This is a genomic window from Paenibacillus lutimineralis, assembly GCF_003991425.1.
Classification (GTDB): Bacteria; Bacillota; Bacilli; order Paenibacillales; family Paenibacillaceae; genus Fontibacillus; species Fontibacillus lutimineralis.
Map to the genome: position 1 here is coordinate 3,114,019 of NZ_CP034346.1, position 115,343 is coordinate 3,229,361.

At 43.7% G+C, this 115,343-nt stretch carries 125 protein-coding genes and 7 pseudogenes (2 of these 132 only partly in view); 118 read left to right on the forward strand and 14 right to left on the reverse strand.

The genetic code is table 11. The annotated features are described in order from the left end of the window. The 18 genes from EI981_RS13420 to EI981_RS29240 form a co-directional block, all read left to right on the forward strand. Window positions 1–21: the end of a phage tail sheath family protein gene (locus EI981_RS13420; RefSeq protein WP_126998912.1), read on the forward strand. It extends 1,437 nt beyond the left edge of the window; 21 of the gene's 1,458 nt are visible here — the last part of the coding sequence; its start codon lies beyond the left edge, outside the window; its stop codon occupies window positions 19–21. Window positions 22–46: 25 nt separating this feature from the next. Further along, window positions 47–457, forward strand: a complete 411-nt coding sequence (locus EI981_RS13425) for a phage tail tube protein (protein ID WP_418789067.1) — start codon at window positions 47–49, stop codon at window positions 455–457. 23 nt (window positions 458–480) lie between these two features. Further along, window positions 481–912, forward strand: a complete 432-nt coding sequence (locus EI981_RS13430) for a phage tail assembly chaperone (RefSeq protein ID WP_126998916.1) — start codon at window positions 481–483, stop codon at window positions 910–912. Window positions 913–1,095: 183 nt separating this feature from the next. Then, on the forward strand, window positions 1,096–3,645 hold the full coding sequence (locus tag EI981_RS13435; protein WP_126998918.1) for a tape measure protein: 2,550 nt from the start codon (window positions 1,096–1,098) through the stop codon (window positions 3,643–3,645). A gap of 16 nt (window positions 3,646–3,661) precedes the next feature. Then, window positions 3,662–4,312 (forward strand): LysM peptidoglycan-binding domain-containing protein, encoded by a 651-nt coding sequence (locus EI981_RS13440; protein WP_126998920.1) that lies wholly within the window; start codon window positions 3,662–3,664, stop codon window positions 4,310–4,312. Continuing rightward, entirely contained in the window at window positions 4,309–5,439 is a 1,131-nt protein-coding gene (locus EI981_RS13445; RefSeq protein WP_126998922.1) for an XkdQ/YqbQ family protein, read from the forward strand. The genes EI981_RS13440 and EI981_RS13445 overlap by 4 nt, the downstream gene beginning before the upstream one ends. Before the next feature lie 43 nt (window positions 5,440–5,482). Then, window positions 5,483–5,848, forward strand: coding sequence for a DUF2577 domain-containing protein (locus tag EI981_RS13450; RefSeq protein ID WP_227011837.1), 366 nt, complete (start codon window positions 5,483–5,485; stop codon window positions 5,846–5,848). Next, window positions 5,841–6,299, forward strand: a complete 459-nt coding sequence (locus EI981_RS13455) for a DUF2634 domain-containing protein (RefSeq protein WP_418789056.1) — start codon at window positions 5,841–5,843, stop codon at window positions 6,297–6,299. The genes EI981_RS13450 and EI981_RS13455 overlap by 8 nt, the downstream gene beginning before the upstream one ends. Continuing rightward, window positions 6,299–7,417 (forward strand): baseplate J/gp47 family protein, encoded by a 1,119-nt coding sequence (locus EI981_RS13460; RefSeq protein ID WP_126998928.1) that lies wholly within the window; start codon window positions 6,299–6,301, stop codon window positions 7,415–7,417. The genes EI981_RS13455 and EI981_RS13460 overlap by 1 nt, the downstream gene beginning before the upstream one ends. Then, window positions 7,410–7,988, forward strand: coding sequence for a YmfQ family protein (locus EI981_RS13465; protein ID WP_126998930.1), 579 nt, complete (start codon window positions 7,410–7,412; stop codon window positions 7,986–7,988). The genes EI981_RS13460 and EI981_RS13465 overlap by 8 nt, the downstream gene beginning before the upstream one ends. Beyond that, complete coding sequence (locus EI981_RS29590) at window positions 7,969–9,330, forward strand: phage tail protein (protein WP_227011838.1); 1,362 nt, start codon at window positions 7,969–7,971, stop codon at window positions 9,328–9,330. The genes EI981_RS13465 and EI981_RS29590 overlap by 20 nt, the downstream gene beginning before the upstream one ends. A gap of 14 nt (window positions 9,331–9,344) precedes the next feature. Next, window positions 9,345–10,025 carry a hypothetical protein gene (locus EI981_RS13475; protein ID WP_126998932.1) on the forward strand — a complete coding sequence of 227 codons (681 nt, stop codon included), beginning with the start codon at window positions 9,345–9,347 and terminating at the stop codon, window positions 10,023–10,025. 12 nt (window positions 10,026–10,037) lie between these two features. After that, the gene (locus tag EI981_RS13480) at window positions 10,038–10,442 is read left to right on the forward strand and encodes a hypothetical protein (protein ID WP_126998934.1); all 405 of its coding nucleotides are present in this window, start codon (window positions 10,038–10,040) and stop codon (window positions 10,440–10,442) included. Next, on the forward strand, window positions 10,439–10,579 hold the full coding sequence (locus EI981_RS29235; RefSeq protein WP_193556462.1) for a hypothetical protein: 141 nt from the start codon (window positions 10,439–10,441) through the stop codon (window positions 10,577–10,579). Before EI981_RS13480 ends, EI981_RS29235 begins: the two co-directional genes overlap by 4 nt. 77 nt (window positions 10,580–10,656) lie before the next feature. Then, a complete protein-coding gene (locus EI981_RS13485; RefSeq protein WP_126998936.1) occupies window positions 10,657–10,917 on the forward strand; it encodes a hemolysin XhlA family protein in 261 nt (86 codons plus the stop codon). A 1-nt stretch (window position 10,918) separates the two neighbouring features. Then, a complete protein-coding gene (locus tag EI981_RS13490; RefSeq protein WP_126998938.1) occupies window positions 10,919–11,776 on the forward strand; it encodes a glycoside hydrolase family 25 protein in 858 nt (285 codons plus the stop codon). Beyond that, a complete protein-coding gene (locus EI981_RS13495; RefSeq protein ID WP_126998940.1) occupies window positions 11,776–11,997 on the forward strand; it encodes a phage holin in 222 nt (73 codons plus the stop codon). The genes EI981_RS13490 and EI981_RS13495 overlap by 1 nt, the downstream gene beginning before the upstream one ends. A gap of 102 nt (window positions 11,998–12,099) precedes the next feature. Next, a complete protein-coding gene (locus EI981_RS29240; RefSeq protein WP_193556463.1) occupies window positions 12,100–12,252 on the forward strand; it encodes a hypothetical protein in 153 nt (50 codons plus the stop codon). Window positions 12,253–12,867: 615 nt separating this feature from the next. Here EI981_RS29240 and EI981_RS13505 read toward each other — a convergent pair. Next, window positions 12,868–13,074: a hypothetical protein gene (locus EI981_RS13505; RefSeq protein WP_126998942.1), complete on the reverse strand. Its 207-nt coding sequence runs from the start codon at window positions 13,072–13,074 to the stop codon at window positions 12,868–12,870. Window positions 13,075–13,247: 173 nt separating this feature from the next. Between EI981_RS13505 and EI981_RS29245 the strand changes: the two genes are divergently transcribed. Beyond that, window positions 13,248–13,370 carry a sporulation protein YjcZ gene (locus EI981_RS29245; protein ID WP_193556464.1) on the forward strand — a complete coding sequence of 41 codons (123 nt, stop codon included), beginning with the start codon at window positions 13,248–13,250 and terminating at the stop codon, window positions 13,368–13,370. Between the two features lie 294 nt (window positions 13,371–13,664). Further along, the gene (locus tag EI981_RS13510; protein ID WP_227011839.1) at window positions 13,665–14,054 is read left to right on the forward strand and encodes a hypothetical protein; all 390 of its coding nucleotides are present in this window, start codon (window positions 13,665–13,667) and stop codon (window positions 14,052–14,054) included. 143 nt (window positions 14,055–14,197) lie between these two features. On the opposite strand, the gene EI981_RS13515 is transcribed toward EI981_RS13510, so the two are convergent. Then, the gene (locus tag EI981_RS13515) at window positions 14,198–14,872 is read right to left on the reverse strand and encodes an SOS response-associated peptidase (RefSeq protein WP_126998946.1); all 675 of its coding nucleotides are present in this window, start codon (window positions 14,870–14,872) and stop codon (window positions 14,198–14,200) included. A 164-nt stretch (window positions 14,873–15,036) separates the two neighbouring features. Here EI981_RS13515 and EI981_RS13520 point away from each other — a divergent pair, with 164 nt between their 5' ends. From EI981_RS13520 to EI981_RS13640, 26 genes are all read left to right on the forward strand, one after another. After that, the gene (locus EI981_RS13520) at window positions 15,037–15,318 is read left to right on the forward strand and encodes a hypothetical protein (RefSeq protein WP_193556465.1); all 282 of its coding nucleotides are present in this window, start codon (window positions 15,037–15,039) and stop codon (window positions 15,316–15,318) included. A 12-nt stretch (window positions 15,319–15,330) separates the two neighbouring features. Next, complete coding sequence (locus EI981_RS13525) at window positions 15,331–15,663, forward strand: YolD-like family protein (RefSeq protein ID WP_126998948.1); 333 nt, start codon at window positions 15,331–15,333, stop codon at window positions 15,661–15,663. Window positions 15,664–15,964: 301 nt separating this feature from the next. Then, complete coding sequence (locus tag EI981_RS13530) at window positions 15,965–16,282, forward strand: YerC/YecD family TrpR-related protein (protein WP_126998950.1); 318 nt, start codon at window positions 15,965–15,967, stop codon at window positions 16,280–16,282. 440 nt (window positions 16,283–16,722) lie between these two features. Then, a complete protein-coding gene (locus EI981_RS13535) occupies window positions 16,723–16,998 on the forward strand; it encodes an acyl carrier protein (protein WP_126998952.1) in 276 nt (91 codons plus the stop codon). After that, window positions 16,985–18,376 carry a hypothetical protein gene (locus EI981_RS13540; RefSeq protein ID WP_126998954.1) on the forward strand — a complete coding sequence of 464 codons (1,392 nt, stop codon included), beginning with the start codon at window positions 16,985–16,987 and terminating at the stop codon, window positions 18,374–18,376. The genes EI981_RS13535 and EI981_RS13540 overlap by 14 nt, the downstream gene beginning before the upstream one ends. A gap of 21 nt (window positions 18,377–18,397) precedes the next feature. After that, entirely contained in the window at window positions 18,398–19,513 is a 1,116-nt protein-coding gene (locus EI981_RS13545; protein ID WP_227011840.1) for a hypothetical protein, read from the forward strand. Further along, window positions 19,477–20,652: a radical SAM protein gene (locus EI981_RS13550; protein WP_126998956.1), complete on the forward strand. Its 1,176-nt coding sequence runs from the start codon at window positions 19,477–19,479 to the stop codon at window positions 20,650–20,652. The genes EI981_RS13545 and EI981_RS13550 overlap by 37 nt, the downstream gene beginning before the upstream one ends. Before the next feature lie 67 nt (window positions 20,653–20,719). Further along, on the forward strand, window positions 20,720–21,703 hold the full coding sequence (locus tag EI981_RS13555; protein ID WP_127004662.1) for an ABC transporter ATP-binding protein: 984 nt from the start codon (window positions 20,720–20,722) through the stop codon (window positions 21,701–21,703). After that, window positions 21,700–22,509, forward strand: a complete 810-nt coding sequence (locus EI981_RS13560; RefSeq protein WP_126998958.1) for an ABC transporter permease — start codon at window positions 21,700–21,702, stop codon at window positions 22,507–22,509. The genes EI981_RS13555 and EI981_RS13560 overlap by 4 nt, the downstream gene beginning before the upstream one ends. Window positions 22,510–22,533: 24 nt before the next feature. Beyond that, window positions 22,534–23,325 carry an ABC transporter permease gene (locus tag EI981_RS13565; RefSeq protein ID WP_227011841.1) on the forward strand — a complete coding sequence of 264 codons (792 nt, stop codon included), beginning with the start codon at window positions 22,534–22,536 and terminating at the stop codon, window positions 23,323–23,325. Between the two features lie 37 nt (window positions 23,326–23,362). Beyond that, a complete protein-coding gene (locus EI981_RS13570; protein WP_126998962.1) occupies window positions 23,363–24,415 on the forward strand; it encodes a hypothetical protein in 1,053 nt (350 codons plus the stop codon). A gap of 307 nt (window positions 24,416–24,722) precedes the next feature. Next, window positions 24,723–25,286, forward strand: coding sequence for a uridine kinase family protein (locus tag EI981_RS13575; protein WP_162616164.1), 564 nt, complete (start codon window positions 24,723–24,725; stop codon window positions 25,284–25,286). Window positions 25,287–25,300: 14 nt separating this feature from the next. Further along, window positions 25,301–25,528, forward strand: a complete 228-nt coding sequence (locus tag EI981_RS29025; protein ID WP_162616165.1) for a hypothetical protein — start codon at window positions 25,301–25,303, stop codon at window positions 25,526–25,528. A gap of 36 nt (window positions 25,529–25,564) precedes the next feature. Next, the gene (locus EI981_RS13580) at window positions 25,565–26,416 is read left to right on the forward strand and encodes a CPBP family intramembrane glutamic endopeptidase (RefSeq protein ID WP_126998966.1); all 852 of its coding nucleotides are present in this window, start codon (window positions 25,565–25,567) and stop codon (window positions 26,414–26,416) included. Between the two features lie 18 nt (window positions 26,417–26,434). Further along, window positions 26,435–27,043: a TetR/AcrR family transcriptional regulator gene (locus EI981_RS13585; RefSeq protein ID WP_126998968.1), complete on the forward strand. Its 609-nt coding sequence runs from the start codon at window positions 26,435–26,437 to the stop codon at window positions 27,041–27,043. Between the two features lie 234 nt (window positions 27,044–27,277). Beyond that, complete coding sequence (locus tag EI981_RS13590; protein ID WP_126998970.1) at window positions 27,278–27,679, forward strand: Rrf2 family transcriptional regulator; 402 nt, start codon at window positions 27,278–27,280, stop codon at window positions 27,677–27,679. Window positions 27,680–27,789: 110 nt separating this feature from the next. Further along, the gene (locus tag EI981_RS13595; RefSeq protein WP_126998972.1) at window positions 27,790–28,260 is read left to right on the forward strand and encodes a DinB family protein; all 471 of its coding nucleotides are present in this window, start codon (window positions 27,790–27,792) and stop codon (window positions 28,258–28,260) included. A gap of 69 nt (window positions 28,261–28,329) precedes the next feature. Continuing rightward, entirely contained in the window at window positions 28,330–29,241 is a 912-nt protein-coding gene (locus EI981_RS13600; RefSeq protein ID WP_126998974.1) for an NAD(P)/FAD-dependent oxidoreductase, read from the forward strand. A 170-nt stretch (window positions 29,242–29,411) separates the two neighbouring features. Next, on the forward strand, window positions 29,412–30,566 hold the full coding sequence (locus tag EI981_RS13605; RefSeq protein ID WP_126998976.1) for a type III polyketide synthase: 1,155 nt from the start codon (window positions 29,412–29,414) through the stop codon (window positions 30,564–30,566). Further along, entirely contained in the window at window positions 30,556–31,287 is a 732-nt protein-coding gene (locus EI981_RS13610; protein ID WP_126998978.1) for a methyltransferase domain-containing protein, read from the forward strand. The genes EI981_RS13605 and EI981_RS13610 overlap by 11 nt, the downstream gene beginning before the upstream one ends. Before the next feature lie 5 nt (window positions 31,288–31,292). Further along, window positions 31,293–32,462, forward strand: coding sequence for an NAD(P)/FAD-dependent oxidoreductase (locus EI981_RS13615; RefSeq protein ID WP_126998980.1), 1,170 nt, complete (start codon window positions 31,293–31,295; stop codon window positions 32,460–32,462). A 409-nt stretch (window positions 32,463–32,871) separates the two neighbouring features. Next, window positions 32,872–33,696 (forward strand): collagen-like protein, encoded by an 825-nt coding sequence (locus EI981_RS13620; RefSeq protein WP_227011842.1) that lies wholly within the window; start codon window positions 32,872–32,874, stop codon window positions 33,694–33,696. A gap of 808 nt (window positions 33,697–34,504) precedes the next feature. Then, entirely contained in the window at window positions 34,505–35,101 is a 597-nt protein-coding gene (locus tag EI981_RS30055; RefSeq protein WP_162616166.1) for a sugar O-acetyltransferase, read from the forward strand. 90 nt (window positions 35,102–35,191) lie between these two features. After that, window positions 35,192–35,809, forward strand: a complete 618-nt coding sequence (locus EI981_RS13630) for an NUDIX hydrolase (protein ID WP_126998984.1) — start codon at window positions 35,192–35,194, stop codon at window positions 35,807–35,809. A gap of 147 nt (window positions 35,810–35,956) precedes the next feature. Continuing rightward, complete coding sequence (locus EI981_RS13635) at window positions 35,957–36,907, forward strand: LacI family DNA-binding transcriptional regulator (protein WP_126998986.1); 951 nt, start codon at window positions 35,957–35,959, stop codon at window positions 36,905–36,907. Window positions 36,908–37,036: 129 nt separating this feature from the next. Further along, window positions 37,037–38,413 (forward strand): hypothetical protein, encoded by a 1,377-nt coding sequence (locus EI981_RS13640; RefSeq protein ID WP_126998988.1) that lies wholly within the window; start codon window positions 37,037–37,039, stop codon window positions 38,411–38,413. Window positions 38,414–38,606: 193 nt separating this feature from the next. On the opposite strand, the gene alr is transcribed toward EI981_RS13640, so the two are convergent. After that, window positions 38,607–39,725, reverse strand: a complete 1,119-nt coding sequence (gene alr, locus EI981_RS13645) for an alanine racemase (protein ID WP_227011843.1) — start codon at window positions 39,723–39,725, stop codon at window positions 38,607–38,609. A 604-nt stretch (window positions 39,726–40,329) separates the two neighbouring features. On the opposite strand from alr, the gene EI981_RS13650 reads away from it, so the two are divergent. From EI981_RS13650 to EI981_RS13675, 6 genes are all read left to right on the forward strand, one after another. Further along, the gene (locus tag EI981_RS13650; RefSeq protein ID WP_126998990.1) at window positions 40,330–41,091 is read left to right on the forward strand and encodes a YheC/YheD family protein; all 762 of its coding nucleotides are present in this window, start codon (window positions 40,330–40,332) and stop codon (window positions 41,089–41,091) included. A 5-nt stretch (window positions 41,092–41,096) separates the two neighbouring features. After that, window positions 41,097–41,996 (forward strand): phosphoenolpyruvate mutase, encoded by a 900-nt coding sequence (aepX, locus tag EI981_RS13655; protein ID WP_126998992.1) that lies wholly within the window; start codon window positions 41,097–41,099, stop codon window positions 41,994–41,996. Further along, window positions 41,996–43,156: a phosphonopyruvate decarboxylase gene (gene aepY, locus EI981_RS13660; protein ID WP_126998994.1), complete on the forward strand. Its 1,161-nt coding sequence runs from the start codon at window positions 41,996–41,998 to the stop codon at window positions 43,154–43,156. The genes aepX and aepY overlap by 1 nt, the downstream gene beginning before the upstream one ends. Continuing rightward, the gene (locus EI981_RS13665; protein WP_126998996.1) at window positions 43,153–44,298 is read left to right on the forward strand and encodes a 2-aminoethylphosphonate aminotransferase; all 1,146 of its coding nucleotides are present in this window, start codon (window positions 43,153–43,155) and stop codon (window positions 44,296–44,298) included. The genes aepY and EI981_RS13665 overlap by 4 nt, the downstream gene beginning before the upstream one ends. Further along, the gene (locus EI981_RS13670) at window positions 44,276–45,106 is read left to right on the forward strand and encodes a YheC/YheD family protein (RefSeq protein ID WP_126998998.1); all 831 of its coding nucleotides are present in this window, start codon (window positions 44,276–44,278) and stop codon (window positions 45,104–45,106) included. The genes EI981_RS13665 and EI981_RS13670 overlap by 23 nt, the downstream gene beginning before the upstream one ends. Window positions 45,107–45,208: 102 nt before the next feature. Beyond that, on the forward strand, window positions 45,209–45,529 hold the full coding sequence (locus EI981_RS13675; protein ID WP_126999000.1) for a hypothetical protein: 321 nt from the start codon (window positions 45,209–45,211) through the stop codon (window positions 45,527–45,529). Between the two features lie 158 nt (window positions 45,530–45,687). Here the strand turns inward: EI981_RS13675 and EI981_RS29030 are convergent, their stop codons facing one another. From EI981_RS29030 to EI981_RS13685, 3 genes are all read right to left on the reverse strand, one after another. Beyond that, a complete protein-coding gene (locus EI981_RS29030) occupies window positions 45,688–45,837 on the reverse strand; it encodes a hypothetical protein (RefSeq protein WP_162616167.1) in 150 nt (49 codons plus the stop codon). A gap of 38 nt (window positions 45,838–45,875) precedes the next feature. After that, entirely contained in the window at window positions 45,876–46,766 is an 891-nt protein-coding gene (locus EI981_RS13680) for an alpha/beta fold hydrolase (RefSeq protein ID WP_126999002.1), read from the reverse strand. Window positions 46,767–46,884: 118 nt separating this feature from the next. Continuing rightward, a complete protein-coding gene (locus tag EI981_RS13685) occupies window positions 46,885–47,496 on the reverse strand; it encodes a DUF2239 family protein (protein WP_126999004.1) in 612 nt (203 codons plus the stop codon). A 1,157-nt stretch (window positions 47,497–48,653) separates the two neighbouring features. Between EI981_RS13685 and EI981_RS13695 the strand changes: the two genes are divergently transcribed. From EI981_RS13695 to EI981_RS13715, 6 genes are all read left to right on the forward strand, one after another. Further along, the gene (locus EI981_RS13695; protein WP_237172653.1) at window positions 48,654–48,959 is read left to right on the forward strand and encodes a phosphotransferase; all 306 of its coding nucleotides are present in this window, start codon (window positions 48,654–48,656) and stop codon (window positions 48,957–48,959) included. 478 nt (window positions 48,960–49,437) lie between these two features. After that, on the forward strand, window positions 49,438–49,830 hold the full coding sequence (locus EI981_RS13700) for a hypothetical protein (RefSeq protein WP_162616168.1): 393 nt from the start codon (window positions 49,438–49,440) through the stop codon (window positions 49,828–49,830). 864 nt (window positions 49,831–50,694) lie between these two features. After that, window positions 50,695–51,321: an undecaprenyl-diphosphatase gene (locus EI981_RS13705; protein WP_126999010.1), complete on the forward strand. Its 627-nt coding sequence runs from the start codon at window positions 50,695–50,697 to the stop codon at window positions 51,319–51,321. 140 nt (window positions 51,322–51,461) lie between these two features. Beyond that, window positions 51,462–51,581 carry a sporulation protein YjcZ gene (locus tag EI981_RS29250; protein WP_193556466.1) on the forward strand — a complete coding sequence of 40 codons (120 nt, stop codon included), beginning with the start codon at window positions 51,462–51,464 and terminating at the stop codon, window positions 51,579–51,581. Window positions 51,582–51,824: 243 nt separating this feature from the next. Next, window positions 51,825–51,977 (forward strand): helix-turn-helix domain-containing protein, encoded by a 153-nt coding sequence (locus EI981_RS29255; protein ID WP_193556467.1) that lies wholly within the window; start codon window positions 51,825–51,827, stop codon window positions 51,975–51,977. Between the two features lie 203 nt (window positions 51,978–52,180). Continuing rightward, complete coding sequence (locus tag EI981_RS13715) at window positions 52,181–53,065, forward strand: cation diffusion facilitator family transporter (protein WP_472795102.1); 885 nt, start codon at window positions 52,181–52,183, stop codon at window positions 53,063–53,065. A 125-nt stretch (window positions 53,066–53,190) separates the two neighbouring features. Here EI981_RS13715 and EI981_RS13720 read toward each other — a convergent pair whose 3' ends face one another. Next, window positions 53,191–53,973, reverse strand: a complete 783-nt coding sequence (locus EI981_RS13720; protein WP_126999014.1) for a stalk domain-containing protein — start codon at window positions 53,971–53,973, stop codon at window positions 53,191–53,193. 494 nt (window positions 53,974–54,467) lie between these two features. On the opposite strand from EI981_RS13720, the pseudogene EI981_RS29605 reads away from it, so the two are divergent. From EI981_RS29605 to EI981_RS13735, 4 genes and pseudogenes are all read left to right on the forward strand, one after another. After that, a pseudogene (locus tag EI981_RS29605) lies at window positions 54,468–55,204 on the forward strand (lytic polysaccharide monooxygenase); the annotation flags it as partial. A 153-nt stretch (window positions 55,205–55,357) separates the two neighbouring features. Continuing rightward, entirely contained in the window at window positions 55,358–55,723 is a 366-nt protein-coding gene (locus tag EI981_RS29610) for a carbohydrate-binding protein (RefSeq protein ID WP_237172666.1), read from the forward strand. 407 nt (window positions 55,724–56,130) lie between these two features. Then, window positions 56,131–56,295 carry an AAA family ATPase gene (locus EI981_RS13730; RefSeq protein ID WP_126999016.1) on the forward strand — a complete coding sequence of 55 codons (165 nt, stop codon included), beginning with the start codon at window positions 56,131–56,133 and terminating at the stop codon, window positions 56,293–56,295. 138 nt (window positions 56,296–56,433) lie between these two features. Next, complete coding sequence (locus EI981_RS13735) at window positions 56,434–56,814, forward strand: winged helix-turn-helix transcriptional regulator (RefSeq protein ID WP_126999018.1); 381 nt, start codon at window positions 56,434–56,436, stop codon at window positions 56,812–56,814. Window positions 56,815–56,862: 48 nt separating this feature from the next. Here the strand turns inward: EI981_RS13735 and EI981_RS13740 are convergent, their stop codons facing one another. Continuing rightward, window positions 56,863–57,933 (reverse strand): SDR family oxidoreductase, encoded by a 1,071-nt coding sequence (locus tag EI981_RS13740; RefSeq protein WP_126999021.1) that lies wholly within the window; start codon window positions 57,931–57,933, stop codon window positions 56,863–56,865. 288 nt (window positions 57,934–58,221) lie between these two features. On the opposite strand from EI981_RS13740, the gene EI981_RS13745 reads away from it, so the two are divergent. The 9 genes and pseudogenes from EI981_RS13745 to EI981_RS13790 all read left to right on the forward strand — a co-directional run bounded on the left by EI981_RS13745 (window position 58,222) and on the right by EI981_RS13790 (window position 66,426). Continuing rightward, the gene (locus EI981_RS13745) at window positions 58,222–59,043 is read left to right on the forward strand and encodes a MerR family transcriptional regulator (protein ID WP_126999023.1); all 822 of its coding nucleotides are present in this window, start codon (window positions 58,222–58,224) and stop codon (window positions 59,041–59,043) included. A gap of 132 nt (window positions 59,044–59,175) precedes the next feature. After that, window positions 59,176–59,940, forward strand: coding sequence for an SDR family oxidoreductase (locus EI981_RS13750; RefSeq protein ID WP_126999025.1), 765 nt, complete (start codon window positions 59,176–59,178; stop codon window positions 59,938–59,940). Between the two features lie 1,465 nt (window positions 59,941–61,405). Continuing rightward, window positions 61,406–61,939: pseudogene (locus tag EI981_RS13760) on the forward strand (cysteine hydrolase family protein). Between the two features lie 355 nt (window positions 61,940–62,294). Then, window positions 62,295–62,765, forward strand: a complete 471-nt coding sequence (locus tag EI981_RS13765) for a GNAT family N-acetyltransferase (protein ID WP_162616169.1) — start codon at window positions 62,295–62,297, stop codon at window positions 62,763–62,765. 304 nt (window positions 62,766–63,069) lie between these two features. Beyond that, a complete protein-coding gene (locus EI981_RS13770; protein WP_227011844.1) occupies window positions 63,070–63,771 on the forward strand; it encodes a glycosyltransferase family 2 protein in 702 nt (233 codons plus the stop codon). 506 nt (window positions 63,772–64,277) lie between these two features. After that, window positions 64,278–64,403 carry a hypothetical protein gene (locus tag EI981_RS13775; RefSeq protein WP_162616170.1) on the forward strand — a complete coding sequence of 42 codons (126 nt, stop codon included), beginning with the start codon at window positions 64,278–64,280 and terminating at the stop codon, window positions 64,401–64,403. 218 nt (window positions 64,404–64,621) lie between these two features. After that, window positions 64,622–65,277 (forward strand): annotated as a pseudogene (locus tag EI981_RS13780) (Type 1 glutamine amidotransferase-like domain-containing protein). After that, entirely contained in the window at window positions 65,264–65,752 is a 489-nt protein-coding gene (locus EI981_RS13785; RefSeq protein ID WP_126999033.1) for a hypothetical protein, read from the forward strand. Before EI981_RS13780 ends, EI981_RS13785 begins: the two are co-directional and overlap by 14 nt. A 170-nt stretch (window positions 65,753–65,922) precedes the next feature. After that, window positions 65,923–66,426: a GNAT family N-acetyltransferase gene (locus EI981_RS13790; RefSeq protein ID WP_126999035.1), complete on the forward strand. Its 504-nt coding sequence runs from the start codon at window positions 65,923–65,925 to the stop codon at window positions 66,424–66,426. A gap of 321 nt (window positions 66,427–66,747) precedes the next feature. Here EI981_RS13790 and EI981_RS13795 read toward each other — a convergent pair whose 3' ends face one another. Further along, entirely contained in the window at window positions 66,748–67,824 is a 1,077-nt protein-coding gene (locus EI981_RS13795; RefSeq protein WP_227011845.1) for an MFS transporter, read from the reverse strand. Between the two features lie 72 nt (window positions 67,825–67,896). On the opposite strand from EI981_RS13795, the gene EI981_RS13800 reads away from it, so the two are divergent. The 8 genes from EI981_RS13800 to EI981_RS13835 all read left to right on the forward strand — a co-directional run bounded on the left by EI981_RS13800 (window position 67,897) and on the right by EI981_RS13835 (window position 74,584). Next, window positions 67,897–68,646, forward strand: coding sequence for a hypothetical protein (locus EI981_RS13800; protein ID WP_126999037.1), 750 nt, complete (start codon window positions 67,897–67,899; stop codon window positions 68,644–68,646). 114 nt (window positions 68,647–68,760) lie between these two features. After that, the gene (locus EI981_RS13805) at window positions 68,761–69,603 is read left to right on the forward strand and encodes a hypothetical protein (RefSeq protein ID WP_126999039.1); all 843 of its coding nucleotides are present in this window, start codon (window positions 68,761–68,763) and stop codon (window positions 69,601–69,603) included. Window positions 69,604–69,660: 57 nt separating this feature from the next. Next, entirely contained in the window at window positions 69,661–70,041 is a 381-nt protein-coding gene (locus EI981_RS13810) for an Imm1 family immunity protein (protein ID WP_126999041.1), read from the forward strand. A 30-nt stretch (window positions 70,042–70,071) separates the two neighbouring features. Beyond that, complete coding sequence (locus EI981_RS13815) at window positions 70,072–70,323, forward strand: YgjP-like metallopeptidase domain-containing protein (RefSeq protein ID WP_227011846.1); 252 nt, start codon at window positions 70,072–70,074, stop codon at window positions 70,321–70,323. 12 nt (window positions 70,324–70,335) lie between these two features. Continuing rightward, on the forward strand, window positions 70,336–71,700 hold the full coding sequence (locus EI981_RS13820) for an SMI1/KNR4 family protein (protein WP_126999043.1): 1,365 nt from the start codon (window positions 70,336–70,338) through the stop codon (window positions 71,698–71,700). A 408-nt stretch (window positions 71,701–72,108) separates the two neighbouring features. Beyond that, window positions 72,109–72,894, forward strand: coding sequence for a class I SAM-dependent methyltransferase (locus EI981_RS13825; RefSeq protein WP_126999045.1), 786 nt, complete (start codon window positions 72,109–72,111; stop codon window positions 72,892–72,894). Window positions 72,895–73,097: 203 nt separating this feature from the next. After that, complete coding sequence (locus tag EI981_RS13830; protein WP_227011847.1) at window positions 73,098–73,736, forward strand: GNAT family N-acetyltransferase; 639 nt, start codon at window positions 73,098–73,100, stop codon at window positions 73,734–73,736. 290 nt (window positions 73,737–74,026) lie between these two features. Then, window positions 74,027–74,584, forward strand: coding sequence for an HD domain-containing protein (locus tag EI981_RS13835; protein ID WP_126999047.1), 558 nt, complete (start codon window positions 74,027–74,029; stop codon window positions 74,582–74,584). 1,006 nt (window positions 74,585–75,590) lie between these two features. Here the strand turns inward: EI981_RS13835 and EI981_RS13840 are convergent. Beyond that, window positions 75,591–76,124: a hypothetical protein gene (locus EI981_RS13840; protein ID WP_126999049.1), complete on the reverse strand. Its 534-nt coding sequence runs from the start codon at window positions 76,122–76,124 to the stop codon at window positions 75,591–75,593. A gap of 629 nt (window positions 76,125–76,753) precedes the next feature. On the opposite strand from EI981_RS13840, the gene EI981_RS13845 reads away from it, so the two are divergent. Next, window positions 76,754–77,596 carry a sialate O-acetylesterase gene (locus EI981_RS13845; protein WP_126999051.1) on the forward strand — a complete coding sequence of 281 codons (843 nt, stop codon included), beginning with the start codon at window positions 76,754–76,756 and terminating at the stop codon, window positions 77,594–77,596. Further along, window positions 77,593–78,132: a PadR family transcriptional regulator gene (locus tag EI981_RS13850; RefSeq protein WP_126999053.1), complete on the forward strand. Its 540-nt coding sequence runs from the start codon at window positions 77,593–77,595 to the stop codon at window positions 78,130–78,132. The genes EI981_RS13845 and EI981_RS13850 overlap by 4 nt, the downstream gene beginning before the upstream one ends. A 271-nt stretch (window positions 78,133–78,403) precedes the next feature. Here the strand turns inward: EI981_RS13850 and EI981_RS13855 are convergent, their stop codons facing one another. Further along, window positions 78,404–78,622 (reverse strand): XRE family transcriptional regulator, encoded by a 219-nt coding sequence (locus EI981_RS13855; protein WP_193556468.1) that lies wholly within the window; start codon window positions 78,620–78,622, stop codon window positions 78,404–78,406. Between the two features lie 321 nt (window positions 78,623–78,943). Here EI981_RS13855 and EI981_RS13860 point away from each other — a divergent pair, with 321 nt between their 5' ends. The 10 genes and pseudogenes from EI981_RS13860 (at window position 78,944) to EI981_RS13905 (ending at window position 89,305) form a co-directional block, all read left to right on the forward strand. Then, the gene (locus tag EI981_RS13860; protein WP_126999055.1) at window positions 78,944–79,360 is read left to right on the forward strand and encodes a VOC family protein; all 417 of its coding nucleotides are present in this window, start codon (window positions 78,944–78,946) and stop codon (window positions 79,358–79,360) included. A gap of 436 nt (window positions 79,361–79,796) precedes the next feature. Next, entirely contained in the window at window positions 79,797–80,474 is a 678-nt protein-coding gene (locus EI981_RS13865) for a response regulator transcription factor (RefSeq protein ID WP_126999057.1), read from the forward strand. Beyond that, window positions 80,471–81,478, forward strand: a complete 1,008-nt coding sequence (locus EI981_RS13870) for a sensor histidine kinase (protein ID WP_126999059.1) — start codon at window positions 80,471–80,473, stop codon at window positions 81,476–81,478. Before EI981_RS13865 ends, EI981_RS13870 begins: the two co-directional genes overlap by 4 nt. Before the next feature lie 83 nt (window positions 81,479–81,561). Next, window positions 81,562–82,284, forward strand: a complete 723-nt coding sequence (locus EI981_RS13875) for an ABC transporter ATP-binding protein (RefSeq protein WP_472795103.1) — start codon at window positions 81,562–81,564, stop codon at window positions 82,282–82,284. Then, window positions 82,281–83,030: an ABC transporter permease gene (locus EI981_RS13880; protein WP_126999063.1), complete on the forward strand. Its 750-nt coding sequence runs from the start codon at window positions 82,281–82,283 to the stop codon at window positions 83,028–83,030. Before EI981_RS13875 ends, EI981_RS13880 begins: the two co-directional genes overlap by 4 nt. After that, window positions 83,027–83,776, forward strand: coding sequence for an ABC transporter permease (locus EI981_RS13885; protein ID WP_126999065.1), 750 nt, complete (start codon window positions 83,027–83,029; stop codon window positions 83,774–83,776). Before EI981_RS13880 ends, EI981_RS13885 begins: the two co-directional genes overlap by 4 nt. A gap of 175 nt (window positions 83,777–83,951) precedes the next feature. Beyond that, window positions 83,952–84,489 (forward strand): annotated as a pseudogene (locus EI981_RS30105) (chloramphenicol phosphotransferase CPT family protein). 166 nt (window positions 84,490–84,655) lie between these two features. Then, the gene (locus tag EI981_RS13895; RefSeq protein ID WP_126999067.1) at window positions 84,656–85,618 is read left to right on the forward strand and encodes an ABC transporter permease; all 963 of its coding nucleotides are present in this window, start codon (window positions 84,656–84,658) and stop codon (window positions 85,616–85,618) included. 322 nt (window positions 85,619–85,940) lie between these two features. After that, window positions 85,941–88,073 carry a sensor domain-containing diguanylate cyclase gene (locus EI981_RS13900; RefSeq protein WP_126999069.1) on the forward strand — a complete coding sequence of 711 codons (2,133 nt, stop codon included), beginning with the start codon at window positions 85,941–85,943 and terminating at the stop codon, window positions 88,071–88,073. Between the two features lie 725 nt (window positions 88,074–88,798). Beyond that, complete coding sequence (locus EI981_RS13905; protein ID WP_126999071.1) at window positions 88,799–89,305, forward strand: hypothetical protein; 507 nt, start codon at window positions 88,799–88,801, stop codon at window positions 89,303–89,305. A gap of 941 nt (window positions 89,306–90,246) precedes the next feature. Here the strand turns inward: EI981_RS13905 and EI981_RS13915 are convergent. After that, a complete protein-coding gene (locus EI981_RS13915) occupies window positions 90,247–91,674 on the reverse strand; it encodes an aminotransferase-like domain-containing protein (RefSeq protein ID WP_126999074.1) in 1,428 nt (475 codons plus the stop codon). A 185-nt stretch (window positions 91,675–91,859) separates the two neighbouring features. Here EI981_RS13915 and EI981_RS13920 point away from each other — a divergent pair, with 185 nt between their 5' ends. The 18 genes and pseudogenes from EI981_RS13920 to EI981_RS29985 all read left to right on the forward strand — a co-directional run bounded on the left by EI981_RS13920 (window position 91,860) and on the right by EI981_RS29985 (window position 104,624). Next, on the forward strand, window positions 91,860–92,165 hold the full coding sequence (locus EI981_RS13920; RefSeq protein WP_126999076.1) for an EamA family transporter: 306 nt from the start codon (window positions 91,860–91,862) through the stop codon (window positions 92,163–92,165). Continuing rightward, a complete protein-coding gene (locus tag EI981_RS13925) occupies window positions 92,093–92,620 on the forward strand; it encodes a DMT family transporter (protein ID WP_126999078.1) in 528 nt (175 codons plus the stop codon). Before EI981_RS13920 ends, EI981_RS13925 begins: the two co-directional genes overlap by 73 nt. Further along, window positions 92,607–93,041 carry a PaaI family thioesterase gene (locus EI981_RS13930; protein ID WP_126999080.1) on the forward strand — a complete coding sequence of 145 codons (435 nt, stop codon included), beginning with the start codon at window positions 92,607–92,609 and terminating at the stop codon, window positions 93,039–93,041. The genes EI981_RS13925 and EI981_RS13930 overlap by 14 nt, the downstream gene beginning before the upstream one ends. A gap of 33 nt (window positions 93,042–93,074) precedes the next feature. After that, window positions 93,075–93,587, forward strand: coding sequence for a GNAT family N-acetyltransferase (locus EI981_RS13935; protein WP_126999082.1), 513 nt, complete (start codon window positions 93,075–93,077; stop codon window positions 93,585–93,587). A gap of 88 nt (window positions 93,588–93,675) precedes the next feature. After that, window positions 93,676–93,966 carry an ArsR/SmtB family transcription factor gene (locus EI981_RS13940; protein WP_126999084.1) on the forward strand — a complete coding sequence of 97 codons (291 nt, stop codon included), beginning with the start codon at window positions 93,676–93,678 and terminating at the stop codon, window positions 93,964–93,966. A gap of 73 nt (window positions 93,967–94,039) precedes the next feature. Next, window positions 94,040–95,230, forward strand: coding sequence for an MFS transporter (locus EI981_RS13945; protein WP_126999086.1), 1,191 nt, complete (start codon window positions 94,040–94,042; stop codon window positions 95,228–95,230). A gap of 11 nt (window positions 95,231–95,241) precedes the next feature. Next, window positions 95,242–95,481: a hypothetical protein gene (locus EI981_RS29620; RefSeq protein WP_227011849.1), complete on the forward strand. Its 240-nt coding sequence runs from the start codon at window positions 95,242–95,244 to the stop codon at window positions 95,479–95,481. A gap of 15 nt (window positions 95,482–95,496) precedes the next feature. Continuing rightward, a complete protein-coding gene (locus EI981_RS30250; protein WP_227011902.1) occupies window positions 95,497–95,616 on the forward strand; it encodes a CGNR zinc finger domain-containing protein in 120 nt (39 codons plus the stop codon). Window positions 95,617–95,658: 42 nt separating this feature from the next. Beyond that, the gene (locus tag EI981_RS13955) at window positions 95,659–96,132 is read left to right on the forward strand and encodes a DinB family protein (RefSeq protein ID WP_227011850.1); all 474 of its coding nucleotides are present in this window, start codon (window positions 95,659–95,661) and stop codon (window positions 96,130–96,132) included. Window positions 96,133–96,349: 217 nt separating this feature from the next. After that, window positions 96,350–96,643, forward strand: a complete 294-nt coding sequence (locus tag EI981_RS29035) for a hypothetical protein (protein WP_162616172.1) — start codon at window positions 96,350–96,352, stop codon at window positions 96,641–96,643. A gap of 485 nt (window positions 96,644–97,128) precedes the next feature. Continuing rightward, window positions 97,129–97,289: pseudogene (locus EI981_RS29630) on the forward strand (MFS transporter); the annotation flags it as partial. An 83-nt stretch (window positions 97,290–97,372) separates the two neighbouring features. Then, window positions 97,373–98,314, forward strand: a complete 942-nt coding sequence (locus EI981_RS13970) for an alpha/beta fold hydrolase (RefSeq protein ID WP_126999090.1) — start codon at window positions 97,373–97,375, stop codon at window positions 98,312–98,314. A 41-nt stretch (window positions 98,315–98,355) separates the two neighbouring features. Continuing rightward, window positions 98,356–98,574: a hypothetical protein gene (locus EI981_RS13975; RefSeq protein ID WP_126999092.1), complete on the forward strand. Its 219-nt coding sequence runs from the start codon at window positions 98,356–98,358 to the stop codon at window positions 98,572–98,574. 114 nt (window positions 98,575–98,688) lie between these two features. Beyond that, window positions 98,689–99,504 carry a MerR family transcriptional regulator gene (locus EI981_RS13980; protein WP_126999093.1) on the forward strand — a complete coding sequence of 272 codons (816 nt, stop codon included), beginning with the start codon at window positions 98,689–98,691 and terminating at the stop codon, window positions 99,502–99,504. Between the two features lie 243 nt (window positions 99,505–99,747). Then, the gene (locus tag EI981_RS13985; RefSeq protein ID WP_126999095.1) at window positions 99,748–100,947 is read left to right on the forward strand and encodes an MFS transporter; all 1,200 of its coding nucleotides are present in this window, start codon (window positions 99,748–99,750) and stop codon (window positions 100,945–100,947) included. 681 nt (window positions 100,948–101,628) lie between these two features. Beyond that, window positions 101,629–101,862 (forward strand): annotated as a pseudogene (locus EI981_RS29635) (DUF4097 family beta strand repeat-containing protein); the annotation flags it as partial. 26 nt (window positions 101,863–101,888) lie between these two features. Next, window positions 101,889–104,237 (forward strand): S9 family peptidase, encoded by a 2,349-nt coding sequence (locus EI981_RS14005; protein WP_126999097.1) that lies wholly within the window; start codon window positions 101,889–101,891, stop codon window positions 104,235–104,237. Between the two features lie 264 nt (window positions 104,238–104,501). Continuing rightward, the gene (locus EI981_RS29985; RefSeq protein ID WP_257792039.1) at window positions 104,502–104,624 is read left to right on the forward strand and encodes a hypothetical protein; all 123 of its coding nucleotides are present in this window, start codon (window positions 104,502–104,504) and stop codon (window positions 104,622–104,624) included. Between the two features lie 179 nt (window positions 104,625–104,803). Here the strand turns inward: EI981_RS29985 and EI981_RS14010 are convergent, their stop codons facing one another. Further along, entirely contained in the window at window positions 104,804–105,709 is a 906-nt protein-coding gene (locus EI981_RS14010; protein WP_126999099.1) for a LysR family transcriptional regulator, read from the reverse strand. Window positions 105,710–105,818: 109 nt separating this feature from the next. On the opposite strand from EI981_RS14010, the gene EI981_RS14015 reads away from it, so the two are divergent. Further along, the gene (locus EI981_RS14015; protein ID WP_126999101.1) at window positions 105,819–106,982 is read left to right on the forward strand and encodes an MFS transporter; all 1,164 of its coding nucleotides are present in this window, start codon (window positions 105,819–105,821) and stop codon (window positions 106,980–106,982) included. A gap of 324 nt (window positions 106,983–107,306) precedes the next feature. Here EI981_RS14015 and EI981_RS14020 read toward each other — a convergent pair whose 3' ends face one another. Continuing rightward, the gene (locus EI981_RS14020) at window positions 107,307–108,194 is read right to left on the reverse strand and encodes a sigma-70 family RNA polymerase sigma factor (RefSeq protein WP_126999103.1); all 888 of its coding nucleotides are present in this window, start codon (window positions 108,192–108,194) and stop codon (window positions 107,307–107,309) included. 209 nt (window positions 108,195–108,403) lie between these two features. Here EI981_RS14020 and EI981_RS14025 point away from each other — a divergent pair, with 209 nt between their 5' ends. From EI981_RS14025 to EI981_RS14060, 8 genes and pseudogenes are all read left to right on the forward strand, one after another. Then, window positions 108,404–108,865: a carboxymuconolactone decarboxylase family protein gene (locus EI981_RS14025; protein ID WP_227011903.1), complete on the forward strand. Its 462-nt coding sequence runs from the start codon at window positions 108,404–108,406 to the stop codon at window positions 108,863–108,865. A 45-nt stretch (window positions 108,866–108,910) separates the two neighbouring features. Further along, complete coding sequence (locus EI981_RS14030) at window positions 108,911–109,558, forward strand: FMN-dependent NADH-azoreductase (RefSeq protein WP_126999107.1); 648 nt, start codon at window positions 108,911–108,913, stop codon at window positions 109,556–109,558. Between the two features lie 273 nt (window positions 109,559–109,831). Further along, window positions 109,832–110,107: pseudogene (locus tag EI981_RS30110) on the forward strand (hypothetical protein); the annotation flags it as partial. Then, window positions 110,104–110,982, forward strand: coding sequence for a PhzF family phenazine biosynthesis protein (locus EI981_RS14040; RefSeq protein ID WP_126999109.1), 879 nt, complete (start codon window positions 110,104–110,106; stop codon window positions 110,980–110,982). The pseudogene EI981_RS30110 and the gene EI981_RS14040, both read left to right, overlap by 4 nt. A 418-nt stretch (window positions 110,983–111,400) precedes the next feature. Beyond that, window positions 111,401–112,078 carry a response regulator transcription factor gene (locus EI981_RS14045; RefSeq protein ID WP_126999111.1) on the forward strand — a complete coding sequence of 226 codons (678 nt, stop codon included), beginning with the start codon at window positions 111,401–111,403 and terminating at the stop codon, window positions 112,076–112,078. 69 nt (window positions 112,079–112,147) lie between these two features. Beyond that, complete coding sequence (locus tag EI981_RS14050) at window positions 112,148–113,893, forward strand: DUF885 domain-containing protein (protein ID WP_126999113.1); 1,746 nt, start codon at window positions 112,148–112,150, stop codon at window positions 113,891–113,893. Between the two features lie 19 nt (window positions 113,894–113,912). Next, complete coding sequence (locus EI981_RS14055) at window positions 113,913–115,184, forward strand: sensor histidine kinase (RefSeq protein ID WP_126999115.1); 1,272 nt, start codon at window positions 113,913–113,915, stop codon at window positions 115,182–115,184. Between the two features lie 69 nt (window positions 115,185–115,253). Then, window positions 115,254–115,343 carry the 5' end (the start) of a serine hydrolase domain-containing protein gene (locus EI981_RS14060; protein ID WP_126999117.1) on the forward strand. Its footprint extends 2,055 nt past the window's final position, so only the first 90 of its 2,145 coding nucleotides appear in the window; its start codon is at window positions 115,254–115,256; its stop codon lies beyond the right edge, outside the window.

Below are 115,343 nucleotides of genomic sequence, written 5' to 3' on the forward strand. Positions count from 1 at the left end.
GGGACATTTTACGTTGAATAGAAGGGAGTGAGGCATAATGGCAGAAATGACAGGAATGGATCCTACCAGGGCGATACTTGGCACATTTGCCCAGGCTTTTATTGATGGGGAATGGCAGACTAACATCAACCACCTGGAAGCCAATGTAGAGATTGATAAACGGGAACTTAACTTGGTTGGTCACAACTGGGTACAGTTTAAAATCGGTGCTAAGCGAGGAACTGGAACCATTAGCGGGTACAAAGTATCGTCAAAAATGATTCAGCGTGATTTTGGTAAATTTGATATTATTTCCAAGCTTGACGACCCCGAAGCGTATGGTTTTGAGCGAGTCCGTTTAATCCGATGCATGCCAGATAGAGTGCAGCTCGCAAACTGGACAGCGGGTGAAGAAGTAACTGAGGAAACGGCATTCACATTTGAAGATTACGAGCTGCTTGACCCTATTGAAATTTAAAATTGAGAGGATGGACATATAAAATGGCAAACGAACAATTGAATGAACAGGAAATTCTGGACAGTCTCTTCGAGACGGCGACGAATCTGCCGGAAGAGACTGTTTTTATTAAGCGACTTTCTTTGCGTATTACGCTTCGCGGGCTGACTTCAAGCAAGGTGGATGCTATCCGTGAACGTTGTACGGTCCGGAAGACTACTAAAGGGCAGGCTATCGAGAAAGTTGATAGTGAACTGTTCAACGCTGCTTTGATAAAAGAAGCGACCGCTACTTTGGAAGTCAAGGGCTTGGAGCTTAGTGGCTGGGGTGACGATCGTTTGACGAGTCGCTTGAAGCTTTCCGGTGGCGAGGAAGTTGTTCGCCGGATGCTTCTGGCTGGAGAATTGGATGCTGTAGGTGATAAAGTCCTGGAGCTTTCCGGCTTTGGTGTTGACATTGCAGATATAAAAAACTAATACGCTCCGGGGGCACGACGACGATGCTGTATCACATGTGGGTGCGGCATCATTTGCGTCCCGGGGCTTTTTGGGCGTTGCCTAAAGGTGAGCGCACCTTGTTAATGGCTTTTACGCTTCATGAAATTGAGATGTTGAATAAACCAAAACCTGCTACGTCCGGAGATCGGAGAGGTGGTAAGCGTGGCAGATAACAAAGAGTTTTATCGCCTAGACCTTGTCATTGGCACATCGGGAGCGGAAGAAGCCGAGCGGACGGTACGAGCCCTAGATAAGCTACTGGAGCAGACAGAACGTCGAACGGCAGCACTAGGCAAAACCAAGATCGCACCGGAGGTAATCTTAACCGATAAAACATCGACCCCGGCAAAAAAGGTGATTTCTAAACTAGCCGAAGTGGATCAGACGGTCGCGAACCCAGAAGTGGTTCTTGCCGACAAGACAGCAACCCCGGCAAAAAAGGTAATAAGTAAGTTGGCCACGCTCGATACTACTCAGGCAAATCCGGAAGTCGATCTCGTTGATAAGACGGCATCACCAGCCAGTAAAATCAAGAGCAGAGTTGAGAGGATCAACCAAACAAAAGCCAAGCCAGAAGCTAAGTTGGTTGACAAGGTGTCAGGAGCTGCCAATAAAGTATCTAGCACATTAAGCGCTATGGCTCGTAAACCTTATAACATAGTTGTTAGAGTTAAGGATATGGCAACGGGAGTAATCAAAAAAATCACGAGCGCTCTGACTAGTCCTTTAGCAATGTTAGGTGTTGGTGGTGGTGTTGCTGGTGTTACTACCGTTGGACTTGACATGGTTATGCAGGAGCAAGGCATAACATCAGCATTTAAGGTCATGTTAGGAAGTGCTGAAGCAGCGGCGCAGCGCGTTCAGGAATTAACAGCTTTTGCCGGGAAGACTCCTTATAAGCGGGAAGAAATATATGAAGCTTCCCGTGTTCTGCAGGTTTTTACTGGTAATGCACTTTCTACCGGCGAAGGCTTGAAGATGGTCGGTGACATTGCAGCTGGAACCAAGCAAGAATTCGGTGACGTTGCCCTTTGGGTTGGCCGACTCTACGACGCTCTTAAATCAGGTCGTCCAGTAGGTGAAATGACTTCACGCTTGCAGGAGATGGGGGCAATCGGCGGGGATGCTAGAGCCGGCATTGAAGCCTTGGCCGAATCCGGATTGAAGATCGACAAGACATGGCCACTCGTCACTCAAGCCTTTGGCAAATTTGACGGCATGATGGAAGACATGTCCGGAAACCTTCAAAACCTCTTGCTTGGCACAAAATCCTTCTTTACTCAGAACGTAGTCAAACGTTGGGGATATGGTATCGAGAGTGCTCTTGGTCCAGCCCTTAAAAAGTTTCGGGAATGGCGTGGAGAAAACAAGGAAACCATTGCATCGATTGGTGAATGGTTCGAAGCCGCGGGTAAGAATGTGTCTACTTTTGTCCTGGATAAGGGACAACGGGCCTTTAAGATTCTTACCGACCTTGCGAATGATCCTGCCTTTCAGAATGCAGATTTTTTCGGGAAAGTCAAGATCGCATGGGATAAGATTATCACGGAACCGCTGGGAGAATGGTTGGCTAGCGAAGGTGCTAACAAGTTGACTGAGATGGCGTCGAAAATCGGAGACATTCTTGGCGGCGGAGCTCATGGCCTGATTATGGGAGGACTAGAAGTGCTTTCACCAAGCGGTGATGAGATAGTCAATGAGAACCCTTATGTTGAAGCTGGCAAACGAGCTGGGAAGGCTTTTTTCTCTTCTTTTATCGAAGCACTTGATCCTGGAGAGATTCTTAAAAGACTTGGAGAAGCAGGATTAAACATAAACAAGGACGCATTCACAGATCCTTCTTGGGGTAACACCATTAAAGCAGGTGTTTTTGATGTTATGGCCATCGCGGGTATTAGTTCAGTTGTAGGTTGGTTTGTTAAAAACTTCGGATGGCTAGGAAAGTTGTTACCTTCAGGAACAAGAGTAGCAGCAACTACTGCCGCAGCAGGGACTGCTGCTAGCACGGTAGCGAGTACAGCAACCGCAGCAACCGCAGCTGAAACTGCTGCAGGAGCACTTGGGTTATCAGCCTTAACCATATACGGCGGTTCTGCACTTTTGGCCGCTGGGGGTGGAATAGTTGCAGGCGAGGCAATGAATCAAGGTCTGGACAAAGTCACTGAATTACGAGAACAGAACACTCTACGTAAGGAGTCTATTGCTTCTAATTTGCCTAAACCTGAGGAAACGACCGATTGGGCCTGGGTAGATAATGACAAGCCTAAATGGTATGACTTCAAGAAGAAGTTTTGGAACTGGGTAGCCAATACCGAGATCGCCGGGGTTGACATGACGGATATCTTTGGGCAACCTGAATCGTTGACGAAGCAACCGACTATCAGTGAGTTTGCAAATTCCGAGTTCAACAAGTTCCCGGATGTATATAAACCTGTTCAGACTTACGATAAAGACTTGCTTCCTAATCTGCAGGCGTTTCCTACAGCTACGAACGAACCACAGCCAATTCAAATTCCAGAAGAGCAGATCGCTCAAATAGTCAATCCTCTAAATGAGCTGAAGCAGCAGATTGAGGTAAACATTACTATGTCGCCTGGTCTCGTCAATATGAATGTGACCAAGGAAGAGGTCTTGCCTGTTGAAGAAGTCGTGAGTCAAGTAGGACATAAAGTTAGAATGGCTATGTTAAACGCAGAAATTAACCTTAAATAGGAGGTCGACTCCCTAAATGAAGATCCATTTGATTGATTCGGCGGGAAATGAATTCATATTTCCTGTGAATCCAGAGGAATTAAAAATAGCTCGTAGCAAGGGGATTGAAACAGTCAATATTCTATCTTTGGGTGAGTTCGATTTTCCAAGTGGGGAGAGGGTGAAGGAAATCACCTTCTCTTCTTTTTTTCCTATTGAGCATGATTCGGGTTATTGTAATAGTCCTGACATACCTGACCCTATCGACGCTATGCAGATGCTGACGAAAATGACGGCTAGCAAACAACCGGTGAGGTTGATCATTACCGATACTCCGGTTAATGTATTGGTGCTTATCTCGGCCCATGATACAACATTTAAGGGTGGCGAGCCGGGGGACATATACTTTGACCTTACAGCTCGTACGTGGAGGCAGATGAAGGTCCATACCAAACTTGCTTCAGCATCGAAAACGACAGCTGCTAAGAAATCAACGACGTCTCGCACCGATACTAAAAAGACTCCTAAGACTTATACGGTTAAATCCGGAGATAGCCTATCGAAGATCGCCAAGATGGAGCTCGGTAGCAGTGCAAAGTGGCAGGCAATCTATAACTTGAATAAGAAGACGATAGGTAAAGATCCGAACAAGATCAAGCCTGGAATGAAGCTGGTGATGCCGACATGAGTTACGAGGTAGTTTATCAGGATAAATACTATTTACGGGAGTTGATCGAGAGCATCTCTCTGAAAGATTCCCTGGATCAAATTTCGTACCAGGCTGATATACGGCTAAAGGTCACTTCCGATTTTCCAGACTTGCAACCTGGTCAGCCCATCCGGGTTAGCGGTATCCCGTATGGTAAGAACAGTATGGTCTATCTACTAAACCCAGGTGTTGTATGGGATTGTGATAGTACCAACAGAGAGACTAAACACATGACAGTGACTGTGTACGATCGCACCATTTACTTAGCCAAGTCTGAGGATGAGTATCTATTACCTGCAGGGCAAACGGCAAGCCAACGGCTTAAGAAGTATGCTTCTGATTGGGGGATTAAGCTTTCGACGGTGCCGGATACCAAGACGAAGCTTAAGAAGGCCGTTTACCGTGCTCGCCCGATCTACAACATGCTCAATGCCGATCTGCAGGAGACGGTTAAATCCGGAGGGGATATGTACATTCCACGGATGACTCCGGCAGGTCTCGAGCTATTTAGGGTTGGAAGCAATAAGGATGTTTACGTCTTGGAGGCCATCGAGGAGACTACTCAAAGCCGTACTCTTGATGGGACAATCACCAAGGTCAAGGTGATTGGGACAGAAGACCGGAAAGAGAAGAAGAAATCTAAAAAGAAAGCCGGTAGTGGTAATGTTGAAATTCCGGATGGCATGACCCTTGAAGAAATAGGACGGTTGTACGGTGGCAAAGTTGATAAGAAATCGAAGAAAAAAGGTAAAAAGCCGAAGGTCAAAGCAGATTCGAAGGTTGAGCTTCCTAGCAAAATACTGGCCATCACAACTGGCCAGACTGATAAATTCGGTACTTTGCAGCGTATGGTTCAGGATGAGGACGTTAAAACGCCAGCGGCGGCCAAAAAACTTGGAGAATCAATGCTTAGCGGCGTGCAGGAGACGTTCACCGTTTCTGGCCCTGATCTCAATATTATTCGTGCCGGCGACGCTGTGATCTATAACAAAATGAATCTGATCGTAACAAGCGTTATTCACGACCTGGGCGAACCAGGTCATATGTCGCTCAATTTGGCATCACAAGAGTATGTCAGAAGGAGGTATTTCTTAAACTATGGCTGATATTGATCCGTTTCAAGCAATTGCAAGGGGAATAAGAGACCAGATGACGAAAAGCGCCGGCGCCGCCCTCTCTGGTATTCCAGCTGAGTTAGGCACAATCACGGAAACGGGACTGAAGCTCGATAATTTTAAGAATGAGATTCAGGATTACCTGGTAGCTGATTTTCTCACAACCCTTCATTTGCCGGCATTTTGGCTGATCGGGACAACCGTTCAACCCGATGCGGAGGACGAGCCTGTCGGAACTCCATCGCAGCGTACAAGATTCGATTTTGAGCCGACCTTGATCGAAGAGGTCAGGGTTAATCTTTCGGATGGACTGATGCCTGGGGAACGTGTTCTGGTGATTCCGACTAACGGCGGCGCAGATTTTGTTGTTATGTGTAGGGTGGTGAATGGCGGTGGCTAATCTATTTCCAGAGGGTATAGAAGAAGATTGGACAGTTGAACAGGGTGAAGTGGAGTCAAACGAAGAAGTGCCGTTTGGGCGAAGTTGGCGGTTTGATTTTACTGCAGGTGATTTTGTAATGACCCCAACCCGTAAGGTAGCCGCAGCTGATGAAACGGCAGCTTGGGTAATGTGGTGCCAGAAGGCTATCCGAACACCGCGATATAGACATCTGATCTATTCCAGGGGGCACGGCGAAGAATTCGACGATCTGATTGGCAAGGGATACAGCCGAGCTGTCATTGAGAGTGAGATCCAGCGGATTGTTACTGAGACATTAACTGTAGATCCGCGCACGGCTAATGTTGATGGGTTTACATTTGCCTGGTCCGGTGACGGCTGCCATTTCACTTGCAGAATACAGAACGTTCGAGAGGAAACTGATACCATTGAAGGGAGGGTGGAAACCTAATGGCGAATCTACCGTTATTCCTACAAAATCAAACCGAAGACGAAATTATGCAGCGCATGCTGGATCGAGTGCCCACAGATATCGATAAATCCGAGGGCTCTTTTATTTGGGATGCCCAGGCACCGGTTGCATTTTTATTATCCGAGGCTGCCATTTGGGCGCAACAGGTACTTGAACGGGGGTTCGCAAGTACAGCTTTTGGGGAATATCTTGATCTACGGGTAGCTGAGCATGGATTGACCCGGCGGGCTGCTGTTGCTGCAGTCGGGAATGTGCAGTTTACAGGGACACCAGGCAAAACTGTACCCGTTGGGACTGGGGTGGCCACGCCTGCAGATGAAGTGTCTGGCGAATCATCGATAGAGTATGTAACAGCTGCCGAGGTTACATTGAATGATGAAGGTGTAGGTGTAGCACCAATTCGAGCAGTTGTTCCGGGGAAAGCCGGGAATGTTCCTGCTGGGGTAATCGATGTTATGTCTACACCGATTAGTGGGATCTCGGCTGTGACAAATCTTGAACCCGTCACGGGTGGGGCGGATATTGAGTCGGACGAGTCACTTCTTGAACGATTCTATTCCCGAGTACGCAACCAAGGAACGAGTGGTAATAAGGCACAATACATCCAATGGGCTAATGAAGTTCCGGGCGTAGGTGGTGTTCAGGTCTCACCGCTCTGGAAAGGTCCCGGAACGGTTGGCATTTACTTGTTAGACATGGACAAGCGTGCTGCAAGTCCTGAGATCGTCCAGAATGCACAAGAGTATATTGATCCTACGATGGATGGTCAAGGGGAAGGACAAGCGCCTGCGGGTCCGATCGTGACGATCATGGCTGCAGAAGAAGTGCCTATTAATATATCTGTGCAGCTCACGCTTGCAGCTGGAGCAACACTTAACGATGTAAAAACGCAGATTGAGAGCGGGGTCACTGCCTATTTGAAACTGCTTGCTTTCGTTGATCTTCTCGTTAGGTTTACCCGTATTGCTGCCGTGCTGCTGGATATTCCGCCGATCATAGACTATTCAGATTTAATGGTTAACGGTGCGTCAGATATTAATATTCAGATTAGTCCGGGACAGGTTGCTGTTCTTGGGGCGGTGGAAGTGTATGAGTGATCTTAATATAAGCAGTCCCATGGGCAGAGAAATGTTCTCTTATATGCCCGCTTATTACGAGAACTCACGGGTTATTCGTGCAGATCTAAATTCTAAGGGTGCGGAGCTAGACGGACTTTACAAAGCACTTAATGAAACACTAGATCAATTCTTCGTCCGAACAGCGACTTGGGGACTGGACAGATGGGAATTGGAACTCGGCATCGCTATTGAAAATGGTAAACCGATAGAGCAACGCCGTGCAGTTGTGGAATCCAAGCTGCGCGGGGCTGGACAATTCTCCGGACGGCTCGTGAAGAACGTGGCCGAAGCTTACGATGGCGGAACCGTTGATGTATCATTTCAGCCTGCCGAGTGGAGCTTCACGATTAAGTTCGTGGATACGATCGGTGTCCCACCTAATCTAGATGATCTGAAGATGGTCATCGAGGAGATTAAGCCGGCGCATTTGAAGGTGGAGTATGAATTCAGCTACTTATTGCTTAGAGACATTCATGGGGTGATAACGCTCAACCAAATAGAACAGATACCATTAAGTAAATTTGCAGGAGGTGGTCCGATTGGCAAGTGAAACTCCTAACCTTGGGTTGCTGAAAAAAGACCCAACTGTAGACGGAAACGACACATTTAATATTAAGACCATGCTTAATGACAACTGGGATAAGATTGATGCTGCAATGGGCCAAGTCGATATTCCTGATGCTTCGCTGACGGTCAAAGGTAAAGTGCAACTTTCCAGCGCAACGGACAGCGCCGCCGAAGATCGGGCAGCGACCCCGAAGGCGGTCAAGGATGCAGCCTTTCAGGCGAAGTCCTACACTGATCAGCAGATTAGCCTGGTCACCGAGACAGGCATCCCGAAGCTGGTCAGCTACCCGTTGTTAGTGACGGCTACAGCCGACAATCAGAAGGTGTTCGAGATTCCGCTCGATCTGTTCGACGCCAACACTGACACTTTGCTAGTTGCGATTAACCGGGCAGTTTTGGACGCATCTCAGTACACCGTGACCAATACCGTCCGTGATGGAGCTGGACAGGTCACACAGCGGGCAAAGATCACTCTTCTATCTGGCGTGGCCGCAACGTCTGAGGTGACGATGGTCGTCCTGAAAAACGTCCCTATCGGCCCGGACGGCGCGATCAATGGCGCAGTGTTGGCTACAGGCAGCGTACCCATCAATCGGGTGGATGGACTTCAGGATAAGCTAGATCAGGCTTTTCAAGCTGGCAATGAGCGAAAAAAGGAAGTCGTGGACGCCCTCGTTGCCCTAGGAGTATCGGCGTCCACTTCGGATAGTTGGGACACGCTTATTAGTAAGATGGCCACCGTAATCAAAGCGACTGGTAATGCGGCAGTTGGGGATGTGTTGGCAGGGAAGACGTTTAGTAATGTATCAGGCAATTACTTAACAGGCACAATGCCCAATCTTGGCGCAGGCGGTACCATCACGCCGGGCATAGGTAACCAAACGAAAGCAGCCGGGTACTATAGTAGCGCGATAACGGTATTGGGGGATGCCGACCTTGTTCCAGGAAACATAAAGGCCGGAGTTGATATATTCGGGGTACTAGGTTCATTAAACCCGTCTATGTACGCAAATGGCACGCTCAGATCAGAAGAATATTTCAATAAAGGGTCAATCACTATATCAGGCCTCGCGTTCACTCCTGATTTGGTTTTCGCCACTCAGTGGAATGGAGACACGTTCTACAACGACATCCAACTCGTGATAAATGAGCAATACTTAGCTAACGGTAGAACTGGACGGGTGATATTTAGAGGGAGTACCAGTTATAACGCTCCCGCAGCTCGCTATGTAGTCCAAACCGAGCCAATAGCACCTGGAGGGATTTTTTTAATGGAAGTTGAGTATTCCGGTGTAGGATACCGCTGGTTAGCAATAAAACTATGAGGTGGTGAACACATATGACAAAAGGAATCACTTTACAAGAGATTGATACATCAGCTACAAGCCGTCTTGTGATTAAGGACAGTGCCGGACGTGCTAAGGTTACCGCCCCTTCAGCTGCGGACGAGATCGCGCTCAAAAGCACAGTTGATAATGCGGTAGGTAATCTCTCAACCTTGCAAACAATCGACAAGAGCAACGTAGTAAAGGCAATCAATGAGCTTTTTACAAATGTCAGTAATGGGAAGTCTTCAATCGCTGCCGCTATTACTGGCAAAGGGGTAGCAGCATCAGGCAGCGATACATTTGACCAGTTGGCTGCTAAGATTGGACAGATTGTAATAGGAAAGAAGTATGCAAGCGGTCTGCTGACATCATCAATTAGCATGCAAAAGTTTTATTACTATGAAAATAATAATTCAAACAATTATTACACATTAATCATATCTGGGTTGGATTTTGTTCCTTCTTTTATTTTTTGCAAGTCTGCAAGTGACTATGCACGGCCAGGCGGTATATTATACTCAACAACATTACCAACAAGAGAATATCCAAATGCAAGAATCTCGATTGATTATTATTTGGGAGATTCGGGGCATCGTAACATGATTTGTAATTCAGATGTTTTGCTTGGGCCTAATTATGTGATGCCCACTCAAGACGGTAACAAATCGCATCATTGGTTTGCCATTGAGTAGAGGAGGATAAAAATGCAAGTAGGTAGAAAAATATATTGGGATAAAGCTACAGGTAATGTTCTTGTAGATACAGGGGAACGATCTGGAAGCGTACGCGAAACCACACAAGAAGAAGACTTTGCAGCATACCAGGCGCTTGCTGAGCGGGTACCGGATACAGTAGGCTGCTTGCAGCTAGAGTACGGACAGTATACTAGAGACTTCGCGGAGTGCAATAGTTATCGGGTTAATCTGGATACTTTAGAGTTGGAGTTTAGTTATCCAGGCCCGGGCGAGACGGAGCCAACGGAGCCAGTATATCGCAAGCCGTTAAGCGTTGAGGTGGACGAGCTGAAGGCAGCCGACATCGAGAACAAGCAAGCAATTGCAGAGCTAACGATGATGATCGCAGCCCCGGTGGGAGGTGATGGACGATGACATTCGATAAGAACAGCGGATTGGTTAAGGTTTGGGTCAGCCTGGTCATGGTAGGAACATACAAGATTGAACAAGTGCCAGCGCTGTATAATCTTAGGACAGTAGTAGCAGAAGTCGTTAACGGAACATCAGCTTAAAGCACGCTCAAACATGGAGCGTGCTATTTTTATGCCCTCGGGATACCGGGGGCTATTTGATTTAAGGGGGAAGGCGGATGGACGGGGGACAAACTGAAGTGATTCAACGGTTGGCGATAGTAGAAACGAAGGTGGACAACATGGACGAGAAGCTTGATAGAGCGATCACGGCCAATGAAACGGCAGTAGAAGCTCTATCATCGGCGCAATCGGCTCACCACCGATTGGACAAGATCGAGGACGCCCAGAAGTGGTTGTGGCGCACTATTGCGGCGTCGATCATTACGATTGTCGTCGGAGCTATTTTAACGGTAATTAAATTGCAAGGAGGGGCTTAACATGCAAGCACGTAAGTCAGGCAACGCACAGGGGATCGACGTATCACACTGGAACGGAACAATAGACTGGCCTAAAGTAGCGGCTAGCGGGATCTCCTTTGCTTTTATCAAGGCCACCCAGAACAGCGTTGACAAGAAGTTTCTTGAAAACGTTAAGGGGGCGAAAGCTGCCGGTCTTTTGATTGGCGCTTATCATTATTTGGATAACTCAGTTACTACGGCAGATGCTGCTAAGGCTGCAGCCAAGAAGTTCTATAAGGCAATCCAGTCAGCTGCAGTGGACTTTGATCTCCCTCCGGTACTGGATTATGAATCGAAATCAGGTAGCTTGAGCGTGGCTGGAGCTACTACGGTTGCAAAGGCTTTTCTAAGTGAAATTGAACGATTAACTGGAGTCAGGCCGCTCCTCTACACTTATCCGGCGTTCATTGGCAACTTCATCGGATTGAGCCAATACCCTCTCTGGATTGCAAGATATAGCACTCAAGCCCCTGTTGACGCATCCGGTTGGACTCGCTGGACATTCTGGCAATATAGCGACGGTCAAAGCGGAGGCAAGCTGCCTAATGGTTCGAGAATCGTAGGCGGGATTAATGGACAGGTGGATTTGAATGAATTCGATGGTTCCGTGGCTGAGCTGAGAAATAAATACGGTCCAAAGAAGGAGGAAGCAAAGGTGACTAAGCGAGATATTAACAAGGTCAGTTCATGGGCGGCTGAGGACTGGAAGGAAGCTACAGAAAACGGTTATTTTGATGGTAGTCGTCCAGGAGCGCCGATCACACGGGAGGAGGCGGCCATTGTGATTAATAGGCTGAGGAATAACTTCCTGAAGCAGAAGGGAGGCGACGTGCAGTGATGAACAAGAAAAGATGGCGTAACTACGCATTATGGGTCAGTATCGTATCACAGGTGTTATTGCTTTTGCAGCTTATTGGCCATTTGACAGGACTGTTTGACTTAACCGATGTAATGAAGCAGGACCTACTTACCGTGGCCGATGTGCTGCTTGGATTGTTGGCTACGCTCGGGATTATTTCTAATCCAACCAAGCCAGATAGCGGCGGGTATAACCTATAGTACAAGTATCTAATAAATAGACTATTTAATTGAAAGATGCCCAAACAGTTTATAGAAAATGGAATAGGATGGTGTGTACTTTAAATACAAGGAGGTAAGCGCATGGGATGTGAAGGTCTAGGCGGTGTAGAAGGTGTAGGCGAAGGCTATGGCGGTAGAGGTTTCAGCTGTGGCGGTGGATTATGGGGTTCAACTGGGGCGATTTTGGTTCTGTTCGTATTGCTTGTAATCATTTCAAGAGCCTTTATTTTTTAATTACTCTAGCTATTGGCTTGCTGGGTCCAATAATTAGGATACTGCATAAATGCGTGTGCAGACGCGCCGCCGCGCAGAGGAGCCCACTGACCTTGGTTGGTGGGCTTTTTTTCTTTATAAATGATGACTCACTATCATCTGAAAAATATGGTAGAATTTCGGTATACATAAGCAAGGGAGTTATTTATCAAAATGAGGCAAAAATCACGTTTCATGAAGCCGCTAACCTCCGACATACACTTTTACACCGCTCAGATGGATCGGTTACCTATCATAGTTTTTATCGCGGGGGAGCTTGTGGGAAGCGGGAAGATTGAGGATATAACAAAAAATAGCGTGAAGATCAGCGGCGAGCGGTATCTTCGCGAGAGTTGTACGTTTAAATACGCTAGTTAGAGAGGATAGTGATATATACTGATGCAAGAGGTCAATATAAAAAACCGGAAGGAACTCTTACATTAAATTTAGATCACCCAGATATGTGCCCACATTGTAGGATAATGACACAAAAATGCCTACATTCTAGCGGGAGACCTGTACTTATGTCGGCGGATAATGGCTCCGCCACAGTTTTGATTTCAAAAAAATCTCCTCTTGGCGAGGAGATTCAATAGATCAAATTAAGGCAATCGCGAGCAGCGTGAACAGGCTTAATGTTAAAATGGAGTTGCGAGTTCCGAAAGATCCGTCTCTTCGATCTGTCTCCATGTACACGTTATCACTATCCACTCTTACGATTCTTCCTTCGTGTATACATCCGTCTCTTGTCCAAATGCGGACTCTCTGGTTCATGCATCGCATGCAGTTATAATAGGCGCCCATCTCATCACCCCTTTCTTTGACAAAGCATCATATGAACGCGTTGGACAAAAGGTCACGGCAGTTATACCAAAGTAACTACTAAATAGACTTTATCATAAGGGAATAACGTCCAATCTCTGTTACAAAGAATTGAATAAGATGGTGTGTACTTTAATTCAAGGAGGTATGCACACATGGGCGAAGCAGTTGGCGGTGTAGGCTATGGTGGCTATGGAGGAGGACTATTTACATCAACAGCGGCAATTTTAGTACTCTTCATTCTGCTTGTTATCGTTTCAAAGACATTTCTATATTAATTACTCTAACTTGGTTGTTCCCAGAAATCAGGATATGATGTAATTACGTTAGCGGAAACACCGCAGCGCAATCCGAAAACATCGGTAAAAAAAGCTCCGTTGGCTAATGTTGGCGGAGCTTTTTTTAATTATTGATTAGAAATATCCTTATTAAGCTACCGAATTTGGCAGCGTTGAACTAACGAGCAGCATAGTGAAATGACTTGCTGTTGTTTATTTGTGAATTTATACAGGTGACCCCACATATAATGAAATTAGTCATTCGACTAGTTCTTAAGAATGTGGAGGTTAGAAATGGAGCGACAGACGATACCTCATCCAATTCTTTTGGAGGCAAGGCTAATTGCTTCGAATCAAATTTTATTGTCATATGATAAACGAACTGATTTAGCGTCAGCAACAAATGTTTCGAATTATTGGATTAGAAGTAATATGGGTCCTGTTGGTATCGCAAGCGTAGGAATGTCGGATGCACTAACAGCAGAGAACGCAATACGCCCCGATATGGCAATGATAACACCTGCTGACAATTCCATGATGAGATATGTCATGGGTTTCAGGGTAAATGCTATGCCTGGTATAATGTATACTGTACTCCCTTGTTTTGTTAACTTAGAAGGCATGACTGGGTATAGAGGAGAAAACTGGGCTCCTTTCAGCAGAAATATGTTTTTTGGCATGTAATTCAACCGTTGAACTTTCGAGGTCGGTTAGATTAAACTATATTTTCGCTGAATAACAAGTCAACTCGCCCAAATTAGAGAGAATATACGAACAAGACCACAATGGATAATCCTAAGTGGTCTTGTTTCATTTATGAAATTGGTTTAATGGCTTATTTCATTTAACAACTCCGCATAATTATTTCTTACGTTGCCAACTGCGGACGACACTGGGTAGGCTCGCATCTTATCTGCTTCATACGGAAGTAATAGTCTTAGTAGCGATGATACATCCGTATTCCCACGATCAAGCCACTCTGATTGGTCTTCCCGACGAAGGATCACCGGCATACGATTGTGTATCTCGGCCATGAGGCTATTTGGTTCAGTGGTGATTATCGTGCAAGTTGATAACTTGTTTCCTTCTGCGTCCGCCCATATATCGTAAAGGCCTGCAAAGGAAAAAAGGCTCTCACCCTTCAACGTAATTCTATAAGGCTGTTTCGATCCATTACGCTGCTGCCACTCATAAAACCCATCAGATGGGATCACACAACGTCGGGATGACAACAGGCGATTGAACGAAGGCTTTTCCATGATAGTCTCGGCGCGAGCGTTAATCATCTTGCTGCCGATTTTCGAATCTTTAGCCCAATTTGGGACGAGCCCCCAGCGCAGCTCTCCTAGCCTATTTCCATCCTTACCTTGAACAATGGCAGGAACATACTGCATTGGGGCCGCGTTATATATGGGTTTATAGTTTATATTTGTATTTTTATCGACGTAGTACTGTATCATTATGTCCTCGATAGGGGCCGTGATAGTAAAGCGTCCGCACATAATTATAACTCCTCAATAGTTATTACAGATATTATAATTACTCAATAATCTAAAATAAAGAATTCCCGCTTGCCTTTGATTGGTAGGTGGGCATTTTTACTATTGATCAAGATTATCCATAAGGCATATAATACAAACATATGTTCTTATATGGAGATGATGTCATGTTAAGTGATCTCGAACGAAAAGTGCTTCGAATTCTATTCAACTTCTCATCACAGAGGCACCGTATGCCGACTAAGCCTGAGTTAGAACGCACGACAGGCCGTCAATACCGAGATATTAAATCCGCTCTGGATGTGTTGGTCCAGCAGCATTATATCTTCTGGCCGGACAATCCCCGACTTGATACCATTGTCATCCTGGAGGGGTGGGAGAGGGATACATCTATGCCTAAACCCAAGCCAACAATAACCAGTAATTTAGATTACTGGACTAAGTATTAAGGGGGAATAGTTATGGCGGGCCTACTTGATGACGGGGGGATATGGGAGCGAAGCTTTATCTTGCCGGAACATAAGGAAGCAATGAAACGTCAAAGTCGGGAGGCAACAAGGAAGACAAGGCCGGTCCTGGATGTTCAAGAGTTGGAGCAGATCCAGCTGGTGTTGTCAGAATCGTTTCATGAGCATAAGCGAATCACGCTCCGATTGTATGATGAATATGAGGACGTAGAGATCAGCGGCATCGTGACAGTGATCCAAACATATCGTCGAGAGATCAAATTTGCCACAACTCCAGGGGAATGGCAGTGGATTAGGATAGATGATATTTTGGGTGTATATTTATAAGTTCAAGCAATTCACAGGAATAAGCCCACTGGCATTGGCTAGTGGGTGATTTAAAATTATTAATATGAATAGTGATGTATCCAAAAGAGGATATTATGACTGTTCAAATGATCACAAAAAAATCACATAAAAATCACGTTTTCTGCGGTAGAATATGAAAGCTGGCGATATAAAAATAGAATTATTCGAGGTGACGCACAATAAAATAACGATAAACGGCATTTGACGAAACTTGTCGAATGCTTATGCCTTATGTTATACATAGAGAGGGAACTTGTCATGACTCGAGGAGGGACTATTAATGCTTATTGATGAATTAAAAGGTAAAGCATTGGATGAATTTGTAGAAGGCATCCTAACTTTAGAGACAAAAGAGGAGTGCTATGCTTTCTTTGATGATCTATGTACTGTTAATGAAATAAAGACATTAGTCCAACGTTTTCAAGTTGCAAAAATGCTATATAACAATAATACGTACAGTAAGATTGAATCGGATGCAGGAGCGAGTACAGCTACCATCTCTCGTGTGAAAAGATCTCTGTACCACGGAAATAACAGCTATGAACTGATGTTCAGCCGCATGCATAACAACCCTGAGTCCAACAAGAAGACAGATTAAGCAAGCGGAAATTAGTATGAGGAATTTCTTAATATTGCAAACGGGATAAAACGCTTCCAAAATATATAATTTTGGTATAATAGGAAAGTATAGGGTTTTATTTCTTATAGATGAAAATTAGCGGAAAAAAGAGGAAAGTCGAACATGATTCTATCCGAATCGTGTTCGACTTTTTTATTGGTACCTTTGGTTACTTATTCTTCAAGTTCATTATATGAATAATTACGATGTTAATGATTGCGATCGAAGGTCTACAGTAGCATCGTCAGGCAGATTTTTTATCGCATTAAATATTGACAAAAAATAACATATTAAGGATAATAATTCTAATGGTAGAAAAAGGAGGGGTAGTGAAAATTCGACTGAATTGCAGAGCATTATTGTGAAAGTAAATACTCGGTTGTATCTTGACACATTATCCCAATAAAAGGAGTGTAGAGATGTACGATAAAATCGTAGACATTTTATGTGCTATTAAAGAAGACCAACCGGAACTCCGCCATTCTCTTTCCCTTAATACGGATTTAAACAATGATGTAGGCCTCGATTCTTTGCAAATGATCCAGTTTATGCTCAAAGTCGAAGATCAGTTGAACGTGGTCATTGACTATGACCAATTCGATTATGAGCATCTCCACTCGATTGATGCTTTTATCTCTTTTTTGAAGAGCTGCCAGCCGCAAGAGCAGCCGTTGTACGAAGATGTCAACCAGTAAAGCCAGTGTAACTCCTAAAACTGTTATGGGGACCTTCGATCCGGAAACCCGTTGGAGAGATCCAAATCTGGCCCGGCTGCCCGCTATGCCCGACAAAGACCGAGAGTCGATTGTCCTCTGCATGGACGAGCTGCTCTTTCCGTTCTGCGGGCCGGACGGTATGCTTTACAGCCGATGTAAAATCGATCCAGTACTGCATGAGTACCTGATCGATTTGGGGTTTTCCTTTCGGACCCGTTATCACTATGATTTGAACGATCAGAATGAGCCGTTACCCGAACCAGATGTTTTCAAGCGTTGTATGTTCAGACTTGCGATTGATCAAGCCCTGCCTCTTCAACCGCAGGGGGCAGGATCTGGGTGTCTGTCTCCGTACGCCATTACGGCGGATACGGAAGCATATCTGCAAGCTGCCGGAACGTTTACTTCTTTGCCAGACCTTGAGACGGTTATACGCGTTAACTCAAAGTTATACCACAATCGGCTCCTTTCCAGAATCGGTGCGAAGTGCTGGGGCACTGAGGTGAACAGTGCAGCGGAGATGGAGGCGACCGGAAGTACACTTCTGAAGCGTGTGCCTTATTTACTGAAGGACCCCTTCGGTGTTTCGGGTAAAGGAAATCTGCTTATCGACAATGAGACTATGCAGCGAAGGATAGCGTCGCACTTGTATAAACAGGAGAGTAGCGGATTACACTCTCAATTCTTGCTAGAGCCCCTGCTCCAGAAAGAGACGGATTTCAGTTCGCACTGGTTCATCCGGGAAAGCGGCGAGAAGGAACTCGTTTCTATTCAGCGGATGATTAACCACCAGCAAAATTACTGCGGGTCTATCCAAGCAGATGAAGCTTTTATCCATTTGTTGGAGAATGCAGGCTATTTTGATGTGATGGAGAATGCGCTCCGAGTTCTGGAGAAGGACGGCTACTACGGCTTCGTATGTTTTGACTCTATGATCCTTAAGGACGGTGAAGTCGTACCTATTGTGGAAATTAACGCCCGCAAATCTATGGGTCTGCTTAACGCTTATCTTGATAAACACTGGGGTTCATACGGGTGTAAAAGCTGGCTTACGTTCTTGTCTCTTGGTCTTCCAGAAGGCTTCACATTCGAGAGGTTGCTGCACATTCTACGTGAATCTGATCTTCTGTTGACAGTCCCAGGTAGATACGGGATCGTTCCTCTTTCGTCCAATACTGTAATGGTGAATGAGATTCTAACCCGTCGCCGTATCGCTGATGGTATACAGATCAAGCAGGTCATGCCGAAGGGAAGACTGTATGTATCAGTGGTAGGCCGTGACGACGAACACCGTAGCGAACTTCTCGAAAGCCTGCGTCAGGTGCTCGCCGACTTATCCATGAAAGTGTACAACTAAATCTGGAACTCGGAGGCTGCTATGAATTCATCCCCGGTTACCTTGCTGGCGTCGGGAAATTCGCTCGGCGCATATATTCCAGCTATCCATCTGTACACTTACCTGCAAGGCAGAAATGTCTGTACAGACATTCATGTTCTGGAAAACTTGTATCACAAAGAAGTTCGGCTCAAAATCCGTTCGACCAAAGAAGCGTTTCATGCAGATTTCTCCGTTGCTCGAATGGGGCATAAGCTGGCCAAGCCCGTTGACTCTTCGCTGGATGAGGAAGCGGTCCTGAGACTGCTGCATGGCTGGAAACAGGCCGGTGTCTTTCGATTTGTCGTGTTTACCGGCTTTTGGATACCTATATTGGAGCGCTACAAACAAGAAGCTGATGACTCCCTGGATATCCAACTGATCCGGTTGGATGCTTGGGACACACCATCGTTTAAGGTACACAAGCAGTTATACCCCGGATACGACAATGTCTGGTTATATGAGTCTTCGAAGCTGTCTCCGAGCAGTTATATCGCTTCGGATGATGTGGAGCCTCTACCCTACGCGCAGCGTGCCGGACGCATTCTGATTCATGGCGGCGGCTGGGGCATTGGGACTTATGCAAGTACTATATCAGAACTTCGTAGACTTGGTTACGGCCTTGATGTGATCGTCTATGATCCATCTGAGGTGGATGAGGACGATGGTATAACGCGCTACTTTGGTACGAAGCCTTCATGGGATCCGTGGAGCCGGGATGCGCTAGGGCGACATACGTTTCCGCCCATGGTCCGATATGTCCGTATAGGCGGCGTTCTCAGAGAGTTCCCGTTCGAGGATTACTCTGCATATACAGACCTGATGCGTAATTGCGCAGCGATCATCAGCAAACCAGGTGGAGCGACTCTCAACGACTCGCTGTCACACGGAATCCCTTTTGTCATGCTGGAGCCGTTCGGTGACCATGAGCTTCATAATTCTGCCTATTGGGAATCCTGCGGTTTTGGCATCCAGTTTGCAGAATGGAAAGCCCAGGATTTTTCGAAGCATCATCTGGAGCGGATTTACCGACGTTTGCTGGAGCAGCGATCAAAAATCAACCATTTTGGGGAGGAATACTTATGCAGCCGAAAACAACAGTTGCGTTTGACCAAGTGACATTCAGCAATATGAAAAGAACTCTGATTCCATTGGCGGAAACAGGAAGGAAACGCCGGGAAGATCCGACTTACGCGGCTCCCGTGCCTTACGAGATCGGAATCAAGCTCAATAACGGCTGCAATTTGCGCTGCAAGCACTGTTTTGAATGGAATCCAGACGGCTTTCATCATGACTTTACCAGAGAAGTGAAAAACGATGAAATCGAGATTCCCGTCGTGGAGAAGCTGCTAGAAGAGACAAGAGAACGCAAGTCGCGCGTATTTCTATGGGGCGGGGAGCCGCTGTTCTACTCCAAGTTCGATGAACTAGCGGAGCTGCTAGCTAGAGAAGACCGCTATACGACCATTTGTACAAACGCGATTCTCATTGAACAGAAGCTAGACTCCATTCTGAAGATGTCGGAAAATCTGGTCATGCTGGTCAGCCTGGAAGGTTTCGAGAAGGAGAATGACGCGATTCGGGGCAAAGGCACGTTCAAGAAAGTAATCCATGCGATACAACTGTTGCTGGATTTGCAGAAGGAGGGCGTGTACAAAGGCAAAGTTTCCGTAGCTCTGACAGTGAATGACCAGATGGTCAGTCAACTCTATAACTTTATGGAATTTTTCGAAGAGATGGGAGTTGACTCCGTATACTTTTGCTTCCCTTGGTATATTCCTTCCGATACGGCAGAGAAAATGGACAACTACTTCGATGCTCATTTCCCGCACCTTGCCTCCCGCTTAGAGAACGGCCATAAAAATAGCTGGCACTCCTTTACGTTCCATATTTCACCGGACAATTTCGACACGCTGGTTGAAGAACTTAGGCGAGTTAATTCCCGCGCATGGAATGTACGCATCCGCTATCAGCCGGCGCTAGAGCCTGAAGAGGTGGAAGGATTTATTCGGGGCAGCGAGAAGACAGCCATGAACCGGACGAAGTGCTTCGCGATCTCGAATCGGATGGACGTGATGCCTGATGGCAAAGTGAATCCTTGTAAATTCTTCCCCGAATTTAGTGTTGGCAATTTGTACGAAGAGAGCGTGGCGGATATATTTCACGGCGAAGATCTCCGGAAACAGCGAGAGACTTTGGCCTGCGGTCTGATGCCGATTTGTTCGAAGTGCGTATTGCTATATAATAATGGAGTTTAAGCGTTTAAACTTTAACCGTCCTAGCAACACAAGCGATCATTCAGGAGGAGCGGAGATGGACTTTAAGATGGACTATATCCGTGTGAGGGAGCTCCACAAATCATTCGTGTATTATCGAAAAGAAGCAGGGCTTAGGAACTCACTAAAAAATTTATTTGCTCGAAAGTCTCTGGTGAAGGAAGCGGTTAAATCCGTTTCCTTCGACATTGGTCCCGGCGAGTGTGTTGGATTTCTCGGACCAAACGGAGCAGGGAAGACCACGACGCTCAAAATGTTATCTGGCATTTTGTATCCGACAAGCGGGGAGGCTAATGTCCTTGGCTATGTGCCATGGGAGCGCAAAAATGAGTTCAAACGGCTTTTCTCCATTGTGATGGGCCAGAAAAACCAGCTTTGGTGGGATCTTCCCGCTATTGAGTCCATTTATTTGAACAAATGTATTTATGATGTAGCAGATGATATTTACCGACGGAGTCTTGACGAACTATCGGAAATGCTTGATGTTCAGGAACTTCTGAACGTACAAGTACGCCGGCTTTCCCTGGGAGAACGGATGAAAATGGAATTGATCGCGGCACTAATCCACCGGCCTCGGTTGCTTTATCTTGACGAGCCGACGATCGGCCTTGATTTTCCCTCCCAAAAGAAGGTCAGGGAGTTTCTGAAATACTATAATGAGCAATTCGGCGCAACGATCTTGCTGACGAGCCATTACATGAAAGATGTAGAGGATCTGTGCAAACGGACGATCATCATTAACGAAGGAAGTCTTCTCTATGACGGGGATCTTCACAAAATCAACGATCTTTTTGGCGAGCGGAAAATAATAAGGCTGCGGTTCTCCGAACCCGTTGCCACGCTGCAGTTGGCCAAATTCGGGAAAGTCGTCATGGAAGACGAATACAACGCCGTTCTAGAGCTGCCTAAGTACCTATTGAAGGAAGTATCGCGCGCAGTGCTCGATTCGTTTCCAACTGTTGACTGGACGATTGAAGATGTGCCGATTGAGGAGAGCATTTCAATGCTCTACCACAAGGAATCTGTCGGATGAACAGGCGTAAATTATACACGGCTATATTTTCGATGGGCGTCCAGCATTCCATGGAATACCGATTTCATTTCTTCCTCAGTCTTATCGGGGCTGCATTTCCAATTCTTGTCCAGTATTTTATCTGGACTGCGGTGTATCGCAATTCCGGTCAGTCGGCGCTGTTCTCGTATTCATACGGACAAATTATTCTGTATACCATCTTGGCGGGATTGGTGTCCAAGCTGATCTCTACCCAGTTTGAACAACAGATTGCAGATGATATCAAAAATGGTGGTCTTAATAAGTATTTAATTAAACCGGTCAGCTACTTCGGGTATCGGCTGGCGTCCTTTTTCGGTCAGAAAGTGATCTATTACGGGATTACAGCTTTGCTGCTCGTCGGAATAATCTGGATCGCATCTACCAGGGGGGTGCTTGAAGTCCAGGCGATACGTCTGGTTGTATTTACCTTCACACTCTGGGGAGCGCTTCTGCTTAACTTTCTTATCGTCTATTGCATCTGTGCCAGTGCTTTTTATCTACATGAAATCTCCTATTTTTTCGTCATTACAGGTCTGCTTGTCAATATTTTGAGCGGAGGTATGTTTCCGTTAGAGATATTTGGGGAGTCGGTTGTGAAGGTGCTTGAGTATACGCCGTTTCCATATACGATCTATTTCCCAGTCAATGTCCTTAGTGGCAAGACGGAAGCGGTGGGGATGTATCAGGGTCTACTCATTCAATGTGGATGGATTTTGCTGTTCTTCGGACTCTCCCGTCTGACGTGGCGGGTTTCCATGAAGAAATATTCGGCGGTCGGGGGGTAGCGGACATTCCATATGTTTAAAACCATGAGAAAATACGCGCGCCTGTACGGCATGTTTATCAAAAATTGCCTCATCGCCCAGATGGAGTTTCGTGGCAATTTTATGATGAGCCTGATTGTCGAATCCGTCTATTTGATCGCCAAGTTGTTGTATGTGCTGGTCGTGTTTCGCACGGATCTTCACGTAGAGGGTATACCGCCAGAAGGACTGCTCCTATTTATAGGCATGCATACTGTGGTGACCGGAATCTATGTAGGTCTATTTTTTACAAATTTCATGAAAATTCCGGAGTATATCAAAGACGGATCGCTTGATTTAATGCTGACAAAGCCGGTTTCCCTTCAATTTATGGCTTCCTTGCGTTACGTCGATCTGGCGTTACCGATCCCCGATATTCTGGTCGGGTTGGTCATGATCGGAATCGGCTGGCATGCGATGGCTATTCCGCTTATGTTCCCGCAACTCGCAGGGTTTGCGCTACTGCTACTAGTCTCGATTGTCATCACATACTGCTTGATGATCATCCCGGCGCTGCTTTCCTTCTGGTTCGTCCAGACGGGTTCTGTGTCAGAGATTGCACATTCTGTCTGGGACGCCAACAATTTTCCTATGTATATTTATCCGGCATGGGTCCGTCGGATCGGCACCTTCATCATTCCTCTGTTTCTTATTACAAATTTTGGACCGATGTTCCTGCTCGGACAGCTCAGTTGGCTTCACGTAGGACTGTCACTGGCTGGTTCGCTTCTGCTCTTCGCAGCCGTACGGCTCTTCTGGAAGCGGGCTGTGAGGGAATACAGCAGCGCAAGCAGTTAGAAGCTTCCTAACCACTCGCTCGAAGGGGGAGAATCAGATGAACGCAGTTCAGCTTCCGGTTTTGAATCCGCCACTTAAAGGATTTTTGCGGTGGGCCTACACGCTTTCGATTACTAGCGCCCACGAAGAGACCATACCGTGGTATTACAGTAATTTTATCCAATTATTCTGTAACAAAAAATTCCTGGAACACGGCAGACAGTACTATATCGATTTTTTTCGGGGCAAGCCCAACGAATTGAACTTTAACAATCCATTTCTTCTCACATGCTCCGTCAATTATACGATTCTGGAGAGTTTGGCATTAGAGTCCTGGCCGAAATTCTTCGCAGATCAAATCCGCAACGGCTATTATTGTGTCGTTTTTTTGGATGAAGCGAAGCTCTCTCCAGCGGCATCTTATCAGAAAGAACCGTTTCCGCATCATCTGTTTTTATATGGTTTTGATTGGGAAGCAAGTGTCTTCGATGCTTCGATGTTCGACAATACGGGAGTATATCGCAATTTGCAGATCCCGTTCCAGGAGTTGGTGGATGCTATCAAGTCTATGAGACAGCTCCTGAAAAACAACCTTACGTCTGATCATCATACGTATTTTTACAAATACGAACCCCATTCTCCTTATCCTTTCGATAAAATGGCTGCGATCGATCAGTTGCGTGATTACCTTAACGGAGAGACTCATCTAAACCGGATCAATTATAATCCCGATGAGGAAGAGGCTTTCGGAATCAAGGTATACGACTATTTGCAAATGTACTACGATGCTGTAGAGAACAACGACACCAGGTTAGTTGACCGTAATGATGTGAGGCATCTTCACGTCCTCTGGGAGCATAAAAGAATGATGAGTGAGCGTATTGAATTTCTGGTGGATGAGGGGATAATCCCTTACGATGGAGAGCTAGTGGAAGGCTACAAGGAGATGAGCAATAGAATGTTAAAACTGAGGGATCAGTACATTCGTCATGAGATCCGCGCAGATAAGGAAATGTATAAACGGCTGAGGCTTCGGATTAATGAACTCCGGGAGGAAGAGCCTGTATTATTGCAAAAGCTGATTACACTGCTCGAAGGTAGGCATCTATGATCTGAATACCACTAAAATCGCTTTGCTCTTCAACCGAGGGGCAAGGCGATTTTTTCGCTAAAGCCTGCTGTATGAGGCACAAATTAAACACGAAGTTTACAGAATAGATATTATGTTAACTTAAAGGAGTAATTGGTAACTCTTTAGACTTTTCTATAAACAGAGCCATCTTTCTTTCAGTTAACAGGTGGTCATACCCTGAGGAAACTAATGAAAGATAAAGGTATCTGAAGGATTTACCTGCGGTTGGTGGAATATTATTACTATGCTAAGGAAGGCTTTATATACAGAAGAGGAGCTGGTAAAATTGACACCTATTATTCTAGGAATTGCGGGCGGCTCGGGCAGTGGTAAATCAACTTACTGCGAAATTTTAGTAAAAGAACTTAAAGATTATCAAGTAGCTGTTATCTCAACAGATGATTTCTATAAAAATGATTTGCCAAAGATGATATCGCCTGTATCCAATGTGGAATACGACGATTTTAACCATCCAGATGCATTGGACTATAACAAGTTAATGGAATACATAAACAACTTACTGAGTACTAAAAATCATCCTGAAGTAGTAATCTTAGAAGGCATTTTCACACTTTACTTTGAAGAGATAAGAGAAATGTTAGATTTAAAGATCTTTGTTGATCTTGATTCAGATGAACGTATGTATCGAAGGATAAGCAGAAATGTGAAAACTTGGGGCATGGATTTTGAGGAAGTTGCAACATATTACCTAGATGCTGCAAAACATAGAGAAATAGAATTTGTACTGCGTACTAAAAATTTTGCTGATTTAGTCATTAATGGCAACCAACTAGAGGGCATATCGAAAAATATTATCTGTAGTTGGATAAGTAGTATGATAAGGAAATGAGCCATCTTTAACTTATGGAAAAACGGATAGTGCAATATGGAACAGCAAAGGCAGCGATCACTTTGATCAGCTGCCTTTGCTCAACTCTAACGGGTATCGATCACAGCCCTGATATCCGATCGCCGGCGCCGCTTGATGCCGTGTTTCATCAGGAGAATTATGACAAAGTTGGACAAGTGTCAAAATCTTTATTCAATATTGACAGACATATATTAGATATGTATATTGTAATTACCGACTAGGCGGTCAGTAATTACAATAAGAAATGGGTGTATGTCATGGAAAGAAGTTATGGTCTTCAACCTCCGATAAGGTTCAGTATCAAATCTTTAGCAGGATTCATCGTCATTTTTTTGATTTGGCAAGGTGGCACTTTATTATGGTTAAATCTACTTAATGCTTTGATTCCCGCTACTCGCTCAGGATTACCTAGTCTAATCACGCTTTATTTGTCCTTTGTTTTCCTGATTCTCGGAGTCTTCATTATCACCAGATATTTCTTCAAGATTCCTTTTAGAATATTTTTGTTTGAAGGTAAAAGGCCCGATTTCCGGAAGTTTGTAATTTATTTTCTATGGTATTTATTTGCACTTATCCTGTATTTGCTTGTCGATATAGGCGTGCATTCTCAAGCTTTTACGCTTCATTTTGATCCGCTTCCTTGGTTAGGTGTACTCATTGTTACCGCTCCTTTGATTTTGGTTCAGAGCTCTGCTGAAGAGATTTTGTTCAGAGGCTACATGTTCCGTATGTTCAGATCATTAAGAGGCGGTGTATTCTGGTCCATCTTCGTCACTTCCCTAACCTTTGCCCTGATCCATGGTTTTAACCCCGAAATGCTAAGCTACGGGATTTTTGGACCGTTGTATTACCTGCTGGGGGCATTCTTTCTGGGATTCGTTGCTTACCACACCAATGGTCTGGCTGCTCCCATCGGGATCCATTTTGCTACGAACATTTTTAATACATCCATTTGGGGGTATGGGTCTTCGACATTGGAAAACATGGGGCTGCAAAGCATTGTATACCGCCACACGCTAGATATGCCGTTTGCATTCTTTGGGATTTTTGCTATCGTTATCTCATATGGTGCTTTTCAATTTTTCAAGTATAAAAGGAACCGTTCATAAGGTTCCGGGAGGAGCTTTATGACTAGAAGACGATTGCCGGCAGAAGAAGCAAAAACGATTATTTTAAACCATGCCAAGTTGTTATTTATCGAAAAAGGTTATGATCGAGCTACAATGGACGACTTATGTGCATCGACACAGATGAGTAAAGGCAATTTGTATCATCATTTTAAAAATAAAGAGGTGCTCTTTCTCCAATTGCTTGCCCAGCATGCCGAACAAATGTCGCAAAAGTGGCTTCGTTCGATGGAGCATTCCACGTCTCCCAGCGAGCAGTTGCTTGAAATGGCTGATTTATTCGGAAGAGATTGTGAAAGTCCATTAATCCAAGCACTCGAAGAGTATGCCAGAACACTTTCTAGCGAATCCGAATCATTGGCTACATTGAGAGAGATCACAGAAGTAGCCTATTGTGCAATAAGACAAGTGCTGCAAACAGGGCTTGACCAAGGCGTTTTTATTAATGAAGATATCGAAACGTTGAGTTTTGGTGTAATGTCTACATTGACTGGAGCAACGCAGCTCTGTCTAACGATGCCAAATCTAAGCGGGGACGAATATGCAGCACTGCATGTCAAGGCAATCAAGCTGCTATTAAAGGGAATCTCGATTGATGATTCCAACTAAAAAAAGAGAACGCACTTACTACGTGAGAGGTAGGGAAGTGACATATGTTACTCGGACCCATGGAAGCTTCATAGTAGGTATCTGTAAACATGAGCATCAACGTGTTGAAGAGTTACGACCCTTAGATTAGAATTGCGCACTTCTTCAAGAAATACGCAGCTTTTCTTATCCTTGACGTTATGAAACGTAATAGTTAATATAGATATATTAAGTCTGTGTTTGAGGTGATTATGAATGAAGTTTTCCAAGGCTACCGATTATGCTCTTCATACGATGCTCTTTCTAACTGCGGCGACTGCCCAAAAACCAATAGGTGTACAGCAATTGGCTGAACGACAAAAGGTGTCGCCAACCTATTTGTCCAAAATACTGACCAAGTTGGTGAAGGCGGACATGATCGAATCGATAACGGGGGTGAATGGCGGTTATCGACTCAAACGAAATTGGGAAAATATTTCGTTCCTAGATATTATCCATGCGATTGAAGGCTCGGCCTCCTTGTTCGATTGCAGTTTTAATCATGGACCAGGATGCCCGATTCAAATGGTGGTGTTATCAGCAGAAGAGAAGATGGAAGAACAATTGAGAAATCAGAAAATGTCTGATCTTGTGAAGGAACATAATATCGTCATCTGATACTTCTTTTTTTAAGTTGATTAAGGATAACAACAATCTTTAAAATCCATAATACTGATTTATTACGGATGAAAGATTTTAAACCTTATTACTAAAAGGAGAGCGATAAGATGGATGTATTCGAAAGCCAGTACGATTTGATTCAACGCACAAGGGAATCACTATTTCGTTATTGCGAAATTTTGTCCCCCGCAGATTATGTTAAAGAAGTTGAATCATTAGGCGGAAATTCTATTCGCAGTCTGCATGCACATGTAGCCGATTGTTATCAGGTATGGTTGGGGATTCGTGCCCTTGGTAAATCACTTCCCAAAATAAAACCAGAATCCGTTGACAATGTACAGGAAATGCGTGAAGTTTTTAAGAAAACGGATGCCCTGGTTCATGAATTTCTGAATGAATTTAAAGACAAATGGGATCCTACCATTCAAGCACCCTGGCAGAGTGACAGTGTAGAGTTAACCGAATTATGGCTTTTCACGCACACCATCACCCACGAATTTCATCATAGAGGGCAAATTGTAAAAATAGGCAGGCAACTCGGGTATATTCCACCTAAAATGAACCTCGTTAAACCTTAGTGATTTCATGGAGATAATGTGGTAGCCATAAATATCGAATAACATACTAACGAGGAGAGTTAAACATTTATGAACAAAGTGGATGTAGCGATTATCGGAGGAGGTCCCGCCGGCTTGAGCGCCGGACTTATGTTGGGACGCGCCAGGAAGCAGACGATTGTCATTGATGAGGGACGCCCTCGTAATGCCGTGACCCGGGAGGCGCACGGGTTTTTGACGCGGGACGGTATCAGCCCTAGTGAATTCCGACGTATTGCGAAGGAGCAGCTGCGCGTCTATCCGTCGGTTTCCCAGGCGGAAGATACCGTTGTATCAATCTCGGGGGAGGACGGATACTTCTTGCTGGAGACGGCCACAGGGAAGAAGATCGCCAGCAAGAAGCTGCTGTTTGCCGGAGGCATGAAGGATCGCAAGCTGGGGATTCCGGGATTGGCCGAGGTCTACGGAAAGAGTGCGTTTGTTTGCCCGTATTGCGATGGTTGGGAATTAAGGGATGAGCTGCTGGTTGTCATTAGCAGAGGAGCGGCACTCATGCATTTCGCTCCATTGTTGTCGGGGTGGACGAAGCGGTTTGTCGTTTGCACGAATGGCCCCGATGAATTGAGCGAGGCTGAACGCGATGAATTGCGGGATCATCATATTCCGCTATTTGATACGCCGATTCGCGCCATTTTATCTAACGAGGGCATGGTGAACCATGTTGTTCTTGAGAATGGGACAGAAATTCCGTGCACGGGAATCTTCTTCAAGTCGGAACTGGTTCCGGGAACGGATTTGCCGCAGTCCCTTGGCTGCCGCATATCGGATACGGGGGTGATTGCCGTCGACGAATTTGGAAAATCCAGTATCCCTGGCGTTTACGCAGCGGGTGACGCGTCTTCACTAATGCATCAATCCATTGCAGCAGCCGCATCAGGGGCTGTAGCTGCGGCAGCAATAAATGGAGAATTAAATCAGGAAGCTTGGCAGAAAACACAATGAATGATCCAACCGAGGAAACCCAAATATCTACTTTAGGTAAAACCCAGTCCGAATCGGGCTGGGTTTTGTCATGTCCAAAAGATGGGTAAGCTGATGAGAACGGCTTTGGAATGAACTTAAAGTACTGTAGATTTGAAGCCGTTAACGTATATTAAGGAGGAAATGATGCTATGGCAGCTGTAAGACCAATGATTGCTATCACAGGAATCGGTACCGCGTTGCCGCCTTATCACATGGACCAGGCTGATACGGCACGCCGGATCGTAGACGCGCTGAGCAGTAGCCCGGATTCAGCCCGTTGGGCCAGAAGAATATTCAAGCAATGCGGTGTCGAGAGCCGGTATACCTGCGAGCCGGATCTGCTGCAAGAAGCATCGATATGCCGTTACCTGCCGCAAGAAGATCGATCGAAAGTGCCGTCGACGGCAGAACGAATGGCGGTCTATAAGCGGGAATCCGTCCCCCTCGCTTTATCTGCGGCGAGAGCGGCCTTAGCGGATGCGAAGATGGATGCCGAGCAGATCACGCATCTGATCACGGTTAGCTGCACCGGGCAATTCCTGCCGGGCATCGATGCGGCTTTGATTCGAGAGCTGGGACTTGTGCCTTCGGTCATGCGAATCCCGCTCACCTTCATCGGATGCGCTGCCGGGATGAAGGCGATATGTTTGTCGAAGCAGCTGGTGTCCGGAGATCCGAAGGCAAACGTATTGATTGTGTGCGTGGAATTGTGCACTCTCCATATCCAGCCTTCCGGGGATCGGGAAGCTTTGTTCGGCGCTTCTTTCTTCGGCGATGGAGCTTCGGCTTGTGTAATTGGCGTGGCGTCTTCGCAGCATCAGCATGTTTATCAGCTTGGAGATGAACGTTCGGTACTGCTCCCTGGGGGCGCCGATGAAATGATTTGGGAAATCGGCAATGATGGGTTTGACCTATATCTGTCCCCGAATATTCCGAGATTAATTAGAGATCATGTTCCAGCTGAAGTAGCGCATCTCGGTGGTGATGAGCATACCGAATTATGGGCGATTCATCCGGGAGGCAAAGGAATTGTCGAAGCGCTGCAATCGAGATATGGTCTGAAGGATGAACAGGTTGCGCCAAGTCTCGATGTCCTGCGAGACATTGGAAATGTGTCCTCCGCCACCATTTTGTTCGTAATGAAGAAGATGAGGGAACAGCTGCAGGAGCAAGGTACGGAGCGGGCATCCGGACTCGCGTTAGCCTTCGGCCCAGGTTTGACGGCTGAAATGATCAAAATTACTTATGTTGCTTCCAGTGTGCCATCTAAGCGCCGCTCAGAGAATGCACATTATGTTTCCTAAGCTGTATCGGCGGGCATCGGGAGCTGAGCTCATGGACGATTTCACAAGTGGCGGTGAGGAGCTTCGTGAGGCACTACGGGTGCTTCGCCGCTTAAATCGCCTGTTCGCGGCAAGTGCACCAACGCTTTACGGAATTAAGCAATTATGGCGAGAGGCGGGCAAGCCGAAGCAGTTGTCCATTACAGACGTCGGTGCGGGCTCCGGTGATGTGAATCGGCGCGTTCTACAGTGGGCATCGCGGCAAGGCGTTACCTTGATGATCACGCTGGTCGATATGACGGAAGAAGCTTGCGCCGAAGCGCGCCAATTGTACCTTGATGAGCCGCGCGTTCAGGTCATACGTGGCAATTTGTTTGCGCTCCCTGAGGCGAGAACGGATATTGTGACAGGCACACAGATTCTGCATCATTTTTCAGAGGAAGAGCTGCCCCATGCCGTTGCAAGCATGCTACGGGGTGCCCGGCTTGGCGTTGTTGTGAATGATATCCATCGACACTGGATCGCTTGGACGGCGGTATGGCTTGCGACCCGGGCTATTTCATCGAACAGGTATATCTTAAATGACGGCCCTTTGTCTGTGGCCAAAGGCTTTCGCTCGCAGGATTGGAAGCGCCTTAAGCAGGCGATGGGGATCAATCAGATCATGTATTCCTGGAGGCCGTTGTTCCGTTATGCAGTCGTGATCGGTAAGCCTGATTCATATTTAAGCGGACGGAGCTGATCGAGTTGGAGCATAATGTGGATGTTGTCGTTCTCGGTGGAGGCATCGCGGGAAGCTGTATCACTAAGGCACTCGCGAACAAGCAGTGGGAGACGGCCTTGATCGACCGGCGGACCTTCCCACGTCATAAAGTTTGCGGGGAATTCCTTTCGCCAGAAGCCAAGAGCACGCTGCACGCTCTAGGATTAACCGAGACAGTCGTGTCGCTTCTCCCGTCGCGGATTGAACGGGCTAAGATCATCTTCGAGCGGGGCGGTGAAGTCGAGCTTCCGATCCCTGGCGCTGCCTGGGGACTTAGCCGATACGTGATGGACGAGGCGTTGCATCGAGCCGCGTTGCAGGCTGGAGCACAGCTGCACCTATCGACCACGGTTACTGGAATTGAACAGCATGGAAAAGGTTATACCGTTCGAACGAAGCAGGGAACGGATACGAACCTGTTCCATGCCAGGACTGTCATTGCTGCCTGGGGAGCGAACTCGCGGATTACGAATGCAGGACGTCGACCGGATACAGCCGCTTCGTCCCAGAAAGCCTACATTGGCGTTAAAACCCATTATAACGGTTTAAAAATGGAGCCGGTGATTGAGATGTATTTCTTCCACGGTGGATATTTAGGATTATGTCCGGTCGAGGATGGCAGCGTGAATGCTGCGGCGCTGCTTAACCGTAGCGAATTTGTGAAGGCGGGCAAATCGGTGTTGTCCATTCTGGAAGCGGCGATTCAGCGCAACCGAAGACTCGCCGAGAGGCTTGCAACAGCTGTGCCCGTCTACGATACTCAAGCTGCCATTGCTCCCGTCTATCTCCAGCATAAGCCAGCGCCATGGGACGGGCTACCTCGGCTAGGCGACGCTGCCGCGATGATCGCTCCTCTGTGCGGTGACGGGATGTCAATGGCGCTGCGCTCGGCTGCATTATGCGCTCCGCTCGCCGACAGTTTTTTGCGGGGAAGCATTTCTTTACTGGAATGGGAACAACGCTATACGCAAACGATCCGGCAGGAATTCGCCAGCCCTTTAAGATGGGGTAGCGTGCTGCAATGGCTCATGAGCAAGCCTACCGTTCAGCAGTTTCTGCCAAGTGCGGCCCGATTTGCGCCTCTGCTGGCAAACGGTTTAGTTCGAGCGACAAGATTGAAGCCGCTAGAACCGCAGGAATTTTATACAAAGTGATGATTGAAATACAATTGAACGATATACGCCGCTACATAGCCTCTTCTAAGTTTGTTGAACTTGGGAGAGGTTTTATGTTGCCAACTTTGTTTATTATATGGGGAAAAATAGGTTGTATGAAGGTAAGATGTAAACAAAACATCCGAACAAGCATTATATGCTGATAGATAGAGAAGTGTTCCTGATAGATTCATAAAAGTAGGGGACATGCTGGGGAGGTTTTGCCTATTTTCCTATAAATATACGAAAGCCTACCACAAAAAAAGATATTCACCTAGCTCAAGTACCTTCAGCATGAATACATTGGACTAATCATAATAGGAGGTGTTGATCATTGAGTTGTCTGAATAAGGAGCACTGCAAAAAGAGAAGGGTAATTCTCTGCCCCTCAAAGAAAAAGAGAAGAAAAGTGAAGGTAATAAAAAAGATCGTTCAAGTTAGCTGCCCTCCGCCGAAAGTCAAAGTTGTAGCGCCAACTGGACCTCAGGGACCTCAGGGACCTCAGGGACCGCAAGGACCTCAAGGACCGCAAGGACCTCAGGGACCGCAAGGCCCACAAGGCCCACAAGGCCAGCAAGGACAACAAGGACAACAAGGACAACAAGGAGAAAAAGGACAACAAGGAGAGAGAGGGCCACAAGGACCACAGGGGCCACAAGGACCACAGGGGCCACAAGGACCACAAGGACCACAAGGACCACAAGGACCGCAGGGGCCACAAGGGCCGCAGGGAGCAACAGGAGCACCGGGAACACCGGGAGCACCTGGCGGTCTAGCATCGTTCATGTTCCTCTGTAGTTCAGAACAGCAGACACTTGCAGGGGCACCAACGCCAGGAGGGAAAGGGCAGGCCGTATCATTTATGACTACGGACTCTGTTATTGTTGGACCAGGACTTTCATTTACATCTCCAACCAATATCAATATCCTACAAACCGGTTTCTACAATATAAGTTGGCAAGTATTTCCGAGGGAAGGCAACACGGCATTTGCTTTATTTTTTGATCCGGATGGCGCAGGGCCAGCAACGGCAGCAATTGTCCCTTGCAGTAATTACGGTTCGGGTTCCGGTAACCAGACTTATCAGGGGCAAGTTGTCGCGCTCCTTACTGCAGGAGGAATTCTCACATTAAACCGTAACGATAACACGGGTACTGTTACGATTCTGAATGCAATAGGCGGCGGCACGCCTGTGACAAGTGCATCTATCGTGATCGAGCAACTGGCAACGTAAGCCATAAATCAATAAATCCCAACTATAAACCAACTCATTTAGAATACGTTGAGATTGGCTTGATGAATTTAGAAAATCTGAGCTGGACGACCACAAAATCAATTACAGGCTTGAAGTTCTTGTGAGTCTGAAGTTGATTGTAGGGTCGTCCTTCATACATATATATCAGTCCTTATTCAAGCGTTTTCGTCAGATCGACTCTCAGAACAGCTTGAATGAGCTAGTTTTATTCTATACTCTCTAGTAATGAAATAAACTAGAGGAATTAAAACCACATTCTAAGCAAATTTCTTGATGCTATGTATGGTATAGCATAACAAGCGTTTTGATGACTCAATGCGATGCTGTAACAAATATTCTATAGGTGAACAATTCAAAAACGAATGAAGGCAGCGGGACGTTTCACTTTTACTTATGTTGGCAAAAACTGAAATATCCTGCAGCGAAACTTCGTTCATGTAATTCTAATGAATAAAAGGCAGCATTTTTTGCAATCGTACGGAAGTTCAGAATTTAAATGTATATCAGGAAAAGCACCAAAAGGACTCTTCAGGCCATATTGGTAGGAAACTCATTTTGACCATGTTGAATTTTTTCATAAAGCGTATGGTCCAGATGCAAGGAGTCTAGATCATGTGAAACCTCGCAATTGGCAATATAGTTATATGAATAGAGAATAAAGTACATTTTTTATCATCCGCTCGATGATATAATCTTATCTTGTAAAACAGAAACACACTATATTAAAGTTAAATAATGAATGATTCTTCTCACGATGAGCGAAATTGGACAATGATCAGGAGGGCTTATGAATATCGAAGAAATAAAGCAGATGATTAATTCTGGGGAAATGTATGATGATGCTGGGAAAGAAGTATCAGCACTTAGAGCACATGCGATATCAAGATGTCGGAAGTACAATCATAAAGTAAATACCAATGATGATTACGATATGTCCATTTTGAGAGAGTTATTTTCTGAAGTTGGGGGAAATGTGTATATCGAATCCAACTTCCGGTGCGAATTTGGTTTCAATATTTCTATCGGAAATGATGTTTATATCAATCATGACATGATCATTCTTGACTGTAACGAAGTAAAGATCGGTAACGATGTCTATATCGGTCCTAGAGCCGGACTATATGCAGCAAACCATGCTGAAGATCCTTATGAACGTGCAGACAAAGGGGTGTATTCCGCACCCATAATACTGGAAGACAATGTATGGCTTGGTGGTGATGTTAAGATTACGCAGGGTGTGACCATCGGTAAAAATAGTATTATCGGAGCAGGAAGTGTTGTCACTAAAGATATTCCCCCTAATTCTATTGCTGCCGGAATTCCGTGTAAAGTGATCAGACCGATCCGATTTTCTGACCATCCATGGAAAAGACCCTCGATTTAACCTAAAATAGTAATTGTTCAAAGGGGAGATCCTTTTCGGCGATTCGCCTGCTTTTAAATTTGCGATACCATTAATATTGAGGTGGTAAAATTGGAAGTTAAGTGGCTTGAATGGGCAAAGCATCTGCAGTCTATAGCACAAGCGGGGTTAACCTACTCAAAAGATCCATTTGATTTAGAAAGATTTCAGCAGATACGAGATATCAGCGTAGAAATTATGTCGAAGTATACAAGTACAGAAATGAAATTAATCAAAGACCTTTTTGCAAATGAAACTGGCTATGCCACACCCAAAGTTGATATTAGAGCCGTAATATTTAAAGATGATCAAATACTCATGGTAAGAGAAAAAATGGACGGGAGGTGGGCTCTACCTGGTGGGTGGGCTGATATTGGTCTATCTCCAAGTGAAGTAGCAGTAAAGGAAGCAAAAGAGGAGTCTGGGTTTGATGTGAGAGCTATAAGACTGTTAGCAGTGCATGACAAAAAACTCCACCCGCATCCTCCTTCAGCTTATCATGTATATAAGCTCTTTATACAGTGTGAAATTGTTGGTGGGCAAGCTGCTATAGGTGCAGAAACAAGTGAAGTTAAATTCTTTTGTGAAAATAATCTACCTGATGAACTATCTATTGAAAGGAATACGGAATCGCAGATAAGAATGGCCTTTAATCTTAGCAGGAAGAAAGGGCGCGTGGAGTGTGACTAATCGATAGTCGGACAACCGCAATCGGCCATATTGATCGTATTGGTTAGTCCCGTAACAGCGGTTTTTGTCGCTTTCAGTATTATAGATTTGCTTGGCACGATCCAAAGGCCAGATGTAAGGTAGAAGTAGAAATAGGAGAAGGTGACGATGGCAAACATTAAAGAAATCGCAAAGCGTGCCGGCGTGTCCGTATCGACGGTTTCAAGGGTGTTGAATCAACATCCTTACGTGTCGGATTTGAAGCGAGCAGCTGTACAACGTGTGATTGATGAACTGGACTATACCCCTAACCGATTAGCTGTCGATTTAATTCGCAAGGAAACAAGAAGTATCGGTGTGATCATGCCGTACAACAACAATCAAGCATTTGATCAATTGCTTCATGGCGTACTTAATCGATCGGTTGAGCTTGATTATACCGTGGTGATTCTGCCCACCAAGTACGATCCGGATAAAGAGCTCAGTTACTTAAATATGCTGAAAAATAAACTACTGGATGGAATCATCATTACCTCTCGTTCGAACACTTGGGATGCAATTCTTCCATATACCAAATATGGGACAATCGTGGCCTGCGAGTTTTCGGATCATCCTGAGATTGGCTGTGCTTACATGGATCGATATGAATCTTATGTAAATACATTTCAATTGTTAAAAGATAAAGGGCATTCCCAAGTCGCTTTTACAACAGCAAGAGGAGAAGAGAGCAATAGTACGAAGCTGACGATAAAAGCGTATCAGAATATCTTTGGCGATCTGCCGTCGGAATACCATATCAGGGACTGCTACAGTATTGATGACGGGGTAAGAGCTGCTCAACAACTGCTTCATTTAGATCCAAGACCAACTGCAGTTTACGCGAACGGCGACGAGGTTGCGTCAGGCATCTATCAGCACGCGAGAAGCCTACAGCTGAGAGTCCCGGAGGATCTGGCGATTATCGGCCAAGAAAACCAGCCTGTTGGAATTGGGTTGAGCTTATCAACGGTTGATCATCAATTAGTGAAAGTGGGAGAACAAGCTTTTGATCTAACAATGAACAGATCTAAGGATAAGATAGAGATTCCGTATCAAATTATTGTACGGCACACTACATAACGAATTCGCCTAGTTCTTCACAATCTATTAAGGTGGCACGGCGGGAGCGGAAATAAAAAAGTTAAGATTGACCTATATTTTTACGTATGGGAAAATAATGGTAACTTAAAAATGAAAGGAAAACAATGCATGAGCAACCCTTTCCAATTCATTCCTATTCGTCAACTTGCAGATAAGTTTCCGGAAGGCTCTTGGTGGGCGAAGTTTTATCAGGATTTTAGTGACGAGCAACTTGCAGCTTATTATGAAGGGGATTTGACGCTGCCTTCTCTCAATCTGGATTGGGAGGAGCCTTTTCCGCAACAAAAAGAGGTAATCATCATTTTTATTGATGGAAATTTTACCGTAGACAATCTCTATAATAAAGAAACTGATGGCGCCATAGGGCTTATGGTGACCGGTAATTTGAGTGCAAAAAATATAGCTGTAGGCGGTCAGGAAATTTATGTTTCGGGCAATCTGATGATTCAGGAAATATTGTGCGGTTCCTATAATCATGGGGAAACGATCGTTAAAGGTGATCTCAGCGCTGCGGTTTTAGTTCAGGATGACGAGTACAACCTCAAAGTAGGCGGGCAAAAATCAATCGCATGCATCGTTAATGTGTGGGAGGGGGACGGCGTATTTCAGGAGCTTCCGGTGGGCATTCATGAAGTGTTGGTCGATGAAGTTTTTCTGGATATGGAAGAGGAGGATTCTAGCTTTTCTTTTGTCACTCTAGTGACCCTTATTGAAGAAGGGAGTTCCCCATTAAAAAAAATAGATGAATCGCTCACGAAAAAGGAAGCAATTCATTTATATTTTACCCGTAACACGATCAATGAGGAAAATATATTGAAATTAACTCAGTCTATATTAATACCGAATGACAAGCCATCTTTTGATTTTCAGGAGGACGGCGTATTTTTCAAAGTTCAGCAGGAGCATATTGATGCTGACGGAGATCAACGGGATCTCAGCGTTTATATGAAAGATAACCAGCATCACTATTATATTTGGGTGGAGAAAGATCATTCCGTTGGTTTGTTGAGGAGAACCGTAGATGAAGGGTCTGAGTGGGAGGACATTACAGAAGAGTCTCAGGAAGAACTATCAGAGATTAGCGATTGCTGGACGATGCTGCTGACCTGCGTTAATATGGCTGAGCTTTATTTGCGCAAGATTGAGGTACAGGATGTGCAAGACATTTTGCAGTATCCTGTAATTCAAGCATTATCTTTGGAAGAGGCGGAGAATGACGGATTCTGGGACGGCTCAAAATGTTACACCTTCCGTCAAGCGCGTACAGACGAAGATGGAGACTACTTACATGCTCGAATTGAGATCCAGACTCCTGATGGAGCGTATTATTTTTATACACTGGACAATGGAACTTATGTTTCCCGGCATTATCAGCCGCCCAATCAATATGGCATGCAGGACTTGTCCTATTTGGACCTTAGGCGCTGGGAAGCATCAGAGCAGTATTTTGCAAGATTCAAACAATTTATTGCTCAGAAGATATAAGTCTTTCCCTCTGGAAGATTCGAGTATGGAGAAAATATTCTAGGTGCAGCTCTTAGTCTTTAAAAATAACAGTAATTAAAACGCGGCTGTCGGCATGATCGACAGCCGCGTTGTGCTAACTGGCAGATTTGTTGAATCAGGTGTACAACCAGCAAGATCAAGATAATTATTTTGAATGGCTGCCTTTAGCTTGTTATTTGAAAATTCTAGGAACTCTCTGACTCAAGTTACAAGCAACTTCAAATGATATAGTTCCCAACATATCTGCCACATCATCTAATGATATAAAATGATTTCCTTGACCTCCATAAACTACTACCTCATCACCAATATTTACACCCATAATATCAGTTACATCGATCATACAAAAATCCATACATATTCTACCGAAAACAGGAGCCTTTTGTCCGTGAATAAGAACGTAAGCCATACCAGATAATTGTCTCGAATATCCATCCCCATACCCAATTGGAATAGTTGCAATAACTGCTTTACCTCTTTCAATTTTAGTTGCTCCATATGATATACCATACCCTTTCTCAAATGTTTGGATATGGATGACTTTTGTTTTTAACTGCATTACTTGTCTAAGCTTAACCTTTGCCTTATTCACCTCTTTGGATGGATAAAGACCATACATTGAAATTCCGATTCGAACCATATCGTAGGTCATATTTGGATTTTCGATAGTTGCAGCACTATTTGCAATATGAAGTAGGGGAATAGAAACTTTTCGTTGATCCAATTCTTCCAATAAACTTTCCCATCGCTTCTTTTGTTTTTCTGCATACCATTTGTCAGCTTCATCTGCGGTAGCAAAATGTGAGAATACTCCTTCTAGATAGATCCCCTCCAATTTTGAAACGATATCGATAAAATCACTTGCTTCTTCTGCTTGCAGTCCCAATCGTCCCATTCCTGTATCCACCTTGACGTGAACCTTTGCCTTTTTCCCTAAGATCTGCCCAGACTTTGATAAAGATTCTGCATGTTTCATATCAAAAATTGATTGTGTTAAATCCCAATACACAACAAGATTCGATGCTGAAGGAGGTGTATATCCAAGTATAAGTATAGGTGCTTGAATGTCTGATTTTCGTATTTCAATGGCTTCTTCTAAACTAGCCACCGCTAAATAATCCACTCCACTATCAATCGCTTTTTTGGAAACCTCGACAGCACCATGTCCATAACCATTCGCTTTTACTACTGCCATTATTTTTGTTGAGTTAGGTATTATTCTTCGAAATTCACAAATATTATGTGAAATATTACTAAGGCTAATTTCAGCCCATATTGGTCTATACATCATATCTCCTCACTTTGATTTTATATTTTAGCAATCTTCAACAGAGCCTTCCATAAGCTTAAAATAGTTAAATACTGCATTCGCCCCTTGCTAAAATTTTTACATATCTACACCAATCCCAAAAGGTCCACACAATATGTATTTTTACGGTCTTGTGGTAGGGTGTGTAACTATAAAGATTGTCTTTGAATAATTGAAAAATCCGGAGAAGTTATAGGTATGAAAGAGACGATTACTATTTATTCCTTTTGTAAAATGTCAACAACTTAAAGGATTTACGAGAAGATTTAATAAAACATATTTCTCCATTAGGATGGGAGCATATCAACTATTTCCTTAGCGTTGTAATTCGCGTTTTGTTTGTGGTATTCCAATTAAAAAAATAAAGCAGGCTCCTACGGTTAAGGCGCACGCCCTTAACGTAAACCGTAGGCGCGACTAAGCGCACCGTGATAGGTGCCTTTTTTTTGTTTTCTGGATTGTTATCGAAATGAAATTCCGGCGATAGCGATTGTATTTTTCCTTTATGGGAAATTAGTCTATACAGCAGGGCATTTAGATGAATATGCTCTTTGTATCTGTATCCCAACATGAGAAGAGGATGTCAATGTCCATTGGAAAAATGAAGAAGTATAAGGAGATGGTAGTTAACCCTGTCTTACGTCCACATTTGCCCGAAACTTACTGGATGACAGATTCAAGGACATTACGAATGCTGAAAACCTACTCATCTGTTTTCATAAAACCAAATTTCGGGAGTGGAGGCAGCGGAATCATTCGTGTCAAGAGATTGCGTAATGGATATGAGGTTCGTTGCGGTCCAAGTCGAAAGGTCGTTGGAGCTCATTCTGTCTTAAAGTCAATTCATTCATATCGGAAATCAAAGGACCATTATTTAGTGCAGAAAGGCCTGCGAATAGCGGAGTATCAAGGGAAAATCTTTGATATCCGTGTATACCTTCAGAAGCCAGAGGATAAATGGAGGATTTCGGGTATGACAGCCCGTGTAGCCGCACCTCATAAATTTGTGACCAATTATCAAAAAGGAGGACACGCTGAATCCTTGCAAAAGGTTCTTTTAAACCTTTTTCAGAATAACCAGATCAAAGTTGCCAACTGTTTTCGTAAAATAGAACAACTATCCATTACCGTTGCCAACACAGTAAATAAATGGCATTCGATTCATGAACTAGGAGTTGATCTTGCCCTAGACAAGAACGGCCACATGTGGATCATTGAAGCGAACTCACATCCGGGTCATCAATTGTTCACTCAACTTCCTGACCATACAATGATCAAAACCATTATGGATAACAAACGAAGGATCGAAGAAAAAAACAACAAAATTAATTTAAAGGGAAGGAGATAAGTTCAATGAATAAACCTAAGCAGCTTAGACGCTTAATCAGCTCCGGCCAACTAGAATTTATCATGGAGGCCCATAATGGTCTGTCTGCCAAAATTGTAGAGGAGGCAGGATTTGAAGGGATTTGGGCTAGCGGATTATCAATCTCTGCGGCAATGGGAGTAAGAGACAATAACGAAGCCTCCTGGACCCAAGTTCTAGATGTCCTGGAATTCATGAGCGATGCAACGTCCATCCCGATTCTACTGGACGGGGATACTGGATACGGCAACTTCAATAATGCAAGACGATTGGTTAAGAAGCTGGAACAGCGAGATATTGCGGGTGTTTGTATTGAAGATAAGCAATTTCCAAAAATGAACTCCTTCTTAAACGGTCAATTACAGCCGATGGCCGATATCGAAGAATTTTGCGGTAAAATCAAGGCGATGAAAGATACGCAAACCGACGATGATTTTGTAGTTGTAGCCAGAGTAGAAGCTTTTATTACAGGGAGAGGACTTGGAGAGACGCTGCGGCGGGCGGAAGCATACCGGAAGGCAGGCGCCGACGCGGTTCTCATACACAGCAAAAGGCCAGATTTCATGGAGATTGAGGCGTTCATGAAGGAATGGGCGGGAAGATTGCCCGTAGTTATCGTACCTACGAAGTATTATTTGACTCCAACCGTCAAGTTTCGTGAGTCGGGGATTAGTCTTGTGATTTGGGCCAACCATAATTTGCGATCATCCATTGAGGCCATGAAACAAGTATCCCGCAGAATTTATCAGGATGAGAGCCTTGCCCATATCGAAAAGGATGTTGCAACATTAGAGGAAGTTTTCAGGCTTCAAGGAGCAGAAGAGCTAGAAGATGCAGAACAACAATATCTCCCGGTGTCGGAGATCAGATCTAATGAGGGGATATAATGGACACGAAGAAGTTTGGAGAAGAACTCCAAAAATTAGGATTTAATTTTTTCAGCGGTGTACCGTGCTCCTACCTGAAAAATTTAATCAATTACGCCATCAACGAATTCGATTATGTTGCAGCAGCTAACGAAGGAGATGCCGTTGCTATCGCATCTGCTGCTTATGTTGGAGGGCAGAAATCCGCTGTGCTTATGCAAAATTCAGGGCTAACCAACGCCGTTTCACCGCTAACGTCCCTTGTCTACCCTTTTCGTATTCCGCTGCTTGGATTTGTCAGCCTTCGCGGAGAGCCGGGGATTCCTGATGAGCCACAACATGAGCTTATGGGCAGGATCACGACGCAGCTGCTGGAATTGATGAACGTAGAATGGCAATATCTTTCCAAAGATTTGGAGGAGGCCAAAAAACAACTGATTCTGGCCAATGAGCAAATTACCGGAAATCGGCCATTTTTCTTTGTGGTGAAGAAAGGAACCTTTGACAGAGAGCCTTTGAAAAAGCAACAAAACTCCATTCATTCAAATCAGATCATACGGCATGCACATAAGGACAATCAGATGCCTGCGCGGCATGAGGCGTTAGCTGCAATTAATTCGGTGAAAGACGGGGATACGATTCAGCTTGCAACCACAGGCAAAACAGGACGGGAATTGTATGAAATTGAAGATGCAAGCAACAATCTGTACATGGTTGGCTCGATGGGGTGCGTCAGCTCTTTCGGGCTTGGGCTTGCACTGAGTCAGCCTGACAAGAATATTGTCGTGATTGACGGAGACGGTTCTTTATTGATGCGCATGGGAAGCCTTGCGACAAACGGGTATTATAACCCCAACAATATGATTCATATTCTTCTCGATAATAATGCCCACGAATCGACTGGCGGGCAAAGCACGGTATCCCATAATATTGATTTCGTGAATATTGCTGCTTCCTGCGGTTACACGAAGTCGATCCATGTCCATAACCTCGAAGATCTGAAAGTTTGTTTGCAAGAATGGAAAGAGACTAAAGGGCTAACTTTCCTGTATATGAAAATATCCAAGCAATCCAAGGATCAGCTTGCCCGCCCGGGCATAAAACCTCACGAAGTAAAGGAACGCCTACAGCGATTTATCCGAAACGATCACGAAAAGATCAAGGAAGTGGATGGCTCATGAGTTCTACCGTAAAAAGAAATATTTTGCTTACTCCAGGTCCGGCAACGACTACAGAAAGCGTGAAATGGTCACAGGTGGTTCCGGATATATGCCCACGCGAAGCCGAGTTTGGCGAAATCATGGAGCATATTTCTACAGAGCTTACCTGTTTGGTTGCGGATCCGGGTGGCTATCAGACCGTGTTATTTGGCGGATCGGGAACTGCAGCTGTGGAATCGATGATCAGTTCTGTCCCCGGCAATGAAACCATGGTAATTATCAATAATGGCGCTTATGGAAAACGAATGTGCGAAATCGCGGCGGTCTTTGGAATCGATTATTTGGAATTCAAAAGTCCATTTGATGATGCGATTCATTTGGCTGACTTAGAACGTTACATCCAATCTTCTGGTCGAAAGATAACTCATCTTGCCGTCGTGCATCATGAGACAACGACAGGCCTTCTGAACAAGATAAAGGAAATTGGTTTATTATGCAAAAAAAATCATATCGACATGATCGTGGATGCAATGAGTTCGTTTGCTGCCATTCCGATTGACATGAAGGAGATGAACATTTCCTTCTTAGCATCCAGTTCGAACAAGAACCTGCAGGGAATGCCCGGCGTTTCGTTCGTCATCGCGGAGAAAAGTAAGCTAGAGAGTTTGAAGGACAGGAAACCAAGAAGTTATTATTTGAATTTGTACGCTCAATATCGATATTTTGCGGAACATTTGCAGATGCGGTTTACACCACCGGTACAGATATTGTATGCGCTTAGGCAGGCTATCGAGGAATTAAAGCAGGAGAGTGTGGCCAAACGTCATGAAAGATATGTGGCATCCTGGAATACTTTAATCAGCGGTCTAAAAAGGCTGGGCTTAACCTATATTGTCCCCGAAGAGCATCACTCCAAGATGATTACATCCATTCGTGAACCCTATGTAGATTTTGATTTCCAATCCATGCATGATTTTTTCTATAGTAAAGGTGTTATGATTTATCCGGGTAAGCTGGAGGAACTAAAGACGTTCCGAATTGCCAATATCGGGGATATTACGTCCGAAGATATCGAGTTTTTTTTGGAATTGTTTGAAGATTATCTAGGCGGCATATCGAATATGAGAAAGGCGGAGAATCATGAGAACAAGAACAAGAAATAAATGGATTAAATATTTGTTTATGAAAAAAAATGCATCCTTAGCTCCCTACCTGCCGGAAACCAGAAAAATGAGCAATCAAGCCCTTTGGAGCCTGCTTGAGAAACACAGGCATGTCATGGTTAAGCCAGTTTGGGGGAGCCGTGGACGGGGAGTTATCCAAGTCTCGGATTTGGGGAATGACAACTACATCATACATTTCGAGAATATGAGAACGATGAAACGGGGAAAAAAGAATGCCTATCGTTATATCAAAAGTAAAATAGGGTCTTCCGCTTATATGGTTCAACGAAGAATTACCCGTCCTACTATAAATAAACGTCTCTTTGATATGAGAGTCATTGTTCAACGGAAAAGAAATTCATCGGACTGGGTAGTTACGGGAAAGGTAATCAAGGTAGCGGGCAAAGGTTATATTGTTTCCAACAATACGCGGAGTCATGGACAACTGCTTAGGTTTAAGCCGGGTATCCAACGTTCATCTATTAGACATTTGCCTATTACCGAATTGGAAACTCAAATAGATAAGGTTTCACTTCTTTCCGCAGATACATTAAGACCATTGTTCCCTAATCATCGTATTTATGGCTTGGACATTGCAACCGATCGGCAAGGTCATGTTTCCATTATTGAAGCCAACCTTTATCCGGCAATGTCCCATTTCCTTAAACTGAAGGATGGGGTAATGTATCGCCGAATACTCTCTTATAAAAATGAACCACCACTGTTGAGTAACCGAAAAATGATTATAAACAAGCGTTATGTTTCGAATCATTTAGCTGACTCGTCCAATCCCCTCATATTCCATTAACGCAACGGGAAAGGTTGCCCAATCGTTTATAGAGGCTGCACGATTTATTACGCGGCAGCCTCGCTCGATTAGAATAGAAGTAGCAACACAGGAGGAGAGATCATGCGGAGAATTATTGCCATTATCTTGCTAATCGTCGGAGCGTGCTTTCTGATTTTGGATGCCAGACAACAGGTTAACTCAAAGAAAGAACTTGAAGAAACCAATGCGCTGATTACGCAGTCATCAACAACAGTAAATTCGGAAGAAAAACGTACAATAGATGTATCGTACCTCACTCCTACGGTCAGTAGAGCGGAATTCCATCCAAAACAGAACGATCTCATTATGCTTGAATTCCCGCATTCCCTATGGATGGTGAACAAATACTACTGTCGAGATATCAGAATACCGTTTTTTAAAATTTTGACAAACTGTCGGTAGGAGACCGCATTTTGATTAAACTGACATATGTGCCCGTTACTTGAATAATTCATTTCTGAATCTGACCGCGTCTGTTTGGAAAAATCCCCACAAAAAAAGCGCCAGCTCACGATGTTATCATGAAACCGGCGCTTATTCGATCGTTTCTACATATACGTTCAAATGGAGGCTCTGTTAGGAAGCCCCGTTAATTGATGAAATGGAGTTGCTTTAACAAACGTTCCAAGAGCACCGCTGCTTCCATCCGGGTCGTATGCGCCAAGCGTGATCAGCGCTGCGCCAATGTGCCTACTCGCCCCATTGGGCACCTCGGTACTCCGGCTGGTTGCTATTCAGAAAGCGTGTGTCAATTGCGATGAGCCGTTCGCTCTATGCTATCAGCGGTTACTTTGTACAGTTGGTGCGGCAGGTCGTGTCCCATGCCGTCAATCAACATTAGCTCGGCTCCCGGGATGGCAGAAGCCGTATCCTCGCCACATGCCGGGACGAACAAGGGATCGTTCACTCCATGAATGACAAGTGCTGGTACTTTTATGGTTGCCAGCCGCGGACGACGATCACCAGAAACAGCGATCGCAGCAATTTGTCGTCCGACACTGCTTGGATCGTAGGCACGCTGGACTTCCTCCAGAATGAGCGCCCGATAAGCGTCCTCTTCAAACGGAAAGCCACTGCCAGCGATACGCTTGGCAAAAGAAAGGCTGTGCGCCAAAAATCCTGCTTCATCCTCAAATGGATTCGGCGCCGGTTTAGTCATCAATGCCATGACATCCGGGGGAGATTGCGGAAGGTCGGGATTACCTGAACTGGACATAATCGAGGTGAGTGATAACACCCGTTCAGGGTACTCACTGGCTGCAATCTGGGCGATCATTCCGCCCATTGACCTGCCAACGAAATGTGCCTGGTCAATTGAAAGGGCGTCGAGCAGTCCGATAGCGTCGCTTGCCATGTCATCGAGAGTGTAAGGGATGTCCGGTCGCTGTCCCGACATGAGAGCAGTCGCTAGTGCGTCAAAATCCAGCGTCCGATAATGGCTAAAGTGCGTTGAGCAACCTACGTCGCGATTGTCAAAGCGGATCACCCGAAAGCCCCGCGCTGCCAATATTTCGCAAAACGGAACCGTCCATCGGATCATCTGGGTTCCAAGCCCAGCGATTAGGATAATAGCCTCGTCATTTTCGTCACCGAAACTATCATAGGCCAACTCAACACCGTTGACTTTCAGAATGTTCATGATCATGTTCTCCTTCAATTAATGGGGTATCGGAAGTTCTGTATAGGCAGAAGGCGTGAATCTTGATCGCTGCAGTCCGATGTCCGATACCGTTTTTTACGCCTCCACATGCTTTCATTCATAAGTTCCCTTCAGGGAATGCATTAGCGGCTAGTCTTTTGATGTGGTTTCTGATATCAGGTGCCCAGTCATCGATGAAGTGGTAAAAGCGATCCAAATCACCAGCATACAGTGCCCGAAGAGCTTCTTCGTATTGAGGGAAGTTCCCGGCCATAGCTGTCATAAAGTAATGTGTTGCTTCTTGTGACTCTCGGAGATTGCTCTGTTTTTCTCCAGCTCGGCGAGCCTCATCAATAAGTTTTCGTAATGTTACCGACGCCCCTCCAGGTTGAGCCTTGAGCCATTCCCAATGCCGTGGCAATAACGTAACCTCACCGGATACAACCCCCAGCTTGGGTCGACCGACCCGCCGTGTAGGCTGGTGATTCACTTCCGTAACAGGTAAGTCACCAGACGATTCTCCTAATCGTTTAAGCACGTCATCTGTCTTTCCACGAAAATCAACATCTATTTGCTTCCCTGTGGAATCGTCAAATATAAGCAGCTGTGCGAGGTCTCTGTCATCCAGAGCATCCTTCACAGTAGAAACAACATGCTGTAACGAACCACTGGTGACGACTCCCACACCCAAAAATGCTGTGTAGTAAAAGCGCGTTAGGTCATTACTCATGCTGACCTCCTCTCTGAACACCTCACCAATTATACCCGGATAAAATTAAGAAATCAATATTACCCGGGTAAAATATATTTTATCGTTCGGTATGGAGGGAATAAATGCAAAAAACACGACCTAAGAGGAATCGCGCTGTTGAGAATATCGGAAAATAAAAAACGAATATGAGTCAAGTTTTCAAGATTGCTACATGCAGTTTTCAAAAATGATGTTTATGAATTGTCACTAGATCGATGGAGCGGATCCATCGCTTTTGCTATGCTTAAGGGCAGACATGGACTGGAAGCCGCGTTGCGATTGGGCAGGGTAATATATCCGGAAGATTTCCAGATTAATAGCATAAGTCCAAGCAAACATATTAACCAATTCATATACTGTCACTATCTTAAATTGAGGAGAGTGAAAGGGATGGGGTTAATATTTAATCGAAATGTTAGAGTTACTTTTTTCTCGGGTTTTAACTTTACTGGAAGAAGTCTAACATTTAGACGAGGCGTGGCAGTTTCAAATCTGGGATTATTCGGTTTTAACAACATTATTTCCAGTTTTCGGCTAAGAAATGTTGTAATTCCCAGTCAAGTTACGTTAGTACTGTTTTCAGGCCGCAACTTTACAGGGGATTTTCGCATTTTCCGTGGTAGCCAGAACATTTCAGACTTACGAGCTTTTAACTTTAACAATGTAACCTCGTCGTTTATTCTGGTTGGATTCCGGATAACAACTTCTCAGATTCGTACCATTCAACGCACAGGCAGAATGCCAAGCCAAATTTCCAAATTATAGGCTGAAGGGACATTTGCTCTTTTTTCTTCAGATTTTTCTTGAATGAAGGGAAGGATTGAGGCCTTTAGAACTTTTGTCGGCAGCCTCACTAAACCTAACGGGACACGTTAGTTCAATATACTAGTGGCAGTCTAGGACTTTATTTTCCAGTCCAAGACTGCCGCTGATTCATTTTAAAATTTATTTTTCGGTGCATTTGAGAAGAAACTTTGGATGATCGAGATCAAGGACTTTGGATACATTGTGGAGAGCATGTGAGATTTAACTGTGAGCTTATACGTAGTAAGAAGTTTACAGAGGAGAAACATGGCTTCACCTGTTCCATGCAAACTGTCCGGCATTTAAGAAAACTTCATAGTATTAAAAGTTCTATGGTAGGTGATTTGAAGTATTCAAGGGAAGAAGCTTTTTCTTGCAAGGAGTACATTAAACAATCCTTAGATGATGCACTAATGTATCTTTTTGAAAATTATGAACCTATTGCTAAACTAAAGAGACAATTAATAGATGCAAGTAATGAACTTTATGCAAAAATTGAAGAAAGAAAAGAGTACTCACTTATACATTTTGAATTGGGACCTAACCATGTTATGGTAGACCAACAAGGGAAAACATATATCATAGACTTTGAAGGGATGAAGTATTTTGATTTAGAGTATGAATACAGTTTTTTTTAAACTTCGTTATGGCAAATATTATCCTGAGTTGAAGAGCATGTCAATTGATGATAATAGAATGAAATATTATTTACTATACCATCATATTACGGCTATAAAGGGAGCACATCAGCTAATGACACAGGATTACTATGATTTAGAGGATATTAAGGGAATGATACACTATAATAATGAAGCAATCCTTACATATTATTTATAATTAGCTTGATGTTATAAATACAAGTGAAATACACAAGGCGATCCATTACTACAAATGGGTCGTTTTTGAATGGATCGGTATAGTAGAGGAGGGGCTAAAACATGTTAGAGTTGGCAATTTCGGTTACTCATTCTAAGTCTATCTTGAAGCGTTCCGCTCTGGAACAACCTAACTGCAGTAAAAGAAGGACATGCATGTCTACTAAATCTGAAATGGTGAGAGCTATTGACGTTCTCAAAATCTTAATTTTATTTAGGATTTCTCAGTACTACTCCTATATTGGATCTTGGAAAAAATAACTTCACAATTTTGCAGGAATTTTTTAACAGTTGGTTGGAAATAGCAGAGGAGGGTAGTGAAAAAATTTATACACCATCATGGACTGAAATTGAGATTATGAAACAAAGATGTTTACCTAAGGTAGCATTTAAATTGGAATCAACAAATAGTGAATATAATTTAGTTGAGTATTACCATTTAAGTGAAGAAAGAAATCTTGATATCAAAAAACTATCCTGTCCAAATCAGTCGGAGGAAAGCGTACAAAGAATTAAGAATATGAAAAGGTATTTACCTATAGACATAGCAATGTTAATTTATCAAAATCCAACACCAGAAAATAAACTCCTAAAAGAATATGTCGAACGTTATGTTCGAAAATTGAATTTCTAAGATTGACCACTGAATTTCGAATCAGTAGTCTTTTAAATTAACAGTGAAGACGGACGGTTAACGATATATGTTTTTGTCCTCCGACAGGTACTGTCGAGGGACAAAACATAGTCCCATAATAACCCGCGCCCAGCGCGGTTTTTCTTTTTTAAGGGACCAAGTTCTTGTCTTTTTCTCAGGACAAGAACTTGGTCCCATTGCCGAAAATGGACAAGAACTTGGTCTTATAACCGATTTGACTTGAGGCTCTTGAAAGGTGGGGAGTATTTTACGTTTACTTTCAGGCGTTGAAGGTGTGTTGGGTTTGACGCTTACCCAGACTGGGTATACGGCGGTTCAACCGTTTAAGTGCCATTGACGCAAGCGCTCGTGGTGGTGTATTGTCTAGTGACACAAAAGTGGCTACTTTTAATAAAGCTGAGAAGCCTGATACTTCGGGCTTTTTTATTTTAATGTGGCCAAAATTGTGTCATATAAAAATGCATAAAAGTGACCACATTGTAGGATTTTGACACAAAAGTGGCTACATTGTAAGGAGAATATTGCGACATAAGTCCAGATAAATCTAACCATGAATAAATGTCGCTGCTAGTAGCAAAAGCAAGAGTTTAGTCCATCTAAGTTGGGCAACTGTATCACTTGACTTTGTATTGCGATTCTGCTTAAGCGACCGACAAAAAACGAGATCCATATGATTCATTTAGTGGATATCCTGCCAGGTGACTCCAACTGATACTGCGTCCCTTTTTTATATAATTGATGTGACACCGATGTTACAAAAATGTAATATCAATCTAAATAATGTTATATGATTCGATGGTAGAACCATCTAATTTTCTTTTACGATGTACTAAAAGAGAGTGGATGGTGTTGAGTTTGAATATTTCAGAAGTTAATATATCATTATTTAGGTTTGTTAATGACTTAGGAAAAGAATATCCCTTTTTGAATCCCACATTTATTTTTATTGCTGAATATATGGTTTTTTTACTTGCACTGAGTGTTCTTTTTATTTGGTTTACAAGAGATACGGACAATAGAATAATGATTCTTTGTGCATCAATCGCTTTCATTTGTGCCTTTATAATAGGAAAGGTTTCAGGAGTATTTCACTCGAATTATCAACCTTTCGTTGAATTGACTGATGTTAATAAACTGATACAAAAAGAAAAAGACAATTCTTTTCCAAGTGATCATACCATTTTATTCTTCTCATATTGTTTTTCATTCTGGCTCTTTAAGAGAGGCTGGTCAATTTTATGGGTATTGTTAGCTGTTCTTGTGGGAGTCTCCCGTATATGGGTTGGGGTTCATTATCCTTTAGATGTTTTAACAGGAATATTAATTAGCCTAGCTACTGCAACTTTAATATATTTTATATTCCCAAAACTGAGTGTTACTCAAACCACCATAAAAATTTATGAGAAATATGAAAACAATCTTCTTCTTCGGTTCAAAAAAACAATGGGAAACAAGTCAAAAAACTCTTAAAATTATTCAATAATTAATTAGCGCAATTACGGAAATGGTCATTTAATAAATAGGCTTTATCATAAGGGAATATGTCCAATCTGTGTTACAAAAAATTGAATAGGATGGTGTGTACTCTAAATGCAAGGAGGTATGTACACATGGGTGAAGTATTTGGCGGTGTAGGCGGTAGCTGTGGCGGTGGATTATTTACATCAACTGCAGCGATTTTAGTTCTGTTCATTTTGCTTGTTATCATTACTCGAGCCTTTGTTTTTTAATTGATTACTCTAATATCAGTTCAACTTTTCATTAGTTGGGGTGATATGTAATTCGTCATCTGCCCATGCCGTCGTGCAATCCGAAAGAATCGGTATAAGAGAAGCCCACTTGCCTTAGGGACTGGAAACGTGAAACAAATCAAAACACCTTCAAGAGAATCGAACCATGTCGTAAGATATGGAGATAACCTTGGAGGTGTTTTTGCGTTGGCAACTAAAGGGAGTTATCCCAAAGAAATATAGATGAAAGCCATAGAAATGAGACTGGCAGGAGTTCTGATCAGAGAAGTTATGGAACAGCTGGGAATACGGAATAAGACACAGCTAAAGACATGGATGAGATGGTATCGGAAGGGCGAAGTACATCGTTTGGAGCAGCCCGTGGGTAAACAATAAACTATGGAGTTGATATTTACTCTTGGTATTGGGTCGACAACATAATGGGGAAAAGCACAGGTGAGTGAAGCAATTTTTGCCTAATGGAAACACTTTAAATTAGGTTCTACTTCATTGAAATATTGCAAAAAGGTTTCTGTAGACCCACACGATATTCGTTTGCTAATGTTTATTTTACACGAATAAAAAAGGTTGTGATGTGCTTGAATAGTTCAAAGACTGCTTTCTTATCTGTACTCAGCAACACATTTGTCGTTTTGCTAAAACTTGCTATAGGAATAGTAACGGGGTCTGTAGCCGTTATTTCGGAAGCAATCCACTCCACCTTGGATTTAGTTGGTTCGTTAATAGCCTTCTTCTCGGTCCGATTATCTAGTCGTTCTGCGGACAAAAACCATCCATATGGCCATGGCAAAGTGGAAAATATTTCAGGAACGATTGAAACCATACTTATCTTTGTTGCCGGAATCTGGATTATTTATGAGTGTGTCCATAAAATATTGAATCCAACTACCATCAAACTTCCCTTTCTGGGTATCATCGTTATGCTTGTTGGAGCAGGGGTCAATTTTATTGTTTCTCGGAAGGTTAAAAAGGCGGCGGATGAATTTCATTCTGTTGCAATGAAATCTAATGCCCTGCATTTGCTTACTGATGTTTTCACATCTTTGGGTGTTGCGGTCAGTTTATTATTGGTCACCCTTACCGGATGGACGATACTGGACCCTATTATTGGGATCGTCTTGGCCCTTTATATCATGAGAGAAGCCTATAAGCTTATGAAAGAATCATTTCCTCCTCTGATTGACGCACGATTGACAGAAGAAGAGGAGAGCGAAATTCTACGGGTAATTGAACTATTCAAAGAGAGATATATTGAATTTCATGATTTTCGCACCCGGAGATCTGGTCCAGAAGAATATGTGGACTTCCACCTTGTGACTCCATCCACGATGGATGTTCTTACTGCGCATCAACTATGCGACGAAATTGAACAAGCCATTAAGGCAGTATTTGAACATTCCCAGGTATTGATTCACGTTGAACCGGATCACGAGCGGCTGGCAAATCAACCTCTGTCATCATAAAAAAGAGTTGAAGATATGTTTAAAAACTTATTCATAAAAAATAAAGCATCCCATTGAGGAAACCAAACGGGAACATGGTCACGGCAAAGAGTATTAAAGCAGTACCCAGGGGAGGAAGATGGGGATTATGGCTCAATTATTTGTTTGCCCACATTCACCTCGTCTACCTTCCATTGGTTATCAACAAATTTATAGAATACATAACGATCAACGAGCTCGAGATTGATAGGACCACTTTCAAAGTAAGCAGATTGGTGCATTCTCGCCGCTGTGGTGCTGTCGTAGGTAATATCGGCCTTTTTTGTTAGTATAGCGTTATTTTTAATACCATTACTATGAATAATCTTGTTTATAAATGAGTCCGTGAAATAAGGTCTGAAATATGTTCGAATTTGCGAATAGCTCGAGGGATCGGTGGCTTCATTTATCTTTGTATTAAGCACGTTTGTTCTCTCCTGACTCATTCTAGGCTTGGGCGACTCTGTATGGATAAAGATCTGTTGCTGTCCGATCGTAATGGTTGCTTTTCGTTCTTGTTCGGACCACAGCGCTGTTCCGCCAAAGACTTCAGCAAAAATACGTGCTGGTACATAAGTTGTTCCATTATCAATTTTTGCTGGTAAATCAAGCTTGAAAGCAGCGTTATTTAATAAAGCAGTCCGAGAATTAACACGCAGCAATAGCTCTTGTTTGCCACGAATAATCGTAATGCTTTTTTTTGCCTGGTTCCAGATCACTTCTGAATTGAATCTCTCTGAAACAGCACGTAATGGAATCAGCACTCGTCCATTTTCAAGTTTTCCATTGTCAACCGTATTCGAAAAATTATTGGCGAAGCTTATCGTTGGATTACCGATTAGTAAGGTACACACTAAAGAAAGTGTTAGTGCGATTATTGTTTTTTTCATAGATGTTTCCTTCCATGGTTCTATTAAATTCTTGACCCTAGCTCAATTCTTGTCGTCGGAAATTCTTCGCGATACGCTCCTCTTCAGTTAGATAAACGCAATCTTTATGGATAATGTTGCAGAATATAATATAGAACTATACCAACTTTGTAATATACGAATCAGGAGAAAACGTATGGGATACAAGACTCCACCATGTTACTCCAGTTATGCCAGTAATGTATAGTGCCAGTTCATGATAAAACTTGACATGAAATGGTTATTATTCAATAATATATACATCCATTTACTGTAATATATCTTTCGTTTCTGTCTGGCCCATACATCAAATTCACTTGGCTTCATGACACTCCGCTAATACTCCATTGTGACGAAACTCTATTATACCTATCTATATAGATTCCTCCATATTGAGACATGATTCCATTCCCCTCCATGCTTTCCCCCTAGGTGTACTTACTTGGTTTTGATCCCAACATAGTTGCGCGCTATGAATGTCCACGAAGATTTCCAACCGCTTGTTTACGCTTCTCACGGCCAGCCGCGCGATCCAGTGTAAAAACAGATTGAATACCAACTGCGGCCCGATCATCTATGAGCCTCAGAGCCTGGAGGGGCCGAAAGGTTTTCCTGCTGCCGGACCCCCTGACGGCAAAATCGCCAGCGCCGGCCTTGCCAGCTTCGCTCCGCTTGACCAGCAATCAGCTACGCGCTGGAACAAGGTGAACATGACGAGCGGCACCAACAACTTTACTTGGATTTTTACCGCTCGTCATGCCACGACAAGCTACCGTTATTTCATCACCAAGCCGGATTGAATCCCAATGCACCGTTGACCCGCGACCAGTTTGATCTGACTCCGTTCTGCACGATTAACGGAAATGGCCAGCAGCCGCCGGCCACGTTAACCCAAACCTGCAACGTGCCGCAAAGAGAGGGTTACCATGTCATCCTCGGCGTGTGGGATATCGCGGATACCCAAAATGCCTGGTACATCGTTATCGATGCCCAATTCGGTCCTGACGACAGCATTGCGCCTACGGCGCCGACTAATTTGGCCGTCAGCAACGTTGGCACAACGACGGCCACGCTGACTTGGGGGGCCTCGACGGACAACAATGCCGTCACGGGTTATGAGGTGTACAACGGAGTCAATGTCATCGCCACTATACCTGCCAATCAGACGAGCGCCAATCTCACCAATCTATTGGCAGGCACGACCTATAACCTAGCTGTGAAGGCGTTCGACGCTTCCGGCAATCGGTCGCCGTTCAGCAATAGTGTCCAGTTTACGACCACGCAGCTTCCGGTTGACGTGACGCCGCCGACCAATCCGACCGGCCTGCATGTGATGGGCACCCCAACGTCGACGTCAGTCACGTTGATGTGGAATGCATCCACAGATGCTTCCGGCATCGCTGGTTACCGGATTTACAACGGCAACACGGTGATCGCTACCGTCACTGGAACGGCAACCGAGAAGGTCGTTACCGGTTTGTCGCCGAACTCGCAATATACGTTTACAGTCCGCGCTTACGACCCGTCAAACAACGAATCTGGTGACAGCAATGCCGTGACAGTGTCAACGCCTAACGGTCCGAGTGCAACGCCATGGGAGCCAAATACCGCTTATGAGGTCAATGCGCTCGTATCCTATAACGGCAAGGTGTACAAATGCATCCAGGCCCATACCTCCTTGCCGGGTGGGGAGCCGAGCAACGTGCCCGCGCTCTGGCAGCTAGAACCGTAAACACAGGCTTTAGAAGAGCAGGAAGCCCGCCGCTTGCAAAGAGCGGCGGGCTTATTTTTCATGGTCGATTCGATCGAATGGATTCCATGCAATGACTCTACCATGCTAATACTACCAGTGTGAAATATACAGGTTAGAAGGGGGGGATAGCAAACCGAACCCGGACGAGTATTGCACCGTAGATTGACATCTTGACAGTTTAGATATAATGAAATTAATCGGAATTTCAAGCGGATATAAAAACCTACCCCAATCATCCCTGCCGTGAATCACTGTCATACAGCTTTTTTAAATTGTTTTGCCAAAAAAATCGGTCAGCTTATAATTTTCGGTTGGTCTTAATGATAACTAACCGTACTAGAGAATGTGAAGATTGAAACCGTATTGTGCTAGAGAATAAATTTTTTGTGGATGATTTTATCATAATAACAGGTGGGCCTGGTGCCGGTAAAACAACTCTGCTCTATGAAATACAAAAAAATGGCTATAGCTTCATTCCGGAAGTCGCAAGGGAAATTATACAAACACAGGTTTCTTCTATATTGGTTCCGTTGATGAGATGCTTATTCTAGCCGGACAGATTACGCTAACGGGCAGGATAGCGTAATACTTTGGTTGTAGTTATAATGTTTTATACGGGCATAAATGGCTCCAATTCATTAGGAGTTATCTATGACCTGTGTCGAAATATTCGAAAAGGGGCAAGTTATGTGCAAAAGACTGAAAAGATTTACAACACTGCAGTAGAGGCAACTCTAGAGGTGATTGGTGGTAAATGGAAACCTGTTATTCTCTTTCATCTGACATTTGGTAAGAAACGTAATAATGAATTTAGGTGCTTGATCCCCGCAATTACTCAAAAGGTGTTAACGCAGCACCTTCGGGAACTTGAAGAGGAGGGCGTTATCTTACGTACTTCCTATAATCAGGTACCACCGAGAGTTGAGTATGAATTGACAGACTACGGCTGGAGTCTAAAGGAACTCCTACATCTGATGTGCCGTTGGGGGGATTCGCATATAGAGAGAAAGTACGAGGGAAAGGCTACCGTTCTGGTTAATCCAATGCATACAGACGTAAATAACAGTTAAGAAACCGACCCAATATATACGGTCGGCTTTCTTATTTTATACGATAGTTTACGGGATAACTTTACGTTTGCGGAAGTCGTCGAAGATGTTCATAAACATTGCTTCGGTATCGACGAATTCGTGAAAGCCTAAACGACGAGCCTTCGTTCCGTCGGCAAAAAAATCGTAATCCCATGCAAACACGAAATCGCCGAATTGCCAAGAGGATACATCTTTATAGGTATTCCGAGCAAGCCCATGCTTCTCAACCATTTTGATCCAAAGCTTCTCCTTGTCCGCCATAACAACGTCCAGAGACATCTGCAACGGAGGCGCAGTTTCCATGCCAAAGTATTGAGCGATCTTCGGCCATAACTCACTCCAACGAAACAGATCCCCGTTCGTAATGTTGAATGCCTGATTCGTACAGCGCTCGTCGGTCGCCGCCCACACTGTTGCCTTTGCGAGAAGCCCAGCGTCTGTCATCTCCAATAGGCTGTTGTAAGCTCCCGGCTTACCTGGAAACCGCAAAGGGATTCCAAGTTCCTTCGAAATTGAAGCATAAATCGCTATGACCATTGCGAGGTTCATCGGATTTCCAAGCGAGAAGCCGCAGACTACAGAAGGACGGAGTGCCGACCAAGTCCAAGCCTTACCTTTTTGCCGCTGTTCTAAGAAATCTTGCTGATCAATATTGAACTCAGGAGGCATGTGGTTGGCGTCTGTCTCACGAGCAGGAGTTTTGAACGGGCCGAGATGTGCACCGTATACCTTGTATCCCTGCATCAGACTGACATGTTTTAAGCCCGGCGCGATTGGTTCGATCACTTCTATGATGTTCACTAACATGGCGAGATTCGGTGGAACAAGTTCAGCCCAAGTTGGACGGTCTTGGTAAGCAGCATAAAAAATGTGTGTTACCTCAGTTAAATCACTTAACTTCTCGTGAAGATTGTCTATATTGAGTAGATCCGCAGCCACATATCGAACATGATTGCTAGATTCCCCACCGCGACGCGATACGCCGATTACGTCCCAATCAGGGAGAGTGATGAGGTGATCGATGAGGTTGCGACCTATAACACCATTTGCACCTACGACCAAGGCGACTTTACGTGTTGTTGTAGATTCATTATTCATATTGTTGCATCTCCTTTTGTACTATTCTTTGTACAACTGTATTTTGCATCAACTACCCATACATAGGAAGTACGCACTTTAAAGTAACATAAGCACATTAAAGTAATCGAGGGATATTCAGACGAAAAGAAGTGAGTCAACTTTCTCGTTGCTTTCTTAATCATCATTTTTATGATACGGATCAGCGCGTTAGCAGTAATGGCAAGTTTTTCTCACTGATATTTCTTTATGATTTTCGTTAATATATAGTATTGGATAAAGTAGATTTGATAAGGAGTCAGTTGTGAAATGCTAAAGATTAGTGCTTTTTCAAAGTTAAGTGGTATTTCCGTCAAGGCATTAAGATTTTACGATAGCGTGAAGCTGCTCGAGCCCGCCGTTATAGATCCTAATAATGGCTATCGGTACTACACCCAGGAGCAGCTTCTGACCGTTAAGCGCATTACCGCCTTTAAGGAACATGGCTTCACGCTGGATCAAATAAAAACCCTTCTGGAAGAACATCCATTACCTGAAGTAAAACTAAAGTTAGCCGATAAGAAGAAAGAACTTGAGCGTTCCATCCTGGAAGCGCAGCAGCAGTTGAAAGAAATCGATAACAGGATTGCCCGCGTCGAAGAAGCGGATCAGCGCCAACATGAAACACCGATAACCGTTCGCAGCGTTCAGCCTCAACTTACGGCTTCGATTCGTGATATCGTTCCGCGTGCGCATCTATGTCTACTGCTTGACGAACTCACAAAGTATGTCAATTCGTATGGAGAGGGCGAAGGACGTGACCTGACGATTCTATGGTATGATCATGGCGGCACGTACACGGATCAAGTCGAGCTAGAGGTTGCAGTACCGCTGACAAAGACTATTCCAAGCAACGAAAGAGTGAATGTCCGCTTACTGCCCGAGTTAAAAGCGGCCGCTTCCCTTGTACACCTCTGTAGCCCTTACGATGACTCTTGCCTTGCTGCCGATCAGTTAGCATCATGGATCTCGTCTCAAGGCTATGTCCGTTCCTATATAGATCCGATCCGTGAAACCTATTTAACTTCGGACAAAGATATTTACGGAAAAATGCGCTTGGCCGAATTGCTCTTTCCCCTTGAGCTTGGTTAAGATCATTAGTATCTCCGTGCCTCCTTCCGGAGTTCATTTTTTCTCACTGAAAATAGTTTTGTAATCCCTCTTGACTCTCCCCTTTACGGGAAGGTATACAGTAGCATTACACATCATAAGGGAGTGAGATCTATGAAACGATTGGAAGGAAAAATTGCATTAGTCACAGGCGGAAGTCGTGGTATTGGAAAAGGAATTGCGCTGCAACTGGCGCAAGAGGGCGCTCTGGTTATCGTTCACTATGGCAACCGCCGTGTTGCTGCAGAAGAAGTTGTCCACGCCATTAGAGCGCATGGTGGACAAGCTTTGGCTATAGGAGCAAATCTCGATACCGTTGCCGGGGTAACGGATTTGGTTCAAACAATGAAGGAAACGCTCCTTCGCCTAACTGGCCAGAACCGGATCGATATTCTCGTAAATAATGCCGGTATAGGAACTTCCAAAACATTAGAGGAAACTACGGAGGAAGAATTCGACGCGATATTTGCAGTGAATGTAAAAGCACCGTTTTTTCTCGTCCAGCAAACTTTGCAGCTTCTACGTGACGGAGGAAGAGTGATTAACATCTCTTCAGGCGTTACACGAATTGCGTATCCCCATATCATGGCGTACAACTTGACGAAAGGTGCTATAAATACGTTTACACTGCAACTTGCGAAATTATTAGGGCCCCGCGGTATTACAGTTAATGCCGTACTCCCTGGCATCGTCGATACGGACGTGAATGCGGAATGGCTGCATACGCCGGAAGGCCAACAACATGCAGCCGAAATGTCAGCACTTGGCAGGATCGGCGAACCTTCGGATATTGCGGACATCGTGGCTTTCCTCTCGTCATCGGACGGCCGTTGGATTACCGGACAGATGGTCGATGCCACAGGCGGATCACACTTATAAGTTCAATCATCAGTCCTTCTAGGCAAATGGAGGGGCTGTTTTTTATGTTTAATCATCGTAAAACTTGCCTTTACTTATGGTAAATTAACGGTGAGCTCGTTGAATTATCAGTATACCGTGGGAAGTTCTCCTTATTGTCAACACTGCCAGTAGGTGCGGTTATTCTCGCTAATTCGCAGAACTTCAAATGCTTTACGAAAGTCATCATGAGTAGGGCTTTTACAATTCGGGTCTTGCGGTAGTGTTGTTTGGACACCTTCCGATAGCAATCGTATATGTACATTACATTACTGTAAATAATTTGGCTACAGTTTGGGATTATGTAATTGGTATAGCTTTCATGATTATTTGTTATGTAGTTGTTATACGTATGATTATTCCAAAATGTGTGGCAGACATAAATTCTTCTTATCCTTTTGATGAAGTAGAAATGAATAGATTTAAGGAGTGAAAAGGTAGTTTTATACTTCAATCTTAATCTTCATATAAATGACAGACTGCCGGGTGGAGTATCCCGCTTTTCTGTTAAGTTTTCAGAGTATATCATGGATCTTGTTCTAACAACCAAAGGGGATTAACACTGTTAAGCTAACGGAACACGATAACTTAATAAATTTGTAAAACGCGGCTGCCGGCATATATCGGCAGCCGATTTGAGCAAACCGGATCAGCGGTGAGTTGTGTACGTAGAGGTGTCGGAGGACAAGAACATAGACCTAATTGAATCCGTGTCTAATGACACAAATGTGACCCCATTGTAGGATTTTGACACAAAATTGGGTACATTGTAGGCTCAATAGGTTGAAGTTCAAAATAATTGGATTCTTCAACTTTAAGAATATTTGAGACTTCTTTTGGAAAAAGTAATCTGTAATATATTTTTGGTTTTATGATTAATAATTTTTGATTATTCTGCTACATGACGTGCATCTTCTACAGTTAGCTTTCCAGTTACAATATCGTTCATCAAGTTTAATGCCATAAAATTCGCTGCTTCTTGGTCACATTTAGCCGTAGCTTCACCAACCGTTCGTTCTGGATATAAACTACCTAAAACCATGCTAAGTCTTCAAAAAATGAACAGGGACTTTATAATCAATGGTTTGTTCTAAATAATCAAGATACGGAGTTGGAGAGTTATAAAGGACTGTCCGCTGATGAACAATCGTCCGCTTCCAAGGACCATTATTATGCTGCATGGCTAAGCAAAAGGGATTTCGAGGAAGATTATTCAGCAGACAACTCTGCATTGGCTTAGTCCGTCGGGGTTCTGTTAACTATAAGATTTGATGAGTACACCTAAATGAAGCACAAGCAAGTGTGGATTAGACAGAATAAGAGACGATCTTTGGAGATCGTCTCTTGCGGTACGCCCAGCATGGGCGTTATCTATACGGTGAAAGTCCGGAGCACATGTTATAAAAGCTTGAGCTTTGGGAATATAAGAATGAACGGAGGAAAGTCTATGAATAAAAAAAATACTACTGCATTACTAATAATTGATGTTCAAATAGGTTCATTTTGGGAGAAGAAACCCTTATTTGAAGGTGATGAATTATTGAATAACATTCAAATCCTCATTTCACAGGCACATATTAAGCAGGCACCAGTATTTTTTACGAAACACAATGGGAAAGTAGGTTCTCTTATTCAAAAAGGAACTCCTGGTTGGGATATCCATCCATCGATCCATCTATTAAATGAGGAAATTATAATAGAAAAGAATCATCCTGATTCATTCCAGCAGACAGACCTCGAACAACAATTAGTAACTAAGAAAATAAGTCGAATCATTATAACAGGAATTTAATCGGAAATTTGCGTAGATGCTACTTGTCGACGAGCCTTTAGTAAAGGCTATGAAGTTATTCTTGTTAAAGATGGACATAGTACATACAATTCAAATATTTTTACAGCTGCTCAAATTATTGATCACCACAATGAAATACTTGGCCAATGGTTTGCCAATGTAAAAAAGACGGAAGAGATTGTCTTTTAGATTCATTTTTTGTCTCAGTGCACTGCTAAAGAGTTAAGTACATTTATATGTTGTCTTTATAATTATGGTGCTGAGTTGGCCCGAATTGAATTGCAACCCACGCTGAGCCAAAGCGATGATGAAAATTTGTGCTTCCGAACATGCTAAGTGAAAAGACATCAAGGGAGTGGAGCAGGATGGCAAGAAGAAAGAGGAGATATGCGTTACCAGGGGTGAGCCAAAATCAATCATGTCGGAGGACAAGAACATACACGCATAAGTCGCTGATTCAGCGGCTTTTTATTTTCTGGCGGATTTTTAGAACCTTTGTCGAATGAGTGGAAGTCAGAAGGAATCTAAGAGGTGTATTTCGTATATGAAATGGAATAGGTCTACGCTGAAAGGGTGGTTGTATCATGCAGACGTCAATTATCCTAATAATGAAGCTTTCTTTAAAGAAGTCTTGTTGCAACTCCACAACCAAGAACGCACACACCTCTCTTATCTTGAAATAAATGGCCATACCGCTGCAGCCTGGCTCACTATGATCTATGCAGACAAAGCATATATGTACATGATCGCATCACCTAAGCATTACGCGGAATATGGAGTTGGGTTAGTATTGACCAATCAGGTGATTCGTCATCTCATGAATACCAGTAGCTGCTTGCGAGAAATCGATTTTCTAAGCGGTCAGCAGGATTACAAATTTTACTGGGCAGATCGCATAAAAATCAACTATCATATCCGGTTCATTAACCGAGCACGTAGAACCAAGCTGCTTCGGGCCTATTCCCTCATTCAATTCAATAAGCCGCGATTGAAGTCGCTCCTCACACAACGTTAACTCGCAAAACCCAATCCCTCCGTTAGGGTGGGGGATTGATTAAAGACTTCTCTGTATTGCTCCTATTTAGAGCGATATACGAACTCCTCTACCTTCACCCAGTACTTGAACCAGTCTGATCATCGCACTGTCATAGTCTCCTGTTAAGCTGAGAAGTATGCCTCGTGACATCCAGCTTTGCCCGCCGCGGACTTCGCAGTGTCTCCGTTGCGATACGGTAAGAGTGGATCTAGTCTATAGGTCTTCATCCAAGCGTTTCCCCCCTGGAGTCCATAAAATGATATATACGAATGGAGGGGGAGCATTGAACAAACCTAGCGTCTCGATCATTGCCTGCACGAATCGTCCTGAGTTTTTCACAAACATCTTGAACAACTACCGCAATCAGCGCTATCTATATAAAGAGTTAATCATCATCGTCAACAAGAATGCTATCGATATCCGACCGCTTCGCCAACAAGCGCGTTCACTTCCGAACGTATCGGTTTATCAGGTCCCCGAGCGAATCTCGTTAGGCCAATGCCTGAATTGCGGCATCGCAAGAGCCAGGCACACACTAATTGCCAAGTTTGATGACGACGATTATTACGCTCCGAACTATCTAAAGGAGCAGGTCAAGGCTCTCATTCTTACACGTAGCTCCGTTGTCGGTAAACACTCCTGTCTCGTCTACCTCGCCGGCAGCAAGAAATTGGTTATCCGGTCTCCGGAGGAGAGAGATAAATTTGTGAATTTTGTTCAGGGGGGAACTATCTTATTCCGGAGCAACGTACTGAAGGATGTGCGGTTTGCCGATATCTCCCTTGGGGAAGACGTGCGGTTTTTAAGAAGTTGTGGCAAGAAAGGGCACAAGATATACTCCACTTCCCCATATAACTACGTTTACATTCGCAGAAAGAATAAAGGTACTCATACTTGGAAGGTAAACGACCGATTTTACTTGCGAGGAAGCCAGTCGGTCGCGGTGACCAAGCATTATCGCTCTTTCGCTAATCGGAAAGCATAACGCTAAAGGAGTTAAAAAGGCCCTGTATGCCATTTGATCGAAGATTTTTGATAGAAAAGAGAAAGTGGCAAATCAGGTGTCAGGTGACAAGAACATATACCGTTTACCGATCTTGGACAAGAACATGTATCGTTAACCGTAATTAAGATTGATTATCAATTAAGTGCTATGGGAATGATCTAAATGTGGGGATGGGGGAGTGCTTTTTATTAATCTATCCCCGAAAATTCTCGAATTCACTTTATGGTCATACTGAGATGAACGCATCGTTATGGGACCCTAAAGTAGTGATTCACTTCGGTGTCAACTTCTGTCCGAGCGACCATAAGCGACGAAGAACTAGAGTACTATCGCAGAGGACAGTTGATCTTGCGACTCGAATTAGCGGAAGTCCGACGAGCACAAGGGATTGACCTCTGGATCTCACCAGCACAAGGGGATGTAGCCCGCCCTATGGTGGGCGCACAGGATTTGCGGGCATGACTGCTATTTGGTCGTACGCGGGGTTGCCGACGATTAGCCTCCCAGGAGGTCAAGCGAAAGGGTTGCCGCTTGGTTTTCAATGCATTGCCGATTTTGGACAGGATGAATTTTTGCTGCACCATGCTGAGCGAATAGCTCGACTGTTGTAAGAAGAATCGTTGATGTTCTTACGCTTATCGGTGAGGTTAGTATCTTATTTTAAAAACGAGAGACCATAGATCAAAACAAAAAAATTGATATAATTGTGTCACAATCATTACATTTGACTCCGCAAACGGGGCATCTTGAGAGTATTGTGTTGGTGACAAGAAAACAGAATGAGTAACGTAGGAAATTAATTTATTTACACTTTACTACGGGGGTACATATGAAAATTCACTATTATTTAGGTTGGTTTAACAATTTTTTTCCAGAGAATCTGAGCAAGGTGTTACAGGAGGATATAACTGATAGAAAATCGCTTGCTATGATTAGCTCGAATCCATCTTTTTATGAAGATGATGGTACTACTGAACGCTCGTGGCTTGACCAGGCCGGCATTATGTTTGATGAATATCATTTAATTAACTATCGCGTACAGAAGGAAGATGCCCAAACGTTAATTCAAAATGCTTCAGTCATTTTCTTGTTGGGTGGAATACTATTAAACAAAATGGGTTTTTGATGGAATATGAATTGTCGGATTTGATTAAAAAAAGCAGAGCCGTTGTGATTGGAGCAAGCGCTGGTGCGATCAACATGTCCGCTAAATGGTTATGCTCGAAAAACTTTGGCTATAAAGTTGAAATAAGCTCTGTTTACGACGGAATCGGCCTTGACGATTTTTCCGTCCTGTCTCATTTTGATCTTGAAAATAACATTGCGTTGGTTCAAGGCGAACTGTCTCCCTTATCGGAAGAAATGAATATTTATGCGTCGAACAAAGATTTCGCTGTACGTGTAAAGGGAGACAAAATCGACATTTTAGGCAATGTATATTTAATTTCCCACTCAAAGATTCAGAAATTAGATGAGACGCTCTAGTTGTGGTGAATGGCTAACACACGAGTTTTTTCTTGTTATCAACGAGTTTGAATTTAAAGACAGATATGAATGGTACAGTACTGATCGGCATATATGGGAAAATAAAGCTGTATTATCGGATGATATTATCCTGTACATGATGGACTTCTTGAACTGGGTTCCCTCATTTAACCCCGAAACTAAAGAGAGTGGAAATGGACTAAATTACTATGGGATAACCGTTATTCATAACGTTGGTGCAGATAAGCTAATAAGTGTATTAGACAAGTGGCTGAATTTATTTGATGAAGCACCAGACACATTTAGTTTAAGAGGAGATACCATTTGGAAAGAAGAGGATAACGGAGAAGGTTACTGGGAGCAAACAATAAATAGGATGAATAGAGAAAGAATGCAAAGTGAATTAAACCAATTGATTGGGTTAGCTGTCAAAGCTACGAATAATAATCAATTAATTATTCATTTTGGAATCTAAAACAACCAGGTCCATTAAATTAACGAGGAACTTTAGTGCAAAATGCAATAATAAGGGCAGCGATCACTTAGATCAGCTGCCTTTGCTCAACTAACGGGCAGTTTAGCGAAGTAGATAAGTTGATTATGGTTTATGTTAGAATTGACCAAAGGGAAACGGGAGGAATCTTGATGAATATTAGAGTTTTGGATGAGCACGATGCAAGGTTCTATCAGGAATTGCGATTAAGTGCCCTGAGAATAAATCCAGAGGCTTTTGGTTCGACTTACGAGCGAGAAGTAAAATTTTCATTGGAAATGGTAGTAGAGCGAATTAAGCCCACAGAGGGCAAGTTTGTACTTGGAGCTTTTGATAATAATGGTTCGTTAGTTGGAATCGTAGCTTTTGTAAGGGAAAGCGTTCTGAAAACCGTCCATAAAGGCAATGTTTTCGGGATGTATGTGGCACCCGAAAAGAGAGGTATAGGCTTGGGGAAATCGCTATTGCTTGAACTAATTAATAAAGCAAGAGCGTGCGAAGGAATAGAGCAAATAAACTTAGCCGTTATGTCTGAAAATGACTATGCAAAAAAGCTTTACAATTCCATAGGATTCAAAGTATATGGTGTGGAACAAAGAGCCTTAAAGTACAACGGTATGTATTTTGATGAGGATTTTATGGTTCTAAGACTGTAAATCCGCTCAACAAACGGATACGATAGTTCAACAAATACATGGAGCAGTTTGCCGGTGGCAGCTTCTCCATGTATTTGTTGATGCATTTATGCGTGGTGACGGAAACAATCACCACCGCTGCAATCATTTCTTAATCTACTAATAGTAAGTTTAAGCGAGTAATAAGCGACTATTCAACTAACCTTTAAATTCCATAAAGATTGTTAGCCGCGCGAACATTACGAGATAATAGGAATCGGAATGATAGATATGAGACGACAAGTAGTATAGAGACGATTATAAATAATACAGAGCCACTTGTCTGGATGAATACGATACCGCCTAAATAAGGTCCAATGGAACGAGATATATCCCAATGTGTTCCATGAATTGAGAAGTATAGCGCTCGATTCGTAACTGGTGCAATACCAGCGACGTACTGATGAAGCCTAGTAGTCCTAAGCTTTCTCCGATTGTCATCGTCAATTGAGCCACCAGTAAAGGCCATAACACGGAGGAGAACCCGTATAAAAGTGATGTCATGGTATAACAGAGACAAGTGATTAACATGATGGTTATGAGCGACATATGCTCCGTTTTTTTGATAAGCCAGACTTGCAGTCCAACAGATAGGCAAGCTTTTACGGTAGCCAGAATTGCGATCACAGACAAGTGATCGGTAAAGATAGCTTGAGCATGTATACGAAAAGTTGTTTCTGTCTGTGCATAAAAGAAACTGATTGGTAATGTACACAGCATAAGAAGGATCACATGCTGGTGAAGGAAAACGAACTGTTTTGTTCGTCTGAATACAGATCGTGACTTATCTATAGAACGATCGCTCTGAGAATCTTGAACAACGACCGTTGCCAAAGGTTCATTCAGGTGATTTAGCGGTGCAGTCTCATGGGTGGTCTTCCAAAATACAAGCAAGTAGATGAGGAGCGAACATGCTTGCAAACCGAATACGAGAGCGGGCTCCAAGACAAATACCAGCAAACCGAGTACAGGACCAAGTCCTTGCCCGATATACCCCAAGGTGTTTAATACACCATATACTTCCGCACGCTTCTCATCCGGGACAATATCGGCAATCTGAGCCCGTTCTGCCGGAATGTAGAGGGACTGGCCAATTCCATTCAGGATATATAAAAATGCGAATAACCAAACTGAATCAGCAAGCATAAATCCTGTCATCGCTCCCATTTGTAATGACAAGGCGAATATGATGATGAGCTTTCTCCCGTAACGATCCGTAATACTGCCGCCTGCGATGGTAACTACAATCTCTGCTAAAGGTTGCAATCCGACGATAATCAAAGGCAACAGAACGGAACCGTCCAACTTCTCGTATAAGTACAAGAGTAGAAAGGGCGCTAGCATCGAACCAGTTAGACTTGTTAGCAACTCTCCAAACATTCTGACTTGCAGCGTGGTATGATAGTTTTCACGAAAGGTAGTCTATTGAACGATCGGGAGGGAGTTATATTTTTGCGTTATGACATTGAGATTGCTTGCACATCTTATCTGACACTTCACGAACAAAAACAGCGGATCAAGTCGTTTTTGATAGAGTATGTTGGCACAGTGCACTTTTCTCTTATTGAGACAGGTTCATCTATAACAGCCGTACAAGAGGAAACCGTTTTTTTCGAATGGGTTAATGCAGGCAGACCAGACCGAACAACTAAAGAATTGTTTCTTTTTGAGTGGACGGAACAAGAGAGACGGAGTGGGCATTTCTTATTGAAATGTAGCTTTTTTAACCGTTTGGAAGATAACAGCAGACAGAAGCAATTCGAGAAAATCGTCTTGCAAATAAAAGAGCATATGGAACATCCCACTTTGACACTCTATATCACTCAAAAAGATAATCTCATCGATGTACGGCAATTTCATCGTCGTGGTGATGGGAATATCGGCTACGGCTTGTACCCTTATGCTGAAGATGAGAAGGGGCATTGGCGTGATAATTTGGGTGTCGGCTTATGGATATATCGCGAGGATTTTCATCTTTTATACGAAGGAATCAAGGAGGTATATCCACTTAAGGGCTTTGAGAATTTTGATCATACCGCTATGAATTTCATTAGTAAATCGGAATGGAAAGTGATCCTGAACCATTGGTCTATACTAGCAATCAGTAACCCATCCAGCGCTGAATTTATTGATTATGTAGGTCGATGGGTGGTAGCAACGCTAGAGCATGTGGATGAAATTGCTATCGAAGGGAATTTGTAATTTGCTGATGCAAAGGAGATAGAGGCGCTGGATGTTGGGAACTGATTCCGGTGTTTTTTATGTGACACAATAAGTAGAAAGGTAGAAGTTGGCAATTAGGAACGGAGGGAAAGCTTGCTTAAGTGGAATAGCGATGTATGGGGAAAGCTGACAGGACCGTACAGTTCTGCAGAAAACGTATCTGTGTTATTGCAGCAGCTAATGCGGCATTATAGTCAGGAGATTTTTGATGAAATCTTCGAAGAGTACTTGTACCATCAAAATACGATATATACGGCTACATATGCAGCGATGCCATTTTTGGCACAAATAGCATGTTCCACATCTGATGCTGAAGTGCGCAAAGAGCTGTTTGTCAATTGCGGTATAATCGAGGCAAGCCGTGATGGGCACGATGAGGAGCCATTTCCAGAATCTTGGTCTGAACTGGCTGAAGATGTAGGCAGCTCTGTCTGTTCTGGATTGTATCGCGAATATGTAGAGGCCATTGAGAAACTCAAGGCGCTTACAGAGGAAGTATTCACCTATACAGCCCGTCATTCCATCGATGAGACGGAGAAACGTTTTATTCTTGTTGCGGATGCCGCTTATCGAGGTTCGTATATGCTTGCCGATATGTTGATGACTTTTATTAACGGTGATGAGTATGTGGCCGTGTGTCCGGCCTGCGAAAATGATATATTCATCTGGCCTCATGAAGATAATTCTGTAGAAATCGAAATACTTCAAGCCTATGAACAAGATCCCGTCTTTCACACTGATCAGGAATCCCATGTGATCGTCCCGGTCACGTCATTTGCAGATGAAGAAATACGAACATTAGTGGAGCGGGCGGAAGCGATCGGGGAGCAAACATTGGTTAGGCATCTGTATTATTTAGCAGGGGAAACATTTTGTCCATCCTGCCGTGAGAAAATTTCCGTATGGCCGTCTTTACTTAGCACATTTTCAAAGTAGAGCGCAAGTTATAAGTGAGCGAATCCCTTTTTATGTTACTGAAAGTAGGTCTTTCAAATGTATGCTAATGATTTTAACGGAGAAATTGTAGTAAATACAGAATCGCAGGTAGCTGAGTTTATTCAAAATCGTCCAGCATTTAATGCCAATCAGTTTATTTTTACCTTTGAAGAAAGTGGTATCTCTCAATTATGTGCTTTTGTTCGAAATGATTATTGTGTGTTGTATTTTTTAGATTCTGAACACAAGGGAACTTTTGCTTCTCACGGTGACGACAATATTAGGGACGAAACGATTACCTTTTACGAAAATGTTCTCGGCGGAGAAGTAGTTATAGCAAGTGCAATGGTTATTACAGTCGAACAAATGAATGATGCGTGCACAGAATTTTTCAAGACGAAAACTCGTCCAACATGTATTAAATGGATCGAATTGTAGTTTGTTAGTATATCGCTTTAACGTTGTAGGATGGGAGGACCGGTCCCATTAAGTATCCTTAAGATAGCTTTCGGGCTGTGCCTTTACGTCAAGCTAGCGAACGGCAACGTGACAGTATCTGCTCCACTCTCAATGAGCGACGAGGCGATAGAGCGGTTTGTGTGGACCAAAGTCAGTTGGATAAAGAAGCAGACTACGAATGTTCTACGCGTACTGAACGCTGCACTTGTACGTGGCGTAACCGTGGTGGGTAAGCGCTTCAAGCTTGAAAAATTGAAATAAGGAAGTGGCGAAATGTCAAAAGAATTGTTGGACAAGCTGCAAAGCTGGTATGACGATGATCAGCATGACAAAATTGTTGAAGCGATCGAGCAACTACCTGAATCGGAGCGGGACTACGAATTGGTGGGCCACTATGGCCGAGCGCTTAACAACTTGGGGCGCTACACGGAAGCTTTGCAACAGCTGCTGTCGGTAGAACAGCAAGGAAGACAGGATGCGACATGGAACTGGCGCATCGGCTATTCTTATTTCTACATGCATCAATGGGAAAAGGCGCTGTCCGCATTCGAGCAGTTCGATCGTCTGGAGCCTGGCGATGCAGATGTGGATAAGTACATAGAGGCTTGCCACGATATTATGGAGAGACAATCCGTGGCGATCAGGGAGATTACTCGTGTGCCTTTTCGCGAGCGCGACTTCAGTCAGTTCTGGGAGATGAGCGATTATGCGGACAAGAGTTATGTAGAGGCGCCGCCTACTGCCGAGATGATTGCTTCTATAGAAGAGGAGCTTGGGTACAAGCTTCCGGCAGATTATATTTGGCTGATGCAGCAACAGAATGGCGGCGTACCGGTCAATACTTGTTTTCCGACTGCCGTCTCGACCTCCTGGGCGGAGGATCATGTAGCCATTACGGGCATGATGGGGATCGGGCGCGAGAAAGCTTATAGTCTGGGCGGCAGTTTGGGCAGCAATTTTATGCAGGAAGAATGGGGCTATCCGGACATTGGGGTTGTCCTGTGCGATTGCCCGTCGGCAGGGCATGATGTCATTATGCTGGATTATCGCGCATGCGGCCGGGACGGTGAGCCTGCAGTTGTACATGTGGATCAAGAGGCTGGTTATTGGGTTACCTTCCTTGCGCCTAACTTTGCAACCTTTATCGCAGGACTGGTCAATGAGGAAGTATTCGACACCTCGGAGCAGGACAAGCTCGATGATTTGGACAAGGTGGAGTATGCGCAATTCTCATCTTTATTGCAATCTTTATGCGAGAACGCCGACGGAATAGATCGGATTGAAGCGGTCATTCGCAATATTTGTACCCAGATCGTAGAGGACAAAGGCTATTTTGCTTTTCATGCGGACGAGTTGTCCATGCTGATGTATGATATCCAGTTCTGGTTGTACGCCGGGGCAAACCCGGGAGTGACGCGAGCGCAGTATTTGGCGGAGTACGAAAAGATGATCGCCTTTGCGCAAGGCTTTAGCACCGGAGGATACGCGCCAGATTTTGTTTCCAGTTGGCTGGATGAACGGATCAAGCAGGGAGATATCGTAAACAAGGGAGGCGTGTTGAGCTTTACGGCGGCTGCAACAGAGCGGTTAGTGGGTAAGCTGATAGCGATCGAATCCGGCTTGGGTGATGAAGGGTGAGTAACTACACAAGTTCTACTATAGTCATTACTATGCACAACAAAAATCGAAAAATATAACGGTTAGCTCAGAAGTAACTTGAATCAAATCCGAGAGCGAGATCAATTAATGGTCAAATCACAAGAATCAGTTACGCTTTAAAAATTTTCTCAAATAACTGGGAATGGGACATGATAAAGCAGCTATCGAGTCCAGTCATCTCAGTATTAGCAATGAGATAAAGGAAAAAGCGAAGAAGACGAGCGTGTCATTACGGCATCACGAATCTCGTTGTCACGGATGGAAGTGCCGACGGCTGAATATTCTCTCAGCAGGAATTAACATAATTGAGTGGAATGTTACAGGAAGACGAAGTTGAACAAGAAGTCTAACAAACGCAGCTCGTAATCATGGAGAAGGAGGAGAAACATGGAAGAGCATAACAACCTTATCGTTAAAGAATTCAAGAAACAAGCGAAGGACTTTTCAAATCAGACATTATCGATGAACAATCAGGATTACATCAAATGGATGATACGATCTTTACAATTGAATAAACAGATGAAAGTGCTGGATGTTGCAGCTGGGACTGGAATTCTCAGCCGCGCGATAGCTCCGTACGTAGATCGTGTCGTTTCCGTTGATATATCTGAGGCCATGATTGAAGAAGGGATAACCCAGAACGATTTACAAGGTATCAACAATATCGAGTATATACATGGTCACGTTGAACAGCTTCCATTCGAAGAAGATACATTTGATCTGGTCATAAGCAGATTTGCTTTCCACCACTTTCTTAATCCGCTTCTTGTTCTTACTGAGATGACACGAGTATGCAAGAGCCAGGCAGACGTTGCTGTTATTGATATGATATCCGACGAAGATGAAACGTTGTCTGAGCAATATAATTATTATGAGAGATTACGAGATCCTTCCCATACACTTGCACTGACAAAGACACAGTTTATGGATTACTTCAATCAAGCAGGATTGGAAATACAGACTGAGGATGTTTTACAGGTACCTGTTAACGTAAATTCATGGCTAACTTTGACGAAAACAGAAGATAAGATTGCACAACATATTAAAACCTCATTACAACAAGAACTGATATCAAGTAATGAAATGACGGGGATGTTTCCTTTTGTGCAAGGAGATGAGTTGATGTTTAAGCAAACTTGGCTCCAAATCATCGGTAAAAAGAGAGCAATGTAGAGACAGTCACAGTTTCAGTTGATGAGAATGGGTTAGAGATGAATGGAGTCCCCGGGTTTATTCATTGAACCCGTTTGACACTTGATCGTGCTCTTTCAACCATTCACTCAGGTTGTGCAGATCATCTGAGGTTATATTTTTAGCTTGTACAGCAAACGTTGATGGAGGCAGGGAAAATGTTTCGAAAGCTAACGCCAATAGAGATGAAGGCAATCTTGAGTTCGATAAATAGGGAACAGCATTTTCAATACTATTCATACCTTACTTTCCGTAAACAAAATACGGTGCATTATGGACAGTATACAAACCAGGGCGAGTTGCTTGGAGTATTAGCCTTTTTAAAAGGGCTTCCATTTTGCGCCTTTTCTGTATTTCCCGTGCAGAAGTCATTTTGTTTTCGGTTAATGCTGTCGTTCATGAACGAACAACTGAATTTACCTAACGATACCGTCGGTAACGTTATTGTTAATGAAGAAGAAATGGAAGCTCTCGCTTCTCAGCTTGAGTTTCACAAGTCTCCGAAAAAGTTGCTTCTAATGAAACATATCCATAAGAAAGCGCTGCCTCCGGTGGATAAACGCATCTTACACTTGGGGCCACCTTATTTTGAGCTTATTGAGTCGAAAATGGCCGATCTGGGTACAATTGCTTTTACAAAAGAAGAATTACGGTACCCATTCTATGGAGTGATGGAACAAGATGAGCTGATTGCGGTAGGTGGATACCATATTTATAGTGAGGATTATGTTGAACTGGGAAATATCGGGACAGACGTCGCATGGAGAAGACAAGGCTATGGAAAAAAGATCTGTGCAGAGCTAACTCGATGGGGAGAACGATAACACCAAATGTTTATCTGAATGTCCTAGAGGAGAATGTAGGGGCAATCCGTCTATATCAGTCGATTGGTTACGAAATCATTTGTAAACAGTATATGGTTGAATTTGTTATTGATTGAGTTTATTTCTCTAGTTGCCGATTACAATCGTTTTGGAGTTTTCTTAATACAACACAAAATAGCAACTTAGAGCAAAACTATACGCTAAACCAGTGATACAGTGGCTTTAGCGTATTTTTTCGGATTAAGATGTTGGCGGTATCCCTTCTAAATTCATATGACGGGAGTATAATAATGATCGAAATAAGAAAACACCTTAATTTTATTAAAGAAGTTGAAGGTTTGAAGTCTGTCACAAGGACGGCTTGGATGCAATCAGGACGCCAAGAGAGCACGGCTGAACATTCATGGAGATTAGCGCTTTTCGCAGCAATCACAGCCAAACAATTTCCAGAATTAGATTACGAAAAAGTATTATTTATGAGCTTAATCCATGATCTTGGGGAACGTTATAGTGGAGACCAATCCGCAGTATTATTGCCAGATAAAACTGAAAAAGAAAAAGAAGAAAAGATGGCAGTTAAAAAGTTAGCAAGTTTTTTACCGTTAATAGAAGGTAATCAATTAATTGCAGTGTGGAATGAATACGAGGAGGGTGTAACGAAAGAAGCGCTTTTCGTTAAAGCACTTGATAAGGCTGAGACCATAATACAGCATAATCAGGGGGAAAACCCTCCCGACTTCGACTATGAATTTAATCTCACCTATGGCTTAAAACATTTTGAACAGGAAGCTTTCTTAAAAAGTTTAAGAGTAGAATTGGATAGAGAGACAAGAAACAAATTAGATTAAAGAACCCTTCAATTAATGCTAAAAACTAAATTACAGTAAGATGAGATATACTTCAAGTTATCCCTTCAGAAATATATAAGTTTATACTACTAGGTATCTCAATGATTAATTGAGTAAAAGAATATTAATAGTGAAGAATTAAAGCCGATGATTCCTTAGTGTAGGAAGAATTGGCTTTACTCATGCAAAAATTTACTTAGCGTATAATATCCGCGTTTTGTCGGTAGGACCCCAGGAATGAATTTTCTCAAACCACTGATTTTTGGCTTAGTTCAATCTATCAAGGATTTGACACCTTACATTTCGGAAGATTTTATTATTCAAGAGCGGTGAACTAGATTCTGAACCAGGACAGCTCACTACTAGACCAAACGACGCTGCGTGAAGTTGTCCAATTAAGCAACCAATTGGCGGTGCGGTGGGATGGTGTTTGTAAACTGCTTTTAAAATATTACTTGCAGAAAACAGCACTTAAAGCGTCAGAGATAATGAGCACGAAGATATGCTATATCTTCCCTTACTCCTCCATGATAGGTTCGATAAAGCAGTGCCCCCATTGGTGCCCCTAGATCTACTCTGAGTTGTGTATCCTCAGACTCCCCATTACTGTTCAGAGGGTTATGAATAGTGTGTGTGAATTTTCCAATCAGAACATCCGCTGCACTTTCTTCTAGAAATGCGCGAACTTCGATGTCAAAGTGTCTTTCATTATCTCCGTTACCTATACCTCTACTATTGAACCAATCGCTTGTATTAGGTTCCAGTTTTGGAGTTTCTCGATGATCTCCATCAACATCCCGAGTCCAGATTAATCTAAATGTCACGCCCGGAAGATCCAATGTAGCAAAATCAATGTGTGTATCATTCTTTATAGTAAGTTTGTCACGCTTTGTAATTATGTCGTCATTTTTTCCATATGCTAAATTGGTATCTATTAATATCCTCCCTCGTTAACTTTCATGTTCGTCTAGCTCTGCTCATTCTTATAATCGAATTCGAGATATCTTTATAAGCTGTCATCGGATATGTCCTGTAATTTTGGTTGTTCTATATCAGCGCTTAAAGTTGCTGGATGCTCGAAATGAGGGCGAAGGTAGCCGATTACCTCAGTAAGATCATCCGTGTGATTATATGGTCTAAAGTACCGAAAAAGAAGAGGTCCTTCTGTTGCATTTATATTTACTCTAAGTTGTGTTTCTTCATTTTCACCATTACTGCCAGGGGGGTTAATAACAGTGTGCGTGAATTTTCCAATCAGAACATCCGCTGCACCTTCTTCTAGAAATGCACGAACTTCGATGTCAAAGTGTCTTTCATTATCTCCGTTACCTATACCCCTACTATTGAACCAATCACTTGTATTAGGTTCTAGTTTTGGAGTTTCTCGATGATCTCCATCAACATCCCGAGACCAGATTAGCCTAAATGTTACACCAGGAAGATCCATTATAGCATAATCAATGTGTGTATCATTCTTTATAGTTAGCCTGTCACGCTTCGTAATTACCTCATCGTCTTTACCATAGATTTGATTGGTCATAAAATCCTCCCTTGTTAATAAAGTGTTTCTACCTTAGATAATTCCCGACTTTGAAAAGATTTATCCATCTTATTTATCTTTTCAAACATATCAAACGTGTTGCTTACCGAGAAATAGGGGAGGATGTTTGACGCCCACTTTTTCCGGGAGTTGACACTAAGCGAAACTACCGTACTCTTTGGAACGACAATGAGTAGCGTCTTACAATCACATGTCGTGTATAGGAAGTGGAGGTGAACCACAATAGAGTAATAGACTTATGTAAATTTAAAAACAACCTGTACAAAGATTAGGCTGCCATGAAGTTCATCGGCAGGAGTAGGCGGGCTTTGTATTGATTGAGATCAACGAAATGTAAAACGGATGGTGAAGTTAAAAGAGCAAAAGCAGCCCATCCTCGGGTGAGGATGAAGCTGCTTTTTCCATAGCATCGTATCTTTTTTCAGTTTCGAGCCCTAACTACCATTAAGCGAGGCTTTCGCAGGGCTCTCCAGATGGAGTCTTAAAGATTTCAAAAATATGGCATTGAGCCCTCTTAATATAATTACATTGACCATAGTCTAATTAGACTATATAATATTTTTGAGTCTAATTAGACCATAATAGTGATGTAAAGGAATGAAGAGTAAATGATAAAGTCATTTTTAATGCTGGGTCAGTCTAATATGGCGGGCCGTGGATTTTTGCATGAAGTCGATCCTATCTATAAAGAAAAAATAAAAATGCTGCGCAATGGACAGTGGCAAATGATGACAGAGCCGATTAATTACGACCGTCCGGTTTCCGGTGTAAGCCTGGCAGCGTCTTTTGCCGATGCATGGTCGAAAGCCAATCCCGATGAAGAAATCGGTTTGATTCCTTGTGCGGAAGGTGGCAGTTCCTTGAGTGACTGGCATCCGGAAGGCATCCTTTTTCAGCATGCTTTGTCCGAAGCCCGCTTCGCTCAGCGGTCCAGTCAAATCCAAGGAATCCTTTGGCACCAGGGTGAGAGCGATAGTTATGGTTCACTACATGAAACTTATTACGAGAAATTAACCCTTATCATCGAGATCCTAAGAAATGAATTGAATCTTAATGAGGTACCTTTGATCATTGGCGGACTTGGTGATTTCCTTGGGATGACCGGTTTTGGACAGCACGCGACAGAGTATCGACAGGTCAATGAACAATTACAGCGTTTCGCCAATGAACAGCGAAATTGTTATTTTGTAACAGCGGCAGATTTGACTGCGAATCCTGATGGCATTCATTTAGACGCTGTTTCGCAACGCAAATTCGGCTACCGTTATTTCGAGGCTTTTTCGAAAAAATGTCATGTCCTGGAACCCATCCCAGGAGAGGAGCAATCGCTGGTAATGAAACGCGACTATTCGACAAAAGAACAGATTTACCTTCATAGCTTGGATTTGGCTTCGGGTAAAATCACGTATGCGGAATTTAATACGAAGATGGCGAAGGTGATGCAGCCTTGATCCCCTTACTCATCCTTGGCTTGCTCATCCAAAACCCCGGCGCTCACGGCTACGAACTACTGGCCTTAATGGAAAAACGCCATTACAAATATATTGTAAACTTCACGAAAGGCTCGTTTTATTACAATCTGCAGCAACTTGAAGAAAAAGGTTGGATTGAACAGATTCAGCAGAATCCTTCAACCAGTGGGCGCGAAATTCGGAACTTTAAAATCACCGGATCGGGAATGGCTGAATTCGAAAAATTAATGGCCAAATACGGCACAAAATCGGAATATGTGAACCTGCAATTTTATGGGACGCTGCTCTTTGCCGATGAATACGACAAAAACAAATTGCTGGAACTGATCCAATCGCAAATAGACCAGACTAAAACCCGAATCGCCCTCCTTGATGAATACTTGTCCAACACACAAGAACTTCCCGGCACAATCGATTATTACCGCCGAATGAACGAAAATTCCCGTTCCCATCACTTGGTTAACTTAGAGTGGTTTGAACAATTGAGAGCAGAAATAGAGGGACATATTGCATGATAAAAAAAGAAGCTTTGGTGTAAGCGCGAACGTTTGGACGTACAAGGTCAGATCGATACAACCCAAACCAAGCGTTTGACATTCTTAATCGATGCTGTCGCCCGAGTCATCATGGCCTATACCCTTGTTAAATTAACAGGGAACAATAGCTCCATAATACACAATGTAGGCGACCGGAAAAAATTCGGCCGCCTTCGTTAGTTAACGGGCAGGACTCAGGTTTTGTTATCCTTGATTATTGGTTATTGGCCAAAAGAAAAACCGCCTATAATTAGACATCGGAAGGCGTTAATTCGTACAGGCTACGCACCTCGCACTGAAGCGTATCGGCGATCGAAATCGCGAGCTTAAGAGACATCACTCTTTTATTGTCGATAAAGTCATCCAGCCGCTCCCGTCTCACCCGCAGTTCAAGCGCCAGCCGTTCCAGTGGCATTCCTCCTTTATGAAGCCTTTCCTCTAGCAGGCAACGGCCAAGTTCGTACTTCAATATGCATATGCCCCTCTCAGAAAAAATCGTCCAACGAATCTTATGATTTCCTTTCCGCTTTAGCTTCATCCCCGGGTTGGATCTCGGGAATCGTGAGCGTAAACAGCGTGCCCGTCCCAGGCACGCTTGATGGATACCTCTCCGTCCAGCGCCCGGTATTACTAAACTTTAATGATAATCGGCCTTAGCAGCCCATTAAGCTAACAGGCAGGTTAGTTGAAGAAGGATTAACTTCCAAACAAGAAGGAAAGTTTATAATAAGCATTGAATTTATATAGGGCTGAGTGATTACTGCATCTCTATATCAGGAGGCTGTTAGGTATGTCGAGAGAATTATGGTTGAACCTTCCAGTACGAGAACCAGAACGGGCAAAGGCGTTTTATACCCAGCTCGGTTTTCGGTTGAATGAGCAGTATGCGAGTCAAGACGGCTCATTCAGCTTGATCGTCGGCGACAATCAGGTTGTTTTGATGCTCTTCCCGGAATCCGCGTTCCGCGGTTTTGCTGGTAATGCGGTTGCGGATTCGTGGCAGGGCACTGAAGTGTTATTCTCTCTGGGGGCGAACTCCAGGGATGAAGTTGATGAGTTCGCCTTGAAAGCTGAATGTGCCGGCGGTACTGTATTCAGCAAGCCAGGCGAAAAAGGTGGCTGGATGTACGGCTGCGGTTTTGCCGATCCGGACGGTCATCGGTGGAACGCGTTGTATATGGATATGAGCAAAATACCGCAAGGCTGAAAACCCGATTCGCCATTTCGTGACGAGTGTTGAAACAGAAAGTCAAATAAAGTTACACAAGTAAGAGAATCAACCAAACAAAAGCGAAAAACTGTTTTAAGTCACAGGACAAGAACATAGTCCTTTAAGTAACTGCGCCCCGCGCAGTTTTCTAATTTAAGGGATCAGGTTCTTGTCCTTTACTCGAGACAAGAACCTGATCCCTTTGCTGATAATGGACAAGAACATAGTCTTATTGCTGATTTGTTAAAGTAAAGTTAACAAAGCTCAATAGTTACGACATGAATGAGTACCTAAAAGTTTTAACAATACACCGATACGGGGAGATAACTCAACTCATTATTAACGAACGATAAAATTGTCTTAACTGGAAGCTATTTTTTAGATTGTGTTAATCTGTTTAATAGTGAACTCAATTTAGAGAGAGGGATGTTACTTGAAAACAAACGTATTATATATTGAGGATAATGAGAAAATAGGCAGTTGGGTGAAAGAAGAATTGGAACAGCGAGGATTTTCAGTTCAGTGGTTGCTTTCTGGTGAAGGAGCCGAAAAAGAAGTAAATCAGCATGAAATCGTTATTTTGGATATCATGTTACCCGGTTTAGACGGATTTACTGTGGGAAAACGATTAAAAAAGGCAGCTCCTGCTGTTCCTATTTTGCTGTTATCTGCTCGAACATCGATAAATGATAAGGTAGACGGTTTACAATTTGCTGATGACTATTTAACGAAACCATTCCATACGGATGAATTGGTTGCAAGATTAGAAGTATTAATCCGTCGAAGAGGTGGAACATATTCCGAACGCATTTCATTAGGAGATCATATTGAAGTAGATCCGGAAGTTCAAATGGTATATGACAAACTCACAGGAGAAGAAATTATATTGACTGGGAAACAACATCAAATTTTAATGTACTTCTTACGCCACCCCAATCAAGTTCTACCAAAAGAACAAATCTATGAAGCCATTTGGCAAGAAACTTATATCACTGGTGATAAAACCATAATGGTACATATCCATCGACTTCGTCAAAAGCTGGAACGTCATCCCGATTCACCAGAGATTATTGAAACGTTGAAGGGAATAGGCTATCGGGTGAAACTATGAAACAGAATAGACCATTATTTCGTCGTTTTCTAAAAGTACATTTTCTATTTATCTTTCTTCCTCCTATTGTGCTTATTTTCTTCAGTGCATTTGCTGGGTTTTCTAACACTGGGGAACAACTGAATACGTTAAATCTATTTTACGCTACATTACTTTTGTTTGGTTTTATTATTGTCGCATTTGTTATATTATCTTGGCTGTTCTTCTTGAAACTTCAAAAACGTCTCGCCCGCTTACAGGAAGTCATGTCATCTTCCGCGAAAAATAAATCATTTCCGAAACCCATATCTGTTCAAGCGGATCGTATGGATGAGATAGACCAGTTGGGAAGTTCTTTTAATTGGATGATTCAGCAGCTTGAAGACAGCCGCAAGCGAGAATATGAAGAGGAATTATTACGACATCGACTCATTGCGAATTTATCTCACGACTTACGAACGCCACTTACCATTTTGAGAGGACATGTCACCAGATTAAATAAAGAATTAATAAGTTTAGAAGGACAAAACTCATTAACAGAGATAAACCATATGATTACAAGAATCGGAGATCTAATGGATGATTTACTTACCTATACATTGCTTACCTCCGGAAAACATCCTTTTGAGCCCACATCAACAGATATTGGACGTTTAGTAAGAGCATCTGTTGCTGCGTGGTACCCTGCATTTGAAGAAAAAGAAATTCAGCTGGACGTTGATTTACCGACAGAGGAGACTTTTTATTGGGAAGCAGATCCGAAATGGATGACACGGGTTATGGATAATTTATTTCAGAATATTCTTCGCCATGCAGCAGAGGGAAAATATGCAAACATTGTGGTTGATGTAGAAAAAGAACTGATTATTGTTGTAGACAGAGGACCGGGTATGGATAACTCTCCCTATGAGCGTGGGGCGGGGATTGGTTTATCGACTTCAAATTATATGTTGAAAAAAATGAAGCTGAAAGCTGACTTTACATCAAATGAAAATGGCACAAGAGTAGCTATTGGTAGAGCGTAACCTAAAGTTAACCCATAAGTAAACACCATGATAACCGAGATGTAACTTCGCTTCTTTATAATTAGAACCATAACAGAAAGGAAGTGTTATGGTTGCTTTCAATTAATAACTTAGTCAAACATCGCGGAACTGGGGAAATCTTATCAGGTATCAGTTTTAAAGCTAGACCCGGTAGAGTAACTGGTTTTTTAGGTCCAAATGGGGCAGGTAAAAGTTCTACACTTCGCATCCTGCTTGGATTAGATCATGCCACCTCAGGGAGTGCACTAATTAATGGAAAGCCATTCACAGAATTACATAATCCTCTAGCAACAGTAGGGGCCGCACTTGATGGATTTGGAGCTCATCGTATGCGAACAGGACGGGCACACTTGCGTTGGATTGCTCGTGCCGCAGGATTGCCTCGATCACGTGTCGAGGAAGTTCTGGGAATAGTTGGTCTTACGAATGCAGCTGGGAAAAGGGTTGGGAGTTATTCACTTGGTATGGGGAGAAGACTTGGAATGGCAGCTGCACTTCTTGGTGATCCCGAAATATTGGTCTTAGATGAACCCGTAAACGGGCTCGACCCACAAGGAATTCGGTGGATTCGGACATTTTTACGTGAACGTGCTGCGTCTGGTAACACGGTGTTACTATCCAGTCATCTAATGGGAGAGCTTGCAGAAACTGTTGATGATGTGGTGATTATTAATCACGGAAAAATCGTCGCAGATGGAACATTGGAAGAAGTAATAGGTAATCATTCCACGCTGGAGGAAGCCTTTTTTTCCCTGACAACTGAAGATGCAGGTGCTGTTGTATGAGAGCATTCAACGCGGAACTATCTAAATTGTTCTCCCTGCCGAGCATTTGGCTTGCCTTTCTTATTGGAGCTTTTGCCCCAGCGGTCATTGCTACCTTGGACAGTATAGCACAAAAAGAGGAGATAATAGCTGGAGTTAGCACACAGCTATCGGAAGTTGGCTATATTGGATTAGCTCTTGGTGTGCAAGGTGTTATTATTCTTGGTGTACTTGCTGTCAGCAGTGAGTATTTGACAGAGAGCAGTGAGTCGGGTGGAGGACAACAGATTACAACAAGTTTAACGGTTGTTTCATCACGGCTTCATTTTTTGCTGGCAAAAGCATGCGCTGTGACAGTGATCAGCATCCTGCTTTGTATTGTAGCTATTATGACAACTGTGTCAGCCACGCATCTTATTCTCGGTGATTATACCCCTGCATTTGAATGGTCTAAACTGATCGGTGCAGTTTGTTACTGGGCATTCACTGCTCTTTTAGCATTTGGGATTACGGTTCTAACTAAGAATGGCATTATTCCGATTGCTGTGCTCATCATAAATACATCCCTTGTATCATTCAGTTTCCTGCTTTCTAAGATTACAAAGTTGGCGTTATACTTACCAGATCGAGTTGGCCTTGAAATGTTTATGTTTATGAGCGACAGATTTCTTACCCCGTTCATAGGTGGTTTAGTCATGTTTGCTTGGGTAATCGTTCTTTTCATTGTTGCAGCTATTGTATTCCATAGGAGGGATGTTGCAGCATGAGTGTCTCTTCTAGTAGAAAGATAACACAAATCCTTGGTGCTGAACTGGATAAATTAGTTACATTACCATTGATATGGCGCACTCTTATTGTTACATTCATTGTTAATTTAGTTTTAGCCGCAGCTTTTACTTCTGTTGGTCTACAAGGGGCAGCAGGAACGCAAAGTATACTGAATATAGGACTTGCTTCTATGAGATATCTTCATGCAGGGTTCATTATTCTTGGTATCTTAGCAACTTGTTCGGAGTATACTGGTGGACAGATTCGAACTACTTTAACTGCGATACCATGGCGTAGGATTCAATTATCCACGAAGTATTTGGCTTTGGCAATTATAACCATTCCCGTGGCGTTTATAATTGCTGCATCAGGTGTACTATACACTTTTGTCATGATGAGAGACAGAGCAGTAGTGATTGAAATAGATACAATGATAAAAACATTAGTAGGTGCAACAGGCTATCTAACATTAACCACACTTATCAGTGCAGCTATAGGTGGTTTACTAAGACGAACCACTCCTGCCTTAGTAATACTTCTTGGTTATTATTTTATTGTCAGTCCATTGTCGAGAGATTTTCTACCTAATTATTTTCCGGATACGGCAGGATATTATATGTATATGCCGCCTTCCTCTAATGAAATAAATATCCTTACACCAATGCAAGGGACAGGTATTTTAATGTTATGGACACTGATCTTTATTACAGTAGCTATTGTATTTTACCGTAAACGAGATGCCTAAGTAATCGCGGCTTTTCGTATTATTAGGTCAGCCAGAGTTTTCTGGTTGGCCTATACTAACGGGCAGGATAGTTTAATCATTTCTCGAATATTTTCTGAGTAGGATAATTTTATGAACTTTGTGAATATAACGTTATCTGAAAAATTCGAAAATCTTATATGTGAGGGTGATTCGTTTGAAGCAAGGGCTCATTGTGTTGATGAACGGAACTTCAAGTTCAGGAAAGACTAGTATTTCTATGGAACTGATCAATCAGAATTTCCAGATCTTAAACCTGTAAGAGAAGTGGATGATCAAGTTGTCGTACAAATACTTTTTGATCCCATAATCTCCATGTACTATTCGACAATTAAACTGTTTTCAGAAATGGGTTTGAATGTAATCGTCGATACCGTAATCGACAATGACAAGCGATTTAATGATTACCTTGATGTACTTTTTGATCATCCTACATTATTTGTAGGTGTAATATGCTCGAAAGAAGAACTCATAAGAAGAGAGCAAATAAGAGGAGATCGAAAAATTGGACTAGCAAATTCCCAGTTCAACACAGTATATTGCTTTAATGAATATGACCTTGAATAAATACTGAAGAGTTGAATCCAACAGAATGTGCCGAAAAGATATTAAGTTTTATTAAGTCTGGTAAGGATTACTCGGCATTTAAGAAATTAAGTAAAAGAGATATTACTCGGAATATGGAGTTGGGTTAGTCTCCGTTTGAGTGGTGGATTGATTAAAGACTTCCCTGTAGCTTCTATTTAAAGCGATATACGAACTCCTTTACCTTAATCCTGTATCATTCCTACTAATATGTGGAAATAGATTGGTAGAAATGATATGATATCAGGGATTTAAGGGATAAATGGGGGAACACATGTGTGGAAATATATTTTTAACCGTACATTGCAATCTATTTTCGTACTGTTTGTGGTTTCTTCCATATCTTTTGTTCTCATGCATTCCATGCCAGGGAATCCTTGGGCGAGCATTGGAATGACGGAAGAGCAGCACAAATGGGTAGAAGAGCAAAAACAGCTTCACGGACTCGATCTACCAATATACTTGCAATATATCCATTGGCTCAAAGGCCTTACGAAAGGTTATTTGGGACTGGATTATCAGTTTTATTCGATTGATAGCTACTTATGGCTATATGCACAAAACAGCTTTATCCTTTTGGGAACGGCCTGGGTCATTACGTTGATGATCGCCATACCATGGGGGATACATAACAGTATTAAGCCATATGGTATATCAGACCGGCTGGCTATGTTATTTGGGTTCATCGGATTTAGCATACCCGCCTTTGTACTGGGTTTCTGGCTACAGCAGATTTTTGCCATGAAGTTGCTGTGGTTGCCGCCCAGTAGCATGCATACACCTTCGAAAGAAGGCAATATCCTTGACTTAATTCAGCATATGATTCTTCCTGTATCGACGGTAATCTTAGGTATGCTAGCCTATTATTTAAAGTTCATCCGATATGGCATGTTAGAAATTTTGGACACCCAATACCTGTTGACTGCCAGAGCCAAAGGAGTATCCGACAGAGGTGTTATATACCGCCACGCATTGAAAAATGCCATGATTCCAATTATTACGTTAATTGCACTCGATATTCCCGCACTTATAGGCGGATCAGTTATTATTGAAAATATATTTAATTGGTACGGACTGGGTTTCTTGATGCTACAATCCGCCTTAAAGCGAAATTTTCCGGTTTTGATTGCTATCATTCTGGTTTTGTCTGCTTTTATCATCTTGGCCAATTGGTTGGCGGATGTGCTCTATTCGGTGGTTGACCCGCGTGTTCGGAGGAATGGAAATAAGAGATGCTAAAATTGTAAGCGGTCTAATAGACCGGCGGCTGGAGGGTAGTAAGAAAATTTGTGCACCATCATGGACTGTCAGGTGACAAGAACATAGTAACATTGAAAACCGCATAAATTGCGGCTTTTTTTGTTTTGTGTTATCAAGTTCTTGTCAATATGAAATGACAAGAACTTTAACCGTATCACAAGTAGGGCGAATTTTTGGGTGGAGTCTCTCCTATAGGAAAAACACTATAACAATTTCCAATTATTCATTATAATAGAGTGAACTAAGTCAACATTTATAATTTTTTTACAAAAGCTACAATGAGAAACTAGGTGAAAATGAAATGTGGCCGGAGGAGTTAAACAAAGAACTGAGCAAGTTGAAGGATGATGAAAATTATATCATTAAAATATGTGAAAAAATAAGAGGAACTGAGCCTAAAGTTGCAATAGGGGCCTACGAAGCAGCTACTAAATTTGTAAGAGAGAATAATATGTTAATCTGTGCTTACCCATGGATTCTTTATTTTAAAGGCTGGTTATACTTTGAATCGACAGACTTTAAAACTGCGACCGCTCTTTATGAAGAGGCTTATCATATTTTTAAAGAAAATAACAATATAGATGGACAATTGGCGACTAGCAGTGCATTTGTAAGTGGTTATTCGGTACAACAGAAACTTTCCAAAGCCATTGAGCATGGTATGGAGGGTATAGAACTAGCAGAAAAAGTGGGTAACTATGAGCGACTAACTCAAATCAAAGGGAACCTTGCAGCGCTGTATATGGAAATCGATGAGTATGAAAAGGCAAAAGAGCTATTAGATCAGATCGAAAACATACCTCGTGTTTATAATAATGCTTTTAAAGTGGCTTGTTACATTAATCAAGCTGAATGTTGCAACCATTTGGACGATCTAGATCAGGCGATAGTGTATATAACGAAGGCGCTTGAATTAGCAGAGGAATACACTCCCAGTATGATGCCCAATGTGTTAAAAGAAATGGCTCATATTTACGCGACTAAAGGGTGCTACGGTACAGCAGAAGAATACTTCGTCAAGAGTGTAGAAATGGCGAAAGCGGGAGGAGCGCAACTGTATCTTCAAGATGCACTATTGTACTGGGCAGAGCTAGATTTGGTACAAGGTCGATATAAGGAGACTATTGATAAGCTGCAACAAGTAGAAGAAGGGATAGAAAAGGCCAATTCTATAAGGAATTTACATAAAGTGTATTTGAATATGAGCAAAGGATTTAAAGGTCTGGGGAATTATGGACAAGCCTATGCGTATTTAGAAAAACATATGGAATTAGAAAAAGAAATGCAAGCTATTCGCAGTGCTGAGAGTATGGAAATGCTGAATCGAAAAAGAGAAGAGGAAGAGGGGAAAATCTACAAGTTTCTCTATAATCAAACTGAAGCATTGAATGGTGTGGGTCAGAAAATCCTGTCTAACTTGGACAAGGAAAGTATCTTTAATATTGTTACCAAAGAAATACAGGATTTGATCCAAGCGGATATTATTCAAATTGGCATTTATAACGAAGAGGAAGGGATCCTTAACAATGAGTTGTCTATCGAAAAGGGACAACGGTTGGTCAAGGGGCCTATGTCTATATTAGAAGATAGCTTTTGGGCGTATAGTGTCAAGCACAAGCAGGATATCTTTATTAAGGATATTGAAAAGGAATATAGCCGATATTTTGATGATTTTAAGGAATATTTAGAGAAGGTAAGGAAGAAAAAGGAGTATGTAATAGAGACAATACCTTATTCTCTTATATTTGTACCTATTATTCTGAAAGATAAGGTAATAGGGGTGATAAGTACTCAAGCTTATAAGAAAAACTCTTTTAACTTAAAAGACTTGAGTACATTAAAGACCCTATCTAATTATCTAGGGATTGGGTTAGAGAATGCTAGACTATATATGGAAGTTGAATTTGCATCTAAGTATGATATGTTAACCAAAGTCTTTAGTCGAAAAGAATTGTTTGAAGAAACAACCCAAATGTACGAGCAACTTAAAGAAAGCAAGAACGCAAATGGAACACTATGTATCCTGATGATTGATGTGGATAATTTTAAGAGAATAAATGATGTTTACGGTCACCAGGAAGGAGATAGGGTGCTAGAGCGTGTGGCAGATCTGATTCAAGCTAGTATAGGAGAAAAGGATAGGGTAGGCAGATATGGCGGGGAAGAGTTTATGGTGGGAATTCCCGATGAAACGTTGAAGCAATGTATTCAAAAAGCAGAGATTATCCGAAAAAATGTTGAGAAGGCAGTTATAACATCATTTCTAGGGATACCCATTCCTATTACCGTAAGTATAGGGGGAGCCAACTTAAATACAAAGAAATATACCTTAGAGCAAATGATTAATTATGCTGATAAAGAATTATTCAAAGCTAAAAAATCAGGAAAGAATAACGTATTTGTATATCATCAAGAAGAAGGTACGGGCGTTTAGATAGGGGATGTCCCAAAAGCCATGAAAATGGATTGCGGCATCCCCACAGCATTGCTGATATTTTTGCGGGTGCGGAATTGTTGCCTATGAAGCAAAGAGTGAAGGTATAGATTTTTGGATATCATATTAATCGAGTAGCAGCACTGATTGCTAGAGTGAAAAGCAAAAAGCTAGAAATCGTTTGGATCCCAACCCTATTGAACGATCGTGCGAGATATCTATGCGGTCTCCAATAACGATCGGAGAACGACATCGCTTTAAAACCCGAAAATTTAAGTTTTGAGGAAAGTTTCTTCAGGTAGGCACCTGCATTACCATTACTGGCCGTCCGTAAGGAAAGCAGGAGCGAAAATGGACAAACTAGGAACTCGAACTCTTTTACAATAATTCGATAAGGGATACGCTTTAATATCAGCTCCTGTAGAATACTGATCCCTTACCCACTTTCAACCATCGACATGATTTCATAATCGTCCGTTAAACTAACGGGAAACTATAGCACAATAAAAACAAGAAGGCAGCCGACCAACTTGATCGGCTGTCTTTGTTCAATTAACGGGCAGGATAACTCCAATATGTGGTAGTATTTATATTGAAGTATAAGTTGTAATTAGCAGCCCTAATATAAGTGGCAGTCGGCCTGAGGTGAACTAATGAATTTTAGATGTGAGTGTGGACAAAGAATACACGATACGACTGATTATTTATCCTATAAGGGATATTTAATGTCGGACCAAGATCAGTTTGATCTCCTGGACGAGATTGACGATGCTATTGAGAAATCGGGACCGTCATCTACAGATAAAGAAGAAGCTACAATGAGAATCCGATCATTAATAAGCACACTTTTTAAAACGGTTTATCAGTGTTCCAATTGCGGTAATTTCTTCATTGATAATAATCATCCTAAGCTAGAAATGTTCAGGGGAGTTAATCAAGTTAATAAAAACTTATTGGTGTCAGCTTTAGGGGACAAGTGGAGAGGTTTTATATATGCGGAGTGGAAAGATAAAATTCCCGATTGGCAAACGTCCAATGGAACCCTATATAACGAAACGAATTCAAGTTCTCTAACCGGGCAATTGGACGGAAATGGAAAGTATAGTGATTGGGAAACCTTGGAGCAGGATTATTATCAGTTATTTAATGAACTGAAGAATAAGAATGTCATACGGTATAGCCAATTAAAAAAGAACTATACAGTCATTCATTCATGGAGTTTAAAAAAATAACTCCTCCTTTTTGAGCGGTCTAAGAGCTCGGTCCACAAACGGCAAACTCTAGTTGAATAGACCCAGTCTAAAACCTCTTATTAGTAGCAAACTAGGATTGCTCTAATAGGAGGTTTTACTATGATTTTAAGTGAACTTTGGAATCATTATGAGGCAGACAAACGAATCCAAGGATTTAGCCCGAATACATTGCGAGCTTACGCTTTACAACTAAAGATGCTGTTAAAGACCTCGTGGATGTAGATATCTCAAGGGTAACTCTGAATCTCTTGAAAGAATACTTAGCTAAACAATCCAAATCCCCATGGCGCTGTTAAGCTAACGGGCAGTTTAGCGCAACAAAACCGAACCATTAACGTCTAAATATTGGAAGTTTTCGAGTTCGTATTATCACGAATATTACTGATAAGGTATTATGGTAATGGGAGAGCATGCATCACAAAGTATTGAGCTTTACAATTTTAAAAACGATCAATATAAAGGAAGATTATAGAAAACAACGTACGTTAGGTAAAAATTAAATTATTTATTAGAGGTGTAATGATATGTATAACTCATTAGAAAAATTTTATGAGTTAGTTGCCCAAGGAACAGAGAATAACAATGGAGATTTGATATTCCAAAAATGAGATAAGGAGTTGCAAAAAGTATAAAATGAAAATAAGTTTGATAGGTTTAACGGTTTTGCAGAACAATATGACAAATTCAGATCTACAGCGGACGAGCTGGGGCTCCTAAAGCATTTGGGTAAAAAATGATAGAAGTGCGTGAGACCACCGACTGTGGTCATGGTTACAAAAGAGCCATCGATATAGTAAAAGAAAAGAGCGAGGTTCGCGGTCATTTTTCCACGAGCGCTCGCTCTTTTTGCTACGCTGTTATCCAATTGAACAGTTTGCAGGTACAATTTGAGCAAACGTGAGGCCAGAAGTGGTAATTTTTCATCCTTTCAAACCCCTGTCTGCCAATTCGACAAGCCTCTGGATGCCTTCTCTCAATAGCTGCTCATTCAGATAGGAATAGCTGAGGCGTATCCATGATTTGTACTCCTTGAGCGGATCACAAATCGCTCCTGGCACAAAAGTAATTGATTGCTTGATGCATGTACTGAGTAAAGGTTCAATCTCCACCGTTTCCGGAAGCTTCACCCATAAGTTGAATCCGCCTGCAGGGGAGTTCCACTGCCAGTCGGTAGCGGACAATTCCTGTTCTACGATATCCTTGCGGACCGTAAGCGCAATGCGAAGCTTCTCCATATGCTGCTGCAGCCGCTCGCTGAAAAAATAATGCAGAAAAATTTTCTGATTCACCAAAGGCGTCCCACTGTCCGACAACATTTTGGCTTTTATCAGGTAGTTCATGATGGAAGGGCGGCACGCAACGATGGCGATACCGAGGCCAGGAGCGATATATTTGCTGAAGCTGCGAAGATAAATGACCCATCCTGCCGTATCGTAAGCAAAAAGAGGCCGTGGCGGCTCTTCACCAAAATATATGTCGCGGTAAGGATCGTCCTCAATTAGCAGACATTGATACCTCTCAGCAAGCTCAACGAGCCTTTTCCTTTGTTCGGCGGGTACAATATAGCCTGTTGGACTTTGAAAGGTGGGATTTAAATAAAACAACCGTGGCTTGTAGGCTTGCATCAGCTTCTCCACCTGCTCCAGATCGTAGCCGTACGGGTGGATCTCGACCGGAACGATAACCGCGCCTTGTCTTCTGAAAATATCAATCGCCGTGCTGTAAGTAGGACGCTCCAACATAACGACATCTCTCGGCTTGACCAGTGCTCTGGCAACCAAATCCATGGCCTCCTGCGATCCGCATGTGATCAATAATTCGTCTGCAGACAAGTGAAACCGGTGGCAATCAGTAAAGTACCGGCACAGCGCATCTCGCAGCTCCTGGTCTCCTTGCACGGTAAAGTAGGTGCCGAGCATTTTGGGATACAAATCGAATACTTGCTTCACATATTCCGAAAAATAAAGATTTGGGAGCAGGTTCGGATCGAGCAGCGATTTTGACAGTACATATTCGGCTTGCACCTGATGAATTTCAGAAAGATGGCTTTCATGCACGTAAGCAGAAATGATCGGATCATGCAGCGAATCCGCTGGAAAACTATCACCGTTCGGTATCACATAATAGCCGGATTTGTCCTTCGCTTCAACGATCCGATTTTCCTTTAGTAGCTGATAGGCTTTATAGACCGTTAGTCGATGCACATTGAATTCCATCGCTAGCGAGCGGATGGAGGGAAGCTTCTCATGCGGCTTCCATTCTCCGCGATTGATTCGATCCAGAATATAGTCATAAATTTGTTCAAACAGTTTGCCTGCATATCTGTTTGAATGAACTGTTTTTTTCATATGTTTTGCCCCCAGACCCATTCACCCGAAATACGCACTAGTGTGTATCTCTATTATACAGGAAGTTCCATCCTTCTGTTCTGGTCCTATCGATCTGTTCTATTTACCTTCGTTTATGATGGAAAAAAGGGGGCTGATCAATTCTGTCGGAAAATTCACATAGCTCATGAAAGAAGGTTTTAGAAATGAACAGAAACACTTTATTAACGGGTATCATCTATTATTTGATTCCTGTGCTGGCGTGGGGGGGCATGTTTCCCGTCATGCAAGTTGCCTTGAAGGTTCTCGATCCGTTCTATTTCACGACGATTCGCTACATATGGGCAGGTCTCATTCTTTTAGGAATGCTGATCGTTTTCGAAGGGAAGAACGTTCTCCGATTGGAGGGGAAATCATATTCATTGCGCTTTCAGGCGCAATGCTGGTCATTACGAATGGAGACCCCTCCCAAATCGTTCAAATCAAAGAGTACATTGGCGCCAGTCTGCTGATTATGCTCGGTGCTCTATGCTGGGTCATTTATACGATGGGTGGCAGTCAATTTGTAGGCTGGTCGCCGCTTCGCTACACCGCTCTGACAACATGCTTCGGATCCTTGATGAATATTTTATTAATCCTGTCGGCAACGGTTTTCGGTGCCTTGAGGGCGCCAAGTGTGGAGAGGATCGGAAGCGCAGGGGCGGAACTACTGTATATGATCCTGATTGCAGGCGTACTTGCCGTGTTCACATGGAACGTCGGCAATAAAATTTTGAAGCCAGAGAACGGCATGTTATTTATGAACATTGTCCCTGTTACGTCAGTCACGTTCAGTGCCCTCCAGGGCGTTGAAGTCGGAAGGTTACAGATGGCAGGGACCTTTATCGTGATCATCGCGCTGGTGATTAATAATTTGAATCAGAGACGAGGAAAGATGCAGGTGAGTATGCAAAATGACCATTCTTGATCATTATCGGAATGTGCTGAACGGAGAATTGAAGCAGTCTCCCGTTGAGCGCCTTATGGGACTGAAGTTAATTAGCGTAGAAGAGGGCGAAGCTACGTATGAAATGGAGGCATCGGAACAACATGCGAATCCGCAAGGCACATGCAACGGCGGTATAATCGGAATTCTTGCCGATATGGCCATGGGAATTGCCTACGGATCTACCTTGCAAAAAGACGAAACCTTCACCACGATCGAGTTGAAAATAAACTTTTTTAGACCTGTGTGGAACGCTAAAATAAAGGCCCATGCTACGCTGTATAAGCGGGGACAAACAATTGGGTTCATCCAATGCAATATTACTGACGAGAACGGGAAAATCATCGCTCATGCCTCAAGTACTTGTATGACATTAAGGGGCGATAAAGCACAAGGCAGGTAGACCCGCGGGACATACAAAAGGAGGAAACATAGCATGCATGAAACAGTGCTCACGATCACTTCGATGGAGACACTCGAAGAAGCTCTTGCCTTCAAAACACTTAATGAGGAATGGATCGCCCGGATCTTCACCATCGAAGAGGCGGACCGGGTAATCCTCGATAACCCGGTAGAAAACATCATGAACAGAGGAGGAGACGTACTCATCGCACGCGATAGCGATTCTATCGTCGGATGCGTTGCACTCGTGCCGACTGGGGCTGGCGTGTTCGAGCTCTCGAAGATGAGCGTTACACCCGAGTTACGGGGGCGCGGATACGGACGGAAGATCATTCATGCCGCCATTAACCACGCACGTGGGCTTGGCGCAACATCGCTGTTTTTGGGTAGCAGCACCAAGCTACCGAACGCTGTTCATCTATATGAATCGGTTGGATTCAAGCACGTTCCTGTCGAGCAGATCAGGCCCATGCCCTATGTAAGAGCGGATGTGTTTATGGATATGGAACTAGTGAATACGAAGACAATATTTTTCAAGTCCCAGTGACCGCTGATTCATTTATAGGGTCTTCGGATTTTATGGTGGTGTTTTTCTAAAGACTTGATTTGTAGCGATATCTTAGTAAAATGGTTTTATGACTACTCAAAAAATAATAAATGATGAACTCAGAGTTAAAATATTTAAGGCGTTAGCTGATGAAACAAGATTGGACATCATACGAGCTCTATACGCTGGCATGAAGGAGATGAATTGTGGAGAAGTTGGACACATTCGCGATACTACGAAATCGAATACTTCATATCACTTGCGTACTTTAAAGGAGGCGAAATTGATCAAGGTACGAAAAGAAGCTCAAGCGAAGTATATGAGCATCGATTTGGAGACATTTCTAACTTACTTACCCGGATTTCTGGATACGTTGTAGAAAGAAATTCTTTTTTTTCTAATATAGTTCAATAATCTTTGAACTATTGAACTGATTACAAAGGGTGAATAGAATGATCAAATTAACTGCTTTATTTTTCGTCATCATGTTTGTTATCGGTACGGATACGTTTTTGATTTCTCCGCTCATACCCACTCTTCAGAACTTGTTTCATATCCCGACCGAATATTCCGGTTGGATGGTGGGGTCTTATGCTTTAGGTTATGCCATTTTTGCGCTGATTGCTGGACCGCTTTCCGATGGATGGGATCGCAAAAAAGTAATGCTATCCGGCATGGTCTGCTTCTCGGTTTCAACTATGTTATGCGGCTTTGCCACAGGCTTTTGGTCGATGTTCTTCTTCCGTTTTTTAGCCGGAGTCAGCGCAGCATTTACGGCGCCTCAAGTCTGGGCCTCGATCCCTGCTCTGTTTCCAACGTCAAAAATCGCTAAAGTATCAGGAATCGTCATGGCAGGCTTGGCTGCTTCCCAAGCGTTCGGCATCCCTATTGGAAGTCTGCTTGCCTCAGCCCATTGGTATTATCCTTTTTTTATAATCGGTGCATGTGCATTATTGGTAGCGGTATTCATCTACTATGCTTTGCCCGAAATGAAACCGAATCAAGGCCAAAAAACCAAGACTCCGATTTTCAGTAGATACATCCCACTATTGAATAGCCGAATGGCGAGAAGGGCTTTCCTCGCTCATTTCTTATTTCAATGTGGATTCTTTGCTGCCTTTTCTTTCATTGGAAAATGGGTGACGGATCGCTTTCACCTTTCAATTGATCAAGCGGGGTACGTGATGTTTTTTCTTGGTCTCGGGAATATAGTCGGGAGCTTCGGCGGTGCCTATGTGATCAAAAAGTTAAACCGTTTCAATACGCTGGTTGTGGGCTTTCTTGTCTCTATCGTATGTTTTATTGTTTTGCCTCACTTGCCTTCGGTTGCGGCTTTCGAAAGTGTTTACTTTTTCATATTCGTTAACATGGGGATCGCTTTTCCCTTAATACTGAGAATGCTGAATTCATTAAATCCGACCATCCGCGGCACGATCTCCAGCTTGGCCAATTCAATCATGTACGCTGCGACAACACTCGGTTCTTGGATCGCAGGCCTAATTTACGCGACTTTTAACGGTTTTTCCGCCGTAGGCATGTTTACGGCTATATGCTTTGCCGGTTCGTTGTTATCTTTTATATTCAGCGGTATTTTGACCAGTCAAAGCGAAAACAAAGAAGGAGTTTGCGTCATAAATGCATAGAAGAATTTAATATGAAGGGAACAGATCTGTGCCGCAGCCGCCATCCTCGAAGCCGGAACACTGGTTCCGATTCAGCGATGCATTATCCGCTGATATACAAAGAGACTCCGGATATTGGTGCCCGTCTTGCGGTAGCATCCGAAGGCAGAGTGAAACTGCGCATTATCAAAGCGACGATGAGCTATGCCGTGCTGAACTCCCTTGTTGAAACGCTCGGCAAATATCCCGTGGAAAGGATACGGAAATGCTAGCACGAAGCGTGCATCATTCATTTCGTAGACACCTCCAAAGGTGGCAAACGCCGCTGGTGCAGTATGGACTTATGCGGGAACCGCCAAAAGGCAGCGGAATTTTATGCGAGACAAAAAGAGCGAATAAGGAAATAAACGGGGGATGGATGCAAAAGCAGAGTTTAACCTTTAAAAATAATGGAGGCGATATGGATGCATACGATCCGGAACATGTTTAAGCAGTTGCATTGGGCAAACGAACGGATTCTCGAACATCTGCGTACACAAGCTGATAACAAACAGGTGGTGCGGTTATTTGCCCACATTTTACATTCCGAGAAAGCATGGTTTACTCGATTGTCGGGGAAAGACAGCTCGCATATTCCTTTTTGGCCCGATGCCGATCTATCGGATTGTAGCCGATTGGTCGATGAAAACAATGCAAATTTTTCAGCGTATCTCTCTGTTATTGAGACGAACGGAAATTTGGAGGATGTCATCGCTTATAAGAGTATAACCGGGGCATCTTATGCCACGTCTGTTCGTAACATATTGACACATCTAGCGCTGCATGGACAATATCATCGTGGCCAAATCAACACAATACTACGTTCCGCTGGCGGTGAGCCCGTCAACGTCGATTACATCACCTATATAAGAGAGCTTTCGTAGCCCTCTTTCGAAAATAATATGAATGGCAACTTACTACGTTACAGGGCAGTTATGCGTTTAATTTGTGAAGGAGGCGAGTCCAATGCTCTATATTTTTAGCGGGGGCTGTGTTTTTTTCTCAAGAATTGTATTTCCTTTTTTTTGACATGAACCCCCTGGTTTTTTATTCCGCATAATGCAAGTGTGTACTTGCATTCACTATATTAAAGGGCTAAATATGTGGAATGGGAGTGTCAAAAGTGAATCGGTGTTTTTTTTTATTACTGAGACAGAGGGATTTGAATTTAATGGCCATTTTAATAAAACTTTGAAGCCAGAGAACGTCATGGTTCGGAACAACATGCGTTGCACTCGTGCCGACTGGGGCTGGCGTGTTCGAGCTCTCGAAGATGAGCGTTACACACGAGTTGCGGGGAGCGCGGATATGGACGAAGTAACGCCGTTCATCTTTACGAATCGGTTGGATTCAAGCACGTTCCTGTCGATCAGATCGGGCCCATGCCCTATGTAAAAGCGGATGACAAGATTATCGACGTAGACGGCGGAGTAGAGTCTTGGCCGTTGAAGACCCACTGCCGTTAAATCGCTTAATGAGGTGTATCGTAATCCTTATCCCAAAAAGTTCCAACGCGATATGCAATGCTTGCTCTTCGTTAAACGTCCAAGGTCGAACTATATGCCATCCTCTTTCTTTTTATATCGATCAGTACACTAAAGTAATGTCTTGCGTCTAAGAAATAGTCGAATTTATTTCATTTATAGTTGACAGAATGCCAAATTCTCATGTATATTATCTACATCAAATTACGTACTGAACGGTATATTATACTTTTCGATACGTAAATTGGTAAAGTTAACTCCGGTCAATCCAACCTGAAAGGTGAGAGTGGATATGGAAAAGCTTCAAGACATAGCGGAGGAAGGTGCTGGAGAAACCTGGAGTACCAGGTCGGCTTCTGCGAGTAAACCCGTTACTCGTGCTTCCACGTCCCATTCATCGCTATCGCTTGCGGGCTTGCTGTGGTCAACGTTTACTATTCACAGCCGCAGCTTGACGCGATGGCGGTCGAGTTCAGCATCCGCGAGTCGACTGTCGGGTTGTCGTCACCATCACTCAGATCGGGTATGCACTTGGCATTCTGTTGTTGGTACAACTAGTCAACTATGACTGACGGAATATTTTATATTTGCTTCAGCCGGCAAGATTTTCCGATTCAATTCAAAGGAGGGAACATTTCTCATGACGTATTCTTATAACCTCGACCGCGATCTGCTTGCGGATTACGACGGTACCTACCCATTCACACCGCACTTCACCGACGCTCCCGGCTTTGCCATGCACTATGTTGACGAAGGGCCGCACAGAGGTGAGACCGTTCTTTGTCTTCATGGCGAGCCGACCTGGGGCTATCTATTTCGGCACCTCATCCCGGTCCTGAGCTCGGATTACCGTGTTATTGTCCCTGATCATATGGGGTTCGGCAAAAGTGCGACTCCTCAGAATCGTAGCTACTGGCTGCAAGATCATATCGACAATCTCGAACGGTTCGTCCTTGCACTCGACTTGAGGGAAATCACGTTGATTATGCACGATTTTGGCGGTCCGGTGGGGATGGGACTTGCTGCCCGCCATCCAGAACGCATCCGCAGGCTTATCACGACCAATGGGCCGACACCGTTCGGTCAGTTCAGTCTCGGAGACCGGTTGAGCGCCAATGTCGCCATCTCGCCTTGGTTCCAATGGGTTGTTCAAGCGGTGAAGGATGGGAATCTCGAGGCCGTGTTGGGCCAACTCGGTTTTAATATTCTCAGCACGCTCAAACTGAACGGTTTTGAGAACCATGCCCTGATTACCGACACCTGGCTGGCGGCTTACGGCTCGCACTTTGCCGATCCGTCGGAATGTCTCGGCGCGATCGGCTGGGCAAAAGGGTATGCTACAGGCGCGCACAAGTTTGAAGTACCTAATGCCAAAACCATCCGCATGATCCGCACCAAGCCGGCAATGGCCATTTGGGGAGAGTCTGATCGAACGCTTCATGCTGAACATTTTCTGCCGCTGTTCACGGAGTTATTCCCCGATGCTTCCGTTCATCGGCTTGCAGGCGTGGGTCATTACTGTCTGGAAGATGCACCGGATGAAGTTGGACGTCTCATTGCAGACTTCATCCACCGAAACTGAAACGTGGTCTCGAAGGAACCACATCGCAAAAGTGGATTCTTGTGACTCATTATCGTACGACAGAGATCGACGGACAAAACATTTTCTATCGCGGAGCCGGAGACAACAACCTGCTATTGTACGAACCCGGGATTGTACCCAGAATGGCAATGATGGCTTTTAATGACCTGTCGGCTCCAGATCCAGCTGTACCAGCTGCACATCGAGGTGCGGCTTTTTTTCTGTTCGGAAGTCCACTCAGTCGAATTGTAACTGGATAACGACGGCGGAACTGTTCTTTTTTCGCCTTCTACTTGACTCTCCCCTCAACGGGAAAGTTATACTTCGGAAGAAGTGAGCAGAAGCGCAATATTTGCTATTGAGGGGTGCATTTTATGTTCAAGATCAGCGAGTTTTCGAAGATAAGCCAAGTGTCTGTCAAGACTCTTCGGTACTACGACCAGCTGAATTTGCTCAAGCCGGCCCATACCGACCCTTACTCTGGATACCGATACTACTCTGCCGATCAGTTGTTTCAGCTTCACAGCATTTTGGCCTACAAAGAACTGGGGTTCTCGTTAGAGCAAATTCGCCAGATGATCGACGAGCAGATTCCGCTTGAGCAAATCAGAGGAATGTTCCGTATCAAGCAGCATGAGATTCAGTCTATTGTGAACAAAGAGCAGGCCAAGTTGGTTCGCATCCAAGACCGGCTACACGCCATCAAGAATGAGGGAGGACAGGAGATGATGCATAATGTCGTGCTGAAAGAAGTGGAACCGCAATTGGTGGTATCTTATCGGCAAAGAACTTCTTTTCGGCAAATTCCAGAGATGTTTCGGCAGCTGGACGATTATTTGGGCAATGCCGGTCGGCCGGCCTTGTCGCAGATCTTTTTGTGGCATGATTGCTTGGAAAGCGATGACAATATGGACATTGAAGCAGCCCGGCTACTGACCGATAAAATAGCAAGCCAGCCGCCCTTTGTGGTCCAACGGTTACAGGGTATTCCGCTGATGGCCACACTGATCCATCATTGTCGGACGACGAGCCGCTGCACTGCAAGCACTGATCTGGAGCTGTGGATTGAGCGAAATGGTTATCGAATGATCGAAAACGAGCCGCGGCGCGAAATTTGCATCCCTCATGAACAGACAGGTGATCCGGAAGCTTATGTCGCGGAGGTGCAGATTGCCGTCGAGAGAGCTTAGTTTAGGCGTAGGAGGGGGGAGACGATGAAAGTGTTGACAAGCGAGGGACAGAAAGCTTTCGTGAATTGAACCCCTCCAGGGTAGCGCTCGGCAGTCAATCCGAATGCCTACTCGTAACGTCTCTCAGCCCACAATTTGCAAGACTTTTACATCGTATATAAGAGCAGCTGCTCGCTGCTTTTCTTTTATCTTGATTATGTACCAATTGGTATTTAATATGGTTGATCAATAAGGAGGGATACTATGTCTAAGGTTGCTTTGATTCAAGCCGAACCGTCGAAAGCTAGCATTCGCAGCTGGCTGGCGATCGTTGTTCTCGGCATTGCCATGTTTACTGTTGTTGCCACCGAATTCGCACCGATCGGACTGCTATCGTCTATCGCTTCTGATCTTGGGCGCAGTTCCGCAACGGTAGGGCTCATCGTGACGGCCTATGCGCTAATTGGCGCAGGCAGCGCGCTACTATCCGCCGTACTGCCGAATCGGTTCCCGCGCAAGCCGCTGCTCATCGGGCTTATGTTAATGCTGGCTGCCGCGAACGGACTTTCGATAATCGCTCATTCGTTCCCGATTCTTATGCTGGCGCGGGTTATCGGGGCGCTATCGCATGGAGTTTTCTGGGCAATGGTGGCTGCGCTTGCGACACAGATGGCTCCTCCGAACCGGACGGGCCTTGCGACTTCGATCGTTTTCGGCGGTATGTCGATTGCGAACGTGCTGGGTGTTCCACTACTCAACCTGATCGGACAGACATGGGGCTGGCGTTTGGCATTTGGCTTCCTCGTCGCGGCCTGCATGCTCACGGCGCTGTTAATGGCCATCGTGCTGCCGCAAATAAAAGCCGAAGGATCGGTTGGATTCGCCACCTTGGCCAGTGTTCTACGTAGCGGCAAGCTGTGGCGCGTCTATACGGTGGCAATCTTCACAGTAGCTGCGCATTTCGGAGCGTTCACATACATCGAACCGTTTTTGAGAAACGTCCCTGGTATTGCCCCCGCTATGATTGCCGCTCTGCTCTTTGGCTTCGGGGCTGCCGGCTTGCTCGGAAATGTGCTTACCGGGGCGCTGATCGACCGCTTCATGAAGTGGGTCATCGCCGTATCACTATTGCTTATGTGCGTATCGCTCATTGGTCTGGGCACGTTCGGGCTCAGCTCTGGGGTAGGGACAGTGTTGGCGCTTCTCGTTGTTTGGGGCGCCGCAATCTCGGTTCTTTTTATCGGTATTCAGACATGGGTATTGCGAACAGGTGGGAAGGCGGCGATATCTGCGTCAGCCGTGTATACGACCGTGTTCAACTCCTCTTCCGGCGTTGGAGCCATACTCGGTGCATTCGTTCTGAACAATGCCGGTTTGTCTGCCATTATGACCTCAGCTGGTCTGGCTATCGTCATGGCTTTTACTATCGTCGTTTTGGATCGTGGGGTGAGAAAGACATCATAACGCTGGGCAGGATGCGGAGCTCAGCAAACGATTCTGCACGATACGGATCATCTCTCCCATATTGTGTTGAGTGATCCCCCGGTTGAATTAAGACATTAGAGGAGGGTGTTTGCAAATGGCCAAATGAACGGGAGATTGTCAGTAAGTTATTTGTGCTTTCAAATGGATGATAAGATGTCGGGTGACAAAAACATATTAAAATTAGAGGCCGCTAATTATGCGGCTTCTAATTTTTATGATATCAAGTTCTTGTCAAAACACGATGACAAGAACTTTGTTACATTCCCGATATAATCCCATAGGAAGCAGGCAAGTTGTGAGCATTATCGCACATAGAGTCAGCTTAAGATATTCGTAAGAGTAAAGTAAGAAAAAAGAAGATTACGTCCTGTAAGTTATAGTTATGAGAGAGCGAGAGGAGAAAAGAGTATGGAGAATATAGTACGAACGATTCGATTGACCAAGGCTTTTCAAGGGCAGGAAGTCGTCTCGAATGTCAATATGAATATGAAGAAAGGCGAAATCTACGATTTTGCTAGCCGCGATTGAGATAGTGGTTGGGTACATGGCGATTCGCAAAATTGATCAAATCGATATTCGTTAACTTGGTAGAGTATATTTAATATTTTTACGCGATTCCAATGATTATTCCCATAACTAGTTATCAACACATCTAATAACATGACTTCAGCTATGATTCTCCTATTCGCTGCCAGTATCGTACTCGCCGGATGTACGAAAGAATCCTCTGTCACTAGTACACCAAGTTCGTTCCAGCAAAACTCTTCTATACCGACGAACACAAATGTATATTTAGAAACATCGGAGATTAGAAATGTCTCGAATGCAGTAAAAGGGGAGAATTCTCAAATAGATGTAAATAACATTCATTCTTTAAAAATTCAGGTTAACGCTACCAGCAGAGAGGGGAAACTTAAAGCATGAATGCAAGAAAAAGACTAGTCTCCGCAGTGATTGCGGCTATTATGGCCGTATCCGTTCCCGTGTCAGTCATGGCACAGGATGGAGCGAAAAAAGCAGCACCATGGTATCAAGATGGAGTACAGGTACTCGTAACGAAGGGAATTATTGACAAAGGGGTAAAACAAAATCAAGAGATTTCTGTTAAAGACTTTATCCGCTATGCGGTAATGTCGCTTACATATCAACATGGCATCGATCCGATGAAGGTTGCTTCCGAGAAGGGGTGGTTGAAGGAAGGAGAATTCACTTCCGTTGACGCTCCGATCAAACGCGGCGAGATGGCACGCATGATGGTGCGGGCACTCGGTAAGGAACAGGGTGAAACGAGCTTGGCCGAATATGTGGCAAGCGCTAAGGCACTTGGGCTCATTCAAGGGGATGCAGATGGAAGCTTGCACGAAGATCAGCCAGTGACTGTAGCTCAAGCGGCAGTTGTGCTTAAAAATTACAGCAATAAAATGCTATCAACGATGGACGACAGAGGTGTGTCACAAATTTCCGTGGAAGACTTCATGCGGAGTCCGGGCAGCTTTGGGTATGAGCTTTCTCCAGATGGCAAGTATCTTTCTTATGCGGGTACTTGGGAGAACCGTTCCAATGTGTTTGTAGAGAAAATCGGAGAGAAAAGCGAGCCTATTCGCGTGACAAGCTCGAAAGATCGCGATATCGCCGGCTTCTTCTGGAAAGGCGATAACATTCTATATCGCAAAGATAAGGGCGGAGACGAGAATTTCCATGTGTATTCATCTACTTTTAATGGCAATAAGGAAGTGGATTTGACGCCTTACGATAAGGTCAGTGTTCAAATCGTGAGCGATTTATCTGGTGTGAAAGACGAAATTTTGATTTCGATGAATAAAGAAGATGCTACCATCTTCGATGTATATAAATTGAATGTAAAGACAGGGGAAACGAAGCTGATCGCCAAAAACCCAGGGAACATTATGGAATGGGTAGCTGATCGTCAAGGTAAAATTCGGCTCGCTTCTGAAAGCGACGGTATTGTAAGTACACTGTTGTACCGCGATACGGAGGAAGAGGCGTTCAAACCGTTGGTTACGTTAAATAACGGGGATACGATGAATCCGCTTGGTTTCTCGGCAGACGGTAAATCGATCTATGCGGTCTCCAATAACGGTCGGGACAAGACGGCGCTCGTCAAGCTGAATCTAAAGGGTGAGGAAGAAGTTCTGTATCAGCATCCGGAAGTTGACGTAACTGGAGCATATTACGACAAAAATCAAGATAAAATGCTGGCGGCTGTCTATGTAACAGATAAAGCGCATTTGGAGTTTTTCGATGATAAATTCGAGGCGATGTACCGCAAGCTGCAGCAGAAGCTTGGCGTCAGTGAAAGTGAAATCGGGCTAAACGATTATAACGAGGATATGACGAAGCTGATCGTTAGTGTTTCGAATGACAAGACTTACGGGATGTATTATTTTTACGATAGCGTATCCGGTGAGTTAACATCCTTAGGTAATCTGAGTCCGTGGCTTAAACCAGATCAGATGGCTGATATGTATCCGATTTCTTACAAGAGCAGAGATGGATTAACGATTCACGGTTACTTAACATTACCGAAAAATAAAAAGCCTCAAAATCTGCCGATGATCATTAATCCGCATGGTGGGCCGTGGACACGTGATACGTGGGGCTTCAACCCGGAAGTACAATTGCTCGCAAACCGCGGGTATGCCGTACTTCAAATGAATTTCCGTGCATCAATGGGGTATGGGAAGTCCTTTAGGGATGCAGGAAATAAACAATGGGGATTGAAAATTCAAGATGATATTACTGACGGTGTGAAGTGGGCGATTCAGCAAGGGATTGCTGATCCGAAACGAGTTGGTATTTATGGCGGTTCGTTTGGCGGATACGCAACCTTGACAGGCATTACGAAAACGCCGGAATTGTATGCTGCTGCTGTTGATTATGTAGGTGTATCGAATATGTTCTCATTCTTGGGATCGATCCCACCGTATTGGGAGACCATGAGAAATCTCTTAAACGAACGTGTCGGCGATGTCGAAAAGGACAAAGAAATGCTGAAGCAAGTTTCGCCGGTGTTCCACGTCGATAAGATCGTAACTCCATTATTCGTGGCTCAAGGGGCGAATGATCCGCGGGTGAACAAAGCAGAATCCGACCAAATTGTCGAAGCACTCAAAAAACGCGGCGTGCAAGTGGAGTATATGGTCAAGGATGATGAAGGACATGGCTTTGCCAACGAAGAGAACTTAATCGATTTCTATAATACAATGATCAAGTTTTTGGATAAATATTTGAAGCCGCAGAGCAAATAAGGTAAGAGTTGCTAAAGAATAGGTAACTATGCTATTATTCAGGAAATTATACAAAACGGATGGGGTAGCATCTCTCTTACTTCGGTGAGAGGGGTGCTTTTTTGCGTTCATTCTTTTCATTTTAGGGAGGTGCAAGATGAATATTGTGTTTCTGAACAGCTTCGATCGTGCAAATGAGGAGGATCGGATCGTGACCCCACAACTTCCATAGGCGAGGAGCATGGCGTCTGGCAGTTGGTGTGGAGTGAACCGCATGAATGTAAGATGGAACCTATGGTATGGTACGCCGGTACGTCGTGGGAAGAATTGCCGACTACCTTTCGACATGGCGTAGCCGTGAAGCTGGGAGAAGGCTACAAGCCGATGATAATAATTGATGTCGGGTGACAAGAACTTGCTTATTCCCCCGACAATTCCGTTTAGTTAAATCAGACAGTATTCGATCAAGGACTATGTTCTGGAGGTCTTGATCGAATACTGTTCGAAGTACCAGTAACAAGGCGATCGGTAACTGCATATACACCGCTTGAATTCTCCATAGGTTAACCACTCTTTTCGAATGGTTCTCAAACTGTTCTGGATTTGAAAAAATCAATGAGCCATTCCGACAATTGCTGCTGTGCTTTGCTGATGAATCGGTCAGCATAATACGTCAACTCCAGGTGACGAACGGGAGCAGGCTCAGAGATAGGAATCGATACGATATCGGACCATTCCGGATGCTGTTTTAACAAATCTCTCGGTTGTATGGTCGCACCGATGCCTGCCGCAACCAACTGTAATAGGGAGGATGCGGAGCCAACCTCCATGACCGTCGTCAATTCAAAGCCTTGTTCTCGGCAAACGCCATCCACCAAATCTCTGCCCAAATAACCTTTCGGGTACATCACCAGAGCATGCTGTGTCATTTCCTCGAGCGTAATCTCGCGCCTCTTCGCCAGTTCACTCGCTGAGTGAACAAACAATTCGTAAGGCTCGCTTCCCAGCGGAATCTGAACCAGACGTTTATCCGAAGGACCACAAAGTCCGATTCCGAGATCCACTTTATGTGCAAGCACTTCTTCCCGGACAAAGATCGTCGAGAATGCTTGCAGCCTGGTTTCGGGATAAAGGGTCTTGAATTCGACGAAGAGCGGAACAAGTTGGAAATCGAGATCGGAGGGCAATACTCCAAGCCGAACGGTTCCACGTTTCTCGGATAATAGCTCTTTAATGGCATTCTTCGCATCCATTTCAGCCTGAAGCATTTTCATGCCGTATTGATGGAGCAGCCTGCCAGCCTCGGTTGCAACTACTTTTTTACCGATCCGGTCGAAAAGTGGCATGCCCACTTCTGCCTCAAGTAAGCGAATCTGCTGACTCAGCGTAGGCTGTGAAATCCCCAGAAGCTCTGCAGCTTTCGTGAAATGAAGGTGCTCGAAGACAGCCATAAAATACGTTATATTTCGAGTATCCATCTTTTTCTCCTTCATGATCAATAGTTTTTTACTATCATAATAATACGATTTATTGGATTGATCAATGAATAATACAGACTTATACTCATAGTGACTTCAACAAGAATGGGGAGGAAGAGTACCGATGAAAAAAACATTCTATTTATTCGCTCTATTTATAGCGGCTTTGAATCTACGCCCCTTAATTACCTCTGTAGCTTCCATGATGGGTATGATTCAATCCGAGCTGGGCATCAGCGCTTTGACAGCAAGCCTTCTGACCACGCTGCCCGTCCTGTGTATGGGACTGTTTGCTCCAGTTGCCACAACGCTAAGTCAACGGTTTGGTCTGGAGCGTACCCTTTTTATTTCGTTACTTCTCATCACCATGGCTACCACACTGCGTGGTATTGACCGATCTGTCACCATACTTCTTGTTACTGCTTTGGCAGGAGGGATCGGAATCAGCTTCGCCGGGCCTCTGTTGTCCAGCTTTATCAAAAAGTATTTCCCAGCCAGGCCGGGTATTGTCAGTATTTACTCGGTATCCATGACGATTGGGGCAGCACTCGCTTCGGGCTTAACCATCCCGATTTACACTCAAAGTCAACATAACCTGCCATTCGCTTTGTCATGCTGGGCTGTTTTGGGGGTTATCGCTCTGATCATCTGGGTCGCTCTGGTAAGGAAAAAACAATATTCCGGCAACGAGACCTGGCGTCTCAGACTGCCGCTTGGCAACAAAAAAGCCATCCAATTCACCTTGTTTTTTGGCTTCATGGCCAGCATGTTCTATGGCTTGACGGCCTGGATTTCACCTATTGCCCTCAGTTTCGGATACAGCCCGCAATACGCGGCTATGCTGCTTACCATGTTCACGCTGATTCAGGTCCCGGTTGCGTTGCTGGTTCCAGGTATTGTCAATCACTCGGGAAAGCCCAAATTATTGCTTGTCTTGTGCAGTGTGTCAGAGCTTATCGGCCTGGGATTACTTCTGTTACCCGTTCCGATGCTTCCAGCCGTACTTTTTCTGGGCGTTGGTGCAGGCGGATTGTTTCCTCTGGCGCTGATGCTGCCCATTATGGAGACTCGTACCGCTGAAGAAGCGGGAACCTGGTCGGCTATGTCACAGATGGGAGGTTACACCATGGGTGCTTTTGGGCCTTTATTTATCGGATGGATCTTTGATATAAGTGGACATTTTAACGCTTCGATTATTGCCATGCTGGTCATCGTCATGCTGATGATTGGCGTGCAGCTGTCCATGACCCTGGAGAAAAAAGCTACAGAAGGACCTAATGAGCAGTAAATGGACTACGATGTCACATGATGCAACAACACAAACCGCCACAACCTACGATGTAAATAGGCTTGCGGCGATTTGTTTTCATTTTATTTCAAAAAACCTAAACATCTAAAAGTACATCCCTAACCAGATGTTCTCTTTATACATAGAAACTATTTTAAAAGCCGTCTGCCCTAATTAAGCGCAGGCGGCTTTTTTGCATGAATTTGCGCACGAAATAAGCATCGCCACGCTAAACCACAAAAATATTGAGTCGTGATTATAGTACGCTCAAGCGTAAAGGCTTCGAAAAACTTAAGTCTTTCAGAACGACTTTAGTCGTCGACATTATGTGAAATCCACCTGTTTTTTTGAGTAGGTGGTCATTTTTTTTCCCAAAATCGTTAAATCAAGTTGCTCAAGGTGTGTTGAGTCGGAAATCAAGTCTACCTCGGCGATTTTCCCATCTTTTATTGTAAACTGAATCACGTAAAGTAACTTCCCGCCTGGGGCCGCAATCGCCCCGATGCACCCATCCACGAGGGCCACCTGCGCAGCTTTGGCGCGTCCTGCTACCTTGTTGGCTAAAGCAAGGGCTCCCCGAGTTTCGGTTCGGACGCTTGTCTCACGATCATCTCGAAGAACCACATCCGGATCTAGCACCGCTAATAACGAATCGAAATCTCCAGCGTATGCCGCAGCTAGGAAAGCGTCAACGAGTTTGCACTGTCGATCCAAATCGGCTTGTGAATTGCTCTCATTTCCCCTCACCTTTTGGCGCGCCCGACTTGCAAGCTTTCTAGTGGCGAGTTCGGATTTTCCCACAATGGGTGCAATTTCGCTGAATGGCACGGCAAAGACATCATGCAGCACGAAGGCCACCCGTTCTGATGGATTTAGTTTATCTAACACAACAAGTAGTGCAAGTCCGACTGAATCGGCCATCAGCGCTTCTTGTTCAGGATTGTATCGATCTTCAGAGTTAGCAGAAATTTCAGGCAAAGACTCATCCATGAATTCCTCACGTCTAGCTTTTCTCGAACGCAGCATGTCAAGACAAATCCGCGATGTGACTGTGGTCAGCCATCCTCCTAAATTCTCAATCTCGCTTCTATCTGAACGATAAAGACGTAACCAGGTTTCTTGCACGGCATCCTCCGCTTCTGTCAATGATCCAAGCATGCGATAGGCCATTGCCTGTAGATGTTCTCGGTACGATTCGAATTGCTCTTCCATACGACTGAATTCCCCTCATCATAATGTCTCTTAAATCAATTTATCATTAAAATTGCTTCTTAATTATATTGACGAATGAAGTTCAGCGAACGTGACAAAATCTAAAAATTTGTGTTAGTCACACACTCTCCGTTCGACACGTCATTATAGTGAAAGGCCGAATTAAAAGCTTCTATCAAAAAAAAGGAGTGTTTTCTATGCAATCCAGAATGAGAAACCCTGTAATCATTTTACCCGATGTGGGCCAATCCTTGCAGGCGTTGGGCAAAGCCTTATTTGCTTCAGCCGAGAAAAACGGTGTGCCCGCCCGTACTCTCTTCCTTGCCTACCTTCGTGCTAGCCAAATCAACGGAGATAGCGTCTGCGTGGATCTTCACTCCCGCAACGCTATGGCTGCAGGCGAATCGGCTGAGCGAATTCTAACTGTATCTGCTTGGCGCGACACGACAAATTTCACAGACGCGGAACGTGCTGCTCTGTCACTCAGCGAGTCGATGACTCGACTGTATGACCAGACCTATCCGGTGTCAGACGAAGTGTACAAGGAAGCAGCCCTTCACTATGATGAAGCGGCACTGGCCACGCTTATTACCGGAATCGCCACGGCTAACCTTTACAACCGCCTTAACGTCTCAACTCGCCAAATAGTAGACGTTTTGCCCCGTAATTAAATAGGCAGTTCATCACTCATCAAAATAGGGAGGTTTTACTTCATTATGGAAACAGTACTTTATATAACAGCTCACCCACGCGACGATGAGCAATCCTATTCCATGACAGTAGGAAAAGAATTTATGCAAGCTTACCGTTTAGCCCATCCGCAGGATGAGGTCGTACATCTCGATTTGTATAGAATGAATATTCCGCAACTAGACGCTGATATTTTGAACGGGTGGGACAAGCTTAAAAGTGGTACATCTTTCGAACAATTAACACTTGCGGAGCAAACGAAAATCGGACGTATCAATGAACTTGTTGATCAATTTGTGGCCGCCGATAAATATATCTTTGTCAATCCTATATGGAATTACTCCTATCCCCCGGTGATGAAAGCATATCTTGACACGATCTGTATCACGGGCAAGACATTCAAGTATCATCCAGATGGTAGCAGGAGCGGTTTGCTTGGCGATAAAAAAGCTGTTCACATTCAAGCTAGTGGAAGCGTATTGTCACCCGGATCAAACACGATCAACGAAGGTTTTGAAATGGGGCACCGCCACCTAAAAGTCATTATGGATTTTGTGGGACTAACTGACTTTCAAAGTATCTTTGTTGAAGGGATAGCCGAGTATCCTAATCAAGCGCCGCAGTTTAAAGAAAAGGCAATCCGACAAGCGCACCAAATAGCGGAAAACTTCTAGATAAAGAATTTCATAAGAAATAGGGGCAGCTGTTTTTACAGCTTCCCCTATTCATTTATATTAGAACGATACAAAACTGTATTTGTCTTCACCAGAAGAGATTCTTATTTTCCCGTAAAGGAGATAGTACTGTCCTAGCATTCCAATTTCTTATATCTATGGGGAGGAGGAAAATCATCGGTGAGAACATATGCGAGATTACATATACATCATAGATACGTGCTAAAATAGACCAATAAAGATAAGCAGGGGGGTAAGGGATGAAAGAGGTATGAACTTGGAATCGGTGTGCAACAAAATTATGATTCACGATATTTACCAAGTAATTTCAATGAAATGTGTAATTAATATGATGTTTTCCGTCAATGTTATTGTGGATGTTCATATGCAGCAGAGAAACAAGATATAGATTTACGGGCAGTGAATAAAGATGCTATAAATTATTTGAACGAAAATAATCTTAGTTTGAAAAAAAGAGATAATAATGAATGGGACGTGCTGTTGTCCCATCGGTTTTTCGAAGATAAGGAGAGGACGAGCGAAACATGAAGGTAGAAGTGTATACGTTAAATGCGTTTGCGAAAGGGGAGCGTGGCGGTAATCCAGCGGGTGTTGTCTTGGAGGACGGCCTTTCGCTGGAAACTGCTGAAATGCAGCTCATAGCGAAGGAATTGGGCCTTTCGGAGACAGCCTTTATGGAAAAATCCCTGCTTGCGGATTACAAAATCCGCTATTTCACCCCCGCCAGCGAAGTTGATCTGTGCGGACACGCCACGATTGCTGCATTTGGACTAATGCATTCGTTAGGTTTATCAAAGGAAGGGACCTCCTATACGATAGAAACCAAGGCAGGGATTTTGGATGTCGATATTAGCTCTGGGGGTCTTGTTTATTTGTCACAGGCTTTACCACAATTTCTTGAAAAGATATCCTGTGAGGAAATCGCCCCATCTTTAGGGATGGATGCCGAGGATCTGGAAACCGGGTTGCCCATCCAGATTGTTTCGACGGGGCTGCGGGACATTTTGATCCCGATACGCAGCAGGAAGCTCTTGAATGAGGTTCAGCCAAATTTTGAAGCCATAACTGCCATCAGCGAAAAATATGATGTGGTTGGATATCATCTGTTCACGATGGATACGCCAGATGCTGCTGCTGCGGAATGCCGGAATTTCGCTCCGCTGTACGATATTCCCGAGGAGAGCGCGACAGGAACATCCAACGGTGCCCTGCTCAGCTATTTGTACCAACATGGCCAACGATCTTTGCGGGAAGTGGAGCAAGTCATGTTCAGGCAAGGGTATTCGATGGATTGTCCTTCTGAAATCAAGGTAGGATTACGCCTGAGCGAGAGCGGTGAAATCAACCAGGTTCGGGTTGGCGGTGCAGTGGTTGGCATTGAACGAAGACATATCACGATATAAGCGGAATCAAAAACCCTAATATGACGGGCTTTTATAAACGTTTATTTATGCAAATACAGAGTGGAAATCATTGAAGGTCATATGTTCCAGATCATGTACACATGTCAGAGGACAAGAACGTATACGCTTAAGGAGTCGCGAAAATCGCGGCTTTTTTGTTTTAACGATATAAGTTCTTGTTCGATTTATAACATGTAAATTCAAAAGCATATTGTTAATTTCTTTATAAGATCATTTTTTTCTGAACTGCTAACTGAACTGCTCAGTTCGGTTCATTGGATTCTCCCATAGCATTTTGAGGATAGAAGTCAGTTCTTCATTAAGCTAACGGGACGATAGTTCAATTATTCGCAGTGGACTCACAAACCTATTAAAATATGTTACACTATCCCATATTTGTTCATCCATGGAGGAACTTATGAAACTATTGATCGTAGAGGACGATATTGGGATATCGTATACAATTGCAAGAGTTATGCAGGATGAAGGGCATGAAGTTACGGAGTGTCATAACGGAGAAGAGGGCTTGCATCACGCATTGTACGGCGAGTTCGATTTAATTATTTTGGATATTATGCTGCCCAAGGTTGATGGATTTACGTTCATCCAAGAGTTGAGGAAGCAAAGAGTGGATACCCCGATTCTTTGTCTGACGGCAAAAGACGGGTTGAACGACCGGGTAAAGGGTTTAACGATCGGAGCGGACGATTATGTGGTAAAGCCATTCGAGATTCCAGAGCTGATCGTCAGAGCTAAAGTGCTGCTGCGTCGTTATGGCAAGGTTAATCAAGAAGAGCAGATTAGCTACGGCCCGATTGCTATTCAAGTTAGAAATCGAGCAGTAACGGTTACAGGAGAAGTGCTGACCTTAACAGAAAAGGAATATGAGCTGCTTGAGTACCTGCTCATCAATAAAGAGCAGATCGTGACGAAGGAGCAAATCTATAACCGAATTTGGGGACTCGATTCGGAAGCGGGAATTGGCATCGTTGAGCTCTATGTCCATTATCTTCGGAAGAAGCTGTCTTCATGGCATGCTGATCAATATATCCAAACCGTAAGAGGTTTGGGCTACATACTCAGAATAAACGAGTAGTTTTTCAAAGGGAAATCAAAGGTTCATCTTGTATATTCTTCTTATAATCTATAAAGGGGAGATTAATGCATGAACCTTGTAAGACAGATGTTTAAGAACACCAGATTGACTATTTTATTGGTAGCAGGATTACTTGTCTTGCTGACTGTAGGTGGTTTGTTGTGGCAGACCCAACATCAGTCAGAGAGTTTCGACGCATTAATTCAGAAGATGGCGTTTGATACGCTTAAGGATGACCCTGAGAAACAGCTTTATTTTGACTTGAAAAATGTGGAGGGAATCCGATGGGATCCCACTAAGCTTACGGACATGTCGGATGCTGATTACGAACAATTATACTTAAAGAGAAATGGTTATCTTAAAAAATTGAATGACTATGATGCTGCCAAGCTTTCCCCGGAAGACAAACTCACCTACGATATCCTCGAATGGAACCTAAGCGCGGAGCAGAAAGTATATAAATATTGGGAGCTGGATACGAATGACTACCTTTCCCTATCCATTTTTCCGCCGTATTTCGCGAACAACTATCCGATTCGCAACCAAGCAGATGCAAAGAATTATATCGTTGCGCTGAACGGGTTTTCGGATAAAGTCGCGCATGTCATAGATAGAATTCAAGACAGACGGCAGAAAGGTATTGTCCCTGCTTCTGAATTTCTTAAGGAAATGCTTACGAGTTACAACAATTTGCGGAATACGAAACCGGAAGAAACGATTCTGTATAGTTTATACACTGAGAAATTGACCGAGTTAAAACTCGATCCCTCCGAAGAGGAGAAGCTGAAAAAAGAGCTAGCGCAAACCCTAACCGATCATGTACTGGCTTCTTACGGCAAACTTGCCGATGTGATCGAGAACGATCTTATGAAGCAAGCATCCGTGAGCCAAGGAATCTGGAGTCAGCCGGGCGGCAGCGAGTATTATTCTGCAAAGCTCAAACTTACTACGGGTACGGACCTCAGTCCTCAGGAAATGCACGAGATCGCTAAACGCAAGGTAGAAGAGATCGTGAAGGAACTAAGAAGCGGGGCTTCGGGTCAAGCACAGACTACATCTGCAGCCAGATTCCTAACCGGAGATGAATTGCTGCAAGCGTTAAATAGCAGTCTGTTGGATGCCAAGCCCTACTTGTCCGATTGGTTTGAAGAGGAGCTTATCCCGGACCATCCCGTGGACGTGCGGGCGTATTCGGCTCTTATCGCATCGGCAGGTGGAATGTATATCCCCTTATCTTTAGATGGTGATAGGAGCGGGAGATTTGTTGTTCCACTCGAAAGCCCGACCTCCGAAAAAATGGTTAAAATGCTTGCATTGCATGAGGGTATTCCTGGACATCACTTTCAATTCTCGATTCAATATGATCAACCAACCATTCCATTAATCCGTAAAATAACGATGACGCATGGATACGTAGAGGGATGGGCGGTCTATATGGAAAGCTTATGTGCGGAGAAGGGCATGCTTGATCGGAACACGGTACTAATCCGTTTGGCGAACCTTTCCATAGCTACCGTGATAGATACGGGTATCCATGGGCTGAAGTGGACAAGAGAACAAGCTAATGAGTATCTGATGAGTGTCATCGGAACGGGGGACGATGCTTTCATCGACGATGTCATTGCTAATCCAGGACGTAAAGAAAACTATGCGATCGGATCGGAGCAATTCCAATCCCTTCGAGAGAAGGCGCAAAGCGAACTCGGGGATCGCTTCGATATCAAGGCATTTCATTCCGTTCTTCTTCGAAACGGTAATATGCCATTTCCGATATTGGAGCAGCAAGTGAATCAATACATCAAGTCCGCCAAATAAAAGGAGAGCAGCCCCCGATATGATTAAACGCACGCTAGTACGAATGACGATATGGAACAGCACGGTCGTATTTTGCTTGCTCATCATACTGGGGGGAGCGTTATACGGGCTGGCGCGTTATCGGATCTATTCCGACATTGACCGTCAGCTGGTGTTTAATATTGACCACATGCAACAAATTACTCTAAGTAGCGGGGATCAAGTCACTTACATTGATTTGAAGGAACCGGAACGTTTTATGATGGTATTTTATTGGGACTCCAACGATACCTTGCTTCAAAGCTTTATATATAAATGGCAATTTATCGATTTGAGTTCGATGCTTCGGGAAAAACAAAACCACATGGGACCCGAGTCGATACGCGTGGGTAAGAAAACCTATCGATTCGTGAGCAGACCCTATCAAGGCAATTTGCCAGTAGTCGAGAAGCTGTCTAACACGCCTTTGAAAACAGTTCAGATATTTACGGAAATTTCTGCCGAGGCGTATTATTTGAATCGGTTATTATGGAGTATTAGTATCGGAATCGGTATCGGCGCGTTAATATCTATCATCGCAGGTTACGCATTGGCTAGACGGGCGCTCATTCCGATTCAGAAGGCTTGGGACAAGCAGCAGCAATTCGTTGCAGATGCCTCTCACGAGTTGAGGAGTCCGCTTTCGGTCGTCCGAGGGCAAACGCAAATATTGTTACGCCATCCCGATCATACGATCGAGGAAGAAAGCGCTCCAATTTCAGCCATTCTGAAAGAAACCAAAAGAATGAGCAACATGGTAGACGGGCTGCTTCTTCTGGCAAGAGGCGATTCACATGAGGAAGTCATCTCATGCAAACCTGTGCGAGTTGACAGGATCATTAAAGAGATCGCAAAAAAAATGGAGCCAATAATGGATTACAAGCAATTGCGCTTACAGCTTCATGTCGAAGGCTCGGAAATGCTCATGAATGGAGATGAGGATCGTCTCATACAGTTGTTCATGATTTTGTTGGACAATGCCATTAAATTTACGCAGGCGGATGGGCAAATCGATCTTGAGTGTCTTAGGCAAGGGAAATCAGTTCTCGTAACCGTCAAGGATAACGGAGTGGGCATTTCGGAACACGAATTACCACTCATATTTAATCGCTTCTACAAGGGAGATTCCTCTAGAAATAGAGGGGATCATGGAGCGGGTCTAGGGCTATCGATCGCGCGTTGGATCGTCGATCAACATCAAGGTTCTGTCCACATTAGCAGCGGGGTAGGGTGTGGTACGACCGTTATGATTCGTTTTCCAGTGATTAGTTAAATAATAGAGTTGATAGGATACCGCGGCAGTTTTGTTCATATCTACCAAAACTCCAAAAGGAGAGTTCAAATGATGAAAAGTCGATGGATAATGGGAGTTGTGCTATCTTCGTGTCTGCTGCTAGCCTCCTGCGACGACAATAAGGCACCGGCAGAGACG

Coding starts and splice junctions, on each gene's coding strand:
- EI981_RS13425 (WP_418789067.1), top strand. CDS start 47: ATGACAGGAATGGATCCTACCAGGGCGATACTTGGCACATTTGCCCAG.
- EI981_RS13430 (WP_126998916.1), top strand. CDS start 481: ATGGCAAACGAACAATTGAATGAACAGGAAATTCTGGACAGTCTCTTC.
- EI981_RS13440 (WP_126998920.1), top strand. CDS start 3,662: ATGAAGATCCATTTGATTGATTCGGCGGGAAATGAATTCATATTTCCT.
- EI981_RS13445 (WP_126998922.1), top strand. CDS start 4,309: ATGAGTTACGAGGTAGTTTATCAGGATAAATACTATTTACGGGAGTTG.
- EI981_RS13450 (WP_227011837.1), top strand. CDS start 5,483: ATGACGAAAAGCGCCGGCGCCGCCCTCTCTGGTATTCCAGCTGAGTTA.
- EI981_RS13460 (WP_126998928.1), top strand. CDS start 6,299: ATGGCGAATCTACCGTTATTCCTACAAAATCAAACCGAAGACGAAATT.
- EI981_RS13465 (WP_126998930.1), top strand. CDS start 7,410: ATGAGTGATCTTAATATAAGCAGTCCCATGGGCAGAGAAATGTTCTCT.
- EI981_RS13475 (WP_126998932.1), top strand. CDS start 9,345: ATGACAAAAGGAATCACTTTACAAGAGATTGATACATCAGCTACAAGC.
- EI981_RS13480 (WP_126998934.1), top strand. CDS start 10,038: ATGCAAGTAGGTAGAAAAATATATTGGGATAAAGCTACAGGTAATGTT.
- EI981_RS29235 (WP_193556462.1), top strand. CDS start 10,439: ATGACATTCGATAAGAACAGCGGATTGGTTAAGGTTTGGGTCAGCCTG.
- EI981_RS13485 (WP_126998936.1), top strand. CDS start 10,657: ATGGACGGGGGACAAACTGAAGTGATTCAACGGTTGGCGATAGTAGAA.
- EI981_RS13490 (WP_126998938.1), top strand. CDS start 10,919: ATGCAAGCACGTAAGTCAGGCAACGCACAGGGGATCGACGTATCACAC.
- EI981_RS13495 (WP_126998940.1), top strand. CDS start 11,776: ATGAACAAGAAAAGATGGCGTAACTACGCATTATGGGTCAGTATCGTA.
- EI981_RS29240 (WP_193556463.1), top strand. CDS start 12,100: ATGGGATGTGAAGGTCTAGGCGGTGTAGAAGGTGTAGGCGAAGGCTAT.
- EI981_RS13505 (WP_126998942.1), bottom strand. CDS start 13,074: ATGGGCGCCTATTATAACTGCATGCGATGCATGAACCAGAGAGTCCGC.
- EI981_RS29245 (WP_193556464.1), top strand. CDS start 13,248: ATGGGCGAAGCAGTTGGCGGTGTAGGCTATGGTGGCTATGGAGGAGGA.
- EI981_RS13510 (WP_227011839.1), top strand. CDS start 13,665: ATGGAGCGACAGACGATACCTCATCCAATTCTTTTGGAGGCAAGGCTA.
- EI981_RS13515 (WP_126998946.1), bottom strand. CDS start 14,872: ATGTGCGGACGCTTTACTATCACGGCCCCTATCGAGGACATAATGATA.
- EI981_RS13520 (WP_193556465.1), top strand. CDS start 15,037: ATGTTAAGTGATCTCGAACGAAAAGTGCTTCGAATTCTATTCAACTTC.
- EI981_RS13525 (WP_126998948.1), top strand. CDS start 15,331: ATGGCGGGCCTACTTGATGACGGGGGGATATGGGAGCGAAGCTTTATC.
- EI981_RS13530 (WP_126998950.1), top strand. CDS start 15,965: ATGCTTATTGATGAATTAAAAGGTAAAGCATTGGATGAATTTGTAGAA.
- EI981_RS13535 (WP_126998952.1), top strand. CDS start 16,723: ATGTACGATAAAATCGTAGACATTTTATGTGCTATTAAAGAAGACCAA.
- EI981_RS13540 (WP_126998954.1), top strand. CDS start 16,985: ATGTCAACCAGTAAAGCCAGTGTAACTCCTAAAACTGTTATGGGGACC.
- EI981_RS13545 (WP_227011840.1), top strand. CDS start 18,398: ATGAATTCATCCCCGGTTACCTTGCTGGCGTCGGGAAATTCGCTCGGC.
- EI981_RS13550 (WP_126998956.1), top strand. CDS start 19,477: ATGCAGCCGAAAACAACAGTTGCGTTTGACCAAGTGACATTCAGCAAT.
- EI981_RS13555 (WP_127004662.1), top strand. CDS start 20,720: ATGGACTATATCCGTGTGAGGGAGCTCCACAAATCATTCGTGTATTAT.
- EI981_RS13560 (WP_126998958.1), top strand. CDS start 21,700: ATGAACAGGCGTAAATTATACACGGCTATATTTTCGATGGGCGTCCAG.
- EI981_RS13565 (WP_227011841.1), top strand. CDS start 22,534: ATGAGAAAATACGCGCGCCTGTACGGCATGTTTATCAAAAATTGCCTC.
- EI981_RS13570 (WP_126998962.1), top strand. CDS start 23,363: ATGAACGCAGTTCAGCTTCCGGTTTTGAATCCGCCACTTAAAGGATTT.
- EI981_RS29025 (WP_162616165.1), top strand. CDS start 25,301: ATGGAAAAACGGATAGTGCAATATGGAACAGCAAAGGCAGCGATCACT.
- EI981_RS13580 (WP_126998966.1), top strand. CDS start 25,565: ATGGAAAGAAGTTATGGTCTTCAACCTCCGATAAGGTTCAGTATCAAA.
- EI981_RS13585 (WP_126998968.1), top strand. CDS start 26,435: ATGACTAGAAGACGATTGCCGGCAGAAGAAGCAAAAACGATTATTTTA.
- EI981_RS13590 (WP_126998970.1), top strand. CDS start 27,278: ATGAAGTTTTCCAAGGCTACCGATTATGCTCTTCATACGATGCTCTTT.
- EI981_RS13595 (WP_126998972.1), top strand. CDS start 27,790: ATGGATGTATTCGAAAGCCAGTACGATTTGATTCAACGCACAAGGGAA.
- EI981_RS13600 (WP_126998974.1), top strand. CDS start 28,330: ATGAACAAAGTGGATGTAGCGATTATCGGAGGAGGTCCCGCCGGCTTG.
- EI981_RS13605 (WP_126998976.1), top strand. CDS start 29,412: ATGGCAGCTGTAAGACCAATGATTGCTATCACAGGAATCGGTACCGCG.
- EI981_RS13610 (WP_126998978.1), top strand. CDS start 30,556: ATGTTTCCTAAGCTGTATCGGCGGGCATCGGGAGCTGAGCTCATGGAC.
- EI981_RS30055 (WP_162616166.1), top strand. CDS start 34,505: ATGAATATCGAAGAAATAAAGCAGATGATTAATTCTGGGGAAATGTAT.
- EI981_RS13635 (WP_126998986.1), top strand. CDS start 35,957: ATGGCAAACATTAAAGAAATCGCAAAGCGTGCCGGCGTGTCCGTATCG.
- EI981_RS13640 (WP_126998988.1), top strand. CDS start 37,037: ATGAGCAACCCTTTCCAATTCATTCCTATTCGTCAACTTGCAGATAAG.
- alr (WP_227011843.1), bottom strand. CDS start 39,725: ATGATGTATAGACCAATATGGGCTGAAATTAGCCTTAGTAATATTTCA.
- EI981_RS13650 (WP_126998990.1), top strand. CDS start 40,330: ATGTCCATTGGAAAAATGAAGAAGTATAAGGAGATGGTAGTTAACCCT.
- aepX (WP_126998992.1), top strand. CDS start 41,097: ATGAATAAACCTAAGCAGCTTAGACGCTTAATCAGCTCCGGCCAACTA.
- aepY (WP_126998994.1), top strand. CDS start 41,996: ATGGACACGAAGAAGTTTGGAGAAGAACTCCAAAAATTAGGATTTAAT.
- EI981_RS13665 (WP_126998996.1), top strand. CDS start 43,153: ATGAGTTCTACCGTAAAAAGAAATATTTTGCTTACTCCAGGTCCGGCA.
- EI981_RS13670 (WP_126998998.1), top strand. CDS start 44,276: ATGAGAACAAGAACAAGAAATAAATGGATTAAATATTTGTTTATGAAA.
- EI981_RS13675 (WP_126999000.1), top strand. CDS start 45,209: ATGCGGAGAATTATTGCCATTATCTTGCTAATCGTCGGAGCGTGCTTT.
- EI981_RS13680 (WP_126999002.1), bottom strand. CDS start 46,766: ATGAACATTCTGAAAGTCAACGGTGTTGAGTTGGCCTATGATAGTTTC.
- EI981_RS13685 (WP_126999004.1), bottom strand. CDS start 47,496: ATGAGTAATGACCTAACGCGCTTTTACTACACAGCATTTTTGGGTGTG.
- EI981_RS13695 (WP_237172653.1), top strand. CDS start 48,654: ATGGTAGGTGATTTGAAGTATTCAAGGGAAGAAGCTTTTTCTTGCAAG.
- EI981_RS13705 (WP_126999010.1), top strand. CDS start 50,695: ATGGTGTTGAGTTTGAATATTTCAGAAGTTAATATATCATTATTTAGG.
- EI981_RS29250 (WP_193556466.1), top strand. CDS start 51,462: ATGGGTGAAGTATTTGGCGGTGTAGGCGGTAGCTGTGGCGGTGGATTA.
- EI981_RS29255 (WP_193556467.1), top strand. CDS start 51,825: ATGAAAGCCATAGAAATGAGACTGGCAGGAGTTCTGATCAGAGAAGTT.
- EI981_RS13720 (WP_126999014.1), bottom strand. CDS start 53,973: ATGAAAAAAACAATAATCGCACTAACACTTTCTTTAGTGTGTACCTTA.
- EI981_RS29610 (WP_237172666.1), top strand. CDS start 55,358: ATGTGGAATGCATCCACAGATGCTTCCGGCATCGCTGGTTACCGGATT.
- EI981_RS13740 (WP_126999021.1), bottom strand. CDS start 57,933: ATGAATAATGAATCTACAACAACACGTAAAGTCGCCTTGGTCGTAGGT.
- EI981_RS13745 (WP_126999023.1), top strand. CDS start 58,222: ATGCTAAAGATTAGTGCTTTTTCAAAGTTAAGTGGTATTTCCGTCAAG.
- EI981_RS13750 (WP_126999025.1), top strand. CDS start 59,176: ATGAAACGATTGGAAGGAAAAATTGCATTAGTCACAGGCGGAAGTCGT.
- EI981_RS13765 (WP_162616169.1), top strand. CDS start 62,295: ATGAAATGGAATAGGTCTACGCTGAAAGGGTGGTTGTATCATGCAGAC.
- EI981_RS13785 (WP_126999033.1), top strand. CDS start 65,264: ATGAGACGCTCTAGTTGTGGTGAATGGCTAACACACGAGTTTTTTCTT.
- EI981_RS13790 (WP_126999035.1), top strand. CDS start 65,923: ATGAATATTAGAGTTTTGGATGAGCACGATGCAAGGTTCTATCAGGAA.
- EI981_RS13795 (WP_227011845.1), bottom strand. CDS start 67,824: ATGTTTGGAGAGTTGCTAACAAGTCTAACTGGTTCGATGCTAGCGCCC.
- EI981_RS13810 (WP_126999041.1), top strand. CDS start 69,661: ATGTATGCTAATGATTTTAACGGAGAAATTGTAGTAAATACAGAATCG.
- EI981_RS13815 (WP_227011846.1), top strand. CDS start 70,072: ATGGGAGGACCGGTCCCATTAAGTATCCTTAAGATAGCTTTCGGGCTG.
- EI981_RS13820 (WP_126999043.1), top strand. CDS start 70,336: ATGTCAAAAGAATTGTTGGACAAGCTGCAAAGCTGGTATGACGATGAT.
- EI981_RS13825 (WP_126999045.1), top strand. CDS start 72,109: ATGGAAGAGCATAACAACCTTATCGTTAAAGAATTCAAGAAACAAGCG.
- EI981_RS13830 (WP_227011847.1), top strand. CDS start 73,098: ATGAAGGCAATCTTGAGTTCGATAAATAGGGAACAGCATTTTCAATAC.
- EI981_RS13835 (WP_126999047.1), top strand. CDS start 74,027: ATGATCGAAATAAGAAAACACCTTAATTTTATTAAAGAAGTTGAAGGT.
- EI981_RS13840 (WP_126999049.1), bottom strand. CDS start 76,124: ATGACCAATCAAATCTATGGTAAAGACGATGAGGTAATTACGAAGCGT.
- EI981_RS13845 (WP_126999051.1), top strand. CDS start 76,754: ATGATAAAGTCATTTTTAATGCTGGGTCAGTCTAATATGGCGGGCCGT.
- EI981_RS13860 (WP_126999055.1), top strand. CDS start 78,944: ATGTCGAGAGAATTATGGTTGAACCTTCCAGTACGAGAACCAGAACGG.
- EI981_RS13870 (WP_126999059.1), top strand. CDS start 80,471: ATGAAACAGAATAGACCATTATTTCGTCGTTTTCTAAAAGTACATTTT.
- EI981_RS13880 (WP_126999063.1), top strand. CDS start 82,281: ATGAGAGCATTCAACGCGGAACTATCTAAATTGTTCTCCCTGCCGAGC.
- EI981_RS13885 (WP_126999065.1), top strand. CDS start 83,027: ATGAGTGTCTCTTCTAGTAGAAAGATAACACAAATCCTTGGTGCTGAA.
- EI981_RS13900 (WP_126999069.1), top strand. CDS start 85,941: ATGTGGCCGGAGGAGTTAAACAAAGAACTGAGCAAGTTGAAGGATGAT.
- EI981_RS13905 (WP_126999071.1), top strand. CDS start 88,799: ATGTCGGACCAAGATCAGTTTGATCTCCTGGACGAGATTGACGATGCT.
- EI981_RS13915 (WP_126999074.1), bottom strand. CDS start 91,674: ATGAAAAAAACAGTTCATTCAAACAGATATGCAGGCAAACTGTTTGAA.
- EI981_RS13920 (WP_126999076.1), top strand. CDS start 91,860: ATGAACAGAAACACTTTATTAACGGGTATCATCTATTATTTGATTCCT.
- EI981_RS13925 (WP_126999078.1), top strand. CDS start 92,093: ATGCTGGTCATTACGAATGGAGACCCCTCCCAAATCGTTCAAATCAAA.
- EI981_RS13930 (WP_126999080.1), top strand. CDS start 92,607: ATGACCATTCTTGATCATTATCGGAATGTGCTGAACGGAGAATTGAAG.
- EI981_RS13935 (WP_126999082.1), top strand. CDS start 93,075: ATGCATGAAACAGTGCTCACGATCACTTCGATGGAGACACTCGAAGAA.
- EI981_RS13940 (WP_126999084.1), top strand. CDS start 93,676: ATGACTACTCAAAAAATAATAAATGATGAACTCAGAGTTAAAATATTT.
- EI981_RS13945 (WP_126999086.1), top strand. CDS start 94,040: ATGATCAAATTAACTGCTTTATTTTTCGTCATCATGTTTGTTATCGGT.
- EI981_RS29620 (WP_227011849.1), top strand. CDS start 95,242: ATGAAGGGAACAGATCTGTGCCGCAGCCGCCATCCTCGAAGCCGGAAC.
- EI981_RS13955 (WP_227011850.1), top strand. CDS start 95,659: ATGGAGGCGATATGGATGCATACGATCCGGAACATGTTTAAGCAGTTG.
- EI981_RS29035 (WP_162616172.1), top strand. CDS start 96,350: ATGTGGAATGGGAGTGTCAAAAGTGAATCGGTGTTTTTTTTTATTACT.
- EI981_RS13970 (WP_126999090.1), top strand. CDS start 97,373: ATGACGTATTCTTATAACCTCGACCGCGATCTGCTTGCGGATTACGAC.
- EI981_RS13980 (WP_126999093.1), top strand. CDS start 98,689: ATGTTCAAGATCAGCGAGTTTTCGAAGATAAGCCAAGTGTCTGTCAAG.
- EI981_RS13985 (WP_126999095.1), top strand. CDS start 99,748: ATGTCTAAGGTTGCTTTGATTCAAGCCGAACCGTCGAAAGCTAGCATT.
- EI981_RS14005 (WP_126999097.1), top strand. CDS start 101,889: ATGAATGCAAGAAAAAGACTAGTCTCCGCAGTGATTGCGGCTATTATG.
- EI981_RS29985 (WP_257792039.1), top strand. CDS start 104,502: ATGGAACCTATGGTATGGTACGCCGGTACGTCGTGGGAAGAATTGCCG.
- EI981_RS14010 (WP_126999099.1), bottom strand. CDS start 105,709: ATGAAGGAGAAAAAGATGGATACTCGAAATATAACGTATTTTATGGCT.
- EI981_RS14015 (WP_126999101.1), top strand. CDS start 105,819: ATGAAAAAAACATTCTATTTATTCGCTCTATTTATAGCGGCTTTGAAT.
- EI981_RS14020 (WP_126999103.1), bottom strand. CDS start 108,194: ATGGAAGAGCAATTCGAATCGTACCGAGAACATCTACAGGCAATGGCC.
- EI981_RS14025 (WP_227011903.1), top strand. CDS start 108,404: ATGAGAAACCCTGTAATCATTTTACCCGATGTGGGCCAATCCTTGCAG.
- EI981_RS14030 (WP_126999107.1), top strand. CDS start 108,911: ATGGAAACAGTACTTTATATAACAGCTCACCCACGCGACGATGAGCAA.
- EI981_RS14040 (WP_126999109.1), top strand. CDS start 110,104: ATGAAGGTAGAAGTGTATACGTTAAATGCGTTTGCGAAAGGGGAGCGT.
- EI981_RS14045 (WP_126999111.1), top strand. CDS start 111,401: ATGAAACTATTGATCGTAGAGGACGATATTGGGATATCGTATACAATT.
- EI981_RS14050 (WP_126999113.1), top strand. CDS start 112,148: ATGAACCTTGTAAGACAGATGTTTAAGAACACCAGATTGACTATTTTA.
- EI981_RS14055 (WP_126999115.1), top strand. CDS start 113,913: ATGATTAAACGCACGCTAGTACGAATGACGATATGGAACAGCACGGTC.